Source organism: Cryobacterium sp. PH31-AA6 (genome assembly GCF_030063195.1).
Classification (GTDB): domain Bacteria; phylum Actinomycetota; class Actinomycetes; order Actinomycetales; family Microbacteriaceae; genus Cryobacterium.
Genome location: NZ_JASISS010000015.1, coordinates 1 through 83312 on the forward strand (window position 1 = coordinate 1; position 83312 = coordinate 83312).

Genomic DNA, 83312 nt, shown 5'->3' on the forward strand with positions numbered 1-83312 from the left:
ACCACGCATGGCCAACGCCACCAAACCCCAGGTGGGCAGATCTGTTGGCCATGAGTGGGCAGTTTTCATGGCCACCAGCGGGCATTTCTACTGGCCGCCCGTGGGCAGATCGGATTGGCCATTGACAGACCCGCCTTCCGCATGTTGCGGGTGACATTCAAAGTCGCAATCGTCAGCACCATGATGAAACAGACGATTGGTGCGGCGGCTTTGAACCGCTCCTTCACGCCATGCATCTTCGTAGCTGCGAGGCGGTCGACGTCGTTGTGAACCACGTCCCCGTATATGTAGGCGAACGCCAGCTCCGTGTCACTCAGGAACTCACTCTTGTTTCCTTCTGCATCCTCAATCTGCGTGCTGGCGCCGAGGATGTCTTTTCCCTTTGGCTGTATCCGATTCCAGTCTGAGCGAATGGCAGCGAGGGCATTCCGCAGCTTCTCATCGGGGCTGTTCTTCGCAAAGTACCCGAGGGCGTTGAGGACTTTGATGTAGTGAACGCTGTCTTCTTGGAGCAACAGGGGACGTACTCGTGCAGCTGCGGATTCGACCTGTTCCTCAGGAGGGAGAACCTGTATGAGGTACCCCTGATCCTCAGCAGCGACGAACTGATATGTCATCTCCATTGTGGAGAGCTTATGAAGGAGCGCTTTGTCGGCTGCAAGAGAGTGAGCCTCCACACGCCTTGCCCGCAGTACGAACCCAGACAAGACAGCGATGTGACGTTCTTCAACTTGCTGCTTACGGGCATCAGTCATTCCTTCATTCTTCCCGATTCGACTGATGCTCCCGTGCTGAGCATCGCTCGGTCCGTAAACTGAGCGAGTGACTTCCGGGGATGTTAAAACAGGCGTTGATCTCTCACGTCAAAAAGCTCGTATCTTTGCCGACAAATGGGCAACGGTAACGAATGAGAAGCAGTTCGCCCAGTCCTTCTGGAGCGACTTTTTCCACCAGGTCATCGGCGTTGAAGACCTGTTGGCAACGGGAGTGGACTTCGAGTTCCCCATCAAGAACGTTGCTACTGGCACGACGAACTTCATCGACGTCCTGTGGGGTGGCGTGGTTCTTATTGAACACAAGTCCGCAGGCAAGTCGCTGGATGGTGCGGAAGTTCAGGCTCGTCAATACATGGTCTCTCTCAGCCCTCACCTGCGACCACCCGTTCTCATCGTTTCCGATTTTGCCAATATTCGAATCATTGACGTGCTGCTTGGCACGAGCGTGCAGTTCCCGCTCACAGGCCTGCCGAAGCACCTCGACCACCTCGATTCGATCTTCAAGGTCTACGGGTCAAAGGCCACCGCACAAGAGATCGACGCAGATATCAAAGCCGTCAACTTGATGGCAAACCTCTATGTGGAGTTTGAGAAGAACGGCTACGAGGGACATGCCGCGAGCGTGTTCATGGTTCGCATTCTCTTCCTGAACTTCGGTGATGACACCCGCATGTGGAAGAAGGGACTCTTCGCTGACTTCTTGGCTGAGTCTGCTGAATCAGGGGCTGGTTTGGGTGGCAGTATTCAGGAGCTTTTCCAGATTCTGAACACCCACAAGGAGGAGCGACCGCAGAACCTGCCCGCCTCCATTTCGGCGTTCCCTTATGTGAACGGTGGACTTTTCAAAGAAGTCATCCCCGTCTTCTCCTTCAATGCTGAGATGCGAACAGCACTGATTGCTTCCAGTAGTTATGACTGGTCAAAAATATCGCCAGCCATCTTCGGGGCGATGTTCCAGACGATCAAATCGAAAGAAAATCGTCGTGCTTTGGGCGAGCACTATACGAGTCAGCAGAACATCCTGAAAGTAATACGCCCGCTCTTCCTTGACGAATATCTTGAACAGCTCCGTAAGGTCTGGGATGACCGTGCTGGACTCAAAAAGCTCCGCAAAGACCTCGGAACCAAGAACTACCTTGACCCAGCAGCGGGCAGCGGGAACTTCCTTCTCGTCGCCTACAAGCGATTGAGGGACATAGAACACAAGATCATCGCTCGCCTGATTGAGCTTGAAGGCAAAGTAACCACGGGACACGACGGAGAAGAACTCCAAGTCGGTCTGGATGGCTTGGGAACTATCGGTCTCACGGTCAGCCTCGAGCAATTCCACGCCATCGAATTTGAGCAGTGGAGTTCGCAAATCGCTTCGGTTGCGATGTACCTCGCTGAGCATCAGGCGAATCAGGAATTGGATGAGCTGACTGGTGCAGCTCCAACGATCTTCCCGCTCTCCCACGCAGCCACAATTCGTCAGGGCAACGCCCTTCGGATTGACTGGGCGGACGTTTGCCCAATGAATAACGACACGATAATCATGGGTAATCCCCCGTTCTATGGCTCCTCATGGCTGAGTGCTGACCAGAAGGATGACCAAGCCCTCGTGTGGGGGAAGACGAAGAGTGCAGGCATTCTGGATTACGTTGCGTCTTGGTATCTGGTAGCCGCTCGCCAAATGGAAGGCACGACCGCACGAGCTGCTTTTGTTTCCACCAGCTCCATCTCCCAAGGTCAACAGCCGCCCGTCATCTGGGGTGCTTTGAAGCAGCTCGGCATGGGTATCGACTTCGCTCACCGTACTTTTGCTTGGAACAATGACGGCGGAAAGAACGCAGCAGTCCACTGCGTCATCATCTGTTTCTCCGCCAACGGAAAACCATCTCTTCGTTCGTTGTGGTCTTATCCCAGCCTGAAAGCCGAACCTGTGCTGGTTCGTGTGAAGAACATCAACTCGTACCTGCTGGATGCCACGGACGCTCTGATTACGAGCCGAAGCAACCCGCTTCAGGGTGGGACTCAGAAGATGACGAACGGCAATAAGCCCGTCGACGGCGGTCTCCTCTCCAACATCTCGGTTGAGGAAGCTCAGGAAATTGAGGCGACTGACCCCATTGCCGCGAAATACCTGAGACGTGTGGTTGGCAGTGCTGAACTTATCGGTGGAAGCCTTCGTTATGGACTCTGGCTGAAAGATGCTGACCCGTCTGATTTGCTCGCCTCCCCCGTGCTGAAAGACCGCATTGCAAAGGTGCGAGAGATGCGACTCGCTTCCACAAAGTTGGATACACAGAAGTCCGCAACACGAGCATGGGAATGGCAGCAAGCTCTTCGCCAGCCCACGACTGAATACCTTGCTGTTCCTCGTGTTTCCTCGCAGGAGCGGGAGTATGTCCCAATGGCTGTCATGCCTGCGAACGTCGTTCCGAACGACAAGCTGCTCTACATTCCGAATGCCACCTCTGAGACCTTCGGAATCATGATGAGCAGCGTCTTCAACATCTGGAATCGGGCTATCTCTGGTCGGCTGAAGTCCGACTACTCTTTGTCTGCCGAGGTCACCTACAACAATTTCCCGTTCCCCGATTTGAGCAACGAGGCAACGATGAAAAAGGTGCAGTCAGCCGCTGATGCAGTTTTGGTTGCACGTGAGCAGTTCCCCACCAGTTCGCTCGCCGTTCTCTACAACCGCAACGCAATGCCGCTGGCTCTTCGCAACGCCCACAACGCTCTGGATAAAGCGGTGCTGAATGCGTACGGGCTGAAAGCCAACGCAACGGATGCTGGAGTGTTGGAACTTCTCTTTGGCATGTATGCAGACCTCACTCAGGGCCTGCTCGCACCTGAGAAGAAAACGAAACGACGTGGAGCTTCACCCACGGAAGACCTGAACTCATACGTCCTGAATCACTGAGCGTGTCGGCCGAGGTCGATATGAAGATGTCGATGCCGAGGTGGTCCTTCGCGATTTGCCGTGCTCGCAGCAGGTACTCGTAGTACTTGAGCATCAGGCGTTCTGAGGGATCGCTATCGAGTGTGAAGTGCGAAACGCTGACCTGTTGCATCGCGTGGAAGCGCGTCAGCGGTCGGTACTTTGCCTGTGCTTTCGCGTAGTCACGGGCAGGGTCGAACTACGTCTGATAGGTGAATCGCGGCACCGGGTCGCCGGTGTGAGCCCAAACGATCATCGCTTCGACCAGATCGCGCAGATACTGCAGTACGTTCTTCGAGAGAAAGCCGCGGTCTGTCGTGATCATTGAGATGTTGGTGTCGATGGCATCACTCGCCGCGCGGACCTGTCCCTCGAGCGTGGCCATCAGACAACCCGCTGGAGGGCGAGAAGGTCGCGGACCGTCAACGCAAGAGAATCAGCGAAGGCGTCTAAGTGCATCACGACATCGGCTCCGGTTCGTTCGCTGCATGCGGCACGCGTGACGCCGCGATCGCGTAGAGCCCGACCGGCAGCCCCGACCCCGACAGGAACGTCTCTTCGTCGACGCCCGCCTCACTGAGCACCTCTTTCGCGCGCGGCAGCATCGACGGCATCTCCAACGACGAGATGCGACCCGGCTCCGCCCGCCGCCACCCGTTCTGCGACATCCGAATGATGGCGTTCCGATACGACACGTCGCCCATCACGCCGAGCGCACGAGCACGGTAGAGAAGCGCTGCAAGGCTTACACCCCAGTGCTCTTTCAGCTCCGCGAGCTGCGCCCACGCCTTGCCCGCGGTGGAGCCAGGGAGGAACGGCGCGATCTCCTCGGCCGGCATCAGGAACTCCGCAGCGAAGCGATTAGCCTGCTCCTCCGCAACCTTCCCCCCGGGCTCGGCATCGTGATGCATGATCAGATGCCCGAGCTCGTGGGCGACGTCGAAGCGCTGCCGGTAGTAGTCATCCTTCACCGGGTTTAGGACGATAATCGGGCGCGTCGCCGAGTGCAGCGAGTAGGCGTCAATTGCCGCTATGCCCGGCTCGCTGAACACCACCACGACGCCGCTGCGCTCAACCAGGCGCACGACGTGCTGCACCGGCCCCGGCGCGACGCCGAAGAACTCGCGTGCCTCTCGGGCTGCGACCTCAGGCGTCATCGACCGCTCGTCCGGGTTGACAGAAAGGTCGGGCAACAGCGCTTCGGGGAACTCGACCGCGTTCTCCAGCATTCCCGCGACCTCGGCGACGAACCGGCCGTATGCCTCCGCCTCGTCCTGCGCGATCTGTGGCGTTGAGCGCAGCGACCGGAAGTGCGGCTTGTTGATCTTCGGCGGCGCACCGCCACTGAAGAACTGTGGTTCGACGCGGAGCGCCAACGCGAGCTTCGCTACCGTCGCGCGGTTCGGTTGCTTGGCGCCACTCTCCCAAGCCGTCATCGAGGCCGGCGACATCGCGATCAGCGCAGCGAGGTGTGACTTCTTAAGGCCCGCGAGTTGCCGGGCCATGGTGAGGCGCTCACCGTTGAAGAACGAAGCTGCGGCGGCGAGCGTCTGGGACGGCCGACGCTGTTCAGCCATTCGCTGCACCCGACCCCTCGTCCGTGCGCGGCTTCTTGATGCGCATCGGCACGTCGTCGACGTCGGTTGAAGCGCCGTCACCAGGCATAGCCGACGGCACCGACAGGCCGGTGCCGCCGATCAAAGTGCCGTCGGACAGGAGCAGTTTTCGCCAGTGCCAGCAGGAGTCCTTTGGGTATTTGGGGTTCTTACTCTGCCCAATGTAGAGCTCGAATTGCTTCGTCGTCGGGTTGAAAGCGTGCGCCGCCACCAACGTCACGCCGACGAAGTCGTCGTCATCGGGAATGCCCGGGATCGATTCCAGGCCGAACTCATCGTCACGGAACAAGGTGTCCTCACGGATGAACTCCTGAGACGCGACCCGACGCTTCGCGTCGCTGCGTTGCACCCATTTAATGTCGTCGATCTCGCCAAACGGGTATGACTGCAGTAGCACGCGGTACCCCTCGATCGCCCAGCCGGGAGACTGCTTGTAGTCGCTGCGGATGACCGCGCCAGGCGCGAGCTTCGGCATCGCTCGGAAAACCTCCGGCGTGATGCCGCGCTTCACGACGTCGTCACCGCGGCTGTCGACGTCGTCACCCAGCTTGAAGCGCCCGTTGGACGTCGCCCGGTCGATGAGGTCCCTCAGGTGTTTGAAGTTCAGGAAGCCGACTACCCCCTGGTCGTGGCCCTGGTCCTCGTCGTACAGCTGATCCGTCGCCGCGAACGCAGCCGGGGCCGCCCAGGTCAGGGTCTTGAGCAGGCCGGAGCCCTTGAGGCTCACAATGGGGTTGTCTTCTGTAGTCACGTGATCAGGCTACACGATGGTCAGTATTTAATGTAAGCAATTTCACCCTCGGTGTGTTGGTTGGCCAAATGAGCCACTTTTCTTGTTTTGGCTCGACCTAGACGGGCGTTTCTACCCTGGGAATCAGCCATCGACACGCTTCTCTCCCCTGACCCGACTGACGAGAACTAGGAACCGAAAGGTACTGGGCCGGTACTCCCGCTTGATGAGCTGGCTCTACGTCCTCGCGCCTCGTTGCACGGCGCCCCGGGCCCTCGTGTCCGCCGCTCGCCGCCCAGCGCCAACCCGTGGTTCTAGATCATGCTGACGAGGTCGCATGACGGGCAGCGCCAGTAGGGCGTGGCGGTGGTGCCGGCGGGCAGCATCGGGATGAGGCAGTGCTCGCAGTTGGGTGATGCGCCCAGGTCATCCGTGTGCATGAAGGCACGATACCCCCGGGCGCGACGGGTGTCATTTTCCGTTCACGTCTGTACAAGGGCCCGCGTGTTTTCGGGGTTGTGCAGGCGAGTGTTGAGCACTGCTCTTTCCGTTCACCCCTGCACTAAAAGGGTTTTTGCTCACTACTGCTCTGCACAAAGGAGGTGCCGGGTTGGACGCAGAATCGGTGCACATTGCCGAGTTCGGCAACGTTGACGATGCCGGATGCCCTATGGGATCGCACGAAGAGAGTGTCGGCGGTGGTGGCGCCGTTGTCGGCACAAGCGATCGTAGGCAGGGCCGCCGTCGATGCGTCCGTGCTGTGGTCGCGGCGGCCCGGTCAAGTTGAATGCCATGCCCGCTGCAGAAGGCCAACTGAGCAGAAAAAACCTCGGCAATCGATCTCCGAACCAGTTGTGCAGGCGTGTAGGGACATTTGTGCAATCGTGAACGGTGAGAATGCTCATCTCGATGTCACTAATCTGCTCATTTGGCTGTCACTGACCAGGTCGCTACATCCGGCCAGGGTTGGGAAGTACCACGGGAACGGGTCTAGTGATCTTCGTGTCTCACGAGCGTCCGTTCGGGGACGTTTGGGGCTGGGCGTTCGGTGAGGCTCAGTGCGTAGAGGACATCGGGGTGGGGTGCCAGGGCGGTGAGGTTCCCGTCTGGATCGTGGGGGTAACAGGCGAGTTGGCGGCGGATGAGTAGCCAGCTGCGCCCCTCAGGGCGTCTATGTCGGTCGCGGGGCGCGATGGCGCCCAGGTGGTCGTGGATCAGGTGGAGGACACTAGCTGCGGTGTCTGCGGTCAGTGGTCGTCGACCGTGCCAACGGTCGTGAGCATGGTCGTTCGCCGTTGGCTTGGCGTGGTTACGGCTGGTAAATGCCGGCCGGCTGGGTTGGCCGAGGACCCGTGATATCGGTGGTTGTCCTTCTGGATGCGAAGCGACGGTATGAACGGGCGGGGCGTCGATCTGGGTGCAGGTGACTCTGATCTGCCAGGTGGCCTCGAGCGTGGGTGGCTGAACAGGCAGCGCGATCTGGCAGTGGTCTGCCGCGGCCTGGATCCGTTTGTTCGTCGCCGCTGGCGGTTCGAATAGCCGCGGTCGGGTGGCGGCGGGCTGCTGCTGGATGGCGAAGGAGGCGGCGGCACGGAGCAGCGGGCGTGCCGCGACCGGCACATGGAAGACAGCCCAGGTGGAAACGGTCGGTGCCGTCTGTTTGATCAGTTTCGGGACCATTTTGGTCATCTGGGGCCGCCATGCCAGCCGCAGGGCTACGAGGTCTGGGCGGTGGGCCGCCAGTGTGGCGTAGCTCATCCCCTGCGGCGATATGCCGGTGAACAGTGCGGTGGCCACGCCTGCGGCGACCATGGGGTGGGCCACGCCCGTTCGGATTCGCTGCAGGGCGTCTGGGCTGACTGGCAGAGCGTTCAGCCCCGGCCCGCTCAGGACGTCCATGAGGTCGCGGGCCGGGGGAACATCCAGTAGCAGCCCGTGTTCCAAGAACCCGGCCTGGGCGCCGCGGAGCCGGGCCAGGGTGTGAGCACGGGTAGGGCTGTCAGGTACCAGCCCGGTCAGGAACAGCTGCACGTGCTCCGTGCCAGTCCAGGTCTCGTCGGGTGCGGGGCGGCTCAACCAGTCGCAGGCCGCCTGTTGCCCGTGCTGATAGGCGGCATCGACCCGTGCGAAGCTCACAGCGTCGAGCCGCCGGTACGCTTCGGCCCGGAAGTGCGCAACGCCGGCCGCGGGCAGGTCCGGTAGCTGGTCGGTGTCTTGGCGGCCAGACTGTGGCTGCGCCCTGACCCGGGGCGGGTGGGCCGGCTCGTGCGGGGCGAGGGCCTGTGCCAAGTCTGTGAGCACGTGGTGCTCAATTCCGGTCAGAACGGCGCCCAAGGATGCTGGGATCTGCCGGGTGTGGCAGACCAGCATCAGGCGGGTGCCGGTCTGCTGGCACAGCCCGATCAGGTGATTCCAGGTGCCGCCCGAGAGCCGATCGGCGCGAAGCACGATCAGGTCTGTGACCTGATCGGTGACCATCCATACGGCCACGGCCTGCCAGGGGCGTACTACCCCGGTTAGATGTTCAGCCTCGAGCCGGGTCACCGGCCGGTCAAGGGCGGCCAGCAGGTCGTAAGCGAACGCCGTGGGGCTGGAGGAGGCGGGTGTGGGATGCACCACGACCCGGCCGCGGGCCGGGTCGTGGTGCCCCAGCAGGCTCGCTGTCACCCGGACGTCGTCCGTGGGGTCCATCAGGATCCGAACCGGCGCAGGTGCATCCGGGTGGTTGGCAGGCTCACCCACCGCTACCGCCCAGCCGGCTGAAGACCCACTGCAGGACCTCCCGGTCGGGACGCTCACGTTCCAGACGGTCCAGCGCGGTCACCAGGTGGGCGGTGATCTTCGACCAGGCACGGAAGTTGCCGTGTCCGGCGTGGGCGTCGGTGTAGATAATGTCCTCCGGGTCGGGGTCGGCCCAGACCCGGTGGTAGGCCGGGATCACGGCCAGGACCTGCTCGCGGGTCAGGCGCCGAAACTCCTGCCAGACGTAGACCCGGCTGGAGAGCATCGGTTCTCGGCGCAATACGCGGTAGCAGTCGCCGCCACCGACGAAGATGATCGCGATGTCGGTGCGCCGGTCGTCCCACAGGTGCCGCCACAGCTCAAAGCACTCCCGTGAGAGCCACTGGGCTTCATCGCATACCAACACACGGAACCGTTCAGATAAGACGTCTTTGAGGAGGGCGTCGAACTCGATCGGTCGTGATGGTGGGGTTCCGCCGACCCCGAGGGCCGCAAACAGGACGTGGCGGATGTCGCGGGGGGTGGGCCGGGCCCGGAACTGCACCCGGCACACGTCGGCCGGTGCCAGCGCCCGCAGTGAGGTATTGACCGACAGTGTCTTCCCCAACCCGGCGTCGCCGTGCACACACATCATGGCTTTGGCTGCCATGACGTCGACCAGGTTGTCCTGCAGCATCAGCAGAGACTCGGTCGCCACCACGTTTGCCCCTGTCAAGCCGAGGTAGTGATCATCTCGCTCGTCGATGTCCGCCCAGGCACTCACCGGCCGTGGCCCCCGCCGATGCCTTCATCCAAGGCACGGTTGGTCTTCTCGCGCGGGGGACGGGGCAAGACCCAGCCCGGCGCTGGCGGGCGCAACGGCACCAGCAGGGGCCGGGCTACGGCCTGCAGCTGCTGATCGTCGGCGTCGGACAGCTCGGCCGTGGCCTGCGCGACGGTGACCGCGCCGATCGGTTGCGGGGGCGCCGCGGTGGTCGCCGCGGCATACCGGATCCGACGGGCTTTCTCCGCCTTGCGCAGGTCTGCCTGCAATTGCCGGCGGCGGGCCTCGCGGGAGCGGCGCAGTTCACCAATCTGCTCACTGCTGGCCATATCAGCGAGACCCGCGGCCCCCAGATGCTCCCCAGTGCTAGCGTCGAACACCTCGACCTCGTGCTCGTGGTGAGGCATATGTCGCAGCCGCACCTGACGCCCGACCTGCCCGGTCATCCACGCGGCCACGTACGGGCGGCCCCGCCACGAGACACCCTTCGTAGTGATCTTGCGGGTGCGCCCATCGTCTTCCAGAGTAAGCAGCCGCAGATCACCGGGAGGCACAGTATTCAACGGGGTCGGGTCATCCAGCCACGCCTGCAACGGTGTCCTGCCTTCCAGCACAGGCATCTGGTGCTCGGTGTTCCACCACCGCACCCAGCCCAGCAACTCCGTGACGAACGCCTCGAATGTCAACGCCGGCGCATCCGGATCGATCGATCTGCCATTGGCCAACGTCTGTGCACCGATATAGCGGGGCAAGCCCGCGAAAAACATTCGCCCGGCCGCACCATTCACCGTCTCCACCGTCCCTTTGAGATGCGGTGTGTATGCAGGCAGAGGCACGACCCTCACGGCGAAACCTGCCAACGCGCTACGCACAGTGTCGGAGAGAAAATCCTTCCCCCGGTCTATCCGCACTCTCTCCGGTAGCCCACCTGGCGGCCCGTACGGCACCTCGAGAGTGATCGCTGCGCGCAACGCCGCCAAGATGCTCTCCCTGGACGGCGCCCCCGGTGTGATGGCCGTGCCGCACACCGCGTTCGTGCCAACGTCAACGAACCAGGTCACCCATGGTTTGACCAGCCGGCCCTCGACGTCGACCTCCACAGGAGCCTCAACATGATCGGACTCCCACACATCATTGCGGTACGTTCGCGGACGTTGCAGGAATACGTCATGCGCACGCCGAATCCCGCCCGATCTCCCCGCACGATGTCCCGCTCCACGGCCCGCTGCAGAGTCGGCCGGCTCACCGCCGCCGTCCCCGCGCTCGTAGCCGCCTCAACGAGCTCGCGGTGCACAGCAGAAATGTTGCCACGCCAGAACGCAAGCCGTTCACGCAACAGATCAGTGACCAGGAAATGATCGCGCGCCACCTGGTCGAGGTCATCGTTGTTTCGCGCCCGCTCGATCCACCGCCACACGGTCCGCTTCGACACGGCCAGCCCCTCCGCCACCAGCAGCACATCCTCCGTCGCCAGCCGGCCCTCACCATCCAAAGCCATCAGCCGGCGCACCGCCGCCTCACGCGGAAGCCGATCGCCCGCCCCCAAGTCCTGTCCTCCGCGCATCATCGACCCCTCCGCCGACCACCAGATCACCAACGTGATCACCGAGCCTACTGGGACGACCCCGCGATCCACTGACATCGAGATGAGCAGATTAGTGACATCAGGATGAGCAGATTGGTGACATCGAGATGAGCAGATTCCGCAGATTAGTGACATCGAGATGAGCATTCTCAACAGACATCGAGATGATGTCATTTTTCGAAGTCGTCTGCACACCGACCCCTGTGTTTTCGGGGGTTGTGCAGCCGAGTGTGACGACTGAGTTTTCCGTACTCCCCTGCACACGTGTCGCTTTTGTTCGTACTCGCCTGCACAAGCAGGAGGCAAAGGGGGTGGACGCCGAATCGGCCCGGGGTCGTCCGGATGCGATTGCAGTCGTTGCGCCGAGACGGGGTGACTAATCCAGAGGCCAACTGATCGACAAAGTCTCGCCGGGGGTCACCGAGTCAGTTGTGCACGCGAGTACGAACATTGTGCAGACGACTTCGAAAAATGACAAACGGAAAATGACACCCCTGTCATTTTCCGTTCACGTCTGCACAAGGACCCGCGTGTTTCCGGGGTTGCGCAGGCGAGTGTTGAGCACTGCTCTTTCCGTTCACCCCTGCACTAAAGGGTTTTTGCTCACTACTCCCCTGCACACAGGAGGTGGCGGGTTGGACACAGAATTGGTGCACATTGAGTTCGGCAACATTGACGATGCCGGATACCCTATGGAATCGCACAAAGAGAGTGTCGGCGGTGGCGCCGTTGTCGGCTCGAGCGATCGCAGGCAGGGCCGCCATCGATGCGTCCGTGCTGTGGTCGCGGCGGCACGGTCAAGTTGAATGCCATGCCCGCTACGGAAGACCAACTGAGCGGAAGGAAGCCTCGGCCATCGATCTCCGAACCAGGTGTGCAGGCGTGTACGGACATTCATGCAATCGTGAACGGAAAATGACAGCCGGACCTTACAGACGAGCGCCCTATTTCGTGATTCGTTATCGTTATTCGTATTACGTTAGCGTATTGCGTTATTAGTGTTACGATATAGGTATGAGCATCCCCGAGATCACTGATGTGCGCACCTGCGGTTTCCCCGGCTGCGCCGAGCCCGTGGATGCCACGCCTGGTGTGGGCCGGCCCGCCGGCTACTGCGTCAACCCCGCGCACAACCGCGCCGCCGCGTGGCGGGCCCGCCGCACCGAGGCGGGCCGGGTCGAGCGCACCGTGGAGGACGACAAGCTCCCCGTCGATGCGGCCCGGCAGCGGGCGAGCGTGCTGCGGGCCCAGGTCGCCGGCATGGTCGAGCACCTGCAGCAGCAGCTGGTCGTCCTCGTCGACGAGCTCCGCACCGTCGCGGACCCGGACGCGGCCGAAGCACAGATCGAGGCCGTCACCTCTGACGCGGCCGAGCAGGTCGCCACGGCGGCCGCACGCGCCAACCGTGCCGAGACCGCTACCCGCAAGGCCGAAGCCGAGCGCGCCGAAGCTGACGCGGCAGCCGAGGAATCAGCTGCCCTGGTCGAGGAGCTCCGCACGGCCCTGGCCGCGCTCGAGCAGCGAGTCTCCACCCTCGAGAGCGACCTGGTCACTGCGGGCGAGGACAACGCACGGGCAACCGCCGAGATCACCGCCCTCACCGACCAGGTGGCCGCTCTGACCCTTGAGAACGCATCCACGACCGCACAGCTCACCGAAGCCCAGGAGCTCATCACTGCGGCCACAGCGGCCAAAGACGAGGCCCTAGCCGCCGCTCGGGACGCGATCGCTCAGGCCGCCGCTGCGGCCGGACGCGCCGAGCGGGCTGAGACGGATGCTGCCAGCACCCGGGACCTGCTCGATCAGGCGCGGACGGAGCGCGAGAGCGCCCGGGCGGAAGCGCTCGTGCTGACCGGGCGCCTGTCCACGGTCAGCAGTGAACGCGACAGCGCTACGGCCGAGGCGGGTAGGGAACGTTCCCACGCCGAGCAGCGCGTCACCGACGTGCGGGACGCCCTCGAGCAGCAACTCACCCAGTTGCGCGCCGACCTGGACCAGGCACGCACCAGTGAACGCGAACAGCGCACCCGCGCCGACCGCGCCGAAGCCCAAACGGTACGCCCCAAGCAGAAGTAAACCGCCGCCCCACTCCCCCGCTCAGCTTCTCGCCGGGAACCATACTGGGCGAGTGCCTGATCGTCTGCGGTGACGGTAGCGGTGGCGTCTCGCGGGGCCGGCTACCGGAAGTTCTTCTTCGAGTCTGTCTCGTTGGGGTGGCCGGTCGCGGCTTTCGTGATGACTACGCGTCCGGGTTTCTTTGCCTTCGCGTTGGGCTCGTCAACGGCGTACCAGAGGCGAGCACCGTCGGTGACTTTGTACTGCCATTGAGGCAGGGCGACCCCGTCGACCAGGGCGGTGGCGAGATCTCCGCGGAGTTGGTAGCTGCGATCCGGGTCGTACTGTGCGGGATGCGCGGTGAGATAGTCGTGGGCGTCTGCGAGGGCGTTCTTCGCGGACGCCTTCAAATCTGTCCACCCCCGTTCGGCAGCGGTGTTGCCGAAGAAGATTTCGTACTCGGTGCCTTTGATCGGTCGTGGAACCGGAACGCCGCGCTTCCCTGCCACCTACGGGCGATTCACGCGGACAGGGGCGGCAGGCAGCTCGATGGGCTCGACAGGCCGCATACCCATCGCGTACGCCACGGCCGTTTCCTGCCACTCCTGCTGCGCACGCAGCAGTCGCTCAAACGTTCCCAGCTCACTGGCGGCATAGACCAGCCGTTCAATCTCGGCAGCGTACGCGCGCAGCTCCCCCGGGGTGAACTCCCCCGTCCAAGCGAAAAGATCAGTCAGCGCCGCCTCAACATCGCTGTTGTTCCGGCCGATCGCGCGGATCAGCCGGCTCGACAACGCAACACCCTGCTCGAGCACGTCAATATCGTGACCGCGCAAGATCACGAGGTCGTCACCATCACGGCGCGTGATCCGAACCTGGCCCTCGTCAATGTGGGCCAGGACCTCCTTGGGCTTACGCAGAAGGTCAGTGAAAGTCGCGGTACTCATACCCACACACTACATCAGATAAACATCTGATCGACTGGCCGGTGTTTCTGTTGACTCAATCTAGTTCGCCCGACCGGCGTCCTTCGACCCAGGATTTGCGGCTCTCCCGGTCCGATATCAGCTCCCGAGGGGCCTCCCTTGACGAAATCCACCTACATTTCGTGGGAAGGGCTCACCGTTGTTGAACTCGATAGCGAGCCGTGCGAGTTCACGCTCAAGCGCACCTTCAACTAGGGCAGCCATTGAGTTGTATCCGCCTTCGTAGCCTGCAGTTCGGAGGACTGCAGTTTCTGCCCGTTTCTTGAGCGAAGTGCGGAGCCCGAAAGTGACTGCCTTCTTCTCGTCACTCTCAGTGGACTCGGCCACTGATGTGCTGGGGGCGAGGTTCGTTGATGGAACGTCCGGCCCACGTTCCATGGCGGGTGGCGTGCGGACCTCTTCGACCTCGGGTACCAGCTTGATTGGGCTTGCGCTTCCTGGTCGTCGACGGGTGGGAACGGTCATGCGGCCATCCCCTTGTCGCCCAGAAAGCGGGCTAGGTAGGTTCGAGCGACGGCGTCGTAGAGGGCGACGGTCTTGCGTCCGTTGCGGTCGCTCCAGTCGGACAGTGAAACGGCCGCTGCGTCGGCCTCTGCAAAGCGTGACCATTCGGGGATATAGGACGGGTTGAGGAGCTCTGACCCATCTGACATCTTGACGACGCCACCGAGGTTCCAAACGAGATCTCCGAACTGACCGCGCAGCCCCTCGATTTGGTAGTCGTGTTCGATTGTGGCCTTTCGTCGCGTTATGACGATGCCACCGACGGTGAGGGTCGGGTTTGCGATGTCGATCGCGTGACGAGTGACGAAGTCGTTCACCCGGATCGCTGCCTCGACGGAATCGTAGTTGGGGTCAGTTGGGATGATGATGGTGTCAGCGGCCGCCATTGACATCTGGACCAGGTGCCCCAGGTCTGGCCGAGTGTCGATGAGGATGATGTCGTAGTCGTCGGTCCATCCTTCAAGAGCCTTCTGGAGTCTCCTCACGGCTCCGATGACTCCGGCTTCTGTTTCGCGGTTGATGAGGTCAAACCGTGCCGGCAGTACGTCGATGTTTTCTGCTTCTGGTGTTGGTAGCCCTTCGGGGCTGGTCCAGCCGCAGGCGACCACAGCCCCCTCCCCCGCCCCTGACTGGTCGGCCTTGATGACCTCGGACATGGTGGGGATAGGTTCGTTCGCGTCCCATTCGATGCCGAGGCGACGTGTGGCGTTCGCTTGTGGGTCCATATCCACGACGAGAACCCGTTGACCCGCTCGAGCGAGTGCAGCGGCGAGCTGTACGGTCAGCTCCGTCTTGGATACGCCGCCCTTGTTGTTCGATATGACTGCCGTGTGGGCCACGATTCTTGCCTCTCGGGGAATGGTCGACGAATACAATACTTGTTTGTATTTACAGTGTTGATTGTTTTCCAAGTATTGCTTTGATTGCGTTCATTGCATTGATCGACACGCCAGAAAAACAATACTTGTTTGCTATGCAATAAATGCAATACTTGTTTGTCTTGTAAGTATTGTTAATCCGGCCCAACCGAACCGGAACTGCCTCACCGACAGAGATTCCGCCAGGAGTTGCCCCGGGCTCTGTCCTGCGAAACCGGGGGAGTGTGAGGGGGTCACCCCTCACCGGCTGGCCCACCAGGGGGCCAGCCGGTGCTTTCGGCTAGATGTTGCGGAGCATGCTGACGACGGTGGGGAAGGGGGACAGGCTCTCCACGAGGCGGTCGACGGTCCCGGCATCGGGCTTCTGCGCGAGTGCCTGCTGGATTCGGGCGAGCTGGGCATCGGTGAGGCCGACGGTTTCGCCGTCTCGGGTGACGCTGACGGCGATGGCGGTGCCGAAGATGACGGTGGGGGAGCCGAGTCGGTGGGCGAGGACGGTCGCGGGCAGGTTCAGGGTTGACCCGTTGATGAGTCCTTCGTCGTCGACGAAGAGGTCGATGTCGTCTTGCAGGCCGACGACGTCGAACATGCGGCAGCCGATGGCCGCGACGATGTCCGCCCCGATGCTGGCCTCGTTCACGTCCAGGACGCGGATGGTTTCGGTCGGGTTGATCTTGATGCTGCGAATGGTGGCGTTCATGGTGTGGGTCCTCTCCCTCAAAACAACTTGTTTTTTGCCTTTCCGGCAAGAGAGATCGATTGAGAGCGGGAGGCCCGGAGTGGCCGGTTTCGGGGCGAAATAAGGGAGCTTGCGACCGCGTCCCGTAACTGGGCACGCAGGGCCGGGAGCGAACTATGATCGGCTGCCGGAAAGGAAAAAAACGGGGTCAGAACGTGCCGCGCAGCGGCTCAAAGAAAGGTTCTTCCCGGCGCAGCCGGCCCCGCCAGGGAATTCTTGACAGGTGCCCATAGAGCTATCGGGGGGTTGAATACCGGGCGGGGCGGGGAAAAACTGGACGGATGCGACGAATCTCTTACAGCGGGGCGTCTTTCCTGACTTCGGATGCCATCGCTGACGCGCTCTTTCAACTCGTCACCGCCCTGGGCATCAGTCAGACCACGGAAACCCTCAACTTGCCGGCGATCAATGTGACCGGGAAAACGATCATCGTGAAACTGATCGTGGGGCCGTGGAGTGAGCTGATCAGCGTCCCCGAGGATTCCCTGTGGGACGAGCCGAACATCACCGAGGTCCTCGCGTTCCTCCGCGGCCGGGTGCTTACTCTCCAGCAGCCCAAACCCTCGCCCGCGTACTCGGAGATCGCGACCACCGATTTCGACAGCAGAGACTTCACCGACCCAGGCCGCACCCCCTGACCACCCCCTGGCACGGTGCGTGCGGCTCTCAGTACCCTAGGTCAGGTCCACGTCCACGATCGAGGAAGGTCCCTCATGGGAAGACTGACCTACAACTCGAGCATGAAGGTCCATTTCTCTGACCGCACGCTCGCGCACTTGAAAAGCGTCATCAATACCAAACTCCAACGCAAGGAGGGATTTCATTTCACGTGGGCTGATGACCCCGCGGAAGGCGGCGGCCGGAACACGATCTGGATCCACCCCGGCATCCCTCTGATCTTCACCTTCACCAGCTCCACCCCGCCCCTGCTCAATACGCGGTGGCTCGAGGCTCTCATCCGAACGGCCAATACCGTCACGGGCCTCGAAATCGTCCCCGAGCCACCCCGTCCACCCACCGCGGCAGCCTCCTAAACTCTTCACCGCACCAGTTGGCTGCCGCCACATCGGCCAGGTGTCACAGTGCGGAGCGCGTATCCGGGATGGTCCCGGCGAGCATCCGCTCGAGCTGGTCCATGTCGTCCGGGCCGCGCCCGCCGAGCAGAGCCGGCAGGAACCGGGCCAGGGCTGCGAACCCGGCCTCCTGGTCCGGATACACACCGAGGGAGACCAGGTGGGTGTCTCCGCGGGACATTCTCAGTTCCAGGCACGGGTAGTGCTCTTCCGCGGTGATGCCCATTCGGACGGCGTCTGTGAAGGTGTTGCTGTCGAGCTGCTCCTGGATGGAAACGATCTGGTCCAGGTTGACCCAGATGTCGTCGGAACCGGCCACGGGCCGGGAACGGTCGTGACCCGGGGTGGTGACGGCGAGTTTGATGAAGCGCATGAGATGTCCAATCAGTAGGGACCTCGACGCTAAAACGCTGCCCACCGTCCCCGGCCGCATCCCGGCCACCTGTGGAGAGCCCGGTGCACCGGGGGAGTGTGAGGGGCGCGCTGGCCCCTCACCCGTGGCCACCCGGAAGGGTGGCCACGCAGCCCGGCTATCGGCGGGCCGTGGCAGCTAGGGCGATTTCCAGTGCCCGATCCTCACTCATCCCGATGGGACGAATAACGTTTCTGCTATACCGTTTGGTCTTCTTGACCCGGGTGGTCCCGGTGTATCCGGCCGGGCCGTCCTGCGCGGGCCCGTAGAGCGGGTGGACCAGCAACCAGTGGACGAAGGGCAGCGCCGGGGCCGCGACCCTGCGGCGAAAGCGCGGGGAGGGATTCGTGCAGAGGGCCCAAAACCGGGTTGCCTCGCCGCGAGCTGCGAGCCGGTCCGCGACCGGGATCGGGGCCACCCGGGGCGGGTGCATGAGCCTAATCGTGGAGACGTGCACGTACGCCTGCAGCGCGGAATCATCCCGGGCCGGGATCTCCTCCGCCAGCTCCCGGACAGCGCGCAGGATGCGGGCCGTGATCCGATCGGTGCGGGTGTCGTGGGGGTTCGTGCGCATCCACTCCGTGGCCTCGATCACACAGCAGAGCAGGTTCCACTCGAAGCTGTAGAAGCGCAGCAGAGAATCCACATCCCGGTTCCACCTGCTACCCCGGTGCGGGTTTACGGTGTCGTAACGGGCGAAGAAAGCGGTGCCGGCTTTCCGGTCCGCTGCGATCTGGTCACTGCTGCGCTGGGGCCGAACCTCGACAAGAACCTGGGACATGGAAACTCTCCGCTCAACTGATTTTTTTGCCTGTCTGGCAAGAGAATCGATTGAGAGCGGGAGGGCCGAAGAGCCCGGATTATCAAGGGAAATAAGCCCGCCAGGGCGCGCTCGATAAACCGGGCACGCAGGCCCGGAAGCGAACTACGATGACCGGCCAGACAGACAAAAAAGTCCTCAACCAGAACAGCCGCGAAGCGGTCCACAGGCCGGCACCGCCGGCACCGTCACTGCCGGCCTGGGGCCGGTTTCCCCCGGGTGGGGGAGTGTGAGGGGGCGCCGCCACCTCACGGCCGGCCCCGGGTGGGCCGGCCGCTGCGGCGGGGCTACTCGGGTCGCACGAGCTGCTGAATCTCGGCATACGGGGCGGTATCAGTCCACGTGTAGCCGGTGGTGACGCTGACTGTTTTCAGGTTGGCGCGCACGACTTCGCGCCACTGGCCGCGGATCTTCACCCGGTCGCCCTTCGTCACGGTGGAACGGTCGTAGCCGGTGGCCGTGCCGCTCTGGACCTGTGCGGCGCGCACGGCCTCCCAGTAGGCGATCTGGTCGCGCTTCTCGTCAAGGTGCGGCGCAAGGCGCTGTGCGCGGGCCTGCGTCTGCTCCTCGGTGGCATCGATGTAACCGTGTGTGTCGTCGTAGCACTGTGCGGTGATGCGGCGTTCGAGCGTGCGGAGCTCAGCGCCCAACGCCTCGATGCGGTTGGCCACGGTCACCGGGCTGTACCGGGCATTCGTGGTGTGGGTGGCCGCGTCCGCGCGGGCCTGGGCAGTGGCGGCGTCCGCGCTGGCTTCCACGGACTTCCGCATGGCGTTATCTGCTTGGGCGATCGCATTCCGGTGGCGGGCCTCGGAGTGGTGACCCACCTTGATCGGCTCCCCGCCCTCGGGCAGACGATGGATCGCGGTACGGGCTGTGGCCCAAGCGGCCTCGTCCGCGGTGGTCTTCCGCTCAGCCTTTGCGGCCAGGGCGTCGACCCGGTCGGCCTGACGCCCGATCTTTCCGGCCTCGACCTCGGCGGTCGTGCGGTGGGCGCTGTCGATGTCGGTTTCCACCTCGAACCCGGCGGCTACCAGGGCCGCCTGGGTGCGGGTGATGGTGTGCAGTTTGGGCAGATGGTCGCGGGACTGCGGGACGAACCAGGCGCTGATGCTGCGCCCCCACCGCCAACCAGCAGCCTTGAGTACGTCGGCGGTGCCGTCGCCTCGGCTGGTGCCCGCGATCATCGTTCCGGCTTCGTGAGTGTGGGTGATGGTGAGCATGAGTGTTTTTCCCCTCGGTCTAGGCGAAGCTGTCGGCGTAGCGGCTGGCGGTGCAGGTTTCGCCCGGCTGGGTATCAACGGCCCCCTCTGAGCGGCATCCGCTGCAGGCGCACCCGTCCGCGTACCGCTCCCGGGGATAGGTGTTCTCGTGGCTGTAATCCGACTCATCCATGGGGTTCTCTTTCTCTTGTGACCAACTGTTTTTTTGCCCTATCTGGCACGAGAAATCGATAGCGACCGGGAGGGCCGAAGTGCCCGCAGTGCCGGGCGAAATAAGCCCGCAGGGCGCGTCCGACAATGCGGGCAACGCAGGCACGAGAGGGAGCTACGGTGAAACGCCAGAAAGGACAAAAATGCCCAGCGAACAGCGCCGCGCAGCGGCTCCATCACGCTCGTAACGGCGTCAGCCGTGGCTTCAGAGTGAAGTCACTCTGATATCACCGGCCGCGAAGCGGTTCCACTTCGGTGAAAGGGGGACGGCGGCCGGACCGCCGTTTCGCCTCATCCCCAAGGGGCGTGTACCTGGTGCCACCAGGCTCCGACCTTCGTGCCGGCGCCGGGGGAGGGGAGGACGACAGTGAGGTGAGTGGGGGACTTTCGAGGTCGGGCCCACCCAGGCCGGCCCGAGATGGGTGCGGACGATTGCGCGCGGATAGCGACATGACGACTTCACAGTCTGTTGCGCCGCCCGATTACCCCGGGAGTAACCGCGCTACGACCCGCTCACGACGGGGCTGGCGGCCGACGCTCGTCATCCTCGCGACGCTCCTACTGGTCACCGTTCTCGTTGTGGGCTCCGTGGTGCTGGCGATTGTTTTCATCCCGGGTGGCCGGGATATCGCCCTGCCCGTGTTCGCTATGACGCTCGTCGTACATGCCACTCTCATGCTGCTCACCCTGCACTGGGGTTTGCGCCGGCGGGGAGCGGCTGGCACAAGCCGCCCCATCAAGATCGCCGCTCAGTCTTTCAGCTGATATCTCCAAGTGGCCCTGTTACGCCGTGTAGAGACGCAGCCACTCAATTGACAGACCGGATCGCTTTGTCCATGACGAACACCTTCCTTTCGCCGTTGCGGTCGAAGGAATGTTAGTGTGCTTCTCATCCACACGGGTGCCCTTGCAAGGGGCTGAGATCAGGCTGACGCGGCCTGCGACCGTTGAACCTGTCCGGGTAATGCCGGCGAAGGAAGTAGGAGTCCGCGAATGGAACCTGTCAACTCATCCCACACGCTCGGATACGTGCATGATGTCGAGCACGGCATACGTGTCCCGGTGACGCAGATCGCTCTCGAGGTGTCGCCGAACGGTCACGTGAACGAACCGTTCACGGTGTATCGCACCGAGGGGCCGGGGAGTGATCCGGTGCACGGCTTGCCTCCGTTTCGCTCTGCGTGGATCGAGGCGCGTGGTGACACGGAGGCGTATTCCGGGCGGCAACGTAATCTGGAAGACGACGGGCGTGCGGCGCTCCGAAGGGGGGCCGCATCCGCCGAGTGGGAGGGCGAGAAACCCACACCTCGCCGGTCACTGCCCGGTAAGACGGTCACGCAGATGTATTACGCCACACAGGGTGTGATCACCCCGGAAATGCGCTTTGTGGCCCTTCGCGAGAACTGTGATGTGGAACTGGTGCGGTCCGAGGTGGCTGCAGGTCGGGCGATCATTCCCAACAGCATCAACCATCCAGAATCCGAGCCGATGATCATCGGTAAAGCATTCCTGGTGAAGATCAACGCCAATATCGGTAACTCTGCGGTGACGAGTTCAATCGCCGAAGAGGTGGACAAACTTCAGTGGGCGGCTCAATGGGGCGCAGACACGGTAATGGACCTCTCCACTGGTGATGACATTCACACGACTCGGGAGTGGATCATCCGCAACTCTCCGGTGCCAATTGGTACAGTGCCGATCTACCAGGCTCTCGAAAAAGTCAATGGTGAAGCAAACGCGCTCACGTGGGAGATCTACCGCGACACCGTGATCGAGCAGTGCGAACAGGGCGTGGACTACATGACCGTCCACGCCGGTGTGCTGCTCCGGTACGTGCCGTTGACCGCCGACCGGGTGACGGGGATAGTTTCCCGCGGCGGTTCGATCATGGCGGGGTGGTGTCTGGCACATCATCAGGAAAACTTCCTCTACACGCACTTTGACGAGTTGTGCGAGATCTTCGCTCGCTACGATGTGGCGTTCTCCCTCGGCGACGGCTTGCGTCCGGGATCAACGGCGGACGCAAATGATGCCGCCCAGTTCGCGGAACTCGATACCCTCGCGGAGCTGACGAAGCGGGCCTGGAAATACGACGTCCAGGTGATGGTGGAGGGCCCCGGCCACATTCCGTTCCATCTGGTTCGGGAGAACGTCGAACGTCAGCAGGAGTTGTGTGATGGCGCCCCGTTCTACACGCTCGGCCCTCTGGTCACGGATATCGCTCCCGGGTACGACCACATCACCTCCGCGATCGGTGCAACCGAGATCGCTAGGTATGGAACAGCGATGCTCTGCTACGTCACCCCGAAAGAACATCTGGGACTGCCGAACAAGGACGACGTCAAAACAGGGGTGATCACCTACAAGATCGCCGCTCACGCCGCCGACCTGGCGAAAGGCCACCCCGGCGCTCACGAACGCGACGACGCACTGTCCAAAGCACGTTTCGAGTTCCGGTGGCGGGACCAGTTCGCGCTTTCCCTTGACCCGGTCACCGCCGAGGCCTTCCACGACGAGACACTCCCGGCGGAACCGGCGAAGACGGCCCACTTTTGCTCGATGTGCGGACCGAAATTCTGCTCGATGCGGATTTCACAGGACATCCGCGACCAGTTCGGAGGCTTGTCTGAGCAGCAGATCATCGCGGGGATGGAGGAGAAGTCGGCGGCGTTCCGGGAATCGGGTGGGAAGGTCTACCTCCCCGAACCCGTCATCGGCACACCGTAGAGTTCCTCGATGACCGAGCGTCTGGGCGCGGCTGACGTCTGCGCCCTCCTTGAGAAATTGCGCGAAAGCGCCCCCCTCGTCCAGTGTCTGACGAACACGGTGGTGACCAACTTCACCGCCAACGTGTTGCTCGCTATAGGTGCGGCCCCAGCTATGACGGACATCCCGAACGAGGCGGGAATGTTCGCCGAAATCGCGTCGGCAACCTTGATCAATGTTGGCACCCCGCATGCCGAGCAACGAATCGCGATGATCGAGGCCGCGCGGGCAGCCCACCGTGCGGGCCACCCTTGGGTTCTCGATCCGGTGGCGGTGGGTGCCCTTCCGGTGCGCACGGCGTTGGCGCGAGAGCTGCTGGAGTATTCGCCGACAGCGATCAGGGGTAACGCTTCAGAGATCATGGCTTTGGCTGGCTTAGGTACTGGCGGGCGAGGTGTGGATACGGTACACAGCGCAGAGAGGGCGTTGGAGGCAGCTACCCATCTTGCCCGCGCTTGCGGTTCCACCGTGGCAATATCCGGCGCAACCGACCTCGTCACGGACGGAACGGATGTGCTCCGGATCAGCAACGGGCACCACTATCTGACTCTCGTCACCGGTGGAGGGTGCGCGCTGGGGGCGGTGACCGCAGCCTTCCTTGCAGTGGGAGAAGACCGGCTGGCTGCAACCGCAGCGGCCACGGCTGTATATACGATCGCGGCAGAATTGGCGGCGGTGAACGCGCGCGGTCCTGGCACGTTTGCTGTTGCGTTCATAGACGCGTTGGCTGCGGTAGACGGGGCCCAGATCCAGTCGCGAGTCACCATCGCATGACGGGGCGCCCGGCCTTTTCCGGCGGTGTATATCTTGTCACGGACACCGCATTGTGTGGTGAGCTCGGCGTCGTGGATACGGTGCGGGCAGCGGTCAAAGGGGGTATCAGGGTGGTCCAGATTCGGGACAAAACGGCCAGCAACCTGGACTTTTACGATCTTGTCATGCGCACGGCCGATGCCGTCGGCGATCAGACGCTGCTCCTGGTCAATGACCGCGTCGACGTTTTCCTAGCTGCCCGTTCTGCCGGCGCTAAAGTACACGGCATGCATATCGGACAAAGCGATATGTCCCCGCTCCAGATGAGGCGAATTGTCGGGGCAGATGGGGTGATCGGGCTTACCGTCAACACGGTTGCACACATTGCGGATGCCCACCGTCTTCCTGAGAACACCGTTGATTACTTCGGAGTGGGCGTCATCCGGCCCTCGGCAACGAAACCGGACCATCCTCGGCCTCTTGGCGTCGTCGGCTTCAGAGCGCTTGCCGGTCTGACATCGTTACCGTGCGCGGCTATCGGCGGCATTACGGTAGCGGACATGCCCATCCTTCGCCGAGCTGGCGCGGTGGGAGCCGCTGTAGTGTCAGCGATCTGTGGAACGCCCCATCCGGAGGCCAGCGCCAAAGCCCTGGTCGCCGCATGGGAGAAGTGAACCATCCCGTGCATCTGAGAGTTCCCCGCGTTCTCAGTATTGCGGGAACCGACCCCACCGGAGGGGCCGGCATCCAGGCCGACCTGAAGAGCATCTCCGCCAATCACGGATACGGCATGGCCGTCGTCACCTGCCTCGTCGCCCAAAACACTCACGGCGTTCGAGCGATCCACACACCCCCGCCGGAATTCTTGTATCACCAACTTCGCGCCGTCAGCGACGACATCACGATCGACGCCGTCAAGATCGGAATGCTAGGCAACACGGTCACGATCGACATCGTCGAGTCGTGGCTCAGCCACGCCCAGCCACCAATCATCGTGCTCGATCCTGTCATGATCGCCAGCAGCGGGGCGAGGCTCCTCGATCACGATGCCGTCTCAGCAGTCACCCGGTTGCTCAACCGAGTTGATCTGGTTACTCCAAACCTCGCGGAACTCGGCGCTCTCCTTCAAGAACCGCCGGCCACCGACTGGGCACACGCGGTGGCTCAGGCGAACCGCCTGTCCGAAATTCACGAGGTGATCGTTCTGGTGAAAGGCGGTCACCTGCACAGCCCGCAATCCCCGGATGCGCTGGTGGATGCTGCGGGGCGCCTCACTGGCGGCCTCGCGTTATTCGAATCGACCGCCACTCGAGTGAACACCTCGAACACGCACGGGACGGGGTGCTCCCTGTCCGCCGCGGTCGCCACACAACAAGCTCAACTCGGCGACTGGACTGCCGCCCTGACCGCCGCTAAAACCTGGCTGCAGGACAGCCTCCTCCACGCCGACCATTTGAAGGTCGGGTCAGGCAACGGCCCCATCCACCATTTCCATCACCTGTGGGAGGCCGCTTCGGAGGGGCCACCTTAGGTGAGATAGCTGATCTTGTTCGTTTCCGGTCCTGTGAACCCACCGATGAATACCAGCACACCGCCGAGGCTGAGGAGCGCTGCGATTGCCGTCTGCTGCCCGAGGGCCGCTTGCAACGTCGGCAGGTAGTAGGGGTAGAGCGCGGGGAGCACGATCGAGAGGCTGTAACCGACCCCGTACCCGCTGGAGCGAACGGCCGCAGGAAACCGCTCAGCGAGGTATGCGCCGACCGGACCGTAACCGGATACCGTCACGACCTGCAGTGCCACTACCAGCAGCACGATTATCGGAAGCCCATTCGTGTGGAATATCGCGAGGAAGGTGACCGGCGCAACCACGGCCGCGAGCACCCCAAAGCACATGAAAAAGGTGCGCCTACCCATCACCGTTGACAGCTGACCCGCCGTCAACATCGCAACTGCCGAGACCACGGTCGCACACAGCATCGTGAACGAGATCGATTGCGCGCTCAGGTGAGAGGCAACCTGAAGCTCACCCGTCACAACGGGAATTGCCATATCAGTCATCAGCCATAAACCACTCATCAAAACGAACACTTGCAACAGCGCGCGCCGCTGCGGGCCGACGAAGATCTCCTTGAGAGGGTTCGCCTTCTTCACTGCCTGTGTCCACGTCAACGAATCAAGGACCACGAAGCGGTAGTACACCAGCATCGCCGCAGCAAGCGCCGCCCCAAGCAGGAACGGAACACGCCACCCCCACACGCTATACATTTCCGGGGTAAAGGTGCTGAGGAGCACCAACACGATCCCCGCGATCGTCGCGTTCGCCCAGGGAGACATCCACATGATCAACCCGCTGGCAAGACCTCGTCGCCTCGGCACCGACCACTCCATCGCCAACGGAACAGCGGATGTGTACTCCCCACCCAGGAAGACCCCACCCAGGAACCGCAATCCGACGATGATGAACAGGGTTCCACCACCCAGCACCGAATAGCCGGGCACCAGTGCAATGAGAAACGTCGTCAATGCGATGCCCGCGAGAGCTATTTTCGTCATCTGCGTGCGCCCAAACCGGTCAGCAATCGGACCGAAAATTGCCGCTCCCAGGGGGCGGCCCAGAAGGGTGGCAACAAAAACCAAACCGGCGTTGCTGACCAAATTGTTCGGACCGAACACCGCACCAGCCGCTGGAGTCAGGGCAATAACTGGCAGGAAAATATCGAACTGATCAACGAAATTTCCGAAAATGCCACCGCGAACAGCGCGGCGGACAGCGGCCGGCGCTGGGGAACTTCGCCCATCGGCGTGAACGAGGGCAAGCGCCTGGTTAGCGGGCTGGACGGAACTATGCACCGAAACTCACTTCCTTCGCCGGCATTACCCGGACAGGTTCAACGGTCGAAGCTGCGTCAGCTCCCTCTCAGCCCCTGCATCAGGACTCCCGTGTGGATGATCACCACCATAGTGCTCACCAGAACGCATCGACCACCCCAGCGTTCAAGCACGCGAATCCGACATTCGCGAATGGGTCAGAGACTGGAACGAGAACCCGAAGCCACTCATCTGGAAAGAGCCCGCCGGACAGATCCTCAAATCTCTCCAAACGATATTCCATGGGAATTCTGGGGGCTTCAACCGTTGCGTTGCTCGCTGCGGCCACACTCGGGTCCGGCGCGGCTCAGGCGCACAGTCCTGAACACTCCGGCGGCAAAAAAACGGTAGAGCTGTCCGCCGACCTCACGGAGCTCAACGGCTCCGGGGCATCATGAACTGTGACAGCGACAGTTCGCAACCAGAGGATCAAGCACATTGAGGTGCACGCTTCTGGGCTGACGCCAGACGCCCCGCATGCGCAGCACATCCACTACGGCGAGCAGGCGTTGAACGAGTGCCCCACCCTGGCACTGGACAGCAACGGTGATGGCCGCTTGAACACCGTGGAAGGGATTCCCGCATACGGACCGGTCGTCGTGTCGCTGAACACGACAGGCGACACGACTCCCGCAAGCTTCCTGGATGTGACTCGTTTCCCGGTGTCTGAGAGCGGCAGCTACCACTACAGCCGCGATAACATCGGCATCACCAAAGTCGCGGGAACGGGCTACCCGGGACCGGACGGAACAGGAACGGCGAAAGAGATCGCCGATTCCATTCGCGAGAGTGAAGGCGTCGTCGTGATCCATGGCGTCGACTACAACGGCAACGGTGAGTACGACTTCGGCCGAGGTGCAAGCGAACTCGACCCCAACCTGCCTGCAGAAGCGACCGACCCAGCCGCCTGCGGCATCCTCGAATAAGCGCACTCCCAGGAGCCTTCCACCGGGGCACAAAACAGTGATGGCCCCGCACCCGAAACGGGCCATCACTGTTTCACTTCCACAGCCCCCACCGCTCCGTAGGCGGTACTCACTACGCCGCTTCGCCCAGGTACTGCCACCGATTCTCCGGATTGAGCAACCCTGCCCCCACCAGCTCAAGCGCAGCCCGGTGATCAGCCAGGTTCGTGCTGGCCCGCGGATACCGCGGCCACACCCGCTCACCCGACCCACTCGCCTCAAACAACGGCCGGCTCGACACATGTGGGCGCCGAGGACGACTGCGGGGCGCCGACATCATCGTGGTCAATTCCGCTCGCCACCACGCCCACACCTCCCGCTCAATCCGATACCGCTCCGCTCGGGCTACAAGGGTTCCGAGCACGCCCAGCTGCAGGGCCGCCTGGTTCCGAAGATCCTGCTTCGACCTGGCCCACCCATCACGGTGAACGACCAGGAGCTTGTGACGACGCAGGCGACTGAGGATCGTGGCGGTGTGCCGGGCAGTGACGCCCAGGAGACGAGCTGCAGTGTCAATGGTCAGGGATGGGTGCTGGCGCAGCAGGGCGTAGAGCTTCCCGGCGAGGTGGCCAAGGCCGCGGCGGGTGAAGAGGTCGTGGCGTTGGTCGACGAGTTGTTCCTCGAGCAGGGCAACGAGATGCGTGCGGGTGTTAAAGAGCTCAGCTGCAGAACGGGCCGGCGACGACGGGATTTCTTGCGGGGGGCGGGGGTTATCTAATGGTTGTGACCGGACTGTACTGGGACCTGTGGATAACGTGGAGGCTAGGCGCCATTCGGCGGCGTTGCCGTCATCGCTCGCACTGACCCGCTCGACGTACCCAGCCTCAGCAAGGGCCGTCAGTGCGTCGGCTGCAGTGGTGCGGCCGAGGCCTCCCATCGGGCCCAGGTCCCGGATGGCGGCAGCGACGGTGCGCTTGCCGGTCTGCAGGGTCAGGTAGGCCAGGGCGCGGAGAATGGTCTGCTGATTCGAAGACGCCTCGGTCCGGCCCCACCGGCCCGGGCTGACCCGGAACCGGGTCAGGAGGGCTTCGACATCGGTCACGATGGCGTCCAACTCGGACAGGTCCTGCGGCTCCCGCACCGCCGGCAGCGGGCGCTGCAGGGCTGCGTACTGCTGGGCTTTGTCCCACTGCCGGCCCAACCGGGCCCGGGCCTCGGCCTTGCTGCGGGGGCGGCGGTCGCCGCGGCCGGTGTTCTTCGTCCGGAAGTGTTCCAAACCCGGGGCGGTCGTGATGGCGCGCTCGACATCGACGAGCTGCCAGCCCGCATTCGCGGCCGCGAGCAGACACATGAACCCCGTCCAGCTCGGGTTGCTGCCACCACCGATAGTGGCCATATGGGCGGTACCGGCCGCACTGAGGCGCCGGTGCGCCTGGTGGCGCGCGGTCACCGGGCCCGACGGGGCGCTGTCCTCCGTGCGGAGGGACGGTTTCGCCGCTTCGAGGACAGCGGCCAGGGCGGCCAGGTCAGCGGTCGTGGTCGACGGGACGATCAAGCTGTTCAGGTTGCCGCGGAGGACCGTGGAATGGCTGCCATCGCGGTGCGGGGACAACGGCGGCCGCGCAGCACCGGTAACAGCGTTCAGGAGCATGCCGTGGTCCAGACGGCGGAAATTCGCCCGCGCCGCACTCGCCACGGGGGCGACGGCGAGTTTCGGGGCGCCGCCCTGGAGGGCGAGCCAGATGTGACGGCCACCGGTCCCAGAGGACTGGCACACGACATGCTCGATCGAGAGAGCATCCATCATGTGGGAGAGCACGTCGCACTCATCGACGGCTTCCTCCATCAACTCGGCGTCAACGCCGTGCTTGTCCTTGCCGTCGAAGTCAAAGCACAGAACCCGGAACAACCCGGCCTCATCGGCCAGGTTCATCGCCCACGGCGTCGTGGGTTCAGCCGGCCCCACACGGTGAATCAGGGGGTAACTGTTCTCGTCCACACGCCCATACGCGTCCCGCTTCATCACACGCACCTGATCGCGCGGACTCATCCGGCGCGTCAAAGCCCAGGCTGTCCACGCTTCGGTGGACACGCCAGACACGCCGGACACACTTCCGGGTGCATTCTGGAGTACGTGCGCTATGCTCTGGGACATAGAGAAACCTCCCGTGAGGGCTGTTGATCTGGATTAGCTCGAACCCCCTGGCCGGCAAGCACACAGGGTTGGAGCTACGAAACTTGCAAGAGCCCGTCGCGAAAGCGACGGGCTCTTTCGTTTAAGCGGCTGGGATGAGCAACTCCTCTTTAGGGTCGCGAATGAGGTCGAGGACAGGCAGTTGGCCCTGGTCCGCGAGAGTTAGGCGCAGCAACGCTTCCAGGTAGATACCGGTGGAGACGCCACTTGCGGCTGCGGCTTGATTGACTACCGCGCGGATCGCGGGGTCGACTCGCGTTTGGAACAACACCGTGGGGGTGTGGTCCCGACGAATCCTGCTTCCCTTAGTAACGGCCATGGAAACGATCTTGTCGTTAAACCCATTCAAGAGTGCGCGCCACGCGGGAGCGACTCGATTAAAGCCGTGATTGTCCGAGGAACTCACCCAGAGCCACGTAGAGCTCTGTGACGCGTTCTGGGATGACTGTGTAGCGCACCCATTGGCCGCTTCTGGCTTCACTGCGCGGGGGAGTGGACTCGATGAGTCCCGCAGTCTCGAGCGCAGCAAGGTGGTTGGACGCCGTCGGCGGAGCGATGCCGAGCGCTGTGGCGATGTCGGAGCGTGTGCATGGCCCGTTCTCACGGATGTGCTTGAGGATTGCCACTCGAGCCCGGTTCCCAAATGCGTCGATCGCGGCCTCCACGAGTTCATCATGATGGGGACGCACATAGCGGGGCATTGTGCCATTCTGCCCGACCTCCGCCCTCTTCCATCGTTGACGACGTCAACCCTAATCATTATATGATTAGCTTATGACGAAGTCGAGCAACCGGGCGGCCAAATACACTCGCCCAGTGGGGGAGTGGTCAGCCCAGAACAAACTCGAGCACCTGCCCGAAGTCGCGGGTCACGAGATCCCGTCGCGCGGTGAACATCGTTCCCGGCGGCCGGCGCAGAACGTCGGCGGCGGCATCGTCCTCGATATAGCCCATGCCCCGAAGATCGATCAAGGCTGCGTGGACTGCGGGGCGACTCATCGTGTCCCCGATGGCATCGAACAGCTCGCTGTAGCTGAGCGGCTTGGGCAGCAGGGCGCGGAGCACCAGGACGCGGGAGGGCGCGGAAAACAGCTCTTGGAACAGTGCCACCCGGTCAGGGGCATGCTTCATCAGATTGTCGTCGCGGGCCATGCGCTCAATTCTGGCGTGGATCACCCTCGGTCGCGGGCTCGCCGCGACCGCGCTGCGGTTAATGCAAACGCATCTATTTACGTTTGCAACCTAAACAACCCGTCGATGTCAGTGGCCGCCCGTAGGTTCGAAGCTCCATGCGCTCCGGCCGCTCGCCCTACAATCCACGTCATTCAAGCGGTTAGGACCACATCCACAGGCGGAACACACCCCCCGTTCAGGTGCCTTGTCGGGGAAAAAGACGAGAGACTAGTCGAGGCCTAAAGGGGCTTCCTGTTTCTCTTTGCCACTTAGCCAAAAATTCGAGAGGACATCCCGCCCATGAGTGACACAGGTCGCAGCGCCCCTAGCGACGTCTTCGGAGCGGCAGACCGCGCCGGAGATTACATCGAGGAAGACACCCTCCTCACGCCCCCTGCGCCGCCCCGGCGCCGGCCCAAAACCACAGTCAGCACCCCCGGGGGAGTAGCCCTGGCTACAGCATCCGCGCCGGCCGCCGTACAGGAGACTGCCCCGTTGGAGTCGGCCACATCGACATCAACGGTGGCCGCTACAGTCGACTTGGTCAGCACGTCAGTGCTGTTCGGCGGTTCCGCCGCAGGTCTGGCTGCCGCGTCTCGCCCGACGGCGCCGGCTAAAGCCACCACCGGGTTCCGCGGGGCCCTGGCCAGTCTGGGACTGCCGGTCGGGCCGGGTGCCGCCGAGCTGAGGGAGCGGCGCCGGACGGAGCTGCGCACCACGCACGAGACCACGGTGCGGCAAGCGACCTGGACCCGGGCGGTCTCGGTCCTGGTGAACAACCCCAAGGGCGGGACGGGGAAGACTCCCACCGCTTTGCTGCTCGGGGGAGTGCTGGCTGCGATCCGCGGCGGATCGGTCGCGATCCTCGAAGTCTCTGACGACCCCGGCGCCCTGAACTTCCGCGCCGAGGGCAACCCCCTCCTCGGCCTCGGCGAACTCGTCCGCGACGTCGACCAGATCGGCACCGCCGGTCGCCTCGCCGGATACACGGCCCCGCAAACATCCTTCGCGTCCGTGATCGGATCCACCGGCCGCCGCGACCGCCTCACCGGCGAATCCGTCGTTGCAGTCTCCAACGTCATCGATGACTTCTACTCCATCCGCGTCATGGACTCCGGCAACGTCCCCACCTCCTCCGCGTTCCGCGGCGCAGTGTCCGTCTCCGACGTCCTCGTGATCCCCGTGATGAACGCCGGCGACTCCGTCCTCGAAGCCATCCAACTCCTCGAGGAACTCCGGGCGGAAGGCGGGCCCTCCGCGGAGCTCGCGAACCGGGCCATCGCCATCCGCCTCACCGACGGCCGCCCCGAGAACGACGCCGTCCGCCACGAAGTCGAACGCCTCCTCAACCAAGCGGGCGTATCAGCCCTGCACGAGATCCCCTACGACACCCACATCGCCGAACGCGGCCAACTCACCCTGGGCAGCCTCAACCCCGCCACCCGGGACGCGTTCGTGGCAGCCGCCGCCAGCGTGGTCCGGGCCCTGCAATCCGCGGTCTCCGCCGCCCCCACACAGAACCGGAAGGCCTAACCCATGCACGACCTCCTGCTCCAAGCAGCGATCGACAACCCTCTCGACGGGATCCTGCCCGACTTCTCCTTCGGCGGCGCCGAATTCACCGCCCTCTGGCAGAAACTCATCGCCGCCCTCTGGGCCATCGGGATCCTCGTGTCCATCGGCTTCCTCATCTTCGGCATCGTTGCCATGGCCGGCGCCTCCGGCGACACCAACCCGAACCCGCAAGCCCACGCCCAAGGACGCCGCAAAGCCGTCTGGGCCGGCATCTCCCTCGCCGCTCTCGCCGGCCTCGCGATCATCGTCGGCGCCGTCCTCTCCTTCGCCGGCTAACCCACACAACCAACGTCCAACCCAAGGAGTCCCACCATGCGAATGGTCACAGCATCCGGCCGTAGCCGCTGGCCCATCGTCATCGGGGCCGCCGCCCTCGTCATCGCCATCGGCGGAGGCATCGCCTACACCGCCACCCGCCCCACCCCGCCGCCGAACGCCGCACCCAGCACGGCCACAGCCACACCAACGCCGACGCCCACGGGCACCGATGGTGCCGGTGGCATCGGGGACGACGTCGCACCCACCGGATGCCTCGGCGGCCAAGACCGCAACGTCAACATGGTCCTCACCGCCCAAGCCGACGCCAAACACACGACCTACGGAGCAGTAGAAGCAGCTACCGCGTACTACCGGTGGCTGTGGCAGTACCCCAACCCGGCGGCCAACGTCACCGACGCGGACACCGTCAGTGCAGCGATCATGGCCTCCACGGCGAATGAATCGTTTCGCGACATCGCGGCCGCCTACGAGGCAACTGCGGGTATCGACATGACCTCGGGGCAAGTCCCCGCGGACACCCCGTTCCATCTGTCGACCACGAACGGCCTGTGGATGATCTCGGAGGGTTCGACTGCCGACAAGGTCGAAGTGAACATCGCGGCAGGGTACGTCGTCAACGGCGAACTCAGCCCAACGAAAGCAGCCATTATAACCCAAACGATGGTTTGGGAAGACGGCGCGTGGCATCTCGAGAGTGCCGGCACTCCCGATCAAGAGAAACTTGCCGCCGGCGGCACGCGCTACACGGCGGGTTGCTGATGAATCCTGACTGCGAGAGCAACGTCTTCGTTTGCGGTGTAACGAACCTCGCCGATGGAGTCGGGAACGCAGTAGGCGGTGTCGGCGCTGTCGTCAACACGGCAGCGGGGGTGGCGGACTTCTGGTCCGACCCCGCGGGGAATTCGTTCAAGCTGTTGCAGGAAGCGGCTAAGGGTCTCTCGGACACTGTGTTGCCGACGCTCACGCAGGCTACGCTTCCGGATCTGACGGCGGATTGGTTCATTCAGGCGTACCGGGTGTCGTTTGCCCTGGCGATCTTTGTGTTCGTGGCCCTGTTGATCCCGCAGATCGTGCGCACCGCGCGCGGCCACCAGTCCGGCCGGGAGCTGGGGGAGTCCCTCACCCTCTACGGGCCCGCCTTCATCCTCGGGGCCATGTTCGGTCCCGCGCTCGGCGCGTTCCTGGTGAAGTTCTTCGGCGCCCTCTCGGACTCACTCATCGCCTGGGGTGTCACCAGCAACTCCGAAACGATTGTGGCTAAGTTCTCCACGATGCTCTCCGAGGAAGACGGGTCCGGCCTGGCCGGCGGCGCTGTCCTCGGCGTGATTCTGATGTTCTTCATGATCCTGGGACTGCTCGTCGTGCTGTTGATGCTGATCGTGCGGCTCATCACCCTGTACTTCTCCGGCGTGCTGTTCCCGCTGGGGTTCGTGTGGATCGTGGACCCGCAGAAACGGAAGTTCGGGTCGAAGATCGCATACCTGTGGTTCGGGATCCTCGCCTCCCACCCGCTGTTGTTTTTCTTGCTCGCGATCGCGTACAGCATGATGAGCGCGCAGGTCGATGCGTTCTCTGACACCCCCACCCTCGCGAAGACCGTCACGCTGGTCGTGTCGATCCTGGCGTTGTTCATGGCTGGTCTCGCCCCGCTCGCCTTGACGAAGTTCGCCCCGGTGATCCCCACCGGTGGCGGCGGGACAGCACCCGTGGGACCCAACATCGGGTCGCAGTCGATGCAGCAAGCCGACGCCAAATACTCCGACAACGGCCCCGAAACCAGCGGCGGTGGCGGGTCGAGTTCACCGTCCTCGAGCGGCAGCACGGGCCAGGGCAGTACCGGTGGCGGTTCGCCTGCTGAGGGTGAAGCGGCGACGTCGTCGATCTCCGAGGCCGCGTCGGTCGGCTCCGCTACGGGCGGGGCCACCGCCGGCGCCGCTGCGGCAGGCGGCGGTGCGGTCGCTGCCGAGGGTGGGATGGCGGCCGCGGGTGCGGCTGAGTCCGCGACCGGTGCGGGGGCTGCGATTGGTATCCCGACGATGATTGCCGCCGGTGCGGTGGCGGGGTTTGAGGCGACGAAGAAGGTCACTGATTCGGTCACGGACGCGGCCGTGGCACCGGTCGAGGACCACGAGGAACATTATGGAAAGGACTCCGTCTCGTGAGTGACACCCCGCAGTCCCACATCCGCTACCTGGGCGGGGAGTCCGGGCACCGCGGGTTCTTCGGCGGCACCGCCTCCAAGACCCGTGTGATCTTGTTGGGCGTTTTCATCGCTGGCGGCATGGTCGGCATGGTCATCGGGGCCGGCCTGCCGGCGTTGATCGTGGCGGTGTCGGGGGTGGGCATCACGATGCTGACCACCGCCCGCACCCACCGTGGCACTGTCCTCGAGCGGCGCCGGAAGCGCGCCCGCGCCCGGGCACGGAAACGCCTCGGCACGGACGAGTTCGTGCCCTACGAAGTCGGGGCGTGGGACCAGCTCCAAGAAGCCATCCTCCGCGGCACCAAGAGCGAGAAGCAGGCCGCGGAGCGCGCGGCGGTGAAGATGCGGGCGAACCCGGACGGCGCCGACGGTATGGGCTGGCTCCAATACGCCTCCAACATGCCCGGCATTGCCTGGCACGCCCCGATCGGTGAGGAACCCTACCTGTCGGTGGCGTTTTCGGTGTCGGGGCAGTTGCGGGGGATGGAGACCGCGGCCGCCCTGACCCGTGCGGCGAACGCGTGGGGCAAGTTCCTGGCCCGCCGCGCCGCACCCTCCTCGTTGATCCGGAACGTGCAAACCCTCACCCGGGTGTTACCGCCAGACTCCGCCCGCCAGCAGTTGTGGGTGAAGACCCGCCTGGAACCGGTGCAGGAAACCTGGTCGGAGGCGCAGCGGGCCTCGTTTGAGGCGCAGAAACTCTCCTACGACGAAGTGATCCGGAAATCCAGTGCCAACGCGATGGTGCAACGCCACTACGTGGTCGTGTCCTGGCCGTTGACCCAGCAATTCACCGACGCCGCCAGCAAATACGGGACCGGCCGGGACGCCTGGCGGGCGCTGATGGCCGGGCAGATTCACGCCACCGAACAAGGCTTGAACGAAGCCCGGATGGGCGACGTGCAAGCCCTCACCGCCAAGCAAACCACAGCCCTGATGCTGCACCAGCAGAACCCACACCTCCCCATCGACCTCACCCGCACGGTCGACCCGCTCCGGGCCGGGATTACGTCCCGGGACGAGTTCTCCGCGCACATCGTCGACGACATCGACCCCACCACCCTCGTCATGACCGGGGCCGGGCCGGTGTGCCCGCCGGTGACGTGGTGGCACCGCACCGCGGCCATCCACGGGGAGAACCTTGCCGTCGCCGGGCGCAGCCCCCTCTGGTCCCTGGACCTCCTCATCGGGCGGGAGCTGAGCTTTGTCCGCTCGGTGTCCTTCCATCTGCACTTGGTGCCGGCGGGGCAGGCGAAAGCGAAAGCGCGCGCCGACGTCGTCCGCGACCTTGCCGGGGTCCTCGCCGACCAGCAGAAGGGCCGCCTCATCTCCGACGACAGCAGCACCCGCATGTCCGCCGCGCAGCGCCGCTCCGCGGACCTCGCCGCCGGATCCCACCACCACGGCGTCGACTGGATCGGCTTCGTGACTATCTCCGCGCCCACCCGGGCGGACTTGGGCCAGGCATCCCGGCAGCTCGAGGAAGCCTGTGCGACGGGCCTGGGCATTGAACGCCTCGACTGGCAAGACTCCTTCCAATCCGCCGCCTCCGGCACCACCTGGCCGATCGGCCGGGGCCTTCGCCCCGCAGGCGCAACCCTGGCAACCCGGGCCATCAACCGCCTCGCCGGCCGCACCGACAAGGACGCCATCTCATGACCCACCCCACACCCCGGCCCACCGACACCCCCGAAAAGCGTGCTGCCCCGGTGCGGAAGCCCTGGTACGGCAGCGTCCCGGGCCTGAAAATCTTCCTCACCCCCACGGCCACCATCCCGCCCACCCTCACCGGGGAAACCGAAGCCACCGAAACGGGCACCGGGGCTGGTGTTGCGGGGCCTGGTCGGCGGCCGGTGGATGTGCCACCGTTTGAGCGTCCCGGGTCGGTGCTGCGGGCCTCGCCGGGGGCGGCGGCGCGCGGCTGGTACGCGCCCCGCCTGGCCGGGGCGCCGTCCACGACCCGGCAAGCGGAGATTCTGAACACGGGCATCATCGGCGCCCCGACCGGCATTGACGGGGTCGTTAACGGCACCGACACGCTCTCGTCCACGATGATCAGCCACGACGCCCCCACCGCCTACAACGCCACCCCCCGGAAGCTCACCTCACCCAACGTCCTCATCATCGGCACCGTCGGGTCCGGGAAGTCGTCGTTTACGAAAACGGTCATGGTGATGCGGCCGCTGCTGCTGAAGAATCACCGGGCGGTGGTGTTTGACAAGAAGGACGAGGGCGGCGAAGGCGAATACGCCGCCCTCACCCGCCGCATGGGCACCGAACCCCTCCGCTTCGACCCCGACGGCTCCGGCACCCGGTTCAACCTGATGGACCCCCTCATCGCCCGCGGCACCGGACTGCAAGGCCAAATGCTGCTCATCAACGCTGTCGCCCGCATCGCCCGCGACGACACCGCTGCGACGGAATGGGAAGAGAAAGCCACCCGGTACGCCCTGCAACTCTTGTTCGAGAAGTTCCAGGACACCCGCCGGGCCGCGACCACCACCGATTTGATGCCGTTCCTCGGGTTGGTGCCCACCGATCAAGGACTCTCCGGGGACGCCTCCGAACGGTTCCACCAGGCGGGCCTATCGATCAGGTTCGGCCTGCAAAACCTCCTCGAAACCTACGCCGGCGTCTTCGACGGCGAAACCAGCCGCCACGTCGACCTCTCCCACAAACTCACCACCTTCGACATCTCCCAGCTCCCCGACTCCGGCCCCGCCATCCCCACCGTGATGGCGATCGGGAACATGTGGCTGATGGGACGCCTGCGCGAAGAACGCGGCTTCGTCACCAACGTGATCTACGAAGAGGGCTGGCACATGATCGGCGGCCCCTCCGCGCAGCTGGTGAAATCCAACCAGAAACTCTCCCGGTCCCTGGGCATCTCGAACGTCTTCGTCATGCACAAAGGCACCGACATCCCCGCGGACAGCCCCGGCTACACCGTCGTCCAAGAAGCGCAAACCGTGTACGCGTTCCGCCAAGACCGGCCCGAAGACGCCAGGTGGGCGCAAGAAACCTTCAACTTCGCCCCCGACACCGCCGCGACGCTGATGGGGTTGAACCCCGGGCATTGCGTGTTCAAGTACGGGTCCAACCCGGAAACCCACATCCGTCACATCCGCTCGGACTGGGAAGTGGACGTCACCAACACCGACTCCGCCATGGCCGCCGGCAACACCACCACCTAACCCGCCCATGCAGAAAGGCATCCTCGGCACCACAGCAGTGCTCCTGCTCGTGGTCCTCTTCACCGGGCTGCTGCTCGTCACTGGCGGCAGCCCCGGCACCAGCGCCTGCGCGGCAGTCGCGGCGAACCCCCAGGGCGCCGCCGAACGCTCACCGGTCGCCGGGTATCAGGGCGACCAGCTCGTTAACGCGGCCCTGATCATGAACGCCGGCGCCACCGCCGGGGTCAACGTGCACGGGCAAACCATCGCCGTGATGACCGCGATGGGCGAATCCGCACTCCGCAACCTCACCTACGGCGACGCTGTCGGCCCCGACTCCCGCGGCCTGTTCCAGCAGCGCAACACCTGGGGCACCCTCGCCGAACGCATGAACCCCACCCAAGCAGCCGGGTTCTTCTTTCAGCGCCTCGTCACTGTCCCAAATTGGGACACGCTGGCGCCCACGGCGGCGGCGCACGCCGTCCAGATCAACGCCGACCCCAACCACTACACGACCTACTACGACCAGGCGAAAGAAGTCGTGGCCGCTCTCACCACCGGGGACGCAGCCTGTGCCGCCGGCGTCAGCGGTGACGCCCAGGCGTTGGCAGCCGCCCTTGTGGTCAAGATCGACGCGGGAGCGATCACGGGTTTGTCGCCGGATCACCTGCGCGAGATCCGGTGGATCGCCGACGGCGACACCCGCCCGAACTGCGGCATCGACACCCGCATCCTGCAAGTCATCACCATCGCGACGAACATGTTCGAGCGGGTCGGGATCTCCGACATCAACCGGGCCTGCACCGGCCAGGTCCTCGGCTCCGGGCTCTCCTCGCCGCACTCCGCGAATGGTGGCGGCCACGCCGTCGACTTCTACTCCTTCGACCGGATGCCCACCACCGGCGCCGACGCGAACGCCCTGAAGCTCTTGAAGGCACTCAGCCCGGTGATGCCCGCCGGGTCCGGCGCCGGCCAGAACCAGTGCCGCGCCGACACCGGCGTGAGCCTGGACCTGTCGATGAAGCAATTCCGGGACGACTGCAACCACGTCCACATCGCCGTCGATCCCAACAGCACCGACCCCATGAAACTCAGCAACTAATGCCCCACCCCCAGGCGCACCACGCCACCCCGAAACCCAGACAGTCCGTGTTTGTGGCGGCAAGGAGAACCCTGTGATCGACTGGAAAGCCCGCATCATGACCGGGCTCCTCGCCGTCCTCGCGGCCGCCGGCCTCCTCGTGGCCGTGCACGTCGGCGCGATGATCACCCCCACCGGCACCCTGTATCCGTGGAACCCGGCCGCGTTGGCCGGGGGCTTCCTGTTCCGGGACGCACCGTGGCCGCCCGCCGCAACCTGGACAAGCCTGGTCGCCCTGATCCTCGCGGTGGCCCTGTTCGCATTCATCCTGGCCAAGCAAGCCCAGTGGGCGTCGACCAAGCGCAACAACGTCGCGCTCCGGCACATGGCCACAACCCGGCAATCCGCCGTGCTGCGCTCGAAGTTGCGGGCCAAGGAAGCCGCGCAGCTGCACCCGGCCGCGGTGAACCTGCCTCCGGGGGAGCGGGTCGGCCGCCTCGTCGGGCGCGGGAACCGGTGGGTGTATCAGGGGTGGCGGGACCTGGGTGTGTACGTGTTCGGCACCGGCCGCGGCAAAACATCCGCCCTCGTGATCCGGCACATGCTCGAAGCCCCCGGCGCGGCCATCATGACGTCCAACAAAGTCGACGGCGTTCGCGAAACCCTCGCCGGGCGCGCCGAACACGGGCAGGCGTTCATCTTCGACCCCAACCGCATCTACCGCCTCGACCCGCAGCCTGATTTCGTGTTCAACCCGCTCGAGTACATTCGCAGCGCCGCGGACGCCCGGGAGCTCGCCGCGATCTTTGAAGCCTCCACCCGGAAGGCTTCGGACCGGGGTGGGGATTCCCAGTTCGATACCGCCGGGCGGGACATGCTCGCGTACTTCTTCTACGCCGCCGCCCTCGAGCACGAACCCCTGTCCCAGGTGTTCGCGTGGATTGCCCGGGCCGAGGGGTACGACGTGCAGCAGATCCTCGCCCGGCACGGGAAAACCGGGCCATCTTCCACCATCGAGGGCATCCTGAGCTGGCCGGACAAAACCAAGGGCAGCGTCTACGCGACCGCGCAGCGGATGGCGTCCGCTCTCGCTGACGACGACCTCCTCGCCTGGACCGATACGACCGGGGTCCGCCGGTTCGACCCGGCCGCGTTCATCACCAGCACCGACACCCTGGTGCTCCTCTCCAAAGACGGTGAAGGATCCGGTGGTGCCATTCTCACCGCCCTCATCCGTGCGATCTGCAAAACCGCTGAGACGGCCGCGCAGCGAAACGGCGGCCGCCTCCCGGTCCCGCTCGTGATGGAGCTCGACGAGTGCGCGAACATCGTCCGCTGGCCCGAACTGCCCTCGGTGTATTCGTTCTACGGGTCGATGGGCATCATCCTCAACTCCTACTTCCAATCCCGCGCCCAAGCCATCGACGCGTTCGGGAAAGACGGCTGGCAGACCCTCTGGGACGCCGCCGCCACCCGGGTCTTCGGTGGCGGATCCGGCGACGACGACTTCCTCCGTTCCCTGGCCGCCCTCATCGGTGAACACGACGAAATCACCTACGGCAGCTCCACCGGCAAAGACGGCCAGCTGTCCACCTCCACCAACACCCGCAAGGTCAACACCCTCGACATCGCCGCCCTCGGCTCCCTCCCCGAATGGCGCGCCATCGTCTTCAGCTCCAAATGCCGACCCGTCATGGTCAACACCGTCCCCTGGTTCCGCGACAAAACCCTCACCACCACCATCAACCGCACCCAAATTAGAACCGCGAACCCCAGGCCGGAACCGGTGCCGGTGCCGGTGCCGGTGCCGGACGACACCATTCCCGCGGAGGCGGTAGCCCATGGCTGAGTACGACGACTACGACTCGACCGGCCCTGAGGAGGACACGGTCGACGTTCGCCAAATGTTCCTCGACTGGTTGACCGGACACCTCGCCACCGTCGAGGTCGTCGGCACCAAACCAACACCGTGGTGCACCCAATGGTGGCTACACCCGGAGGTCGTCGCCCGGTTCAAGGCCCTCTGGCAAGCCAGCATGCAAGCCGACGCCAGCGTCATGGACGGCGACGCCGGCGCCGTTTCCTCCTGGTGGATCAACCACTGGGACCGCCACGCCGCCGTCATCTTCGACAAAGGAAACGGGCCCTTCCGCGACTGCGACCCCGACCAAGGACACCTCTACCGCCGTAAAGACACAACCGCCCAGATCGTGCCGGCGGCGATGCCGCCGGACGACGTCGAGCTCAGCTGAAGGTGACACCGTGTTTTTTAGAACGTACCCCGACAGAAATTAATCAATATTCGACGATTTGTCAGCGCAAATGGGGCTGTTCGACGGGGGTTGGGGTCTTGGTAGTAACGGAACAGGATTGAACGCTAAGCGCGTCGTGTCAGGTCGCGTTCCGGCTAGTTTTCCGACGGTGTGCCTGTCGCGGGCGAGGCAGTGAGCGGGACTTGCGGCTTCAGCGAAGACAGCGTTCTGGTAAAGCGAAGCCGGGCGATGTCGCTGCGATATGGGTCGGCACTCTCAATCACCGTGTCAATGATTCCCCGTGCCCGGAAGACACGCCGCGCGGTCCCAAGGCTGACACCTCCCTGCCCCGATTCAAGCTTGTGTCGGCGACCTGCACAGCAGTCAACCCGAGAAGTTGACGCCAACGTCTGAATGTCCGTGCCAAGTTAGCGTTAGAGCACGCCGAACGGGAATGGGCGTTGTTCGCTTCGCGACCATGAGTGCTCCTCTCTAACGCGCCGTTAACTCCCCAGCCTCACCGGTGGATCGAGGCTATCCGACCCGGCGAATCGGGCGCGCGACTTCAGTCGTGCCGCCGATACGCGGTCGGTGAGACGCCGTGAATTTTCTTGAACTGCCGTGAGAAGTAGAACGAGTCATCGTAGCCAACAGCGTGGGCGACGTCCTCAACCGTCTGATTGGTCGTGTCGAGCAACCCCCTCGCGCTAGCCATCCTGAGCTGAGTTTGGTAGGTAACTGCGGGAACTCCCGTGTGTTTCTTGAACACCGCTGCGAAATGGGAGGCGCTCATACCGGCCATGTCCGCCAGATCGGAAACGTTGATCCGTCGATTGACGTGATCGCGCAGATACTCGGCCGCACGTTCGACCATGTCCTGTGTGTTTCCCGCGCCAGACGGACGGGACGACGCCAAGGACGTCATGAGGTGCCAGGCCGCTCCGGAAGCGTGCACAAGACTGGACTCTGTTGTATCGCGCTCCATCCACCGGATGATCTCCTCCATCAGGGCGACGCTGGCGTAAATGTCCGGGATCTCCCGCACCACTGAGGTGGGAGTGAGGGCGGCGATTCGCATGAAGTCTTCGACGCTCGAGCCATCGAGATGCGCCCACCAGACCGTCCACGGATCCGCGGCGTCGGCCCCGTAGGAGTGCGCAAGTGCGGGCGGCAGGAGTAGCGCCTGACCGGCTTTCACGGTGAATCGTCCCTCGGCCGCTTCGCACCAGCCCTGCCCACGCACGCACAGGATCAGGACCAGCTGCCGGATCGGACGCGTCCGAATCCATCCGTGGTGCTCGGCGTGGGGGAAGTAGCCGCAATCGGTAACGAGAAGGTTACGCGTGACGGGCCGTTGCAGGGCGAGTTCGACTTGCGGGCGCGGAAGAACGAGCATCCTCTGTCCCGGGAACCCGTCTGCGACCAGTTCAGGCTTTACCACCCTCGCCTCTTTCCCTGTTATGCGTCCCTCCCGAGGATAGGTGCCAAGTCAGTGTTGAGCCCAAATACTCCTTTCATCGGAGCGATGTCAATCGGATCGTGATTGTGCGCGCCTCGGGACGGAGGATGTGATCGGGCCACACGTCCGGACCGCACGCGCGCGAACCCAGCCCGTGCTGAGCGGCATCCAGCCAGAGGTATACCCGGTCGGACTCAGGCAGGTCGTGCGGATGCGCGGCCGCGGCCACGTCGGCAGTCGTGTGGCGGCGGAGAGTGAAGCCAGGCAGCCGTCCGCGGCCATCTGGCATGGCCTCAATCTTCAGCCAGGGGGAGCCGCCTTCGGAGAGGATCAGCTCCCGAAATTCGCTATGGTGGCCACTCTCTTGTGGGCGGGCGTAGTCAACCACCAATCCCGTCAGATCGGACTGATAGCGTCCGACGTGCGCCGAGCGGCGGCTGTCGGGGTAGGACTCCCGTTCCCCCGCACCGAACCACTCAGCCTGGTCGACGGTCGCCGGGAGCGCAAAACGCACGCCCAGACGCGGCCAGTGGATGCGCCAGCTCCCGGTGGGATTCATGGAGACGGTGAGTAGGGCGGAGCCATCCTCATCCGACCAGCGTTCATCGACCAACAGGCCCTCCCGTGCATCTGCCGCCGAGTAGCGCAGGCGACGACGCGCACCACCCTGCGCGACACCCTCGGTGCGCCCCATAAGGCGATCCAGGCCCGCCCGCCGCCACAGTTCGGCCGACGAGGGGGCGGGAACGCCAAACCCGTTGTTCGCCCACGGGTCCCTAGAGTCGTAGCTTCCGAAATCACCGGTGACGTTGCCGCCGTTGTCGTTGTCCGTCGGTGCTCGCCAGAGTTCAGCGAGCGGTCCCGAGACCGGCAGGCCCGCAAGAGCTGATAGCTGGCCTCCGTCGAAGCGGACGAGGGAGGTGTTAGGTGCCGCATCGGTCTGGCGCTGCCCTGTGTGAGCCGGCAACGGTGAGGAGAGCCTGTGCTGGGCCGTTGCGACGACGTGTCCAGCAGCAGCCCAAGCTACATCGGACGCCAGCACCGCCTCCACGGTCAGCCAGTCTTCCCCGGCCGGTGTGGCCACTGCGGGGGTGAACACCGGCAGCGGCACGGTGGCGGATGAACCAGCTTCCACGGTGAAGGGCAGGGTCAGCTCGCCGCGCTCGATCACATACCCATGCACCGTCCTGGTCCACCGGACGAGAAAACCCGACAGGTCGACAGAATGATGACGATTCTCGACGGCAACGCCATCGGCGGAAAAGTGAAACCGTATCGGAGCGACGATGTGCTTCCACTCGTGCAGGGAAGGCGAGGGCGTTCCGTCAGAGAGCACCATGCCGTCCATGATGAAATTCGCGTCGTGCACGGGCTCACCGAAGTCGCCACCGTAGGCGAAATATTCGGTGCCGTCGGGGGTGCGGGTGCGGAGGCCGTGGTCGCGCCACTCCCACACAAAACCCCCGTGCAGGCGCGGGAAGCGATCGACCAGGTCTTCGTATTGATCGATCGCGCCGGGGCCGTTGCCCATGGCGTGGGCGTACTCGCAGAGCAGGAATGGTTTCGAGCGCTGCTGAGCGGATTCTGCTGCCGAACAATTCAGCAGCACGGATGCATCGTCGTCCTGGCCGATCGCTCGCGTCTCGGCAATGGTGGAGTACATCCGGGAATACACGTCGGTGTACGCGCCTGCGTGGTCACCCTCGTAGTGAACCGGCCGTCCGGGGTCACGCAAGCGCACCCAGTCGGCCATCTGGGCAAGGTTTTCGCCGGTTCCCGCTTCGTTCCCGAGGGACCACAGCACGATGCTCGGGTGGTTCTTGTCACGTTCGACCGTGCGCTCGATACGGTTTAGGTAGGCGTCTCGCCAATCGGGGTCGTCGCTCGGATTGCCCGACCACTCGTGGGGGTCGCCCGGTTTGTGAAAGGCGTGGGTTTCAAGATCGTTCTCCAGGATGACCCAGAAGCCCAGTTCGTCCGCCAACTCCAGCAGGCGCGGATGGGGTGGGTAGTGGCTGGTCCGGATGGCATTGACGTTGAACTGCTTCATCTGGGCCAAGTCGGCGCGGGCAAACTCCTCGTCGAATACTCGGCCACGGTCGGGATGCGTCTCATGTCGGTTGACTCCATGGAAGACGACTCGGCGGCTGTTGACGAGGAAGCGATCGCCGTCGATCCGCACTGAGCGAAACCCTATCCGCACCGTTATCGCCTCCATGGGATTGGATACGATGGCGTCGTACAAGCGCGGGTGCTCAGCGCTCCACGGATCGACCTTGGGGACCTGGACAACGTCGACATCGTCGGCCGTCTGCCAGGTTCTGTCGATGCCGAGTTCGGCGACGACGAGGCGTACAGGGAATTCGGCCCCGCGCACCTCGACCTCAAGGGTGCCAGCTGGGTCGTGGTAGCCGGCCTGCAGCCAAAGGTCTTCGATGCCGCCGCGAGGCCGCACCTGCAAGGTCACCGAGCGGAAGATGCCGGGTAGCCACCACTGGTCCTGATCTTCCAGGTAGCTGGCGGCCGACCACTGGTGCACCCGCACGACGATCAGGTTGGTGCCCGCATGCAGTAGGTCGGCGACATCGAATTCCTGGGCCAGGCGGCTGCCACTGGCCACACCGACTTCGACCCCATTCACCCAGACCTTGTAGCGTGACTCGACGCCCTCGAAACGCAGGGCGACACCATCCGCACCAGCCCAGGAGCCTGGGATCTCAAAGCTGCGCCGGTAATCGCCAGTGGGATTGGCATCGGGCACGAACGGCGGGTCCAGCGGAAAGGGCAGCTGAGTGTTGGTGTAAATCGGATGACCGTAGGCACCGTTACCCTCCAGCACCCAGTGAGCGGGCACCGAAATGGTGTCCCAACCCGAGTCGTCGAAATCGTTGTCCGCGACGGCCTCAGCGGACTCTCCCGAGGGGAGTACCGATTCGGCTCCGGGGGCGCCTGGCGCACCGGCCAGCAGCCGGAAGCGCCAATCGCCGTCGAGGGAAAGGGTCGGCGCATCCGTTCGAAGCCACGATCGCGGAGCCCGGTGCGCGCCTGATCCCGGTGTGGTGTCGGTTAGGTACGTGTTCGTCTGCATGGGGGCAATCCTTACGTCGTCGTCAGGGGAGTCAGGCACGTCGAATGCCCCAGTCGAGCTCCCAGAGCTCGCCCGGCGCGAGCCAGCGTAGGCCCTGTCCTGTGCGGAGTGCATTGGGGGGAGCCGTCATCGGCTCCATGGCGATCACCGAATGGCGGGCGTCGCTCCGGAACCCCGGCGAAATGTAGATTTGCAGCCAGGCGAAATCGGGATGTGCCCACAATTCGGTCGCGGTTCCGTCGTCCGAACTGAGCCGGTGCACGAGCCGGCCGCGGTGCGGATCGAGTCCCGTGTAAGTGGCGTGCCGCACGGCATCACCCACCCGGCGACCGGCACGCAAATCCCAGGCCGTGCCCGCCACGGCGAAGTCGCCCCGTGGGATGTGCGTGTCGTCGAGGACGAGCGCACGCTCCGCGGAAACTGTCAGAGTCAACGCTTCGACCGGCAAGGGACCGGCACACAGATAGGGATGCGCTCCCAGAGCGACGGGCGCATCACACTCCGACAAGTTCCGGATTCGATTCGTGACGACGATCCCGCTGTCGTCGAGGGCATAGCTGACCTCGACGTGGATCCGGAAGGGGTAGCCGGCAGCGCCCGACAGGAGCGTGCGCAGCGTCACCTCTCCCGGACCCTCCGTCGCGTCGTAGTCCCGGTCCTGCAGGAGCCCGTGGATGGCGTGCCCAAACTCCGGTTCGGTGATTTCGAGCCGCTGCGCACGGCCGTCCAAACTCCAGGTTGCACCATCCACGCGGTTCGGCCAGGGCGCCAGGACGGCTCCCGCGATCGAGGAATTTCGAGGGGACACTGCCGGATCTACCAAGTCAACCCCACGAACCTTGAGCGCGCAGAGCGCGGCCGCCCGGCTCGAAATGACCGCCTCGACGCCACCGCCCGGGCCCACCAATCGATGCCTGATAGCGGCAGGTGCCGTCATCGTGATCCTTCAGTCCAGCTGAGGATTGTGAAAGAGCAACTGTTCCGGAAGGCTCGTGGCGAAGTAGTCGGTGACGCCGTCCGGTCGCACCGCGGCCGGCGGGACCGCGACCGGTCGGCCCTCACCGAGGTTCGCAGGCACGTCAACAATCGGCAACCCCACCGCGGTGCGGGCGCGGTCCCAGGCACCAAGAACAAGGCCTTCGCCACCCTCCCAGGGCTGGAAGGCCCTCGATTCCAGCAGTACCACCGCTTCGGAGCCGCGCCCGTCGTCCACGAGCAGTTCGGTGTACGCCACCGTCAGGTCGTCACGCAAAAGCGTAACCCCGATCGACTGTTCGAGCCGCTCGAGCCTCGCTCCCGATGAATGACCGAGGCGCAGGGCGAGCTGATCGAGTTCATAGAGGAGTCGGGCGTCATCCGGTGCGAGGGCAAGCGCCTTCTGGTAATACAGCCAGGACTGCTCCTCGTCGCCCAGCACGTTGGACGCAGCAAGTCCGGCGTTGCGAAACAGAACCGCATCCTGCAGCCCGGCCGAGATGGCCCGCGACCATAGGGCCGCTGCCTCGTCGCGTCGGCCGTTGTCGTAGAGCAGCATGCCGAGCAGATGAGCCGCCACGGCATCGTCCGGCTCGGCGAGGAGTGCGGCTACCAGAGCGTCGTGCGCGTCGAGGCCGGCTGGGAAGACCCACCGCCGGTCGGCCGCACGGGCATCTTCCCGAGCCTGCCGGGCCTCATCGGTGCGACCAAGCAAGTCGAGTAACGCCGCACTCAGGTAGTGAGCCACGGGACGAACGGCGCTCGCCCCGCTTACCTCGCTCGCCCCCGCGGCCTCCAGCACGACGAGTGCAGCTTCGGTCGATCCCATCTCCCGCAGGTCGACAGCGAGATCCACCAGAAGACCGCCATCCGACGGCAGAGACCCGTCGGACAGAAAACGGATGAGCACGTCGAGCGGGTCGATCGCCAGCGCTTTGGAGAGCGCGGCGGCTGCCTGGTCGTGGTTGTTGAGTCTGCGCAGGAGCACGATGCGCAGCGCTCGGCGGCGGGAGTCTTCGCCGACGATCGCATCGAGGGCGACGACATCAGCGAGGGCGGCCGCAGGGAGCCCGGCTGCGGCGGACAGGCGAGCCATCGCGAAGCCTGCGGCTGCTGCCCAGGCGCCGTCCCACGACGCCTTGGCGAATGCCTGCATAGCTTCGCGTCGGGATCCCAACCGCTGCAGGATCAGCCCCAGCAGGTAGAACGATTCGGCATCGCGAGGGTTGGAATTGCGTAGCGTCTGCCGTTTCAGTGCGGTTCGGGCGTAGCTCAAGGCCTGGTCGTAGCTACCCGCGCGGTAGGCGTGATCGGCAAGTGCCAGGTTCACGCGCGACTCCTCGGGGTCGCGACGCAGCGCCTCCTCCCAATAGGGCAGTGGCGATCGGGTCGGGTGCCGATTCTGCGAGAGGTGCACACCGGTCAGGTACAACTCGTCTATGGAGGCCGTCGCTGTCGGAAGTGCTGGCTCGAGCGCCACATCCGGCTCGCCTTCGTCGACCACGCCCTCTTGCCACGTGAGGATCTCGTCGCCGTCTCCATCGCGTAACTCAATGATGACGTCGGCCGGGGCCATGTTCTCGGGCAGCTCGGCCGCAATATGGTGCGTCGTTCCTGGTACCAGGGTGGTGACGCGCTCAGCGAGCAGCACACCCGACGCCGTCGCAATCCGCAGTGTGCCGGAACGGACGGCGCGGGTAACCGCGAAACTGGCCGAGATCCGGTCCTTCTCGATATCGACGTGCACAGCCGCGTCCACATTCGCCTGGTGCGCCACGCCGATGGCCGGCAGCGGGTACCAGAACTGGGAGAAGGTCTTCGTCTCTCCGGGCAACAGCCAGGAGAAGTCCGGCTGGTTGTCCGTAAACACTCCCGCCATCAGCTCGATGTAGGGGCCGTCGGCGTCTGTGAGCAGGTCGTCCCAGGCGTGCCCGAACGGCGCGTCGCCCCAGGTCCACTGCTTCTTGCCGGGCGAGACGCGTCGGTCGGCCCAGTGCACGAAACCGGCCTCCTTCGCATGGTCGTACCCGCCGAAAAAGCCTTCCTGCGAATCCACGATCATGTATGAGGTGGGCACCGGGATGTTGCGGTAGAAGTCGATCCGGTCAGCACCGGGTCGCTCCGCAGCCAACGCGGGGTAGTCGACCCCGTAGTATTTCCGGTCGGCCGCCGGAAAAGCCGTGATGGCCCGGCGGGCATGATCGGCGACGTAACGGACATCCTGAGGGAAGAAGGACTGGTAGTCCTCGTGCACCAGCGCGGCCACATTCGCCCACCACAGGAACGTCTGACGCTCATCGGTGCGGTTGTTCAACCGTACGACGAGCTCGACCACGGACCGGTCGGGGTGCAGCCTCACTCCGTGCATGCCCTTCATCCGGGCGAAGGGGTCGTGGTCGCTACACCAGACGGTGACGCTTCCGTCCGCCCCCTCCTCGATGAATGTTTCGACCGGCAAGAACGTTGCCGGCCGGTGATGTTGAGGCCAGTTGAACTCCACACCGCCGCTCATCCAGGGCCCGGCGAGGCCCACGAGAGCCGGTTTTATCACATTGTTGCGGTAGAAGAAGTCGTAGTCGTTTGTCTTGTCGTAGCCGATATGGATGCGTCCGCCGAGCTCTGGAAGGACCACAATGCGCAGGTAGCGGTTCTCAAGGTGCACCGCCTGCCACTCGCGCGGCTCCGGGGCGGACGCGATCCGTTCCGTGAAGGGCATGGGGTACACGCGGCCGCTCGACCCCTGGTAGACCCGACGGTCGAGGTACATCGGATACTCACTGGCGTTCTCGGGGGCATAGGTCGAGATGACCAGTGGTTCACTCCACGCGACGGCACCACCGGCGTCGATTCGAGCTTGAAGGACTGCGGGGGCGTCAGCGAGGGTGATGGACGCATCGATCGTTGTAGGCATATCGCCAGACTAGAAAACCACTCCCTCCCACGGGAATAGCAGAAGAGCGGAAGTAATCTGGACATTTCTCTGATTTCGAAGATGCCCATGCGCGGTCTTGTCAGGGGAGTCGCCTGCAGCGATTCTCTCGGAGGTTGCCAGGTTGGTGACAGTTGGATTGTCCATAGTTGCGAGCTGGAACGTGCATTCACCCGTGACCTCATCGGTTACTAGCGTTGGGAAGTACTCAGGGTTGAGTGCGGAGGCGCCCTCAACTACTCACTGTCAAGAGGACACCAATGACCAACCTGAAACAGCCATGCACACGCCGACAAGGGCTGGGAACGCTCACTCTCAGCGCAACCATGGCCCTAGTCATCAGCGGTTCCGCTCTCATCGCCGGCCCTGCCGCTGCCCAACCAGCGACAGGACCCGCTCAAGGGGCCGCGGAACCAGCGGGAACGGCAATCGAACTGATTGATGGCACCAATGTCGTCAAGCAGTACGAGAGGGTTGTCCCGTCCTTCGACGGATGGGATCACCGGCAGCCCACCCGGGACTATAAGTCGCTTGACGGAAAGTGGAGATTCAAGTTCGACCCCGAAGATCGCGGTCTGAGCGAGGAGTGGTTCGACCCAAAACTTGATGAGAAGGCGTGGGATGAGGAGCAGGTTCCAGCGGCATGGGACCTCTACGACACCCCGGAGTTTGCGTCATACGACGGTGCCAGCTTCGGGCAAGGAACGGCTTTCGCCGACGGATACGCATGGTATCGAACGGACCTTTCTGCTCCCGCATCCTGGGCCGAGCAGGACATAAGACTGAATTTTCTCGCAGTCAATTACCGCGCCGACGTTTGGGTGAACGGGACCTTTTTGGGAACTCACGAAGGCGGCAATACTCCGTTCTCCATACCGGCAACGGACGCGATTCAAGCGGGCGAACCCGTCAGTATCGCCGTCCGGGTGTACCGAGGCCCCTCCTATCCGGACTACGCGACCGGGGAAAACCCAGTGACGGATGACTCCGCGATCCCCTACAAACCGGTCGATTATTGGCCGTACGCGGGCATCACCCGTTCTGTGTGGCTCGAAGTAACCCCAGAGGTGACCATCAGCCGGCTCCTCGTTGCCGCAGACGGTGCCACCTTCGACGGGCGGGTAGTGATCGAGAACATGACCGATGATCGCGTAACTGGCCAGGTGACCGTCGATCCAGGCAAGGTGACGGGGATGAAACCAGTGGCCGACCGGTACTCGATCGAAGCCGGCGGGACCGCCGTGGTATCCGTTTCAGGGCCAACTCCAGACGCCCCCCTCTGGTCTCCCGAGACCCCGACGATGCTCGAAGCGACAGCGCGGCTTATTCCTGATGAGCGAGGCGGGAAGAAGGACCAGCTCACAGCCAAGTACGGGGCGCGCGACCTTCAGGTCGATGGCTCAGCGATCAATATCAATGGCGAGCAGCAGTTCTTCAAAGGACTCAATTGGCATGAGGAGAATGCTCAGCGAGGACGCGCGATGACTGTGAAAGACCTCGATCGCGAATTGAGCTCCGCACAAGGGGCCGGTGCGAACTTCCTCAGGAACTCCGTCTACAACCGCCATCCGTACGTGTACGAGTGGGCGGACAAAGAGGGCATGCTCATCATGGATGACCTGGACAATATGTGGCTCAACACGCCACAGATTCGCCATCAGACCGAGCAGTACGGGCTCTCCAGGGCGCTTGCCTCGATGATGGCGTGGAACCAGCACAACAACCCTTCTGTCGTTCTCTGGGGCTTGCAGAATGAATCCGAGATTGACTCTGGGGGTACGTACTACCGGGCCTGGATTCAGGACATGAAAGACGCCGTCAAAGCCGTCGACATCACTCAGCGACCAGTGACCTGGGCGTCATCCACCTCGAACGATCCAGCCTTCGATATTGCTGATGTGATTGGGTTCAACGAGTACTTCGGCTACTTCTACGGAGCGAGCAGCGATCTGGGCCCAACCATCGACGACGTCCATCAGCGGTTCCCGGACAAACCGATCCTGATCACCGAAAATGGGACATGGTCCCTACCCGGCAACCACGGCTCGCCCGAGGTTCAGGGAACGGAAGAATGGCAGGCTGCGTACTTTCAGGAGCATTGGGACCAAGTAGTGGATCGTTCGGACTATGTCGCCGGTTACGCACATTGGGTCCTGAAGGATTACAAGGAGCGAGCAGGATATAACCAGTCCTACAACGGTATTTCGGTTCTCGGTCTTCTGTCTTTTGATGGGACGAGGAAGCTGGTTTACGAAACATTCAAGAATGCGTCACTGCCTCAAATCGCACCGACCGCACGCTGAGCCGAGCATACGAAGCGTGGCCGGCCTCACGGAGTATTTGGAGACCTCGCGCCGCGCTTCGGCGGATCACGTTCCGGGATTGGTCGGGAACATAGACCGGAGGTGCGTGTTCGCGTAGCGGATCCATCTCCGGTCCAAGGCGATACCGAGCAAGTGTTGGGCGATGACAAGGCAGAGCAACTCAATGTCGGTCAGGGACGGCGGCCACCAGGGACGGCCCCGCCTGGTAAACCCCAGCTCGGGGATAGTCCGATCGTCTAGATGGACGCACGGTGTGTTCAGGACGGTGTTTAGATCTGGCTTCACAAACAGGGCTTAACACCCTCCGCCTTCGATGAACAGCGTCCACGCGGGGCAAGTCAGATCCGACTAACCAGGTGCCGTTAGAGTCGATCGATTGGGACTCAATCCTCTAAACGGGGCTTCGGTCAGTATGTGACCACAATGCCCACTAACGATGGCGGGTCCATTGTTTTGTCCAGATTCTCCATCGGAAGACTGCTGCTAGTCGGCCTTCGTCGCTCCTACTCTGGTAACACACCCGATTCCGAAGCCGCTGGATTCCCTTGCTCTCTTTGGTCGGCGGGACGCACTCACATTCATTCGACAACTGATCAAATACTGGTCTGTGTCAACCATCTCGATGAGGAGTAAACAATGAGGTTACGGCAAGCAGCAATCGTTTCGGTGGTGGTAGCCGCGGTCCTCGGCACGGCCGCCTGCAGCGGCGGTTCGCCCGAATCTACGGATTCCGCAGGCGGCGGCGTCACAGAACTTACGTTCTGGTCCTGGGTACCCGGAGTCGACAAAGCAGTCGACCTCTGGAATTCAGAAAACCCCGACATCCAAGTCAATCTGGAGGCGACCCCTGCCGGTAGTTCTGGTACGTACGCCAAGATCTACGCCGCACTGAAGTCCGGAAACGGCGCGCCGGACCTGTCCCAGGTTGAATACCAGGAGCTGCCCGGGTTCATTCTCGAGAACGGCTTGGTTGACCTCGGACCGCTCGGGATGGACGACGTGAAGGACACGTTCTCCGACTGGCAGATCTCCCAGTCGACCTTCAACGACACAATCTACGCCGTACCTCAAGCGTCAGGACCGATGGGGCTCTACTACCGTGCAGACATCTTCGACTCACTAGGCATCGCCACGCCGACCACCTGGGACGAGTACGCGGCCGCGGCCCAGACGATTCACGATGCGAACCCCTCGCAATACATCAACACCTTCCCGCCGCAGAACTCCGCATGGTTCGCGGCACTTGCGTGGCAGGCCGGCGCGAACTGGTTCGGCCTGGATGGCGACACCTGGACCGTCGACATCGACTCGGCTGAGACGCTGAAAGTCGCCGAGTACTGGGACGGCCTGAGGGAAGCCGGCCTGATCGCTACGATCCCCGACTTCGCCAATGAGTGGTACAGCGAGCTACAGAACGGGAACATCGTGGCCTGGCCGTCCGCCCAGTGGGGCGGCGAGATCATCGCCGGAAACGCTCCGGACACGGCAGGGAACTGGCGCGTTGCGCCGATGCCACAGTGGGACGCGACCGGCGACTTCGCCAGCGCAAACTGGGGTGGCTCGACAACTGCCGTGTTAAACGGGACGCCCAACGCCGAAGCCGCCGCGGAGTTCGCCATCTGGTTGAACAGCGATCCGGAGAGCATCAATCTTCTCGTCGAGGGTGGCTACGGTTGGCCGGCCGCAAAGGACGCGTTGGCCAGCACCGCGCTCAATCAGCCCGACGACTTCCTCGGCGGGCAGAACGCCAACCAAGAGGTATTCGCCGAATCCGACGCCGCGGTTGACGTCGATTGGGGCTGGATCCCCACGACGGCCGCGACCTACACCGTCCTCAACGACGGTTTCTCGGCCGCCATCGCCGGCAACGGCACATTCGTGGATGCCGTGAAGGCCGCGCAGAGTGCCACCATCAAAGCCCTTGAAGACAAGGGCCTCAAGGCTAGAGCTGGGCAGTAGGCGTTCAGGAGGGGCTGGGACAGAGCCGGCCCCTCCACCCCAGATTCGACATCGAACGAAAGCGTCACCATGACATCCACACGTACAAGAACGCGCCTCGCCGTGTTCGGCTTCCTGGGGCCGTTCCTCGCGCTCTTCCTAGCCACCATCGTCTTTCCGCTCGGCTACGCCCTCTTCCAGAGCGTGACAGCGACGGCACGATCCGGAGCGTTCGGCGAGGGAGGCGGCACCACGGTCTTTGTGGGCCTGCGGAACTACGCTGCTGCGCTGAGCGACCCCGGCTTCGTCAGCAGTCTGGGCCGGGTGCTTCTCTTCGCCGTGGTCCAGGTGCCGCTCATGATCGTCCTAGCTACGGCGCTCGCGCTGATGCTGGATGCGGCATCGGCGCGCGGAGTGAAGCTCTTCCGCTCTGCCTACTTCCTGCCGTACGGGGTACCCGGCGTGATCGCATCGCTGCTCTGGGGCTTTCTCTACACGCCCGGGATCAGCCCGGTCATCGATCTGGGCAAGGTCTTCGGGCTGCAATTGGACTTCCTCGGCGCGGAAACCGTGCTGTGGTCCATCGCCAACATCGTCATCTGGCAGTACGCCGGATACAACATGCTCGTGATCGTCGCCCAGCTCAAGTCGATCGACCGAGACCTCTTCGAGGCGGCAGCCATCGACGGCGCCAGTTCCTGGCAGGTGATCACGCGAATCAAGCTCCCCCTCATCGCCCCTGCGATCGTACTGACCACCGTGTTCACCATTATCGGGACTCTGCAACTCTTCGCGGAGCCGCTGGTGCTCAAACCGCTATCGAGCGCTATCACTTCCAGTTACACCCCGAACATGGCTGCGTACAACCAGGCCTTCACCAACAACAACTACAGCTTGGCCGCCGCCGAATCGGTGCTCCTTGCCTTGGTCGCGTGCGCTTTCTCCTTCGGATTCCTGAAGCTCATTGGCCGGAGGCAGAACGCATGACCGAGACATCCACCCCCGACACATCCACCCTCGATTCATCCGCACGAGCCGTCACGACGGGCACCGCGAAGCCGGCGAAGCCAACCCGCAAGGTTGGCTCCCGGCGCAGCGGACCCGCACGAATCCTGCTGCCGGTCGGGCTCGCGGTCGCTGCGATCTACTTCCTCTTCCCTGTGTATTGGCTCGTTATCGCCGCCACGAAATCCACGGGGAGCCTGTTCGGCTCGTCGGGGTTCGTGCTCAGCGAGCCCCAGTTGTTCCAGAACCTCGAAAACGTCCTGACCTACAACGGCGGAATCTACCTGCGCTGGGGCCTCAACAGCATCCTTTATTCCGGAGTTGGCGCGATCGTCGCCACCATCCTGTCGATGTCGGCCGGATACTGCCTGGCGAAGTTCGTCTTCCGCGGCCGCGAATTCTGGTTCAACGTCATCCTCGCCGGGGTGATGATCCCCGGCACAGCCCTCGCCCTGCCCTTGTTCCTCATGATGAGCCAGCTGGGTCTCGTCAACACCTACTGGGCGGTGCTTATCCCGTCGATGGTCAGCCCGTTCGGCGTCTATCTCGGCCGGATCTACGCGACCGCGGCCGTGCCAGACACCCTTCTCGAGGCATCCAGGCTTGACGGCGCGGGTGAGGCACGCATTTTCTTCACCCTAGTGTTGCGTCTGATGACCCCGGCCGCTGTGACGGTGTTCTTATTCCAGTTCATTGGCATCTGGAACAACTATTTTCTGCCGCTGGTGATGCTCTCCAACCCCGACCTGTATCCGATTACCCTCGGCCTGGTCAGCTGGCAGAGCGTCTCCGACCGCAACCCCGATCTGTACCAGCTCGCCATCGGCGGAGCCTTCATGTCGGTCATCCCCATCATGATCGCAATCGTCAGCCTGCAGCGCTTCTGGAAGGCCGGCCTGACCGAAGGCAGCGTCAAAGGCTGAGGCACCTCTCGACCTATCCGCGGCCTGACCGCTCATTCGCACTCACAGAAAGAATTTCTATGAACACCGATTCCATTCGTACCCCGTCCCACCTGCCCGACCGACTCACAATCTCGTTGTGGGACTTCACCTGGTACACCCAGACGATGCCGGGGGAGCCCTTCGACGATCTCGACCGCGCATTCGCCGAGGCCAAGGTGCGTGGCTACAACACCGTACGCATCTGTGCAGCACCCTTGCTGTTGTTCGGCGAGCACGCCATTGATACCAGCGTGCTAAAGATGGTGAACATGGGCGGCGAGACCGGTCAACGCACCCGCTGGTACGACGCTGCCGGCGGGGCCACGCTTGACGGCAGGGCCCACCTGCTCGCGCTGTTCGAAGCCGCTGACCGCCACGACATGTTCGTCATCGTCTCGTCATGGGAGTACCAGCAGAGCCCGGCCTTCCTCGCAGATTCGTCCTGGCATGACATGGTCCGGGCCATCGCACCGCCGGAGCGACACGCGGCCCTCGCCCGGGCCGAATCCAAGCTGGTCTCGTTCGTCAAGGCCGCCGGACTCGGTCACCGCATCGCGTACGTCGAGATCCACAACGAGGTCGACCTCTCCCGCCTCGACGAAGTGCCGTGGAACGGACTCGACACCTTTTGGGCCCAGAAGCCGTACCTGGTCAACGCCCTCGACATCCTGCAGCTGGACCATCCCGACGTGCTGTCAACGGTGTGCTACGGGGTCCCGCCCCACCTCGATCTCGAGTCGGTTCCCGAGAACGCCCAGGTCGCGCACGCTCACTTTTACGTCTACGGAGTGCTATCCGCGCTGGAGGCGTGGGCACAGGTTCGTGTGGCGCCCCCTATCTTCCCTACTCCCGAACTGAAGTCCCTTCTCCGGGACGACGCCCCCGACTTCGACGACTGGACCACCTCCATCGAACCGTGGCGCCTCCAAGCGACCGGGATCACCACGAGCATGTTCTACGCCTTCGACTGGGTCGACCCGGTGAAGTGGGATGCATGGTTGTACCGAGCGTTCGGCGACCACGAGATTGCGATGAAGGAGGCCATCGATACGAGGCTCCGGGCCGTCGCGACTTGGGCCGGCCATCGAGGCTTGCCCGCTGCCGTCGGCGAAGGCTGGATCGGCTACACGCCTCTCGACGCGGAGTTCGAGGACGGACCGATCGGTCAGTACCTCGCGGCCTTCGCCGTGCAGCGCTGCCAGGAGTTGGGCTATTGGGGAACGATCGTCGGATCAAATTCTGCTCCGCACCACCCGGGCTGGGGAAATGTGGCGTTTCAGTTGAAGCTCAACACCGAGTTTCTGGGCGAGCCCGCCCAGGCCCCCGCTCCCGTCTGAGCCTCGTCCACCGGTCTACATGGCTAAGCCGGGTCACCGCGTTTTGGATCTGAGGTTCGGCTGGTAGGCGTGGCGATGCGTCCGGCCTTGCTGCGGGTGGTGTTCCTGGTTTGGTTGTGCTGTGGGGATTGGGTGGTCAGATGGGCTTGGTTCGTGGCGGGTCGCAGGCCTCCACGAACAGGGCTGTCCATCCGTTGAGAATCATCGTCGCCGGCCTCGAACCCCAACCGCCCGTGAGCGTCGAGATGCGTGCGCAAATCGAGCGCATGTTCACGCTGGAACTCCTGGAGCTCAGTCGCCTGGTCTCCGAAATAGCGGGCACCGTGATCGCTGTCAGCCCTACAGCGCCAACGTGAGCAGAGGCATCTAATCGCGAACACCACGCTGCCGCCGTCGAGCCCTGGAACACGCGACACCGCCAACTAGTTGTCCGGCCGTGGACAGCACAATGATCGCCAAAATGCCCTCTCCGGTGGGAGCGAGCTGTTCCTGGGCGAGCCGGATCCGTCAGCAGGAACCGTTCCTGTAGCGTTACGCATCGGAGTCCCCCACTCCGACGATTAGCCCCGGTTCTCTTGCTCTTCTTTCCCCAGGCGACACAACCGGGGCTTTTTTATTTGTTACCGCAACGCGCCTGCAATTAGTCCTGTCTCCTCGGCCCCTACGCGGCGCCCAAACCGAGTTACGCGTCGGGGTCGTGGCCGAGCATTTTGAGCAGTTCTCGGAGGGAATGCGCTACTTGCTCGTACCCGTGCTCATAGAAAAGTGGTGTCAGCTCGTGCAGGCTGGTGTCGTCGAGGTCGTGAAGCATGTCAACTGTTTCGAGGATGAACGCCTCGACGTCAGCGGGTGGGTTCCCAGGCCATGCGTCGCTCCGTGAACTCATCGCGTTCCATCCAATCCATCGGTTCTTCAGATTCTGCCGGGTTTCGTCACGGCCCTGCCATCACGCGCCCAGGGTGTTCCAGTGACCAGCCGCAGAAGGTCCGCGTACACGCCGGGATCCGTTGCCTGGCGGCGGGAATGCCGGTGCGGGCAGGTATGGTGGTGCCCAAGCTCACAAGACTCACAGATACAACAAGACTCACACGACTCACACACACTCACAAGGGATCCACCATGGAGAACCCATTCCGGCCTTCAGCCGGAGCGACACCACCCGAGATCATCGGCCGTGCCGGCCTTCTCGACGAGTTCGCCTACGGCCTACGCCTGGGATCCGGGGCGCCGGGGCTCCTCACCATTTTCACCGGTGCCCGTGGCATCGGCAAGACCGTCATGCTCGGTGCCGCCCACGACCTGGCCCGAGAGAACGGCTGGGCCGTGATCTCCGAGACGGCCACCGGTGGCTTCATGGGCAGGATCGGTGAATCCATGCGCCAACTGGCCGAAGAACTCGGCAACGGGCCGCAAGGACGCAAGATCATCGGTGTCTCCGCTGCCGGCTTCAGCCTCACGACCGAGCTCCCGCCCGAACGCCAGGTCGCCTGGCGGAACGTCGCCGAAGAACTCCTCCGGCTCCTCCAGAGCCGTGGCACCGGCCTGGTCATCACCGTGGACGAAATCCACGCCGCTGACCGTGCTGAACTGGCTCAGCTGGCAGCCAGTGTCCAGCACCTGATCCAGGACCGCCTACCCATCGGGCTGGTCTTCGCTGGCCTACCGGCCGCAGTGTCGGACCTACTCAACGAAGGCGTGGCGACGTTCCTCCGCCGCGCCGACAAGATCGATCTGCACGCCGCCACGGTCAGGGACGTGGAGGCGTCATTCGCCGAGACGTTCGCGGCAGCGGCATTCAACATCTCACCAGCCCTCGTCCGGCAAGCCTCGGAAGCCACTGGAGGATACCCATTCCTCATCCAGCTGGTCGGCTACTTCCTCTGGCGGGAAGCCGAAAAACACGAGGGCGCCCTCGACGAGGACGCTGTCGGTAGGGCTATTGATGCCGCCCACCGACGCAACGCACGCACCGTGATCGAGGCTGCTCTCTCCACCGCCTCTCCCAAAGACATGGATTTCTTGCATGCTATGGCCAAGGACACAGGGCCGTCGTCCACCGGCGATATCGGTCAACGGCTGGGTGCCAAGACAAACCTTGTCGCCAACTACCGGACACGGCTCCTAGCCGCCGGCCTCATTGAGTCGGCCGGATACGGCAAAGTCGACTTCGCCATCCCCGGCCTACGCCGCTATCTCAGCTCCAAGCCCACGGACTAAGCCACCCAGTGAGCCTCACAGCGCGTCGGCGAGGCGGCGAGCCCACCGGCTATCCGTGGGCGGCAAAGGACCGGGCGGCAGCAATGACTTTCGGGCCCACTGCGTCGAGCGGCTCAGTACGCAACAGCGCAGCGGGCGACTGATCGCCCAACTCCGGGTTCATGCCCTGGAACCACGCCTGGACTACCTTCGCCCTCTCCCGTTCAATCAGAATGCCGGCCACGTAATAAGAGGTGCGTAGCCGCTGGACGACGTCCGCGCCAGGTGCACGCGAACCGTCCGCCCATTCACGGACGGAGCGTGTGTTCGACACCCGGCCCAGGTAGGCGACGAGCTGGGCGCCGAGGATCTCGCGTAGACCCGTGACGATCCCGCCGGTGTCCAGCCGCACAGAGTCCTCGTAAGCGCGGTGGCCTGACGGCGAGGCGGAGGCAGAAGTACGCATGCCCACCAGTCTTCCGTGTCACGGGCGCGGCAGCAAGAATCATTACTGTTTCACTGCCAATATCACAAGCAATATCACAGACGATATAACACCCAATATGACCGATAATAGTTATTACGTCAAGTAATAAATGCGCTTTTTCGCATATTCTGCTGATGGGTCTCCCGAATTACGCTGCAACGGCAAATTCAAAAGTGCCCAGATCATCCGTCGTGCAGCCGACGATGCACAGCAATATCGAATGGTCTGAAGTGACCGGCTCCAGGGATAAGTCGTTCCCACTGCCGCGCTCAAAAGGAATGATGTACGAGTTGCTAGGGTTGCACTTATAAGTGCAACCTGTCTAGAATTCGACGACGGGTAAGCAGCTAGGCCAACTCGATTGGAGCGCTCATGGCAGGAACGGCCATTCTTACGGGTAGTCAAATTGTCGACGAAGTCGTTCAGTTGGAAGCTTCCCACTTGGTTTCTGAAGCACACGACCGTCAGGTCGGAAGCGTGACAATGACTCTCGAGGACGGCACGGAAGTCCTCCTACAGAAGAACCTGGCACGTTTCATCGTGAATGTTGTCGAAAGCATCGCAGCCGACGGCACCCTCACGACCACTTCCCTTCCAGAAGAACTGTCGACTACCGTCGCAGCTCAAGTCATTGGCGTTTCTCGTCCCACCTTGATGAAGATGATTGCCCGCAAAGAGCTTCCGACAAAGAAGGTCGGCTCACACACTCGGCTTATGCGCAGCGACGTCCTTGAGCTTCGCGCCCACCGGCAAGGCGCTCGCGTTCAGGCTGTTGAGGATCTACGCCGTGCCGGAGACGCCTTCGACTGAACCCCCTCCGCCAGCCTGTACGTTTATTAGGTGCTGATCCAGAGAGTTTTCGTCGACGCGAACGTTCTCTACAGCCGAAGCCTTCGCGACTGGCTTTTCCTTCTGCGAAGCGAAACTGAAGGCATGTTTCAAATCCACACGACGGAAGATGTCCTGGCCGAAACCGAGTACCGACTTCGGCGAAACAACCCCACCATGGCTGGCGGAGTGATCACTGATCTCAGAAAAAAGATCACGGATTCCATCGACGAGCTTGTGGGTGACTATGACGCGACGATCCCCTACTCGGGGCGCGACCCACATGACAGACACGTTCACGCTGCTGCAATCGCCAGCCGAGCTAACATCCTGCTGACCAACGATTCCGGGTTCGTTGGTTCAGACGACGACCCCTACGAAGTCTTCAATTGCGATGACTTCTTCATTCTCGTGGACGACTCCGCCAGCTGGCATGTGGAACGGGTAACGGCAAACCAAATCAGCTATTGGAGCAAGAAGCCCGGACCCAGGAAGACCCTTGCCGTGGCCTTGGCCGACGCAGGCTGTCCTGAATTTGCCAAACGTGTGGAGAAGCACGTTGAGAAACTAACCGGAATGGGCAACCGGAAGACTCGCCGCACCGTGGGACGGCGGTAGCCGACCTTCTGATCAGGGGTCGACACCGGAAGGTACAAGCAATTCAGCGGGGTCGGGGCCAGCAGAACTCGATCAGATTCTAGGTCCGCGGTTGGGTGTCCTGGGGGTTGGCCTCGTTGGGGGTGTCGCTATCTGTGTACTCGCCTTCGACGTCCGAGTCGGTGGTGGCACGGTCGTCAGCTGGGGTCGTCGCGTCGGCTTCAGGTTCCGTGTCGGTGTATTCGCCGTCGGACTCGGACTCGGGGTTGGGGTTCATTGGGGGCTTCCTTCTGCGAGGGTCCCCTGACGGTATCTCTCCGACTGTGTGATCGCAATGGAAATTTCACCAGGCATCGCACCCGCAGGAGCTTTTCCCGGTGAGTGATTTACCGTTCGCGGCCCTCATCCCGGGTGCGCGGGTCGTCAGCCCGTGTCGATTGGTCACCGCGCACGGCCTGGCGGGCCTTGACGGTGAGTCCCGCGGCGTGCTGCGCCTCCCGCTGCCGGTCGGCAGTGGCCCTGTTCGCGGCGCGCATCGCGTCCAACGCGGTGGCCGGCTTCTGCCGAACCGCCTCGGGCGTGCTCGGTGGAGTGCCCTGAGTCTGCTTCTCCTGCAGGGCCGCTACGCGGGCCGCAAGCTCCGCACCAACACCGCGTTCACGGTACGCCTCAGGGACGGCCAGAGTTTGGGTCGGGTCGACCTTGTACCGGTCGCGGAACACGTCGACTTCGGCGGCGAGACGCACCCACTCGTGCCTGCGGGTGCCCTCGGCCGGAACTGCGCCGAGCTGCAGCGCCCACTCGGGCCGTTCGGCGGCGATCCCCGTGCCGCGTTCCCCGAGGCGAACAGCCAAGTACTCGTACCGCTCCGCGAGGTGGTCCCGCCACGCGGGGTCGGTGCCGGCGGCATCGAGCACCCGATGATCGGCAATCCACGCCGGTACTGCAGGGCGCTCGGCCACTGCCGGAGCCTGGTCGGCGGGGGCGGTTTCGATGCGTCGTTCCATCCGGTGGGAGAGGACGGCGCCGACGTCGTCGGCGGTGCCGCGTTCTCGTTCGTTCCACGAGTCCCGCAGGACACTGACCGGATCAAGGCCGATGATTTCGGCGCGGGTGAGGGCGGCGGTGACGGCGCCCCAGCTATCAGAGCTGGTGAGCTTCCCGGCATACTGCTCCCCCAGGGTGTGGCCTACGAGTTGGGTGAAGCGGATGGTGTTGGCGCGTTCGGCGACGTCGCCGTATTGGTCGATGAGGGTGACTAGGTCATCGACGCGGGTTTGTTCGGCGCGGATGGTTTCGGTGGCGGAGAGCATCCCGTCGCTGTGGCCTGCGATGCTGGCCAGGACGTCGCTCATGGGTTGGGCGTCTTCGGTCTCCACGTAGAGGTGGTTGGCTTCCTTCCCCCGGGTCAACCCGACGTAGACAAGTTCGCGGGAGGTAGAGGAGTCGGCGAGGACGTGAGCGGTGTCCGCGGTCATGCCCTGGGCCCGGTGAATGGTGGACGCGTAGCCGAGCTCGACGTTCTTCTGCACGTACTCGGCCGGGAGGGTGATGCGGCCGCCGTGCCCGGCATGGGTGACGGTCAACGCCCCGTCGGCTTGCACCTTCGCCACGATCCAGACGTCACCGTTTTTGACCCGGTCGATGCCACGCCCGGTGCGGAGGGTGGCATCGTTCAGCCGGGTCACAATCCGGTCACCCTGGTACGCGGCGAGCCCGTCGCGCAGCTGCGACGACGTGCGTCCGGAGACGAGGCCGGCGCCCATCCGGTAGGCCTGGGCCCTCGTGTTGAGGTCGGTGACGGTGACGTTTTGTTGGGCGAGCATGACGGCGTTCTTGCCGGTTTCGTCGTCGTGTTGCCAGGCGGCGAAGACGTGGTCGGTCATCCGGTCGATGCTTCCACCGGTGACCCGGTTGTTGTCCACGTACCAACGGAACGGGTCCCCCACCGTCGCCGGGTCCCGCAGCTGCCGGGTCGCTTCGGCTTCGGCCGGGGACGTGAACCGGTGGATCTCCTCGAGCTTGACGGACCCGACTTCGCGTTCCAGGAGGCGCAGCGCCCCGCCGGACTCGACGGCGGCGAGCTGCCGGTCGTCCCCGATCAGGCGCACGTGCGCGCCGTGCCGCTCCGCAATGCTGGTGACCTTGGCGAGGTTGAGGGTGCCGGCCATGCCGGCCTCGTCGACGACGATGATGTTCCCCGCGCGCAGCTTCAACTCGTCCGGGTGGCGGCTGTCCGGGGTGGCGTCCCCGTGGGTGTCGTACGCGCGCACAAAAGAATGGATGGTGGCCGACGGGACTTGGACGGCGTCGCGGAACACGGCGGCGGCCGTCGCGGACGGGGCCAACCCGATCAGCCGGCCGCCGGCCTGCTCGGTGGCGCGGGCGGCCAACGCGAGGGCGGTGGTCTTCCCGGCGCCGGCAGGCCCGGTGCCGACGACGAGGAGCGTGCTGGAGGTCGTGAACTCCAGTGCCAGTGCCCGCTGCCCGGCGTCCAATGGGCCGGTGTGCCGGGCGGCCGTCCGGTCGAACTCGGCCACCGTGACGGGGGCGATCGTGCGGGTGCGGCCCGCGGCCAGGAGGGTGTCTTCTGCGGTGAGGAGGCTGGTGGAGGTGAAGAGCATGCGGCCCTTGTGCTCGTAGATACTCGACCCGTCCCGGCGGGTCAACGGTTCGAAGGAACCGTGCGGGGCGGGCGGGGTCACCGCGATCGAGTCCGTCTCCAATGCACGCCGGGTGATCAGCTCAACCGTGCCTTCGGGTACCGGGCCGAGGCTGGTTTCTTTCTGGACCCAGCGGCGGGCTTCGGCCTCGATCATGTGCGGACCCCAGACCGCGTGATGCTCCGACACCGTCAACACCACCTCACGAGCAGCCCGGTCCACATCCACCACCCGCGGCTCCCCCGGCCTGCTTCGGGCGGCCGGCGCTGCGGCGCGGGCATCATTCAGCAGGTTCGTGACGGTGGCGGCACCGACACGTTCGGCGGCCTTCGCGGCCCACTCGGCACGGAGGCCGGCGAGGGAGCGGGCGTGGACTTTGACGGGGCGGGTCTCGAGGGTGGCCTGCTGGGCCAGTTTGATCCGGGCGACCGCGTCCGGGCTCCGCCCATGAACAGCCCGGTAGTCCTTCTCGAGCTGCCCGATGACCTTTTTGATGTCCGCGGACCGGGTCGAGAACTGTGCGGTAAGGCGCTCGTCAACACCGGCGATCTCGACCACGGGGCGCTTACCCGGGGTGACTTCCCGCAGCTCCGTGGACAGGCCCAGGCGAGTGGTGACTTCGTCCATGACGCGTTGGTTGTAGAACTCCGATGCGGCTACGCCTTGTCGGTGCAGGAGCTTGGAGTCGATCGTGCGCCACTTCCCATCGACACCCTTGACCTTGTTCGCCACGACCAGGTGATCGTGCAACTGCGGGTCACCGTTGCGGGAATCGTAGTGACGGAACCGCGTCGCGACCAGGCCGCCCTCGACGTCGATCTGTGCGACCCCGTTCGTGCCCGCACGCGTCGCGATCGCTTCCCGCTCGAGGTACTTCACGGTGTCGGCGATCGCAGTCGCCTGCGCATCCTCGATCGTCTTCCGGGTGTCCTCGTCGCCGAGACCCCACAGCACGGACACGCTCTTCGCGGGCGAGAACACCAGGTCAAAACCCGCCACAGCCTGCTGCGTCGGACGCGTCGCCGCCGTGATGAACCGGCCCAGTTCTTCCTTGTCAGCCGGCGGCCGACCCTTCGCGTCCCGGAACGCCAGGCCACCCTCCCGCGTGCGGATTGCGCGCCGGTCGGCGACGTTCGGCTCGCGCCCGTTGACCTTGGTGAAGTCGGTGTAGCCGGCGGCGATTTTCGCGGACAGGTCCGTGCCGTCGGTGCTGTACCCGTAGTACGAGCGGCCGAGCTTGGCGGCCTTCGTCGCCTCCCCCACGGTCTTACCCGAGGCTTGCGCGTCAGCAATGATGCGTTCGGCGTCAGGGTGCAAACCCTCTCCGTAGAGGGCCTTCATCTGCTCCTCGGTGACGACCCCGGAGACGCCGAGTGCGGCCAGTCCCCCGCCGACCCAGACACCGGGAGGGTTGCCATCCTCGGTGTAGTAATCGCCCAGCTCACGGCCGCTCTCACGCTTGACATCACCGGTCACGGTCTCGCTCGTGTAGTACACATACCCATCTCCCGCAGAGAGGATATGCATAGTCATCACCCGATCACTTTACCTCGTCTATAACTAATGCCAGAGGTGTGACAAATACTTATACGAAGAATGAGGATGCAGGGTGGTCACGATCGAAAGATTGGGATGCCTGGCAGCTGAGGTTCTGGACGACGGGTGGATGCAGATAGTGGCTATCGAGCCGACAGAGCAGGCAGTGCAGTACTCGTGACTGAACGCGCGCCACCCTGCGAAAGCGGGCGCCCTCCCTGTGGTGGTGGTGGCGGGTGATCATGCGCGCGGGACTCACGCATAATGGATTCTTCACCCACGAAAGGGGTACACCCATGGCTGATGTACGTAAGTCTGCGAGGCAGACTGCCGCCCGCTCTCGCGCACGCGAGAAGGCGGCAGAGTTCCGTGCGAAAGAAGACAAGCTCGAGCAGCTCGCCACTGACTACTTCGTGGCCACTGACTCCCTCGACGAGATCGACGCGACAGCACAGGCGGAAGTCGCCGCCATCCAGGAACGCGCAGCGAAGCAGAGCGCAGCCGCCCGGACAGAAGCAGGCGCGGTCATCGCGTCCATGCTCGAACTCGGAACCCCCAAAGCCGAAGTCGCCGGCCGCCTCGGCCTCGCACTGCGTGACGTCAAGAAGACCCCTACCCTCTGAAGCACTTGAGCTCTCGCCGGGTCCGCCAGCCCGGCTCGTATGGTCCTCCTTGCTCGATCACCTAGGCCCGCTCTGTCCCGCCAGAGTCTCACCGGAGAGTGCCGCGCGGTCCGCCCAACGGGTGTGCGCGAAGAGTCTGCCCGGTCGCTCGTCGTTTCCAGGTTCCGGGACGGCGCCGCTACCATCGACGCCGTCCTCTGTGCAGAATCAACCCCAACCGTCATCAACGATTGCCGCGGTTGGTGAGTTGCTGGGGTGTCGAAAAAGCCCCCCTTGATCGCGTGGTCAAGGGGGGCAGCTCGATGATCAGGCTTGGTGGTGGTCGTCTCCTTCGTGGTCTTCTGCGGCGTGTGCCGTCACCCAGGTGTTAGCGGCAGTGTCGGCGCCGACGGCGCGGTGCATCCCGGCGAGGGCGTCCACTTCAGTGCAAGTCATCCGCGGGCCCACGTCGCCCGCGAAGTCCGCGGCCGCGAACACGTCAACGAAACGCGCAGCCGCGGCGGCGTCGCTGCTGGCAACAATGGTGGGTGTGTTCATTGCTGGTTCTCCTGGTCTATCGGGTGGGCGCGGTCACGGTCGTGAGGTCGACGCGCTGCAGGATGACCTGGGCGATGTGCACGGGGCTGTAGATGTAGTCGTGGAAGTGCCCGGCGACGTAGATCCCCTGCGGCACGGGGGCATCGGTGATGGGCTCGCCCTCGGGGGTGAACAGGACCAGGTCTGTGTGGTCGCTGTTGGTGCTGATGAGGTGCTGCGCGACCCGGTATCCGGCGGCCGTGTAGTCACGGTGGGTGTTGATCCCGTCGCAGGAGTACCGCACGACCCGGGGCATGTCCTCACCGTCGAACGCGACGAGCGCGGACCCCTGGTCGTCGTACCCGTCCGTCATCCCGTTGAACTTGCGGCCCTCGTAGTGGCCGGTCACCGCGCCCACCTGCCGGTCAGTAGGTCCGTCACTCCACGACACGTTCATCCACGCGGACGCGGTGCCGGTACTCATCCGGACGCTGAACTTCACGCCGGGAAACGAGTTCTTCAACGCCACCCGAACCAACTTCGCGGTGTCCTTGGTGCTGATGTAATCCGTCATCATCGTATCTCCTCAGTTGCTCAGCGCGGTGGTCGGCTGGTTGGCCCGGACGTTTTCCCAGTGGGCGAGCCGGGTGCGGAGCTCCGCGATTCGGGCGAGCTGGGCGGCAGTGCGCGCGGCGACGACTTCCGGGTTCTCGGGGGTGTGGGGCGTGGCGTATCCGTCCCAGTTAAGGGTGCGTTCGCGCCTGCGGATCGAACTGGTCAGGTGGCGGATCTTCCACTCAACGTCAACGGGAGCCGTTTTGTGTGCGGGGGTCTGTGTCTGTTCAAGCATTTTCTCTCCTCCAAATTTTTTTTGCCTTTCGGCGGTTTTTCCGCCCTCATGGAGTGCTGTCGGGGTCAAGCCCCAAGGAACGGTTGCAGGCCAAAAGTTATGGAGGAGCAAAGCGGGGGAAGAAGTTTTTGCCGAAACTGTGACGACGGCTTGACGCCGGCAGCACGCAGTGAACAATCCCTCAGACGAAAAGCAACAAAGATGCCGTGCGCCGCGCTACACAGTCGGGCACCAGGACTGCGTCTTTCTGCCACCTCAAGAACGGGTATCTGTCGCGGTGGATATGGTGCCGGCATGGGACCGGATCCTTCGGGCGCTCCCCCTCCGGCAACCGAAGCGCCGTCGGTGAGTCGGGCCGAGATGTCTCTGTCCGGTGAGTTACCGGGGCGTCCTGAGGAACGTGGGGATGTCGAGCAGTGGCAGCTATTGGCAGCGGCAAGTGACCGCCGCGACCTGCGATATCGATCGAGCCGGTGAGGCCATTCCTCAGTTCGGTGAATCGTCGGATTGCGAATCAACAGATCAAGGAAGGGTTGTCATCTAGAGTTGTCGCACACACCGTGGGATGAAAGCGCAGGGCCATGATGAACCGCACCGCCACCGCCCTACGCCTTGTTATCGCCGGCCTCATCCTCACCGCGGTCATCAGCACCGCAGCGGATGTCGCCTCCCGGGTGGCCCTGAACCCCTTCAATTTCTTCGGGTTCTTCACACTGCAGTCGAACCTACTCACAGCGATCGTCTACATCGTTGCTGTGGTGTCCGCAGTCCGCGGCACAGGGCAGGGCCGATGGCTCGTCATCGCCCGCGCAGCAGTGACGACGTACATGATCATCGTCGGCATCGTCTACGCACTCCTCCTGGCGCCGCTCGGCGCCGCCGGCGGGGTACCGCTGCCGTGGGCCAACGCGGTGCTGCACATTGTGGTGCCCATCTACGTCGTCGTGGACTGGCTCGTCTTCACGGACCGAGCCAAGCTCGCGTTCAGCCACCTGTGGCTTGTTCTGCTCTATCCACTGATCTGGTCAGCGGTTGTCCTGCTGCGCGGCGCCACGGACGGCTGGGTTCCCTATCCGTTCCTGGACCCCGCGACCGGATACGGCTCCGTACTCATCTACGTTGCCCTGATCGCCGTCCTGGTGCTCGGGTTCGGGTCACTGGTGTTCTGGGCAAGCCATTTCCCGCGAAACAGAACCCAAGAACCAGCAGCACCCTCAGCGTCCCTGACCGGGCAGCCCTAAGCGGTTCTCGCCAACAAGTCAACCCAACCGGGGCAGTCCCCACGCCTCGGAACATCCAACGACTCGAAAACCTACCGACCGGTGGAACGGCGCTCTTACGCGGATGGCAGACCGACCTATCGAAACGCATCGAGTCGGACACAAGCGACCAGGTCGTCGTCGTCCTGTACCCGGAGTCTCGACACGAGGTGAGTGTTGTCTGTGGTCTGCACTTTCGGCGCGGAGTCAGGTTTTGCCACCCCGCGACCAGTGGTCGGCCGGATTGACCGCACGTGCACCGTGGTGATCGAGGGATCAAGAGCCGCCCGCGGCGGCTTGGCATTCTGCAGGCGGCGCGTGCCTCACTCCTCCGTCCGCATCCTCAGGACCGACTATTTGAAACTTCTCAATGATGATGCCACTACAGCTTTCTTCGCCAACCGGCCGCCAACACCGAGGCGGAGCCAGGCACCTTCTTCGCCAAATACATAGCGGCGTCGGCATCACCGAGCAACGCTGATGGCTCAGCACTAGCCGAGTCCGTCACGGCGAAACCGATACTCACGTGGACCGGCATGAACCGGCCCTGGATCTCCCATGGCTCGATGGTCGCGGCCACCACCCGAGCCGCCAAATGTTCGGCATCGTCAACGCTACCGAGGTCCTCGCACAAGATCACGAACTCATCCCCACCGAAGCGCGCCACCGTATCGGCGGGACGCAACGCACTAGTCAGTCTCCTCCCAAGCTCGACAAGGACGTCGTCGCCCCCACCATGCCCGAAAGTGTCATTGATGATCTTGAAGTCATCAATGTCGAGATACATCACGCAGACCATTCCACCGCCGCGCTCAAGTCGCGCCAGAGCCCCGGCGAGGCGATCACCGTAAAGGGCACGGTTGGGCAACCCGGTCAGCACGTCCATGCGGGCCGACCGGCGCAAGGCGAGCACAGACCCAGCCAGTTTCCCTTGATGACGAAGAATATCCAGAACCTCAGCGGAGAACACTCGCGCATGGCCATCGAAGATTGCCACACTGCCCAGAACCGCGCCGTTATCGACAAGGGGGACGCCCGCGTATGCACCGACGACGCCGCTGAGCACCATCGGGTTCTGGGAGTAGATGGGATGCGCGGCGGCATCGGAGACTGTCATGGCCCGACCCGTGTCAACCACCTCGGCACAAAAGGACAGTGCGTCCGGTACCGAGGTGCATTCTGCCCCGACACCAACCTCCGCCGCATAGGTCTGCCGGTTAGCACTCACGATGTTCACCACAACGATCGGCGACCCACAGGCCAGACGCAGGGTGGCAACCACCGCATCCAGATCAGCGTCACCCAAGTGGCCCACCAGGTCTGCGTCAGCGACAGCCTTGAGCCTGAGCGGATTACGCACCCCTGTGATCACACCATCGAATCGGTCCAAGCCATCCATAGACGAGATCACTGACACCGCCATGGCGAAATCCTCCGGTTCGCCGAGGACTCACTCGGACACTCGTGGTCGATCTTCACGACCGCAATTCTACGACACTGAATGAATTTCCCGGTGAAGGTCAGATTCAAACGTTCTTTGCAACACGGGTTGATGGCACCCAGTGCGGCGATTCCGGGCATTTGCTTTGACCTGATCAATGCTGATGAGGGCTGGCTGGCGGAAACCCGGCGGCCTGGGGTGGGCGCCGGGTTTCCGTTGAGCAGGTCGAGCAGTTGGTTCGGGTGGAGCAGATGGCGGGCTAGAGGACGTCTTCGTCGACCCAATCGAGGGACTTGGTGACGGCCTTCTTCCAGTTGCGCAGCAGGCGGTCACGCTCGGCGACATCCATCTGCGGCTCCCAGCGGGCGTCTTCCTGCCAGTTGGCGCGGAGCTCGTCGAGGCTGCTCCAGAAACCCACGGCGAGGCCGGCCGCGTAGGCGGCGCCGAGCGCCGTCGTCTCGGCCACGACCGGACGCACGACGGATACGCCGAGGATGTCGGCCTGGAACTGCATCAGCAGGTCGTTGGCCGAGGCCCCGCCGTCGACCTTGAGCTCGGTCAGCGGAACGCCGGAGTCCGCGTTGACCGCGTCCAGCACCTCCCGGGACTGGTACGCGATCGCCTCGAGCGCGGCCCGGGCGATGTGACCCTTGTTCACGAACCGGGTCAGACCGACCAGGGCGCCGCGGGCATCGGCGCGCCAGTACGGCGCGAACAGGCCGGAGAACGCCGGCACGAAGTAGGCTCCGCCGTTGTCCTTGACCGAGAGGGCCAGCGCCTCGATCTCGGCGGCAGAGCCGACGATTCCGAGGTTGTCGCGAAGCCACTGCACGAGTGACCCGGTGACGGCGATCGCACCCTCGAGCGCGTAGTGCGGCGCCTCGTCGCCGAGCTTGTAGCCGACCGTGGTGAGCAGACCGTTCTTGGATTGCACGATCTCGGTGCCGGTGTTGAAGATGAGGAAGTTACCGGTGCCATACGTGTTCTTGGCCTCACCCTGGTCGAACGCGGCCTGACCGAATGTTGCCGCCTGCTGGTCGCCGAGGATGCCCGCGATCGGTGTCTCGCGCAGCAGGCTGTGCTCGCTGGCGTGACCGTAGACCTCGGAGGAGGAGCGAATCTCGGGCAGCATCGACTTGGGCACGTCGAACGCGGCGAGGATGTCGTCGTCCCAGGCCAGGGTCTCCAGATCCATGAACATGGTGCGGCTGGCGTTGGTGACGTCGGTCGCGTGCACGCCGCCCTCGAGCCCGCCGGTCAGGTTCCAGAGCACCCACGAGTCGGTCGTGCCGAACATCAGCTGGCCGGCGTCGGCCTTCTCCCGGGCACCCTCGACGTTCTCGAGGATCCAGACGATCTTGGTACCGGAGAAGTAGGTCGCCAGCGGCAGGCCGACCTGCTTCTTGAACCGCTCGACGCCGCCGTCGGCGGCGAGCCGGTCGACGATCGGCTGGGTGCGGGTGTCCTGCCAGACGATGGCGTTGTAGACGGGAAGACCGGTGGTGCGATCCCAGACCACGGCGGTCTCACGCTGGTTGGTGATGCCGACGGCGTCGATGTCGTGGCGGGTGAGGTTGGCCTTGGAGAGAGCCTGGCCGATCACCTCACGGGTGTTGTTCCAGATCTCCATCGGGTCGTGCTCGACCCACCCGGCCTGGGGGAAAATCTGCTCATGCTCGAGCTGGCCGGTCGAGACGATCGACCCGGCCTTGTCGAAGATGATCGCGCGGGAACTCGTCGTCCCCTGGTCGATGGCAATGATGTACTGGGCCATTGATAACTCCTTTGTTGATCGTGCGGTTCAGGTTGAGTGTGCGAATTGCGTGCCGAGCGTGCCGCGGCATCCGTCGGCGGATGCCGCGGCGCCGGTCCCTGGCTAGGCCAGGATGGGCAGGAGGACCGCGGAGGACCAGCCGGCGAGCAGCCCGCCGATGACCGGGCCCACGATTGGAACCCACGAGTAGGCCCAGTCCGAGGGCCCCTTGCCCTTGATCGGCAGCAGGAAGTGCGCGATCCGAGGCCCGAGGTCACGGGCCGGGTTGATCGCATACCCGGTCGGACCACCGAGCGAGGTACCGATCACGATGACCAGCAGCGCAACCGGTAGAGGGCCGAGGGCGGCAAGCCCGCCGCTTTCGCCCTGGCGCCCACCGCCGAATGCGATCACCACGAACACCAGCACGAAGGTGCCGATGATCTCGGTGACGAGGTTCCAGCCGTAGGACCGGATCGCCGGGCCGGTTGAGAACACGCCCAGCTTGTTGGCCGGGTTCGGCTCCTGGTCGAAGTGCTGCTTGTAGGCCAACCAGCAGAAGACGGCACCGAGGAAGGCACCGAGCATCTGCGCCCCGATGTAGGTCAGGACGGAGATGGCGTTCACGGGGACACCGGAACCGAACTCGGTGGCACCGTTGGCGACCAGGCCGAGCGTCACAGCGGGGTTGAGGTGGGCGCCGGAGTTGTACGCGACGATGACACCGGAGAAGACCGCGAGTCCCCAGCCGATGGTGACCATGAGGAAGCCGCCGCCCAGGCCCTTGTTCTTGGCCAGGGCCACGTTGGCGACCACTCCGCAGCCGAGGAGGACCAGCAGGGCGGTGCCCACCAGTTCCGACAGAAATACGATACCGAGATTGTCCACTTTGATTTGACTCCTTTATTTGGTGGATTTGGTTGGTGGAACTGATTGATCCGGCAGAAGACGGATCATGAAAAATCTGTCGAGTTGACCCGGCGGGAAGTGCGGTCTTGCGTACCCGCCCGTGCGGCTCTGGCTCGCGCTGCGGGCGCAGCGCGGGCCGGGAAGTCAGCCGGCAGGTCAGTCGATCTAGGCCGACACGGCCGACAGCTGAACCCCGTGCGTCTCGCGGAGCATTGTCATGGTGAGCGCGACCTCATTCTCGCGGGTGGCCGCATCCCAGCCGAGCACCGGCGCGAGAACGGCCGCCAGCTCATCGAGCAGCGGAAGGCTGAGTTCGCCGCGGAAGGCCAGGCTGGTGCGGCGGAGGACGAGGTCGACCAGGTGCATCACGGATTCCGTGGCGGCCAGGTACTCGATCTCCCGCCGGCTGTAGTCGGTGTGGTTGGCCAGCGGGGCATCGGCTTCCTCGGTGAGCCAGCCGATCACGTCGGCGGCACGGGTACCGTACCTGGTGAGCAGGGTGGCAGCGCGCGGGGCCCCCACCTCGTCGCCGTGCGCCGTGATCCAGACCTGGTGGGCGGCATCCGTCATCGGGAAGTCACGCCCGCCGCCAATGAAGAGCCCGACGGTGGACACCACCCGGGGCAGGCCGAGCAGGCCGAGGATATCGCCGCTCAGGTGTTCGGCGAGGGCACGGAACGTTGTCCACTTGCCCCCGACCAGGCTGAGCAGCGTGCCGGGGCGGTCGCCGAGTGGGCGGGACTCGATCCGGTAGTCGCGGGACACGAAACCGGGCTGCTCATCGTCGTGCCGGGGCAGCGGGCGCACCCCGGCGAACCGGAAGACGATCTGCGACCGGTCGACGGCGACATCTGGGAAAACGTGCGTGACCAGCTCGAAGAAGTAGTCGACCTCGTCTTCGGTGCAGCGGGCCGGCTGCGTCATGTCGTGCTCGAGGTCTGTCGTGCCGACCAGCACCCGGCCGGCAAGCGGGTAGATCAGCACGATGCGGCCGTCCTTGTGCTCGAAGAAGATCTCACGCCCGCCGGTCGCGGCAAGCAGTTCGGGGTTGTCGAGCACGATGTGCGAGCCCTTGGTGCCGCCCATGTAGGCGCTGGCCTGGCCCAGCGCCGCATTGGTGAGGTCCGTCCACGGCCCGGAGGTGTTGACGACGACGTCAGCCTGGAAGGCGAACTCCTCGCCGGTGACCGTGTTGCGCAGGCGCACGCCGTCGGCATCCATCCCGATGGCCTCGACGTAGTTCGCGCTGCGGGCGTGCGGGCCGGCGGCGAGCCCGTCGCCGAGCACGTCGAGGGCGAGGCGCTCCGGGTCGTGCATCGACGCGTCGTAGTAGGTGGCCGTGTACTTGAGCGAAGGGTTCAGCCGGGGCAGCTGGCGCAGCGACTCCTTCGCCCCGCGGAACTCGTGCCGGGGCACGCTGCCGCCGTCGCGCGAGAAGGAGTCATACAGGGTGAGGCCGACCTTGATCAGCAGGGCGCCGCGCTCCTGCGCCGCCCCCTGCCGGTGGGTGAGAAAGCGGAGCGGAGCAGTCAGCACCCCGGAGAAGGTGGAGAAGATCGGCACCGTGGTCTTCAACGGCTTGACGTAGTGCGGAGCGATCTTGAGCAGGCCGTTGCGCTCCTCGACCGACTCCTTCACCAGCCGGAACTCGCCGTTCTCCAGGTAGCGCACCCCGCCGTGGATCATGTGCGAGGAGGCGGCCGATGCCCCCGAGACGTAGTCGCCCTTGTCCACGATGACCACGTCCACGCCCTGCAGCGCGAGGTCACGGAAGGTGGCGATGCCGTTGATGCCGGCCCCGATGATGAGGACCCGCGCGCGGGGATCGGCCTGCACGGCGGTCTGGGCCGCGATCGCTGTGTTCTGCACTGTTCGCTCACTTCATTGTGGGGTCGCAGCTGTGGGGAGTCCACCGCCGGCTCGTCGTCGATTTGCACTGGGGCAAACCTCCTGAGCCAGAAGCTTGATGAGTTCGACTCAAACCGTCAAGCTGTATGAACATATGTGCAAGGAGCGCGAATGACTATTCCGAACGATCCATTGCTGTCCGACCGGACCAATGACGCCCTCACCGCGGCCCACCTGTACTACCTGCAGGACCTGACGATGGATGCCATCGCCCACGAGCTGAAAACTTCCAGATCCTCAATTTCTCGCCTGCTCAGCCAGGCCAGGGCCACCGGTCTGGTCAACATCCAGGTGCGCTCGCCCCTCGACGCCACCAGCCGGCTGGAGCGTCTCATCCTCGATCGTCACCAGGTCGCCGCGCACGTCGTACCGGTCGCTGATCACACGAGCGACGTCGACCGGCTGGAGCGGGTGGCTCTCTCGGTTGCACGGATTCTCGGGCAGTTCTTCGATTCGAACATGACGATGGGGATCGCGTGGGGCTCGACCATGAACGCGATCAGCCGCCACGTGACCCCGAAACCCACCCACAACTCGCAGATCGTGCAGCTCAACGGCGCCGGGAACATGAGCACGACCGGCCTCGACTACACCAGCGAGATCCTGCGCCGTTTCGGCGACGCGTTCGGCGCCCGCGTCGAGCATTTCCCCGTGCCGGCGTTCTTCGACGACCCGGCGACCCGGCGGGCATTCTGGCGGGAGCGCGGCGTCACCCGGCTGCTCGAGATGCAGGGCCGGATGGACGTGGCCCTGTTCGGACTCGGCTCCCCGTTTTCGGATGTCCCCAGTCACGTCTACGCCGGCGGGTACCTCGACGACGAAGACTACGACGCCCTCAGTCGCGACGGCGTCGTCGGCGACGTGGCCACGGTCTTCTTCCGCGCCGACGGCTCCACCGACGGAATCCCGCTGAACGAGCGCAGCACCGGACCGGACTTCGCTGTGTTGCGCCGCACCCCGCGCCGGATCTGTGTCGTCTCCGGTAGCTCGAAGCTGCCCAGCCTCCGCGGCGCCCTCACCGCCCGGGTGATCACCGACCTTTACATCGACGAGGGAACGGCCAGGGAACTAGTCTCCGCCGGCACCTGAACAGCACCAGAATTGGAATCACTGCAACCACTGCAACCCCTGACGGCATCACGCGGGGATGAATGTGCTCTCGAAGCACAGCTCGTGCTCGATCGGGGTGACGTATCCCATTTTTCAGTAGCGTCGCTGCCGGTTGTAGAAGATCTCGATCTACTCGGACATGGCGTTCGCAAGGTAAACTCGTCGCGCCACTTCTTCCGGCTGAGGAACTCGATCTGCATGCTTGACCAGAACATCCCCATCATCGAGTTGTCGTAGCCGTCGCCGCCAGTTCCGAAAGAAGGCATCAGGCCCGAGGCGCGGAGTTTTTTCGTGAATGCCCAAGAGGTGAACTGCACTCCATGGTCGGTGTGCATGACGCCATCGAGGACCGGGTGACCACAACTGGTGCTGCTCGCGCCTACCGTTGGCTGGTTCCAGGCCCCGACCCCCACACCCGGCGTCAACCATACCGTTCTCCTGAACGAGCTGGCGGTGAAGATACCACCATCATCAGCTGATGACACCGGAGCCAATCGTCCCCAAAACGATCCCTCTGTGACACACCGATGTGTCGGTGGCCGCCACTAAATAGCGAAAGAATCCGGCTCTCCTGTGAATATTCGCTTCAGTGAGCACCACCTGTGGCGCGGGTGAGCCCCACTGTTCAGATGGGTGATTCGTATCGTTCAGCCCCACTACCGGCGCTGCTGGCGCAGCACTCGGCCTCATCATCACGTTCATCCCCGCCGCAGCGGCCGCTCGATTGAATCCCGCCGACGCGATCAAAGACCGAGCGACATCGGCGAGCACATCAATCGTGCGAAGCGCACGCGGCCGCACGATAGCGGCACCGGTGGCGCTTCTCGACTCGATCTACGCAACTTCAGCCCATGCGGCATCTCCCTGCGGTGCCCTGTGCAAAAATATCAGTCCGTCGTAGTCTGTCTGCAGCGAGCCGACGACCGTGGCGGGGCAACCCGAACGGCAAGACCTGACGAAAACAGATGGGGAGATCATGAACGAGAAGACCACCTACCGCGCCATCTTCTATGGCGCCAACCCGATCGCGTCAGGCACGGAACGCGAACTGGCCTTCGTCGACGGCGGCTACCAGCAGACCGTCACCCTCGAGGTGGATGAAGAAGGCGCCACCGTACGCCGGGTATTCCAGCTCGGGAATGTCACCGAAGAACCGATCGCGTACCAGTACGTAGAGGACGTGCACGACGCTGCTGCGGAACCGGACGTTCCCAACTAGTAGTACTTGGTCATCCAGATCCTCTGCCACTGCCCCCACTGCCACCAACGTGCCGGACCAACCTAACCAAGTACTACTAGTGCGCTCCGCCGGAGCAGGCGTTCACCCGGACCGGGTCTTCCCACGCCTGATGACCCCGGGATGACTGAACCTCAATCCACCGATTGGGATTGAAATCTAGCGGCGCGTTAAACAGAGAATGCCTCTCTTATCAGGGATAATAGTACTTATCGAAGGAACTATTTTACTGAATAGGAAGGCATCTCTTAGATGCAAGTTTCCCACACCACCCGGGCCGTGGCGTACGTCTTCGACGATTCCAATCTCGTGTCGTCGGCGGGGTTGGTACCCGCGATGAAACTGGCCGAGAAGGCAGGCTTGCGGCGCCTGGCCGACAAGTGGTTGAGCGTGCCGACGGACAAGGGCGCGAACGCCGGGCTGAAGGTCGCGTCACTGGCTGCCGGGATGGTCGCTGGCGCGGACGCCATCGATGACATGGCCGTGCTCCGTCACGGCGGGATGCGCAAACTCTTCGCCCACCTTTACGCGCCGTCGACGCTGGGGTCGTTCTTGCGCGCGTTCACGTTCGGGCATGTGCGTCAGCTTGATGCGGTCGCCTCCCGGTTCCTGATCAGCCTCGCCGCCCTGAGCCCGCTAATTGCTCCAGAACCGGGCGACGACTACGTATTCCTGGACGTGGACGACACCATCATCGAGGTCCACGGGCACCAAAAACAAGGCGCCAGCTTCGGCTACTCCGGGGTCCGCGGGTTCAACGCGATCCTCGCGACACTGAAAACAGTCACCGGCGCCCCGATCATCCTCGCCCAACGCCTCCGCCGCCTGCCCGGGATGGAGACCGCCCGGGTCTTGTTTCGCGCCGATTCCGCGTTCTACACCTTCGCGGCCATCCACGCCGCCCTGGCCGGCGGCGCGGACGTCTCCGTGACCGCCCGCCTGGATTCCGCCGTAAGGAAAGCGATCGCGGCCATCCCGGCGGCCGGGTGGACGCCGATCAAGTACACCCACGCGATCTACGACGAGGACACCCGAACCTGGATCTCCGACGCCGAGGTCGCCGAGATCCCCTACACCGCGTTCACCTCACGAAAAAGACGGACCACATCAGCGGTCGCCTCGTCGTGCGCCGGATTCCGGAGCTGAACAAACACAAACTCTCCGGCCAGAGCACCCTTTTCACGTTGCACCGCTTCCACGCGTTCTTCACCACCAGCACCCTGGACACCGTCACCGCCGACACAACCCACCGCACCCACGCGGCCATCGAACTCGTGAATTCCGATTTGAAGAGCAGCGCCCTGGCCCACCTGCCCTCGGGTGTGTTCGCGGCAAACGCGGCCTGGCTGGTCCTGGCCGTGATCGCCTTCAACCTCACCCGCGCCGCCGCGGTGACCGCCGGCACCGGCCTGGCCCGGGCCCGGGCGGCGACCATCCGCCGAAAACTGATCAACATCCCCGCCAGGATCGCGTCCTCCGCCCGGCGCGTCACGCTGCACCTGCCCGAGAACTGGCCCTGGGAAACCGGTTGGACCCACCTCTTCGACCACGTCTTCGCACCCCCAAGCCCAACCCCGACCTGACCCGCCCGCCCCGACCCGACCTGGAACCCCAGCGGAACACCACGAGCAGCGAGGCTCAGCGCTCAAGCACGCCCCAGCGCGCCGCAGTCACTCACATCAGAAAACGCCTCCCAACCCCAGCCAGTCGGTGGATTGAGGCTGAACCCGCGCGCTCACTCCTGCGAACCTCCGACGAGAACGACGGCACCGTTGTGTCAGCGCATCCCATCGAGGACGGCGCGCGCCTCCTCTTGAAGGGCCGCCTTCGCGGCGGGCGAGACGTAACTATTGGCGGGGACGTCGGCCAGGCGGTCGAGGAACTGCTGCATCTCCTGGGCTGCCTGAGCCGTGCGGCCCCGGTCGGTGAATCGCTGCGCGGCCGAGAGGTTCGCGGCCAGGCGCGGGCTGATCGGTCCGCGCCTGGCCATGGAGTCCCGGTAGGACTGGAACATCGCGCTCAAAGAGGCGATCGTCGGTCAGTCGTACTGCAGCCCGAACCCGACCGGGAACAGCGGGTCGGCGCTGTCGTCGGGCACGTCGGAAAGCTGGGCCAGGACGGCCGCCATCGAACGCGGCAACTCGAACGGCAGGTTGCCTCCCGGTTGCCGCTGCCCGGCGATCGTCTGCATGAGGACCGTGTCCGAAACCCCGTAGTTCGCCAGCACGGCGTCGGCGCGATCGACGACGTTCGTCAGCACGAGCGGCCGGTCGAGTTTCGGCACCGCCACAGTCGGGACCCCGGCGTCCACGGCCGCCTGGAGCGCTCGGTAGCCCGCCTCGAGGCCGGTGAAGTTTAGGTCCCTCGAGTAGGCGCCTTGCTGGGGGTCGCTGAGCCGAACAACGGCGAGGTCGGCCAGCGCGAGGTCTGTGACCACAGTATATCCCATGGCCGTCGCCGCGGATGCGGCCACGCCAGACAACCAGACCTTGGGTTTACTGGCGGGTGCGGCGGGCAGCAGTTGGTCATTGTTCGTCAGCAGCGTCAGGGACTTGGCCTGGGCCGCGTCGCCGACGGCAGCGAACGGGGCGCTGCCGGAAATGGCGGCGGCGGCAGCGGCGTCGACGTACGGGTTCTCGAACAGGCCGAGCTCGAACTTCTGCTGGAGGACGCGTTGCGCAGACTGGTCGATCCGTGCTGCTGTCAGCAGACCCTGCTCGAAGGCTTGGACGACGTACGAGGGTTCGTTGGAGCCGCCGATCTGGTCCACGCCAGCGTTGATCGACTTTACGAACCGCTGGAGGACCGACATGCCCTCAACTCCCCAGGGCTTGGCCGAACCCCAATCTCCTCCGATGTGGGACGCCGGCGGCGCGTTCACCAGGCAGCGGGCCGTGCAGGTGCCGGTGATGCCAAAGTCTGAGACGATGACGCCCTTGAAGCCGTACTCGTCGCGCAGCAGGTCTTGCAGCAGGAATGAGTTGAACCCGGCGCCGACCTGCTCGACCGTGGTGCCGTTGTAGACCAGGTCCTTGAGAATCGAGTAGGTGGGCATTATCCCGGCGGTGTTGGCCTTGAAGGCACCCTTGAACGGGACGAGATGCTTGGCGAAGTTGTTGCCGGGGAATGTCGCGTAGCGGCCGAAGTAGTAGTGGCTCTCGAAGCCGTTCTCCGCGGCGCCGTAGCCAACCCAGTGCTTGGTCACTGTAGCCACGCTCTGGGGGGACAGGCCCTTTGAGCCCGCCTGCATTCCCTCGACGTATGCCTCGACGAACGTGGAGGCGTCCTTGGGGTCGGAGCCGAACGTGCCGTTGATGCGCGCCCAGCGGGGCTCGGTGGCGATGTCCGCCTGCGGTGAGAGCGCCTCGGTGATACCGACAGCGCGGTACTCCTGACGGATGATGTCGGCGAGCTGGCGCACCAACTCGGGGTCACTCGTGGCCGCCAGTCCCGTTGCGTCCGGCATCGCGGTGGTGCCGTTGCGCGCCACGGTCTGACCCTCCGCGACCGAGAATCCATTGCGCGGGTCGGTGGAGATGACCACGGGGATCCCCAGCCGCTGGTTCTCGGCGATCTCCTGCACCCGGTTGCTGGCAATTGCGATATTAGACGGGGTTGTCGACAGGCGGGTGACGAAGGACGTCATCTTGCGCATGCCTATCAGATCTCCGAGATTTCCTGCCAAGGTCTCTCGGTAGGAGGTCCCGGAGACTGGCAGCGTGCCGTGCACGAGTAGCCCAGCCTTCTCTGCGACGGTCATGCGGCCCAGCAGGTCGGCCGCCCGCTTCTTCGGCGTCAGCCGCCAATCTTCGTAGGGGGTGAGGCGGCCGTCGCGGTCAAGGTCACGGAACTGCAGCCCATCCGTCGTGATTATCACCGCCGATCGGGTCGACAGGGTGGCCTGGCGCGTCTCGGCCGCGGCCGGCGCAGCCGTGACCGCGAGCGACGCGGTTAGGGCGCCGAGGGCCAGTACCGCGGTCCCCGCCCGCAGGCGCAAGCGAGCGCGCGGGCGACGATCTTTGTGGTGGCCCTTCGCTGGTGTCGGGTTGGCGGGTCGCGTGATAGCGGTCTTTTCGACCCTCCCGTCACGTCGCCCTTGATTGCTGATCTGATTCACGGTTGTCCTCTCTGACACCATTACAGGATTGATCCAACTCTCCCGAATCATCTCCGACCCGGACGCACGCACCCTGGCGTCTTCACTGCTTCGCGCAGAAGAATCACGAAATACGAGGGTGGCGCAAGTAAACCGCGAATCCTGCCGTCAGTCAATGCCTGAAAGACCGCATTTCTAATGTTCTTTTGACCATTCTTCGCATAAAAGAATCTTTGGCGTCCCCACATTCCCTATGCTGGGCAGGTGATCGATGTCAGAGCTGTCGCCCCGCGAGATAGGGCCCTTGAAGACCTCTACGACCGTATTCGGCTTGCCCCCGAGGGACTTTCTCGTTCAGAACTGGCCGCAGCGGCGTCGATGTCCCCAAGCGGTGTTACGTTCCTAGTGCGTAGGCTTTTACGCGAAGGCCGTGTGGTGGAGGTCGACCCTCTCGCGAAAGGTAAGGGATCGGGGAGCGGTCGACCAGCTCTGCGTCTGCTGCCGACTCCATTGTCGGGATGGGTAGCGGGTATCGACTTTGGCCATAAGCACATTTCCGTGGCACTGGCTGACGGTTCTGGCGTCGAGATTGCGAGCGAGACGACATTGCTGAATGTCGACTTACACGCGCGCGAGGCAATGAATGCGGCCTGCGAGCTTCTCGACCGGTTATGTAAAGAATACGAAGTCGGCGATCTTGCAACGATTGTCGCAGGTATCCCGGGCCCCGTGGACGCGCAACGCGGAGTGGTCCGATCCCCCACGGTCTTGTCGGGCTGGGTCGGGCTTGATCCGGCTGCGGAGCTACAGCGGCGCTTGGGGCACAGCGTGCTGGTCGAAAATGATGCAGTCCTCGGCGCGATCGGAGAACATCGTCGCGGTGTGGCATCGGGGCATGATGACGTTCTTTATGTGAAAATTTCCGACGGTATCGGAGCGGCACTCATTTTGGGAGGCCGAATCTACAAAGGCTCAGCAGGGTTAGCTGGTGAGATAGGACACAATCGACTCGAAAACAACGCGGAGCTGTGTCGCTGCGGTAGCCGAGGGTGTCTTGAGGCAGTGGTTTCAGTCGACAGTGTCGTCGCGCAGCTAGCGCACAGTCATGAAGGCGTCACCATTGACCGAATCGACAGCCTCCCCTTCGCAGACGAAATCACGAACCGCATCTTCAGCGACGCCGGTCGCACCGTGGGTCAAGCCTTGTCCTCGCTGTGCAACCTGCTCAACCCCAGTCTCTTAGTGGTCGGCGGCACACTCGGAACAGCCAATCCTGTGCTTCTCACCGGCATCAGAATGGGTATCGACCAGTACGCGCAACCTGCAACAGCTCAAGGAATGACCGTTGCAGCGGCAGAACACGGAAGCCGAGCCGAACTCGTCGGCGCGCTTTATCTCGCCGCCCGCAGAACGTTTTGAGCACCGGACAAGCCAACGCTGCACGTCCGCACCGGTTCACTCGGACCGAAAAGCCGACAAACGTCGGCACGGACGATCGTCAAGAGCTCTCCCAGGTCAGCCCGCTCGCCTGTCCATACCAGGTGATCGTAAATCACATATAGGTCGGCTCGCTAATGATGCTGACCTCCATGATCATAGGCGCCCTCGCTGGATCTCCTCGTGCGGCCGCCTTGGGTGCTGCAGTCGCCGTCAAGGATCACGGAGCGGGTGATGCCGAAGAAGACTGAGTATTTGATGCCTTGAGAGCCACCCGATCGTGCGCTTGAGCCCCACCGATCGTGCGTAAGAGCACCAGGGGTGGCGTGGCTCAGCACCACTGAGTATTCGAGGCCCTAAAAGTCACCAAGTCGGGCGGCGCTGAGCCAAGATCGTGCGGAAGAGAGCTAGCAATGGTGTGGGTCGGAGCCACTGGCTGGCGAGTAGCGCTTGATGGTAGCGGCAGTCCGGCGAGTTGGTATGTGCTGTCTCAACTCTTTGTTTACAACCTGTCTCATGACTTTGTTGACACCATGTCTCAGCACCTTGTTTACGGGATCTCTCACGACCTTGATTACAGGTCCGGTGGCGGCGGAACCTCGGCGGC

At 63.9% G+C, this 83312-nt stretch carries 68 protein-coding genes, 3 pseudogenes and 2 riboswitches; of the genes and pseudogenes, 33 read left to right on the forward strand and 38 right to left on the reverse strand.

All coding sequences use genetic code 11. The features are described 5' to 3' along the window. Nucleotides 1-65: 65 nt before the first annotated feature. On the reverse strand, nucleotides 66-755 hold the full coding sequence (locus QMG61_RS11170; protein WP_283494405.1) for a hypothetical protein: 690 nt from the start codon (nucleotides 753-755) through the stop codon (nucleotides 66-68). 67 nt (nucleotides 756-822) lie between these two features. On the opposite strand from QMG61_RS11170, the gene QMG61_RS11175 reads away from it, so the two are divergent. After that, entirely contained in the window at nucleotides 823-3684 is a 2862-nt protein-coding gene (locus QMG61_RS11175; protein ID WP_283494406.1) for a class I SAM-dependent DNA methyltransferase, read from the forward strand. A gap of 217 nt (nucleotides 3685-3901) precedes the next feature. Here QMG61_RS11175 and QMG61_RS11180 read toward each other — a convergent pair whose 3' ends face one another. The 6 genes and pseudogenes from QMG61_RS11180 to QMG61_RS11205 all read right to left on the reverse strand — a co-directional run bounded on the left by QMG61_RS11180 (nucleotide 3902) and on the right by QMG61_RS11205 (nucleotide 11063). Further along, nucleotides 3902-4087: a hypothetical protein gene (locus QMG61_RS11180; protein ID WP_283494407.1), complete on the reverse strand. Its 186-nt coding sequence runs from the start codon at nucleotides 4085-4087 to the stop codon at nucleotides 3902-3904. A 73-nt stretch (nucleotides 4088-4160) separates the two neighbouring features. Further along, the gene (locus QMG61_RS11185; RefSeq protein ID WP_283494408.1) at nucleotides 4161-5279 is read right to left on the reverse strand and encodes a helix-turn-helix domain-containing protein; all 1119 of its coding nucleotides are present in this window, start codon (nucleotides 5277-5279) and stop codon (nucleotides 4161-4163) included. Next, nucleotides 5272-6069 carry a hypothetical protein gene (locus QMG61_RS11190; protein WP_283494409.1) on the reverse strand — a complete coding sequence of 266 codons (798 nt, stop codon included), beginning with the start codon at nucleotides 6067-6069 and terminating at the stop codon, nucleotides 5272-5274. The genes QMG61_RS11185 and QMG61_RS11190 overlap by 8 nt, the downstream gene beginning before the upstream one ends. A 969-nt stretch (nucleotides 6070-7038) precedes the next feature. Continuing rightward, the gene (locus QMG61_RS11195) at nucleotides 7039-8739 is read right to left on the reverse strand and encodes a hypothetical protein (protein ID WP_283494410.1); all 1701 of its coding nucleotides are present in this window, start codon (nucleotides 8737-8739) and stop codon (nucleotides 7039-7041) included. 43 nt (nucleotides 8740-8782) lie between these two features. Continuing rightward, the gene (locus QMG61_RS11200) at nucleotides 8783-9553 is read right to left on the reverse strand and encodes an AAA family ATPase (RefSeq protein WP_283494411.1); all 771 of its coding nucleotides are present in this window, start codon (nucleotides 9551-9553) and stop codon (nucleotides 8783-8785) included. Continuing rightward, nucleotides 9550-11063 (reverse strand): annotated as a pseudogene (locus QMG61_RS11205) (transposase). The gene QMG61_RS11200 and the pseudogene QMG61_RS11205 overlap by 4 nt, the downstream one beginning before the upstream one ends. A gap of 1089 nt (nucleotides 11064-12152) precedes the next feature. On the opposite strand from QMG61_RS11205, the gene QMG61_RS11210 reads away from it, so the two are divergent. Beyond that, entirely contained in the window at nucleotides 12153-13214 is a 1062-nt protein-coding gene (locus QMG61_RS11210; protein WP_283494412.1) for a coiled-coil domain-containing protein, read from the forward strand. Nucleotides 13215-13315: 101 nt separating this feature from the next. Here QMG61_RS11210 and QMG61_RS11215 read toward each other — a convergent pair whose 3' ends face one another. The 5 genes from QMG61_RS11215 to QMG61_RS11230 all read right to left on the reverse strand — a co-directional run bounded on the left by QMG61_RS11215 (nucleotide 13316) and on the right by QMG61_RS11230 (nucleotide 16261). Then, on the reverse strand, nucleotides 13316-13702 hold the full coding sequence (locus tag QMG61_RS11215) for a hypothetical protein (RefSeq protein WP_283494413.1): 387 nt from the start codon (nucleotides 13700-13702) through the stop codon (nucleotides 13316-13318). Beyond that, a complete protein-coding gene (locus QMG61_RS11220) occupies nucleotides 13703-14140 on the reverse strand; it encodes a hypothetical protein (RefSeq protein WP_283494414.1) in 438 nt (145 codons plus the stop codon). Between the two features lie 117 nt (nucleotides 14141-14257). Next, the gene (locus tag QMG61_RS17530) at nucleotides 14258-14644 is read right to left on the reverse strand and encodes a ParB family protein (protein WP_502847033.1); all 387 of its coding nucleotides are present in this window, start codon (nucleotides 14642-14644) and stop codon (nucleotides 14258-14260) included. Further along, nucleotides 14641-15522, reverse strand: coding sequence for a ParA family protein (locus QMG61_RS11225; RefSeq protein WP_283494415.1), 882 nt, complete (start codon nucleotides 15520-15522; stop codon nucleotides 14641-14643). Before QMG61_RS11225 ends, QMG61_RS17530 begins: the two co-directional genes overlap by 4 nt. 319 nt (nucleotides 15523-15841) lie before the next feature. Then, nucleotides 15842-16261: a DUF3846 domain-containing protein gene (locus QMG61_RS11230; RefSeq protein WP_283494416.1), complete on the reverse strand. Its 420-nt coding sequence runs from the start codon at nucleotides 16259-16261 to the stop codon at nucleotides 15842-15844. A 320-nt stretch (nucleotides 16262-16581) separates the two neighbouring features. Here QMG61_RS11230 and QMG61_RS11235 point away from each other — a divergent pair, with 320 nt between their 5' ends. Beyond that, entirely contained in the window at nucleotides 16582-16938 is a 357-nt protein-coding gene (locus tag QMG61_RS11235) for a hypothetical protein (protein ID WP_283494417.1), read from the forward strand. A 75-nt stretch (nucleotides 16939-17013) separates the two neighbouring features. Then, a complete protein-coding gene (locus QMG61_RS11240) occupies nucleotides 17014-17334 on the forward strand; it encodes a DUF7882 family protein (protein WP_283494418.1) in 321 nt (106 codons plus the stop codon). A gap of 43 nt (nucleotides 17335-17377) precedes the next feature. Here QMG61_RS11240 and QMG61_RS11245 read toward each other — a convergent pair whose 3' ends face one another. The 4 genes from QMG61_RS11245 to QMG61_RS11260 all read right to left on the reverse strand — a co-directional run bounded on the left by QMG61_RS11245 (nucleotide 17378) and on the right by QMG61_RS11260 (nucleotide 20000). Then, nucleotides 17378-17746, reverse strand: coding sequence for a hypothetical protein (locus tag QMG61_RS11245; protein ID WP_283494419.1), 369 nt, complete (start codon nucleotides 17744-17746; stop codon nucleotides 17378-17380). A 157-nt stretch (nucleotides 17747-17903) separates the two neighbouring features. Continuing rightward, a complete protein-coding gene (locus QMG61_RS11250) occupies nucleotides 17904-18566 on the reverse strand; it encodes a hypothetical protein (protein WP_283494420.1) in 663 nt (220 codons plus the stop codon). Between the two features lie 326 nt (nucleotides 18567-18892). After that, complete coding sequence (locus QMG61_RS11255; RefSeq protein WP_283494421.1) at nucleotides 18893-19828, reverse strand: DUF3560 domain-containing protein; 936 nt, start codon at nucleotides 19826-19828, stop codon at nucleotides 18893-18895. A 19-nt stretch (nucleotides 19829-19847) separates the two neighbouring features. Further along, nucleotides 19848-20000 carry a hypothetical protein gene (locus QMG61_RS11260; protein WP_283494422.1) on the reverse strand — a complete coding sequence of 51 codons (153 nt, stop codon included), beginning with the start codon at nucleotides 19998-20000 and terminating at the stop codon, nucleotides 19848-19850. A 488-nt stretch (nucleotides 20001-20488) separates the two neighbouring features. Between QMG61_RS11260 and QMG61_RS11265 the strand changes: the two genes are divergently transcribed. The 5 genes from QMG61_RS11265 (at nucleotide 20489) to thiD (ending at nucleotide 25088) form a co-directional block, all read left to right on the forward strand. Continuing rightward, nucleotides 20489-20803 carry a hypothetical protein gene (locus QMG61_RS11265; protein WP_283494423.1) on the forward strand — a complete coding sequence of 105 codons (315 nt, stop codon included), beginning with the start codon at nucleotides 20489-20491 and terminating at the stop codon, nucleotides 20801-20803. Between the two features lie 122 nt (nucleotides 20804-20925). Then, nucleotides 20926-21034: riboswitch (TPP riboswitch) on the forward strand. Next, a complete protein-coding gene (gene thiC, locus QMG61_RS11270) occupies nucleotides 21032-22765 on the forward strand; it encodes a phosphomethylpyrimidine synthase ThiC (RefSeq protein WP_283494424.1) in 1734 nt (577 codons plus the stop codon). Its footprint overlaps the riboswitch before it by 3 nt. Before the next feature lie 9 nt (nucleotides 22766-22774). Further along, nucleotides 22775-23578, forward strand: a complete 804-nt coding sequence (gene thiM, locus QMG61_RS11275; RefSeq protein ID WP_283494425.1) for a hydroxyethylthiazole kinase — start codon at nucleotides 22775-22777, stop codon at nucleotides 23576-23578. Beyond that, nucleotides 23575-24231 carry a thiamine phosphate synthase gene (locus QMG61_RS11280; RefSeq protein ID WP_283494426.1) on the forward strand — a complete coding sequence of 219 codons (657 nt, stop codon included), beginning with the start codon at nucleotides 23575-23577 and terminating at the stop codon, nucleotides 24229-24231. The genes thiM and QMG61_RS11280 overlap by 4 nt, the downstream gene beginning before the upstream one ends. Further along, nucleotides 24219-25088, forward strand: coding sequence for a bifunctional hydroxymethylpyrimidine kinase/phosphomethylpyrimidine kinase (gene thiD, locus QMG61_RS11285; protein ID WP_283494427.1), 870 nt, complete (start codon nucleotides 24219-24221; stop codon nucleotides 25086-25088). Before QMG61_RS11280 ends, thiD begins: the two co-directional genes overlap by 13 nt. Here thiD and QMG61_RS11290 read toward each other — a convergent pair. Next, nucleotides 25085-26407, reverse strand: a complete 1323-nt coding sequence (locus QMG61_RS11290; RefSeq protein ID WP_283494428.1) for an MFS transporter — start codon at nucleotides 26405-26407, stop codon at nucleotides 25085-25087. The two genes, thiD and QMG61_RS11290, sit on opposite strands and share 4 nt — an antisense overlap. Continuing rightward, a riboswitch (TPP riboswitch) is annotated at nucleotides 26401-26509 on the reverse strand. Its footprint overlaps the gene before it by 7 nt. 317 nt (nucleotides 26510-26826) lie before the next feature. Here QMG61_RS11290 and QMG61_RS11295 point away from each other — a divergent pair. After that, nucleotides 26827-27351 (forward strand): hypothetical protein, encoded by a 525-nt coding sequence (locus QMG61_RS11295; RefSeq protein WP_283494429.1) that lies wholly within the window; start codon nucleotides 26827-26829, stop codon nucleotides 27349-27351. A gap of 112 nt (nucleotides 27352-27463) precedes the next feature. On the opposite strand, the gene QMG61_RS11300 is transcribed toward QMG61_RS11295, so the two are convergent. From QMG61_RS11300 to QMG61_RS11310, 3 genes are all read right to left on the reverse strand, one after another. After that, nucleotides 27464-29329: a bifunctional DNA primase/polymerase gene (locus tag QMG61_RS11300; protein WP_283494430.1), complete on the reverse strand. Its 1866-nt coding sequence runs from the start codon at nucleotides 29327-29329 to the stop codon at nucleotides 27464-27466. A 572-nt stretch (nucleotides 29330-29901) separates the two neighbouring features. Continuing rightward, nucleotides 29902-30225, reverse strand: a complete 324-nt coding sequence (locus tag QMG61_RS11305; protein WP_283494431.1) for an ArsR/SmtB family transcription factor — start codon at nucleotides 30223-30225, stop codon at nucleotides 29902-29904. A 127-nt stretch (nucleotides 30226-30352) separates the two neighbouring features. Further along, entirely contained in the window at nucleotides 30353-30676 is a 324-nt protein-coding gene (locus tag QMG61_RS11310; RefSeq protein WP_283494432.1) for a hypothetical protein, read from the reverse strand. Nucleotides 30677-31237: 561 nt separating this feature from the next. Here QMG61_RS11310 and QMG61_RS11315 point away from each other — a divergent pair. The 9 genes from QMG61_RS11315 (at nucleotide 31238) to QMG61_RS11355 (ending at nucleotide 41260) form a co-directional block, all read left to right on the forward strand. Beyond that, nucleotides 31238-32230 carry a nucleotide-binding protein gene (locus QMG61_RS11315; protein ID WP_283494433.1) on the forward strand — a complete coding sequence of 331 codons (993 nt, stop codon included), beginning with the start codon at nucleotides 31238-31240 and terminating at the stop codon, nucleotides 32228-32230. A 3-nt stretch (nucleotides 32231-32233) separates the two neighbouring features. Further along, on the forward strand, nucleotides 32234-32548 hold the full coding sequence (locus tag QMG61_RS11320) for a hypothetical protein (RefSeq protein ID WP_283494434.1): 315 nt from the start codon (nucleotides 32234-32236) through the stop codon (nucleotides 32546-32548). Between the two features lie 36 nt (nucleotides 32549-32584). After that, nucleotides 32585-33310: a hypothetical protein gene (locus tag QMG61_RS11325; protein WP_283494435.1), complete on the forward strand. Its 726-nt coding sequence runs from the start codon at nucleotides 32585-32587 to the stop codon at nucleotides 33308-33310. Beyond that, nucleotides 33310-34713 carry a hypothetical protein gene (locus QMG61_RS11330; protein ID WP_283494436.1) on the forward strand — a complete coding sequence of 468 codons (1404 nt, stop codon included), beginning with the start codon at nucleotides 33310-33312 and terminating at the stop codon, nucleotides 34711-34713. The genes QMG61_RS11325 and QMG61_RS11330 overlap by 1 nt, the downstream gene beginning before the upstream one ends. Beyond that, on the forward strand, nucleotides 34710-36413 hold the full coding sequence (locus QMG61_RS11335; RefSeq protein WP_283494437.1) for a hypothetical protein: 1704 nt from the start codon (nucleotides 34710-34712) through the stop codon (nucleotides 36411-36413). The genes QMG61_RS11330 and QMG61_RS11335 overlap by 4 nt, the downstream gene beginning before the upstream one ends. Continuing rightward, nucleotides 36410-37948 (forward strand): putative type IV secretion/conjugal transfer ATPase, encoded by a 1539-nt coding sequence (locus QMG61_RS11340; protein WP_283494438.1) that lies wholly within the window; start codon nucleotides 36410-36412, stop codon nucleotides 37946-37948. Before QMG61_RS11335 ends, QMG61_RS11340 begins: the two co-directional genes overlap by 4 nt. A 7-nt stretch (nucleotides 37949-37955) precedes the next feature. After that, nucleotides 37956-39029 carry a hypothetical protein gene (locus QMG61_RS11345; RefSeq protein WP_283494439.1) on the forward strand — a complete coding sequence of 358 codons (1074 nt, stop codon included), beginning with the start codon at nucleotides 37956-37958 and terminating at the stop codon, nucleotides 39027-39029. Between the two features lie 73 nt (nucleotides 39030-39102). After that, a complete protein-coding gene (locus QMG61_RS11350) occupies nucleotides 39103-40857 on the forward strand; it encodes a type IV secretory system conjugative DNA transfer family protein (protein ID WP_283494440.1) in 1755 nt (584 codons plus the stop codon). Further along, nucleotides 40850-41260 carry a DUF4913 domain-containing protein gene (locus QMG61_RS11355; RefSeq protein WP_283494441.1) on the forward strand — a complete coding sequence of 137 codons (411 nt, stop codon included), beginning with the start codon at nucleotides 40850-40852 and terminating at the stop codon, nucleotides 41258-41260. Before QMG61_RS11350 ends, QMG61_RS11355 begins: the two co-directional genes overlap by 8 nt. Before the next feature lie 565 nt (nucleotides 41261-41825). On the opposite strand, the gene QMG61_RS11360 is transcribed toward QMG61_RS11355, so the two are convergent. The 4 genes from QMG61_RS11360 to QMG61_RS11375 all read right to left on the reverse strand — a co-directional run bounded on the left by QMG61_RS11360 (nucleotide 41826) and on the right by QMG61_RS11375 (nucleotide 49693). Beyond that, nucleotides 41826-42656, reverse strand: coding sequence for an AraC family transcriptional regulator (locus tag QMG61_RS11360; RefSeq protein ID WP_283494442.1), 831 nt, complete (start codon nucleotides 42654-42656; stop codon nucleotides 41826-41828). Between the two features lie 118 nt (nucleotides 42657-42774). Then, entirely contained in the window at nucleotides 42775-45807 is a 3033-nt protein-coding gene (locus QMG61_RS11365; protein WP_283494443.1) for a glycoside hydrolase family 2 TIM barrel-domain containing protein, read from the reverse strand. Between the two features lie 31 nt (nucleotides 45808-45838). Beyond that, nucleotides 45839-46744 (reverse strand): aldose epimerase family protein, encoded by a 906-nt coding sequence (locus QMG61_RS11370; RefSeq protein WP_283494444.1) that lies wholly within the window; start codon nucleotides 46742-46744, stop codon nucleotides 45839-45841. 9 nt (nucleotides 46745-46753) lie between these two features. Then, nucleotides 46754-49693, reverse strand: coding sequence for a DUF5107 domain-containing protein (locus QMG61_RS11375; RefSeq protein WP_283494445.1), 2940 nt, complete (start codon nucleotides 49691-49693; stop codon nucleotides 46754-46756). A 278-nt stretch (nucleotides 49694-49971) separates the two neighbouring features. On the opposite strand from QMG61_RS11375, the gene QMG61_RS11380 reads away from it, so the two are divergent. From QMG61_RS11380 to QMG61_RS11400, 5 genes are all read left to right on the forward strand, one after another. After that, a complete protein-coding gene (locus tag QMG61_RS11380) occupies nucleotides 49972-52014 on the forward strand; it encodes a glycoside hydrolase family 2 protein (protein ID WP_283494446.1) in 2043 nt (680 codons plus the stop codon). Between the two features lie 657 nt (nucleotides 52015-52671). After that, a complete protein-coding gene (locus tag QMG61_RS11385; RefSeq protein WP_283494447.1) occupies nucleotides 52672-53994 on the forward strand; it encodes an ABC transporter substrate-binding protein in 1323 nt (440 codons plus the stop codon). A 69-nt stretch (nucleotides 53995-54063) separates the two neighbouring features. Then, nucleotides 54064-54960: a carbohydrate ABC transporter permease gene (locus QMG61_RS11390; RefSeq protein ID WP_283494448.1), complete on the forward strand. Its 897-nt coding sequence runs from the start codon at nucleotides 54064-54066 to the stop codon at nucleotides 54958-54960. Next, nucleotides 54957-55901 carry a carbohydrate ABC transporter permease gene (locus QMG61_RS11395; RefSeq protein WP_283494449.1) on the forward strand — a complete coding sequence of 315 codons (945 nt, stop codon included), beginning with the start codon at nucleotides 54957-54959 and terminating at the stop codon, nucleotides 55899-55901. Before QMG61_RS11390 ends, QMG61_RS11395 begins: the two co-directional genes overlap by 4 nt. 59 nt (nucleotides 55902-55960) lie before the next feature. Next, nucleotides 55961-57259, forward strand: a complete 1299-nt coding sequence (locus tag QMG61_RS11400) for a cellulase-like family protein (RefSeq protein ID WP_283494450.1) — start codon at nucleotides 55961-55963, stop codon at nucleotides 57257-57259. Nucleotides 57260-57941: 682 nt separating this feature from the next. Here QMG61_RS11400 and QMG61_RS11405 read toward each other — a convergent pair. Beyond that, nucleotides 57942-58145, reverse strand: coding sequence for a hypothetical protein (locus tag QMG61_RS11405; RefSeq protein ID WP_283494451.1), 204 nt, complete (start codon nucleotides 58143-58145; stop codon nucleotides 57942-57944). Between the two features lie 233 nt (nucleotides 58146-58378). Here QMG61_RS11405 and QMG61_RS11410 point away from each other — a divergent pair, with 233 nt between their 5' ends. Further along, nucleotides 58379-59476: an ATP-binding protein gene (locus tag QMG61_RS11410; protein ID WP_283494452.1), complete on the forward strand. Its 1098-nt coding sequence runs from the start codon at nucleotides 58379-58381 to the stop codon at nucleotides 59474-59476. Between the two features lie 49 nt (nucleotides 59477-59525). Here QMG61_RS11410 and QMG61_RS11415 read toward each other — a convergent pair whose 3' ends face one another. Next, nucleotides 59526-59921, reverse strand: a complete 396-nt coding sequence (locus QMG61_RS11415) for a hypothetical protein (protein WP_283494453.1) — start codon at nucleotides 59919-59921, stop codon at nucleotides 59526-59528. 393 nt (nucleotides 59922-60314) lie between these two features. On the opposite strand from QMG61_RS11415, the gene QMG61_RS11420 reads away from it, so the two are divergent. Together QMG61_RS11420 and QMG61_RS11425 are read left to right on the forward strand one after the other, a co-directional pair. Further along, nucleotides 60315-60752 carry an excisionase family DNA-binding protein gene (locus QMG61_RS11420; RefSeq protein ID WP_283494454.1) on the forward strand — a complete coding sequence of 146 codons (438 nt, stop codon included), beginning with the start codon at nucleotides 60315-60317 and terminating at the stop codon, nucleotides 60750-60752. A gap of 30 nt (nucleotides 60753-60782) precedes the next feature. Further along, complete coding sequence (locus QMG61_RS11425; RefSeq protein WP_198418179.1) at nucleotides 60783-61388, forward strand: PIN domain-containing protein; 606 nt, start codon at nucleotides 60783-60785, stop codon at nucleotides 61386-61388. A 79-nt stretch (nucleotides 61389-61467) separates the two neighbouring features. On the opposite strand, the gene QMG61_RS11430 is transcribed toward QMG61_RS11425, so the two are convergent. Next, on the reverse strand, nucleotides 61468-61644 hold the full coding sequence (locus QMG61_RS11430; protein ID WP_283494455.1) for a hypothetical protein: 177 nt from the start codon (nucleotides 61642-61644) through the stop codon (nucleotides 61468-61470). A gap of 109 nt (nucleotides 61645-61753) precedes the next feature. Beyond that, entirely contained in the window at nucleotides 61754-65563 is a 3810-nt protein-coding gene (gene mobF, locus QMG61_RS11435; RefSeq protein WP_283494469.1) for a MobF family relaxase, read from the reverse strand. A gap of 299 nt (nucleotides 65564-65862) precedes the next feature. On the opposite strand from mobF, the gene QMG61_RS11440 reads away from it, so the two are divergent. Beyond that, on the forward strand, nucleotides 65863-66189 hold the full coding sequence (locus tag QMG61_RS11440; RefSeq protein ID WP_283494456.1) for a hypothetical protein: 327 nt from the start codon (nucleotides 65863-65865) through the stop codon (nucleotides 66187-66189). Nucleotides 66190-66495: 306 nt separating this feature from the next. Here QMG61_RS11440 and QMG61_RS11445 read toward each other — a convergent pair whose 3' ends face one another. Genes QMG61_RS11445 through QMG61_RS11455 form a run of 3 tightly spaced genes read right to left on the reverse strand, consistent with a single transcriptional unit; the run spans nucleotide 66496 to nucleotide 67555 of the window. Further along, complete coding sequence (locus QMG61_RS11445; protein WP_283494457.1) at nucleotides 66496-66726, reverse strand: hypothetical protein; 231 nt, start codon at nucleotides 66724-66726, stop codon at nucleotides 66496-66498. Nucleotides 66727-66742: 16 nt separating this feature from the next. Then, the gene (locus QMG61_RS11450) at nucleotides 66743-67282 is read right to left on the reverse strand and encodes an LPD29 domain-containing protein (protein ID WP_283494458.1); all 540 of its coding nucleotides are present in this window, start codon (nucleotides 67280-67282) and stop codon (nucleotides 66743-66745) included. A gap of 9 nt (nucleotides 67283-67291) precedes the next feature. Next, nucleotides 67292-67555 carry a hypothetical protein gene (locus QMG61_RS11455; protein ID WP_283494459.1) on the reverse strand — a complete coding sequence of 88 codons (264 nt, stop codon included), beginning with the start codon at nucleotides 67553-67555 and terminating at the stop codon, nucleotides 67292-67294. A gap of 581 nt (nucleotides 67556-68136) precedes the next feature. Between QMG61_RS11455 and QMG61_RS11460 the strand changes: the two genes are divergently transcribed. Continuing rightward, a complete protein-coding gene (locus tag QMG61_RS11460) occupies nucleotides 68137-68796 on the forward strand; it encodes a Pr6Pr family membrane protein (RefSeq protein ID WP_283494460.1) in 660 nt (219 codons plus the stop codon). A 400-nt stretch (nucleotides 68797-69196) separates the two neighbouring features. On the opposite strand, the gene QMG61_RS11465 is transcribed toward QMG61_RS11460, so the two are convergent. The 4 genes from QMG61_RS11465 to QMG61_RS11480 all read right to left on the reverse strand — a co-directional run bounded on the left by QMG61_RS11465 (nucleotide 69197) and on the right by QMG61_RS11480 (nucleotide 74786). Next, nucleotides 69197-70237 carry a diguanylate cyclase domain-containing protein gene (locus QMG61_RS11465; protein ID WP_283494461.1) on the reverse strand — a complete coding sequence of 347 codons (1041 nt, stop codon included), beginning with the start codon at nucleotides 70235-70237 and terminating at the stop codon, nucleotides 69197-69199. Between the two features lie 277 nt (nucleotides 70238-70514). Then, nucleotides 70515-72029, reverse strand: a complete 1515-nt coding sequence (gene glpK / locus QMG61_RS11470) for a glycerol kinase GlpK (protein WP_283494462.1) — start codon at nucleotides 72027-72029, stop codon at nucleotides 70515-70517. A 102-nt stretch (nucleotides 72030-72131) separates the two neighbouring features. Then, nucleotides 72132-72896 carry an MIP/aquaporin family protein gene (locus tag QMG61_RS11475; RefSeq protein ID WP_502847034.1) on the reverse strand — a complete coding sequence of 255 codons (765 nt, stop codon included), beginning with the start codon at nucleotides 72894-72896 and terminating at the stop codon, nucleotides 72132-72134. A 186-nt stretch (nucleotides 72897-73082) separates the two neighbouring features. Beyond that, nucleotides 73083-74786, reverse strand: a complete 1704-nt coding sequence (locus tag QMG61_RS11480) for a glycerol-3-phosphate dehydrogenase/oxidase (RefSeq protein ID WP_283494463.1) — start codon at nucleotides 74784-74786, stop codon at nucleotides 73083-73085. A gap of 150 nt (nucleotides 74787-74936) precedes the next feature. Here QMG61_RS11480 and QMG61_RS11485 point away from each other — a divergent pair, with 150 nt between their 5' ends. Next, nucleotides 74937-75914 carry a sugar-binding transcriptional regulator gene (locus tag QMG61_RS11485; RefSeq protein ID WP_283494464.1) on the forward strand — a complete coding sequence of 326 codons (978 nt, stop codon included), beginning with the start codon at nucleotides 74937-74939 and terminating at the stop codon, nucleotides 75912-75914. 117 nt (nucleotides 75915-76031) lie between these two features. Here QMG61_RS11485 and QMG61_RS11490 read toward each other — a convergent pair. After that, nucleotides 76032-76276, reverse strand: a pseudogene (locus QMG61_RS11490) (IS3-like element ISAar24 family transposase); the annotation flags it as partial. A 635-nt stretch (nucleotides 76277-76911) separates the two neighbouring features. Between QMG61_RS11490 and QMG61_RS11495 the strand changes: the two are divergent. Together QMG61_RS11495 and QMG61_RS11500 are read left to right on the forward strand one after the other, a co-directional pair. After that, complete coding sequence (locus tag QMG61_RS11495; RefSeq protein ID WP_283494465.1) at nucleotides 76912-77154, forward strand: hypothetical protein; 243 nt, start codon at nucleotides 76912-76914, stop codon at nucleotides 77152-77154. A 270-nt stretch (nucleotides 77155-77424) separates the two neighbouring features. Beyond that, nucleotides 77425-78755 (forward strand): annotated as a pseudogene (locus tag QMG61_RS11500) (IS1380 family transposase). Nucleotides 78756-78949: 194 nt separating this feature from the next. Here QMG61_RS11500 and QMG61_RS11505 read toward each other — a convergent pair. Continuing rightward, the gene (locus QMG61_RS11505; RefSeq protein WP_283494466.1) at nucleotides 78950-79195 is read right to left on the reverse strand and encodes an FIMAH domain-containing protein; all 246 of its coding nucleotides are present in this window, start codon (nucleotides 79193-79195) and stop codon (nucleotides 78950-78952) included. A 15-nt stretch (nucleotides 79196-79210) separates the two neighbouring features. After that, nucleotides 79211-81289 carry a glycoside hydrolase family 3 protein gene (locus QMG61_RS11510; protein ID WP_283494467.1) on the reverse strand — a complete coding sequence of 693 codons (2079 nt, stop codon included), beginning with the start codon at nucleotides 81287-81289 and terminating at the stop codon, nucleotides 79211-79213. Between the two features lie 243 nt (nucleotides 81290-81532). Here QMG61_RS11510 and QMG61_RS11515 point away from each other — a divergent pair, with 243 nt between their 5' ends. Next, entirely contained in the window at nucleotides 81533-82687 is a 1155-nt protein-coding gene (locus QMG61_RS11515; protein ID WP_283494468.1) for an ROK family protein, read from the forward strand. Nucleotides 82688-83312: the final 625 nt, after the last annotated feature.

Coding starts and splice junctions, on each gene's coding strand:
- QMG61_RS11210 (WP_283494412.1), top strand. CDS start 12,153: ATGAGCATCCCCGAGATCACTGATGTGCGCACCTGCGGTTTCCCCGGC.
- QMG61_RS11400 (WP_283494450.1), top strand. CDS start 55,961: ATGAACACCGATTCCATTCGTACCCCGTCCCACCTGCCCGACCGACTC.
- QMG61_RS11320 (WP_283494434.1), top strand. CDS start 32,234: ATGCACGACCTCCTGCTCCAAGCAGCGATCGACAACCCTCTCGACGGG.
- QMG61_RS11260 (WP_283494422.1), bottom strand. CDS start 20,000: ATGGATGAGTCGGATTACAGCCACGAGAACACCTATCCCCGGGAGCGG.
- QMG61_RS11245 (WP_283494419.1), bottom strand. CDS start 17,746: ATGCGCTTCATCAAACTCGCCGTCACCACCCCGGGTCACGACCGTTCC.
- thiM (WP_283494425.1), top strand. CDS start 22,775: ATGACCGAGCGTCTGGGCGCGGCTGACGTCTGCGCCCTCCTTGAGAAA.
- QMG61_RS17530 (WP_502847033.1), bottom strand. CDS start 14,644: ATGACCGTTCCCACCCGTCGACGACCAGGAAGCGCAAGCCCAATCAAG.
- QMG61_RS11250 (WP_283494420.1), bottom strand. CDS start 18,566: ATGTCCCAGGTTCTTGTCGAGGTTCGGCCCCAGCGCAGCAGTGACCAG.
- QMG61_RS11170 (WP_283494405.1), bottom strand. CDS start 755: ATGACTGATGCCCGTAAGCAGCAAGTTGAAGAACGTCACATCGCTGTC.
- QMG61_RS11380 (WP_283494446.1), top strand. CDS start 49,972: ATGACCAACCTGAAACAGCCATGCACACGCCGACAAGGGCTGGGAACG.
- QMG61_RS11365 (WP_283494443.1), bottom strand. CDS start 45,807: ATGCAGACGAACACGTACCTAACCGACACCACACCGGGATCAGGCGCG.
- QMG61_RS11390 (WP_283494448.1), top strand. CDS start 54,064: ATGACATCCACACGTACAAGAACGCGCCTCGCCGTGTTCGGCTTCCTG.
- QMG61_RS11255 (WP_283494421.1), bottom strand. CDS start 19,828: ATGCTCACCATCACCCACACTCACGAAGCCGGAACGATGATCGCGGGC.
- QMG61_RS11185 (WP_283494408.1), bottom strand. CDS start 5,279: ATGGCTGAACAGCGTCGGCCGTCCCAGACGCTCGCCGCCGCAGCTTCG.
- QMG61_RS11345 (WP_283494439.1), top strand. CDS start 37,956: ATGCAGAAAGGCATCCTCGGCACCACAGCAGTGCTCCTGCTCGTGGTC.
- QMG61_RS11230 (WP_283494416.1), bottom strand. CDS start 16,261: ATGAACGCCACCATTCGCAGCATCAAGATCAACCCGACCGAAACCATC.
- thiD (WP_283494427.1), top strand. CDS start 24,219: ATGGGAGAAGTGAACCATCCCGTGCATCTGAGAGTTCCCCGCGTTCTC.
- QMG61_RS11410 (WP_283494452.1), top strand. CDS start 58,379: ATGGAGAACCCATTCCGGCCTTCAGCCGGAGCGACACCACCCGAGATC.
- QMG61_RS11305 (WP_283494431.1), bottom strand. CDS start 30,225: ATGCCCCGCTATGTGCGTCCCCATCATGATGAACTCGTGGAGGCCGCG.
- thiC (WP_283494424.1), top strand. CDS start 21,032: ATGGAACCTGTCAACTCATCCCACACGCTCGGATACGTGCATGATGTC.
- QMG61_RS11235 (WP_283494417.1), top strand. CDS start 16,582: ATGCGACGAATCTCTTACAGCGGGGCGTCTTTCCTGACTTCGGATGCC.
- QMG61_RS11195 (WP_283494410.1), bottom strand. CDS start 8,739: ATGGACCCCACGGACGACGTCCGGGTGACAGCGAGCCTGCTGGGGCAC.
- QMG61_RS11495 (WP_283494465.1), top strand. CDS start 76,912: ATGAACGAGAAGACCACCTACCGCGCCATCTTCTATGGCGCCAACCCG.
- QMG61_RS11440 (WP_283494456.1), top strand. CDS start 65,863: ATGGCTGATGTACGTAAGTCTGCGAGGCAGACTGCCGCCCGCTCTCGC.
- QMG61_RS11385 (WP_283494447.1), top strand. CDS start 52,672: ATGAGGTTACGGCAAGCAGCAATCGTTTCGGTGGTGGTAGCCGCGGTC.
- QMG61_RS11405 (WP_283494451.1), bottom strand. CDS start 58,145: ATGAGTTCACGGAGCGACGCATGGCCTGGGAACCCACCCGCTGACGTC.
- QMG61_RS11180 (WP_283494407.1), bottom strand. CDS start 4,087: ATGGCCACGCTCGAGGGACAGGTCCGCGCGGCGAGTGATGCCATCGAC.
- QMG61_RS11450 (WP_283494458.1), bottom strand. CDS start 67,282: ATGATGACGGATTACATCAGCACCAAGGACACCGCGAAGTTGGTTCGG.
- QMG61_RS11445 (WP_283494457.1), bottom strand. CDS start 66,726: ATGAACACACCCACCATTGTTGCCAGCAGCGACGCCGCCGCGGCTGCG.
- QMG61_RS11220 (WP_283494414.1), bottom strand. CDS start 14,140: ATGAGTACCGCGACTTTCACTGACCTTCTGCGTAAGCCCAAGGAGGTC.
- QMG61_RS11375 (WP_283494445.1), bottom strand. CDS start 49,693: ATGCCTACAACGATCGATGCGTCCATCACCCTCGCTGACGCCCCCGCA.
- QMG61_RS11485 (WP_283494464.1), top strand. CDS start 74,937: ATGACTATTCCGAACGATCCATTGCTGTCCGACCGGACCAATGACGCC.
- QMG61_RS11395 (WP_283494449.1), top strand. CDS start 54,957: ATGACCGAGACATCCACCCCCGACACATCCACCCTCGATTCATCCGCA.
- QMG61_RS11240 (WP_283494418.1), top strand. CDS start 17,014: ATGGGAAGACTGACCTACAACTCGAGCATGAAGGTCCATTTCTCTGAC.
- QMG61_RS11310 (WP_283494432.1), bottom strand. CDS start 30,676: ATGGCCCGCGACGACAATCTGATGAAGCATGCCCCTGACCGGGTGGCA.
- QMG61_RS11280 (WP_283494426.1), top strand. CDS start 23,575: ATGACGGGGCGCCCGGCCTTTTCCGGCGGTGTATATCTTGTCACGGAC.
- QMG61_RS11360 (WP_283494442.1), bottom strand. CDS start 42,656: ATGCTCGTTCTTCCGCGCCCGCAAGTCGAACTCGCCCTGCAACGGCCC.
- QMG61_RS11415 (WP_283494453.1), bottom strand. CDS start 59,921: ATGCGTACTTCTGCCTCCGCCTCGCCGTCAGGCCACCGCGCTTACGAG.
- QMG61_RS11355 (WP_283494441.1), top strand. CDS start 40,850: ATGGCTGAGTACGACGACTACGACTCGACCGGCCCTGAGGAGGACACG.
- QMG61_RS11465 (WP_283494461.1), bottom strand. CDS start 70,237: ATGGCGGTGTCAGTGATCTCGTCTATGGATGGCTTGGACCGATTCGAT.
- QMG61_RS11455 (WP_283494459.1), bottom strand. CDS start 67,555: ATGCTTGAACAGACACAGACCCCCGCACACAAAACGGCTCCCGTTGAC.
- QMG61_RS11420 (WP_283494454.1), top strand. CDS start 60,315: ATGGCAGGAACGGCCATTCTTACGGGTAGTCAAATTGTCGACGAAGTC.
- QMG61_RS11330 (WP_283494436.1), top strand. CDS start 33,310: ATGAATCCTGACTGCGAGAGCAACGTCTTCGTTTGCGGTGTAACGAAC.
- QMG61_RS11430 (WP_283494455.1), bottom strand. CDS start 61,644: ATGAACCCCAACCCCGAGTCCGAGTCCGACGGCGAATACACCGACACG.
- mobF (WP_283494469.1), bottom strand. CDS start 65,563: ATGACTATGCATATCCTCTCTGCGGGAGATGGGTATGTGTACTACACG.
- QMG61_RS11325 (WP_283494435.1), top strand. CDS start 32,585: ATGCGAATGGTCACAGCATCCGGCCGTAGCCGCTGGCCCATCGTCATC.
- QMG61_RS11460 (WP_283494460.1), top strand. CDS start 68,137: ATGATGAACCGCACCGCCACCGCCCTACGCCTTGTTATCGCCGGCCTC.
- glpK (WP_283494462.1), bottom strand. CDS start 72,029: ATGGCCCAGTACATCATTGCCATCGACCAGGGGACGACGAGTTCCCGC.
- QMG61_RS11340 (WP_283494438.1), top strand. CDS start 36,410: ATGACCCACCCCACACCCCGGCCCACCGACACCCCCGAAAAGCGTGCT.
- QMG61_RS11370 (WP_283494444.1), bottom strand. CDS start 46,744: ATGACGGCACCTGCCGCTATCAGGCATCGATTGGTGGGCCCGGGCGGT.
- QMG61_RS11265 (WP_283494423.1), top strand. CDS start 20,489: ATGACGACTTCACAGTCTGTTGCGCCGCCCGATTACCCCGGGAGTAAC.